Origin of the sequence: Pseudonocardia yunnanensis (assembly GCF_039534065.1) — a bacterium.
Lineage (GTDB): Bacteria > Actinomycetota > Actinomycetes > Mycobacteriales > Pseudonocardiaceae > Pseudonocardia > Pseudonocardia yunnanensis.
The window spans coordinates 13738-129080 of sequence record NZ_BAAAUS010000016.1 but is presented as its reverse complement, the minus strand read 5'-3'; the positions used below and the strand labels follow the sequence as shown (position 1 = coordinate 129080).

Annotated in this window: 99 protein-coding genes and 1 pseudogene (1 of these 100 running past the window's edge); 55 read left to right on the top strand and 45 right to left on the bottom strand. The window is 69.8% G+C overall.

The window, feature by feature from the left end:
- The 3 genes from ABD743_RS16595 to ABD743_RS16585 form a co-directional block, all read left to right on the top strand.
- A protein-coding gene (locus tag ABD743_RS16595; RefSeq protein WP_344722982.1) for a hypothetical protein crosses the window boundary here: on the top strand, positions 1-277 show its 3' end. The gene continues 473 nt to the left of window position 1, outside the view; 277 of the gene's 750 nt are visible here — the last part of the coding sequence; its start codon lies beyond the left edge, outside the window; its stop codon occupies positions 275-277.
- 338 nt (positions 278-615) lie between these two features.
- A complete protein-coding gene (locus tag ABD743_RS16590) occupies positions 616-855 on the top strand; it encodes a hypothetical protein (protein ID WP_344722981.1) in 240 nt (79 codons plus the stop codon).
- 4 nt (positions 856-859) lie between these two features.
- Complete coding sequence (locus tag ABD743_RS16585) at positions 860-1039, top strand: DUF7455 domain-containing protein (protein ID WP_344722980.1); 180 nt, start codon at positions 860-862, stop codon at positions 1037-1039.
- Positions 1040-1178: 139 nt separating this feature from the next.
- Here the strand turns inward: ABD743_RS16585 and ABD743_RS16580 are convergent, their stop codons facing one another.
- Together ABD743_RS16580 and ABD743_RS16575 are read right to left on the bottom strand one after the other, a co-directional pair.
- On the bottom strand, positions 1179-3923 hold the full coding sequence (locus ABD743_RS16580) for an AAA family ATPase (protein WP_344722979.1): 2745 nt from the start codon (positions 3921-3923) through the stop codon (positions 1179-1181).
- A gap of 510 nt (positions 3924-4433) precedes the next feature.
- Entirely contained in the window at positions 4434-4658 is a 225-nt protein-coding gene (locus ABD743_RS16575; protein WP_344722978.1) for a hypothetical protein, read from the bottom strand.
- Between the two features lie 539 nt (positions 4659-5197).
- On the opposite strand from ABD743_RS16575, the gene ABD743_RS16570 reads away from it, so the two are divergent.
- The 3 genes from ABD743_RS16570 (at position 5198) to ABD743_RS16560 (ending at position 8339) form a co-directional block, all read left to right on the top strand.
- A complete protein-coding gene (locus ABD743_RS16570; RefSeq protein WP_344722997.1) occupies positions 5198-5845 on the top strand; it encodes a response regulator in 648 nt (215 codons plus the stop codon).
- Between the two features lie 319 nt (positions 5846-6164).
- Positions 6165-7640 carry a catalase gene (locus ABD743_RS16565; protein ID WP_344722977.1) on the top strand — a complete coding sequence of 492 codons (1476 nt, stop codon included), beginning with the start codon at positions 6165-6167 and terminating at the stop codon, positions 7638-7640.
- 60 nt (positions 7641-7700) lie between these two features.
- Complete coding sequence (locus tag ABD743_RS16560; RefSeq protein ID WP_344722976.1) at positions 7701-8339, top strand: HD domain-containing protein; 639 nt, start codon at positions 7701-7703, stop codon at positions 8337-8339.
- 34 nt (positions 8340-8373) lie between these two features.
- On the opposite strand, the gene ABD743_RS16555 is transcribed toward ABD743_RS16560, so the two are convergent.
- Both ABD743_RS16555 and ABD743_RS16550 read right to left on the bottom strand, forming a co-directional pair.
- Positions 8374-9648 (bottom strand): hypothetical protein, encoded by a 1275-nt coding sequence (locus ABD743_RS16555; RefSeq protein ID WP_344722975.1) that lies wholly within the window; start codon positions 9646-9648, stop codon positions 8374-8376.
- Between the two features lie 41 nt (positions 9649-9689).
- Positions 9690-9896: a hypothetical protein gene (locus tag ABD743_RS16550; RefSeq protein WP_344722974.1), complete on the bottom strand. Its 207-nt coding sequence runs from the start codon at positions 9894-9896 to the stop codon at positions 9690-9692.
- Positions 9897-10093: 197 nt separating this feature from the next.
- Between ABD743_RS16550 and ABD743_RS16545 the strand changes: the two genes are divergently transcribed.
- From ABD743_RS16545 to ABD743_RS16510, 8 genes are all read left to right on the top strand, one after another.
- Positions 10094-11449, top strand: coding sequence for a sensor histidine kinase (locus ABD743_RS16545; RefSeq protein WP_344722973.1), 1356 nt, complete (start codon positions 10094-10096; stop codon positions 11447-11449).
- A complete protein-coding gene (locus ABD743_RS16540; RefSeq protein WP_344722972.1) occupies positions 11437-13644 on the top strand; it encodes a sensor histidine kinase in 2208 nt (735 codons plus the stop codon). Before ABD743_RS16545 ends, ABD743_RS16540 begins: the two co-directional genes overlap by 13 nt.
- Before the next feature lie 133 nt (positions 13645-13777).
- The gene (locus ABD743_RS16535; RefSeq protein WP_344722971.1) at positions 13778-14593 is read left to right on the top strand and encodes a mycofactocin-coupled SDR family oxidoreductase; all 816 of its coding nucleotides are present in this window, start codon (positions 13778-13780) and stop codon (positions 14591-14593) included.
- Between the two features lies 1 nt (position 14594).
- Positions 14595-15773, top strand: coding sequence for a pre-mycofactocin synthase MftD (gene mftD / locus ABD743_RS16530; protein ID WP_344722970.1), 1179 nt, complete (start codon positions 14595-14597; stop codon positions 15771-15773).
- A gap of 83 nt (positions 15774-15856) precedes the next feature.
- On the top strand, positions 15857-16342 hold the full coding sequence (locus ABD743_RS16525; protein WP_344722969.1) for a MarR family winged helix-turn-helix transcriptional regulator: 486 nt from the start codon (positions 15857-15859) through the stop codon (positions 16340-16342).
- Positions 16343-16391: 49 nt separating this feature from the next.
- The gene (locus tag ABD743_RS16520) at positions 16392-18026 is read left to right on the top strand and encodes an MDR family MFS transporter (RefSeq protein ID WP_344722968.1); all 1635 of its coding nucleotides are present in this window, start codon (positions 16392-16394) and stop codon (positions 18024-18026) included.
- A 162-nt stretch (positions 18027-18188) separates the two neighbouring features.
- A complete protein-coding gene (locus tag ABD743_RS16515) occupies positions 18189-18806 on the top strand; it encodes an RNA polymerase sigma factor (protein ID WP_344722967.1) in 618 nt (205 codons plus the stop codon).
- A 34-nt stretch (positions 18807-18840) separates the two neighbouring features.
- Positions 18841-19749, top strand: coding sequence for a hypothetical protein (locus tag ABD743_RS16510; RefSeq protein ID WP_344722966.1), 909 nt, complete (start codon positions 18841-18843; stop codon positions 19747-19749).
- Positions 19750-19876: 127 nt separating this feature from the next.
- On the opposite strand, the gene ABD743_RS16505 is transcribed toward ABD743_RS16510, so the two are convergent.
- From ABD743_RS16505 to ABD743_RS16480, 6 genes are all read right to left on the bottom strand, one after another.
- A complete protein-coding gene (locus ABD743_RS16505; RefSeq protein ID WP_344722965.1) occupies positions 19877-20485 on the bottom strand; it encodes a CBS domain-containing protein in 609 nt (202 codons plus the stop codon).
- A gap of 191 nt (positions 20486-20676) precedes the next feature.
- Positions 20677-22038, bottom strand: coding sequence for an MFS transporter (locus ABD743_RS16500; protein WP_344722964.1), 1362 nt, complete (start codon positions 22036-22038; stop codon positions 20677-20679).
- Positions 22039-22092: 54 nt separating this feature from the next.
- The gene (locus ABD743_RS16495; protein ID WP_344722963.1) at positions 22093-23103 is read right to left on the bottom strand and encodes a 2Fe-2S iron-sulfur cluster-binding protein; all 1011 of its coding nucleotides are present in this window, start codon (positions 23101-23103) and stop codon (positions 22093-22095) included.
- The gene (locus ABD743_RS16490) at positions 23100-24086 is read right to left on the bottom strand and encodes a PdxA family dehydrogenase (protein ID WP_344722962.1); all 987 of its coding nucleotides are present in this window, start codon (positions 24084-24086) and stop codon (positions 23100-23102) included. The genes ABD743_RS16495 and ABD743_RS16490 overlap by 4 nt, the downstream gene beginning before the upstream one ends.
- A complete protein-coding gene (locus tag ABD743_RS16485) occupies positions 24083-24559 on the bottom strand; it encodes an aromatic-ring-hydroxylating dioxygenase subunit beta (RefSeq protein ID WP_344722961.1) in 477 nt (158 codons plus the stop codon). Before ABD743_RS16485 ends, ABD743_RS16490 begins: the two co-directional genes overlap by 4 nt.
- A complete protein-coding gene (locus tag ABD743_RS16480; protein WP_344722960.1) occupies positions 24556-25824 on the bottom strand; it encodes an aromatic ring-hydroxylating dioxygenase subunit alpha in 1269 nt (422 codons plus the stop codon). The genes ABD743_RS16485 and ABD743_RS16480 overlap by 4 nt, the downstream gene beginning before the upstream one ends.
- Positions 25825-25967: 143 nt before the next feature.
- Between ABD743_RS16480 and ABD743_RS16475 the strand changes: the two genes are divergently transcribed.
- On the top strand, positions 25968-26702 hold the full coding sequence (locus ABD743_RS16475; RefSeq protein WP_344722959.1) for an IclR family transcriptional regulator domain-containing protein: 735 nt from the start codon (positions 25968-25970) through the stop codon (positions 26700-26702).
- On the opposite strand, the gene ABD743_RS16470 is transcribed toward ABD743_RS16475, so the two are convergent.
- Both ABD743_RS16470 and ABD743_RS16465 read right to left on the bottom strand, forming a co-directional pair.
- On the bottom strand, positions 26685-28163 hold the full coding sequence (locus ABD743_RS16470; protein ID WP_344722958.1) for an FAD-dependent oxidoreductase: 1479 nt from the start codon (positions 28161-28163) through the stop codon (positions 26685-26687). The genes ABD743_RS16475 and ABD743_RS16470 overlap by 18 nt on opposite strands.
- A gap of 217 nt (positions 28164-28380) precedes the next feature.
- A complete protein-coding gene (locus ABD743_RS16465) occupies positions 28381-29601 on the bottom strand; it encodes a cytochrome P450 (protein ID WP_344722957.1) in 1221 nt (406 codons plus the stop codon).
- Positions 29602-29764: 163 nt separating this feature from the next.
- On the opposite strand from ABD743_RS16465, the gene ABD743_RS16460 reads away from it, so the two are divergent.
- Positions 29765-30262 carry a MarR family winged helix-turn-helix transcriptional regulator gene (locus ABD743_RS16460; protein WP_344722956.1) on the top strand — a complete coding sequence of 166 codons (498 nt, stop codon included), beginning with the start codon at positions 29765-29767 and terminating at the stop codon, positions 30260-30262.
- Between the two features lie 3 nt (positions 30263-30265).
- Here the strand turns inward: ABD743_RS16460 and ABD743_RS16455 are convergent, their stop codons facing one another.
- The 3 genes from ABD743_RS16455 to ABD743_RS16445 all read right to left on the bottom strand — a co-directional run bounded on the left by ABD743_RS16455 (position 30266) and on the right by ABD743_RS16445 (position 33843).
- On the bottom strand, positions 30266-30877 hold the full coding sequence (locus ABD743_RS16455) for a VC0807 family protein (protein WP_344722955.1): 612 nt from the start codon (positions 30875-30877) through the stop codon (positions 30266-30268).
- A gap of 364 nt (positions 30878-31241) precedes the next feature.
- Entirely contained in the window at positions 31242-32924 is a 1683-nt protein-coding gene (locus ABD743_RS16450) for an alpha-keto acid decarboxylase family protein (RefSeq protein ID WP_344722954.1), read from the bottom strand.
- Positions 32925-33150: 226 nt separating this feature from the next.
- Complete coding sequence (locus ABD743_RS16445) at positions 33151-33843, bottom strand: IclR family transcriptional regulator (RefSeq protein ID WP_344722953.1); 693 nt, start codon at positions 33841-33843, stop codon at positions 33151-33153.
- Between the two features lie 278 nt (positions 33844-34121).
- On the opposite strand from ABD743_RS16445, the pseudogene ABD743_RS44505 reads away from it, so the two are divergent.
- Positions 34122-35281 (top strand): annotated as a pseudogene (locus tag ABD743_RS44505) (macrolide family glycosyltransferase).
- 94 nt (positions 35282-35375) lie between these two features.
- Here the strand turns inward: ABD743_RS44505 and ABD743_RS16430 are convergent.
- From ABD743_RS16430 to ABD743_RS16420, 3 genes are all read right to left on the bottom strand, one after another.
- Positions 35376-36557 (bottom strand): acyl-CoA dehydrogenase family protein, encoded by a 1182-nt coding sequence (locus tag ABD743_RS16430; RefSeq protein WP_344722952.1) that lies wholly within the window; start codon positions 36555-36557, stop codon positions 35376-35378.
- Positions 36554-37750, bottom strand: a complete 1197-nt coding sequence (locus ABD743_RS16425; protein ID WP_344722951.1) for a heparan-alpha-glucosaminide N-acetyltransferase domain-containing protein — start codon at positions 37748-37750, stop codon at positions 36554-36556. Before ABD743_RS16425 ends, ABD743_RS16430 begins: the two co-directional genes overlap by 4 nt.
- Before the next feature lie 624 nt (positions 37751-38374).
- Positions 38375-38953 carry a dihydrofolate reductase family protein gene (locus tag ABD743_RS16420; RefSeq protein ID WP_344722950.1) on the bottom strand — a complete coding sequence of 193 codons (579 nt, stop codon included), beginning with the start codon at positions 38951-38953 and terminating at the stop codon, positions 38375-38377.
- Between the two features lie 108 nt (positions 38954-39061).
- On the opposite strand from ABD743_RS16420, the gene ABD743_RS16415 reads away from it, so the two are divergent.
- Positions 39062-42313, top strand: a complete 3252-nt coding sequence (locus ABD743_RS16415) for an AfsR/SARP family transcriptional regulator (protein ID WP_344722949.1) — start codon at positions 39062-39064, stop codon at positions 42311-42313.
- Positions 42314-42491: 178 nt separating this feature from the next.
- Complete coding sequence (locus tag ABD743_RS16410; RefSeq protein WP_344722948.1) at positions 42492-43415, top strand: DMT family transporter; 924 nt, start codon at positions 42492-42494, stop codon at positions 43413-43415.
- 25 nt (positions 43416-43440) lie between these two features.
- On the opposite strand, the gene ABD743_RS16405 is transcribed toward ABD743_RS16410, so the two are convergent.
- Positions 43441-44286 carry an SDR family NAD(P)-dependent oxidoreductase gene (locus ABD743_RS16405; protein WP_344722947.1) on the bottom strand — a complete coding sequence of 282 codons (846 nt, stop codon included), beginning with the start codon at positions 44284-44286 and terminating at the stop codon, positions 43441-43443.
- A 535-nt stretch (positions 44287-44821) separates the two neighbouring features.
- Here ABD743_RS16405 and ABD743_RS16400 point away from each other — a divergent pair.
- Positions 44822-46324 carry an amino acid permease gene (locus tag ABD743_RS16400; protein WP_344722946.1) on the top strand — a complete coding sequence of 501 codons (1503 nt, stop codon included), beginning with the start codon at positions 44822-44824 and terminating at the stop codon, positions 46322-46324.
- Positions 46325-46379: 55 nt separating this feature from the next.
- Here ABD743_RS16400 and thpR read toward each other — a convergent pair whose 3' ends face one another.
- On the bottom strand, positions 46380-46925 hold the full coding sequence (gene thpR / locus ABD743_RS16395) for an RNA 2',3'-cyclic phosphodiesterase (RefSeq protein WP_344722995.1): 546 nt from the start codon (positions 46923-46925) through the stop codon (positions 46380-46382).
- A gap of 89 nt (positions 46926-47014) precedes the next feature.
- On the opposite strand from thpR, the gene ABD743_RS16390 reads away from it, so the two are divergent.
- Together ABD743_RS16390 and ABD743_RS16385 are read left to right on the top strand one after the other, a co-directional pair.
- A complete protein-coding gene (locus ABD743_RS16390) occupies positions 47015-47734 on the top strand; it encodes a helix-turn-helix transcriptional regulator (protein ID WP_344722945.1) in 720 nt (239 codons plus the stop codon).
- A gap of 80 nt (positions 47735-47814) precedes the next feature.
- On the top strand, positions 47815-49038 hold the full coding sequence (locus tag ABD743_RS16385; RefSeq protein ID WP_344722944.1) for a globin domain-containing protein: 1224 nt from the start codon (positions 47815-47817) through the stop codon (positions 49036-49038).
- 33 nt (positions 49039-49071) lie between these two features.
- Here ABD743_RS16385 and ABD743_RS16380 read toward each other — a convergent pair whose 3' ends face one another.
- Positions 49072-49518, bottom strand: coding sequence for a winged helix-turn-helix transcriptional regulator (locus tag ABD743_RS16380; protein ID WP_344722943.1), 447 nt, complete (start codon positions 49516-49518; stop codon positions 49072-49074).
- A 129-nt stretch (positions 49519-49647) separates the two neighbouring features.
- On the opposite strand from ABD743_RS16380, the gene ABD743_RS16375 reads away from it, so the two are divergent.
- From ABD743_RS16375 to ABD743_RS16360, 4 genes are all read left to right on the top strand, one after another.
- Positions 49648-50904, top strand: a complete 1257-nt coding sequence (locus ABD743_RS16375; protein ID WP_344722942.1) for an MFS transporter — start codon at positions 49648-49650, stop codon at positions 50902-50904.
- A gap of 111 nt (positions 50905-51015) precedes the next feature.
- Positions 51016-51681, top strand: a complete 666-nt coding sequence (gene nthB, locus ABD743_RS16370; RefSeq protein WP_344722941.1) for a nitrile hydratase subunit beta — start codon at positions 51016-51018, stop codon at positions 51679-51681.
- On the top strand, positions 51678-52271 hold the full coding sequence (gene nthA, locus ABD743_RS16365) for a nitrile hydratase subunit alpha (RefSeq protein WP_344722940.1): 594 nt from the start codon (positions 51678-51680) through the stop codon (positions 52269-52271). Before nthB ends, nthA begins: the two co-directional genes overlap by 4 nt.
- Positions 52268-52612 carry a nitrile hydratase accessory protein gene (locus ABD743_RS16360; RefSeq protein WP_344722939.1) on the top strand — a complete coding sequence of 115 codons (345 nt, stop codon included), beginning with the start codon at positions 52268-52270 and terminating at the stop codon, positions 52610-52612. Before nthA ends, ABD743_RS16360 begins: the two co-directional genes overlap by 4 nt.
- 14 nt (positions 52613-52626) lie before the next feature.
- Here ABD743_RS16360 and ABD743_RS16355 read toward each other — a convergent pair whose 3' ends face one another.
- On the bottom strand, positions 52627-53352 hold the full coding sequence (locus tag ABD743_RS16355) for an oxygen-binding di-iron domain-containing protein (RefSeq protein WP_344722938.1): 726 nt from the start codon (positions 53350-53352) through the stop codon (positions 52627-52629).
- Positions 53353-53520: 168 nt separating this feature from the next.
- On the opposite strand from ABD743_RS16355, the gene ABD743_RS16350 reads away from it, so the two are divergent.
- The 3 genes from ABD743_RS16350 (at position 53521) to ABD743_RS16340 (ending at position 56476) form a co-directional block, all read left to right on the top strand.
- Positions 53521-54435: a fumarylacetoacetate hydrolase family protein gene (locus tag ABD743_RS16350; protein ID WP_344722937.1), complete on the top strand. Its 915-nt coding sequence runs from the start codon at positions 53521-53523 to the stop codon at positions 54433-54435.
- Positions 54432-55376, top strand: coding sequence for an MBL fold metallo-hydrolase (locus ABD743_RS16345; protein ID WP_344722936.1), 945 nt, complete (start codon positions 54432-54434; stop codon positions 55374-55376). The genes ABD743_RS16350 and ABD743_RS16345 overlap by 4 nt, the downstream gene beginning before the upstream one ends.
- A gap of 101 nt (positions 55377-55477) precedes the next feature.
- The gene (locus ABD743_RS16340) at positions 55478-56476 is read left to right on the top strand and encodes an LLM class flavin-dependent oxidoreductase (RefSeq protein WP_344722935.1); all 999 of its coding nucleotides are present in this window, start codon (positions 55478-55480) and stop codon (positions 56474-56476) included.
- 27 nt (positions 56477-56503) lie between these two features.
- On the opposite strand, the gene ABD743_RS16335 is transcribed toward ABD743_RS16340, so the two are convergent.
- The gene (locus ABD743_RS16335; RefSeq protein WP_344722934.1) at positions 56504-57109 is read right to left on the bottom strand and encodes a CGNR zinc finger domain-containing protein; all 606 of its coding nucleotides are present in this window, start codon (positions 57107-57109) and stop codon (positions 56504-56506) included.
- A 110-nt stretch (positions 57110-57219) separates the two neighbouring features.
- On the opposite strand from ABD743_RS16335, the gene ABD743_RS16330 reads away from it, so the two are divergent.
- Positions 57220-58086 carry an SDR family NAD(P)-dependent oxidoreductase gene (locus ABD743_RS16330; RefSeq protein ID WP_344722933.1) on the top strand — a complete coding sequence of 289 codons (867 nt, stop codon included), beginning with the start codon at positions 57220-57222 and terminating at the stop codon, positions 58084-58086.
- Between the two features lie 80 nt (positions 58087-58166).
- Here ABD743_RS16330 and proS read toward each other — a convergent pair whose 3' ends face one another.
- The 4 genes from proS to ABD743_RS16310 all read right to left on the bottom strand — a co-directional run bounded on the left by proS (position 58167) and on the right by ABD743_RS16310 (position 64408).
- The gene (gene proS / locus ABD743_RS16325) at positions 58167-59585 is read right to left on the bottom strand and encodes a proline--tRNA ligase (RefSeq protein ID WP_344722932.1); all 1419 of its coding nucleotides are present in this window, start codon (positions 59583-59585) and stop codon (positions 58167-58169) included.
- Positions 59586-59759: 174 nt separating this feature from the next.
- Positions 59760-61487 (bottom strand): ABC transporter ATP-binding protein, encoded by a 1728-nt coding sequence (locus ABD743_RS16320; RefSeq protein WP_344722931.1) that lies wholly within the window; start codon positions 61485-61487, stop codon positions 59760-59762.
- Complete coding sequence (locus ABD743_RS16315) at positions 61484-63322, bottom strand: ABC transporter ATP-binding protein (protein WP_344722930.1); 1839 nt, start codon at positions 63320-63322, stop codon at positions 61484-61486. Before ABD743_RS16315 ends, ABD743_RS16320 begins: the two co-directional genes overlap by 4 nt.
- Positions 63323-63511: 189 nt before the next feature.
- The gene (locus ABD743_RS16310; protein WP_344722929.1) at positions 63512-64408 is read right to left on the bottom strand and encodes an alpha/beta hydrolase; all 897 of its coding nucleotides are present in this window, start codon (positions 64406-64408) and stop codon (positions 63512-63514) included.
- A gap of 95 nt (positions 64409-64503) precedes the next feature.
- Between ABD743_RS16310 and ABD743_RS16305 the strand changes: the two genes are divergently transcribed.
- A complete protein-coding gene (locus ABD743_RS16305) occupies positions 64504-65538 on the top strand; it encodes a helix-turn-helix domain-containing protein (protein WP_344722928.1) in 1035 nt (344 codons plus the stop codon).
- Positions 65539-65569: 31 nt separating this feature from the next.
- Here the strand turns inward: ABD743_RS16305 and ABD743_RS16300 are convergent, their stop codons facing one another.
- Together ABD743_RS16300 and ABD743_RS16295 are read right to left on the bottom strand one after the other, a co-directional pair.
- Positions 65570-66517, bottom strand: a complete 948-nt coding sequence (locus ABD743_RS16300; RefSeq protein ID WP_344722927.1) for an endonuclease/exonuclease/phosphatase family protein — start codon at positions 66515-66517, stop codon at positions 65570-65572.
- A 127-nt stretch (positions 66518-66644) separates the two neighbouring features.
- Entirely contained in the window at positions 66645-67313 is a 669-nt protein-coding gene (locus ABD743_RS16295; RefSeq protein ID WP_344722926.1) for a metalloregulator ArsR/SmtB family transcription factor, read from the bottom strand.
- Positions 67314-67540: 227 nt separating this feature from the next.
- On the opposite strand from ABD743_RS16295, the gene ABD743_RS16290 reads away from it, so the two are divergent.
- From ABD743_RS16290 to ABD743_RS16265, 6 genes are all read left to right on the top strand, one after another.
- Positions 67541-68956: a rhodanese-like domain-containing protein gene (locus ABD743_RS16290; RefSeq protein WP_344722925.1), complete on the top strand. Its 1416-nt coding sequence runs from the start codon at positions 67541-67543 to the stop codon at positions 68954-68956.
- Positions 68953-70236, top strand: coding sequence for an MFS transporter (locus ABD743_RS16285; protein ID WP_344722924.1), 1284 nt, complete (start codon positions 68953-68955; stop codon positions 70234-70236). The genes ABD743_RS16290 and ABD743_RS16285 overlap by 4 nt, the downstream gene beginning before the upstream one ends.
- A 196-nt stretch (positions 70237-70432) precedes the next feature.
- The gene (locus ABD743_RS16280) at positions 70433-71965 is read left to right on the top strand and encodes a heparan-alpha-glucosaminide N-acetyltransferase domain-containing protein (protein ID WP_344722923.1); all 1533 of its coding nucleotides are present in this window, start codon (positions 70433-70435) and stop codon (positions 71963-71965) included.
- A 309-nt stretch (positions 71966-72274) separates the two neighbouring features.
- A complete protein-coding gene (locus tag ABD743_RS16275; RefSeq protein WP_344722922.1) occupies positions 72275-73258 on the top strand; it encodes a Dyp-type peroxidase in 984 nt (327 codons plus the stop codon).
- Entirely contained in the window at positions 73255-74058 is an 804-nt protein-coding gene (locus tag ABD743_RS16270; RefSeq protein WP_344722921.1) for a family 1 encapsulin nanocompartment shell protein, read from the top strand. The genes ABD743_RS16275 and ABD743_RS16270 overlap by 4 nt, the downstream gene beginning before the upstream one ends.
- Before the next feature lie 66 nt (positions 74059-74124).
- Complete coding sequence (locus ABD743_RS16265; RefSeq protein ID WP_344722920.1) at positions 74125-74559, top strand: PPOX class F420-dependent oxidoreductase; 435 nt, start codon at positions 74125-74127, stop codon at positions 74557-74559.
- A gap of 60 nt (positions 74560-74619) precedes the next feature.
- Here the strand turns inward: ABD743_RS16265 and ABD743_RS16260 are convergent, their stop codons facing one another.
- Positions 74620-75363 (bottom strand): dienelactone hydrolase family protein, encoded by a 744-nt coding sequence (locus ABD743_RS16260; RefSeq protein ID WP_344722919.1) that lies wholly within the window; start codon positions 75361-75363, stop codon positions 74620-74622.
- Positions 75364-75630: 267 nt separating this feature from the next.
- Here ABD743_RS16260 and ABD743_RS16255 point away from each other — a divergent pair, with 267 nt between their 5' ends.
- On the top strand, positions 75631-77127 hold the full coding sequence (locus ABD743_RS16255; RefSeq protein WP_344722918.1) for a flavin-containing monooxygenase: 1497 nt from the start codon (positions 75631-75633) through the stop codon (positions 77125-77127).
- Between the two features lie 35 nt (positions 77128-77162).
- The gene (locus ABD743_RS16250; RefSeq protein ID WP_344722917.1) at positions 77163-78098 is read left to right on the top strand and encodes an alpha/beta hydrolase; all 936 of its coding nucleotides are present in this window, start codon (positions 77163-77165) and stop codon (positions 78096-78098) included.
- Positions 78099-78123: 25 nt separating this feature from the next.
- On the opposite strand, the gene ABD743_RS16245 is transcribed toward ABD743_RS16250, so the two are convergent.
- Positions 78124-78447 (bottom strand): MmyB family transcriptional regulator, encoded by a 324-nt coding sequence (locus ABD743_RS16245; protein ID WP_344722916.1) that lies wholly within the window; start codon positions 78445-78447, stop codon positions 78124-78126.
- A gap of 395 nt (positions 78448-78842) precedes the next feature.
- On the opposite strand from ABD743_RS16245, the gene ABD743_RS16240 reads away from it, so the two are divergent.
- Positions 78843-79493, top strand: a complete 651-nt coding sequence (locus ABD743_RS16240) for a hypothetical protein (RefSeq protein WP_344722915.1) — start codon at positions 78843-78845, stop codon at positions 79491-79493.
- A 184-nt stretch (positions 79494-79677) separates the two neighbouring features.
- A complete protein-coding gene (locus ABD743_RS16235; RefSeq protein WP_344722914.1) occupies positions 79678-80094 on the top strand; it encodes a DUF1772 domain-containing protein in 417 nt (138 codons plus the stop codon).
- 18 nt (positions 80095-80112) lie between these two features.
- On the opposite strand, the gene ABD743_RS16230 is transcribed toward ABD743_RS16235, so the two are convergent.
- The 5 genes from ABD743_RS16230 to ABD743_RS16210 are packed head-to-tail and all read right to left on the bottom strand — an operon-like array spanning position 80113 to position 84339.
- Positions 80113-81090, bottom strand: coding sequence for a 5-oxoprolinase subunit C family protein (locus tag ABD743_RS16230; RefSeq protein WP_344722913.1), 978 nt, complete (start codon positions 81088-81090; stop codon positions 80113-80115).
- Complete coding sequence (locus ABD743_RS16225) at positions 81087-81977, bottom strand: 5-oxoprolinase subunit B family protein (RefSeq protein ID WP_344722912.1); 891 nt, start codon at positions 81975-81977, stop codon at positions 81087-81089. The genes ABD743_RS16230 and ABD743_RS16225 overlap by 4 nt, the downstream gene beginning before the upstream one ends.
- A gap of 13 nt (positions 81978-81990) precedes the next feature.
- Entirely contained in the window at positions 81991-83349 is a 1359-nt protein-coding gene (locus ABD743_RS16220) for an acetyl-CoA carboxylase biotin carboxylase subunit (RefSeq protein ID WP_344722911.1), read from the bottom strand.
- Positions 83346-83606, bottom strand: coding sequence for an acetyl-CoA carboxylase (locus tag ABD743_RS16215; RefSeq protein WP_344722910.1), 261 nt, complete (start codon positions 83604-83606; stop codon positions 83346-83348). The genes ABD743_RS16220 and ABD743_RS16215 overlap by 4 nt, the downstream gene beginning before the upstream one ends.
- 10 nt (positions 83607-83616) lie before the next feature.
- Positions 83617-84339, bottom strand: coding sequence for a LamB/YcsF family protein (locus ABD743_RS16210; protein WP_344722909.1), 723 nt, complete (start codon positions 84337-84339; stop codon positions 83617-83619).
- Between the two features lie 492 nt (positions 84340-84831).
- On the opposite strand from ABD743_RS16210, the gene ABD743_RS16205 reads away from it, so the two are divergent.
- Both ABD743_RS16205 and ABD743_RS16200 read left to right on the top strand, forming a co-directional pair.
- Complete coding sequence (locus ABD743_RS16205; RefSeq protein ID WP_344722908.1) at positions 84832-87675, top strand: helix-turn-helix transcriptional regulator; 2844 nt, start codon at positions 84832-84834, stop codon at positions 87673-87675.
- Between the two features lie 136 nt (positions 87676-87811).
- Positions 87812-89095 (top strand): MFS transporter, encoded by a 1284-nt coding sequence (locus ABD743_RS16200; RefSeq protein WP_344722907.1) that lies wholly within the window; start codon positions 87812-87814, stop codon positions 89093-89095.
- Positions 89096-89099: 4 nt separating this feature from the next.
- Here ABD743_RS16200 and ABD743_RS16195 read toward each other — a convergent pair whose 3' ends face one another.
- On the bottom strand, positions 89100-89768 hold the full coding sequence (locus ABD743_RS16195) for a CYTH domain-containing protein (RefSeq protein WP_344722906.1): 669 nt from the start codon (positions 89766-89768) through the stop codon (positions 89100-89102).
- 349 nt (positions 89769-90117) lie between these two features.
- On the opposite strand from ABD743_RS16195, the gene ABD743_RS16190 reads away from it, so the two are divergent.
- From ABD743_RS16190 to ABD743_RS16180, 3 genes are all read left to right on the top strand, one after another.
- Positions 90118-92637, top strand: a complete 2520-nt coding sequence (locus tag ABD743_RS16190; protein WP_344722905.1) for a DUF4118 domain-containing protein — start codon at positions 90118-90120, stop codon at positions 92635-92637.
- Between the two features lie 181 nt (positions 92638-92818).
- Positions 92819-92977 carry a hypothetical protein gene (locus ABD743_RS16185; protein WP_344722904.1) on the top strand — a complete coding sequence of 53 codons (159 nt, stop codon included), beginning with the start codon at positions 92819-92821 and terminating at the stop codon, positions 92975-92977.
- A 222-nt stretch (positions 92978-93199) separates the two neighbouring features.
- Positions 93200-93445 carry a hypothetical protein gene (locus ABD743_RS16180; RefSeq protein WP_344722903.1) on the top strand — a complete coding sequence of 82 codons (246 nt, stop codon included), beginning with the start codon at positions 93200-93202 and terminating at the stop codon, positions 93443-93445.
- Positions 93446-93538: 93 nt separating this feature from the next.
- Here ABD743_RS16180 and ABD743_RS16175 read toward each other — a convergent pair whose 3' ends face one another.
- Complete coding sequence (locus ABD743_RS16175; RefSeq protein WP_344722902.1) at positions 93539-94798, bottom strand: Zn-dependent hydrolase; 1260 nt, start codon at positions 94796-94798, stop codon at positions 93539-93541.
- Positions 94799-94934: 136 nt separating this feature from the next.
- On the bottom strand, positions 94935-96467 hold the full coding sequence (locus ABD743_RS16170; protein WP_344722901.1) for a GMC family oxidoreductase: 1533 nt from the start codon (positions 96465-96467) through the stop codon (positions 94935-94937).
- Positions 96468-96757: 290 nt separating this feature from the next.
- On the opposite strand from ABD743_RS16170, the gene ABD743_RS16165 reads away from it, so the two are divergent.
- From ABD743_RS16165 to ABD743_RS16140, 6 genes are all read left to right on the top strand, one after another.
- A complete protein-coding gene (locus ABD743_RS16165) occupies positions 96758-97774 on the top strand; it encodes an LLM class flavin-dependent oxidoreductase (RefSeq protein WP_344722900.1) in 1017 nt (338 codons plus the stop codon).
- 206 nt (positions 97775-97980) lie between these two features.
- Entirely contained in the window at positions 97981-99381 is a 1401-nt protein-coding gene (locus ABD743_RS16160) for a purine-cytosine permease family protein (RefSeq protein ID WP_344722899.1), read from the top strand.
- A 39-nt stretch (positions 99382-99420) separates the two neighbouring features.
- Positions 99421-100815, top strand: coding sequence for a dihydropyrimidinase (gene hydA / locus ABD743_RS16155; protein ID WP_344722898.1), 1395 nt, complete (start codon positions 99421-99423; stop codon positions 100813-100815).
- Positions 100816-100876: 61 nt separating this feature from the next.
- Positions 100877-101230 carry a VOC family protein gene (locus ABD743_RS16150; RefSeq protein WP_344722897.1) on the top strand — a complete coding sequence of 118 codons (354 nt, stop codon included), beginning with the start codon at positions 100877-100879 and terminating at the stop codon, positions 101228-101230.
- Positions 101231-101326: 96 nt separating this feature from the next.
- On the top strand, positions 101327-102100 hold the full coding sequence (locus ABD743_RS16145) for a DUF2470 domain-containing protein (RefSeq protein WP_344722896.1): 774 nt from the start codon (positions 101327-101329) through the stop codon (positions 102098-102100).
- A 591-nt stretch (positions 102101-102691) separates the two neighbouring features.
- Positions 102692-104155 (top strand): glycosyltransferase family 2 protein, encoded by a 1464-nt coding sequence (locus tag ABD743_RS16140; RefSeq protein WP_344722895.1) that lies wholly within the window; start codon positions 102692-102694, stop codon positions 104153-104155.
- Here the strand turns inward: ABD743_RS16140 and ABD743_RS16135 are convergent.
- Entirely contained in the window at positions 104128-104988 is an 861-nt protein-coding gene (locus ABD743_RS16135) for a polysaccharide deacetylase family protein (RefSeq protein WP_344722894.1), read from the bottom strand. The genes ABD743_RS16140 and ABD743_RS16135 overlap by 28 nt on opposite strands.
- A gap of 219 nt (positions 104989-105207) precedes the next feature.
- Between ABD743_RS16135 and ABD743_RS16130 the strand changes: the two genes are divergently transcribed.
- The 3 genes from ABD743_RS16130 (at position 105208) to ABD743_RS16120 (ending at position 109828) form a co-directional block, all read left to right on the top strand.
- Positions 105208-106776: an ArnT family glycosyltransferase gene (locus ABD743_RS16130; protein ID WP_344722893.1), complete on the top strand. Its 1569-nt coding sequence runs from the start codon at positions 105208-105210 to the stop codon at positions 106774-106776.
- A 257-nt stretch (positions 106777-107033) separates the two neighbouring features.
- Positions 107034-108413, top strand: coding sequence for a lipopolysaccharide biosynthesis protein (locus ABD743_RS16125; protein WP_344722892.1), 1380 nt, complete (start codon positions 107034-107036; stop codon positions 108411-108413).
- Positions 108410-109828 (top strand): glycosyltransferase, encoded by a 1419-nt coding sequence (locus ABD743_RS16120; RefSeq protein ID WP_344722891.1) that lies wholly within the window; start codon positions 108410-108412, stop codon positions 109826-109828. Before ABD743_RS16125 ends, ABD743_RS16120 begins: the two co-directional genes overlap by 4 nt.
- Here ABD743_RS16120 and ABD743_RS16115 read toward each other — a convergent pair.
- From ABD743_RS16115 to ABD743_RS16095, 5 genes are read right to left on the bottom strand one after another with little or no spacing between them, the layout of a single operon-like run.
- On the bottom strand, positions 109722-110294 hold the full coding sequence (locus ABD743_RS16115) for an acyltransferase (RefSeq protein ID WP_344722890.1): 573 nt from the start codon (positions 110292-110294) through the stop codon (positions 109722-109724). The genes ABD743_RS16120 and ABD743_RS16115 overlap by 107 nt on opposite strands.
- Positions 110291-111418 carry a DegT/DnrJ/EryC1/StrS family aminotransferase gene (locus ABD743_RS16110; RefSeq protein WP_344722889.1) on the bottom strand — a complete coding sequence of 376 codons (1128 nt, stop codon included), beginning with the start codon at positions 111416-111418 and terminating at the stop codon, positions 110291-110293. The genes ABD743_RS16115 and ABD743_RS16110 overlap by 4 nt, the downstream gene beginning before the upstream one ends.
- Before the next feature lie 31 nt (positions 111419-111449).
- The gene (locus tag ABD743_RS16105) at positions 111450-112586 is read right to left on the bottom strand and encodes a DegT/DnrJ/EryC1/StrS family aminotransferase (RefSeq protein WP_344722888.1); all 1137 of its coding nucleotides are present in this window, start codon (positions 112584-112586) and stop codon (positions 111450-111452) included.
- A gap of 33 nt (positions 112587-112619) precedes the next feature.
- Complete coding sequence (locus ABD743_RS16100; protein ID WP_344722887.1) at positions 112620-113618, bottom strand: SDR family NAD(P)-dependent oxidoreductase; 999 nt, start codon at positions 113616-113618, stop codon at positions 112620-112622.
- Complete coding sequence (locus ABD743_RS16095) at positions 113615-114691, bottom strand: Gfo/Idh/MocA family protein (protein ID WP_344722886.1); 1077 nt, start codon at positions 114689-114691, stop codon at positions 113615-113617. Before ABD743_RS16095 ends, ABD743_RS16100 begins: the two co-directional genes overlap by 4 nt.
- Positions 114692-115343 lie beyond the last annotated feature (652 nt).

Sequence of the window (115343 nt, the reverse complement as noted above, 5' to 3'; positions counted from 1 at the left end):
GCTGTACGGGAGCCGGCGTGAGTCGACGCCCCTGCGAAGCGTTCCCGCGACCCCTGCGCAGGCGGAGACGCCGCTACGCGCCAGCGTGGAGCTGCCCGAGCCCATCCGGCCCGCCGGATACGCCGAACGTGACCCCTACAAGGTGACCTGGGCCGGAGGCGTCCACCTCCTCGGTGCGCGGATCCTCGTGATCCCGTGCCGCACCGTGAACAGCCCGGAGGACGCCCGGGCGCACGCGGCGGCCGTCCTCGCTGCCGCCGCACGCATGCGGCGCTAGCTGCGTTCCTTACCGGTGCACGGCCGCTCGGCGGCTCGCGCCCAGCCCGGCCCCGCTGACCGGCCTCCTCGCCGAGGCCGGATTCGGCTAGGCACCGGGCGCATTTCCCCGGGCGACTCGCGGGTGCCCCGCGAGTCGCCCCTCCCATCCCGCGAGCCGCCACTTCCTCTCCCGCGAATCGCCCGTTCCGGCAGCAGTCGGTCGGGTGGGGGGCAACCCCCACTCTCGGTTGGCGGGTTCGCTCCAGTGGTTCGGGGGGCAGCGGGATGGCAGGAGAGAGGGCCCGCGACGGATCCTTCAAGGGTCACAGAAGCGACAGAGCCGGAAGGAGAACGACGATGATGAACACCACCGCCAACCCCCTCAGCTACCGCGATCGCGCCGTTCTCCGCGCCGTCGCCGCGGGCCGCTGCGAGATCGCCGACGACACGGGCGGGACGCTCGTCGTGGACGGCCGGTTCCTCAGCGACCAGTTCACCGGCCCTCGACTCACAGCCGCCGGTCTGATCCACGCCGGTTCACACCACGGACCTGCCCGGCTCACGGCTTCCGGTGAAGCCCTGCTCGAGGCGGCGTGACGACATGACGATCCACGACTTCCCCGTTCTCACCCGTTTCGACCGCTGCGACCGCTGCAGCGCCGCCGCACGGATGCGCGCACTGCTCCCGGCCGGCAACGAGCTCCTCTTCTGCAGGCACCACGCCCGTCAGCACGAGCCCCGGCTGCGCGAGATCGGCGCAGAGCTGAGTATCGATCCCTGAGGATCCCCCATTCGTCGAGCCCGGTCTCCTCCCGCGACCGGGCTCGCGTCATGTTCGGGGGTCGTCTCGGGGCGAACACCACGATCGGTATGCGACAAGTCGACCTCGATCGTCGGCCCGGCCGCGGGCACTTCCTCCGTCAGCGGCGGAGCTGCCTGCGTGAGGTGATGTCGAGCTTGGAGAAGATCCGGCTCAGGTGCCACTCGACGGTGCGCGGGCTGATGAACAGGCGGGCACCGATCTCGGGGTTGGAGAGTCCCTCACGGACCAGACCCGCGATCTGCGCTTCCTGGGGCGTGAGCGCCGTGCTGGTCTCGACCGTGCGTTTACGTGGGGAATCGCCGGTGGCCCGCAGCTCGGAGGCCGCCCGGTGGGCGAATGCTTCGGCGCCCATCGCGGTGAACGCCTCGTGGGCGGTGCGTAGCTGCTCGCGTGCGTTCAGCCGTCGGCCTTCCCGGCGTAGCCATTCGCCGTAGAGGAGATGGGCGCGGGCGAGCTCGCCACGGACGCGGGTGCGCCCGAGCCGGTCGATCGCCTCGCAGTAGGCGCGCTCGGCGTCGCGACCGCAGCTCAGCAGCGCACGGGAGCGGGCTTCGACGCCCAGCGCCCAGTCGGTGCCGCTGGCGCGCGTGACGTCGATGAGCTGACCGAAGGCCTCAGCAGCGCGTTCGGACATCCCGCAGCGCGAGGCCGCTTCGACGAGCTCGGCCAACGCCGCCCACGGGGCGACCCCCAGCACCGGCGGCTGGCTGCTGGCCTGCTCTGCGGAGGTCAGCGCGTCCTCGTAGCGGCTGAGGCTGTTGTACAGCATCGCGGCGGCCCACTGGGCCTTGATCAGACCGTCGCCCTCCCCGCGTTGCAGCACCTCCGTGATGGTCGCCTCGATCAGCGCGCAGGCCTCGGCTTCGCGACCGCGCCACGCCGCGATCATCAAGGCGGCGAGCGGTGGTGGGGGATGTCCGGTCGCGTCCGTGACCGAGTTCAGCTCTTCGTGCAGTGAAGCGGCCTCGGCCAGTTCGCCGAGGAAGACGTGGACACCGATGCGTTGGCCGAGGGCAAGGGGAAGCATCGTCAGGGCCCCGGCCTCCCGTGCGGTGCGCACGAAGCGAGTGGCGAGTAGTTCCCAGGTGTCGTAGTCCCACAGGTGGGCGGCGGTGATGCACGCGTGCCAGAGCCAGCGCAGCCCCTCCTGCGCGGACAGGCCATGGCCACGGAACGCGCTGAGTGCCCGCTTCAGCATCGGCGCCGCTGAGGCGTAGCCGTCGTTGAACCGCAGCGCCAAGCCCTCGAGGAGCAGATCGGGCGCGCGCGAGGTCCGCGTCGTCGGGGACGCGGCACGGGCGGCGTGGGCGGCTTCCTGCACGCTGACGCCGCCGGCGAGCGCGCCGGCGAACATGGCCGCCAGCAAGGCGTCCAGGTAGGTCTCACCCGCCAGTTCCACGTCGAGTTGCTCGAGTTGTTTCGCGGCCTGCAGCAGCAGGGGCGGGGCTTCTCTGCCGCGGTTGAGCGTGAAGGCGATCTGGGCGCGTTGCAGGTCCACCCGGGCGCGTTGGAGCTTGGTCAGCGGGCACGCCTCGGCCAGGGACAGCAGTTTGAGCGCCGCGTCGGGTGCCCCGGCCAGGTGCGTGGCCCGCGCCGCGGCCAGCGCCCGCTGCACCCGACGGTCCGGGTCGGCGGTCAGCTCGGCGGCTCGTTCCAGGTAGGCGGCGGCCGCGGCGAGCCCGCCGCGTGCCTGCGCGCGCCCCGCCGAGTGCTCCAGGTCGGCGGCGACGTTTTCGTCCGGTCCCGCTGTGGCCTGCGCGGCATGCCAGGCGCGACGATCGAAATCGGCCTCCGGATCGGTGGCCTCCGCCAGTGCACGGTGCGCGATCCGCCGTTCCTCCGGGGAAGCCACCCGGTAACTGGCCGAGCGAACGAGGGGGTGATGAAACCGCACCCGCCTGCCGATCCAGAGCAACCCGGCCGATGCCGCCGGAGCGGCAGCAGCGATGCTGATGTCGAGCAAGGAGACGGCGCGCCACAGCAGCACGGGATCGCCCAGCGGTTCGGCCGCGGCGACCAGCACGAGCCGCTGAGTCTCGGCCGGAAGTGCCGCGAGTCGTCGCCGGTAGTTCTCCTCGATCTGACCTGCGAGCGCGTCGGTACCGCTCACGACGACACCGCCTGCCAGCTGCGCCGGCGTCAACCCGTGCGGCAGCTCCAGCAAGGCCAGCGGATTCCCCCTGGTCTCGGCGACGATCCGGTCACGTACGCGCTCGTCGAGCGGCCCGCGCAGCGTCGAGCGCAACAGCTCCCGCGCTTCGGCATCGGGCAGCCCGTCTACCACCAGCTGCGCCAGGCCCGCCAGCTCTGCTGCCTCGCCCGTGCGCGCCGCGAAGACCAACCCCACGGACTCCGCCATCAAGCGGCGGGCGGCGAACGCCAGCGCCTGTGCCGAGGCATGGTCGAGCCACTGGGCGTCATCCACCACACAGATCAGCGGTTGTCCATCGGCGGCCTCGGCCAGCAGACCCAGCACGGCCAGCCCGACCAGGAAGCAGTCCGGCGGATTCCCGGCACTGAGGCCCAAGGCCGTACGTAGCGCATCGCTCTGGGGAGAGGGAAGGCGGTCCAGCCGGTCGAGCATCGGGGTGCACAGCTGATGAAGCCCGGCGAAGGCCAGCTCCATCTCGGACTGGATTCCTGCGGCACGCGCCACCCGGCCGGGCGCCCGCTCGACGACGTACTCCAGCAGCGTGCTCTTACCCACGCCCGGCTCGCCACGCACCACCAGCGCCCGGCTCTCCCCTGCCCGCACGGCCTCCAGCAATCGATCGAGCACGACGCACTCGCTGTGCCGGCCCCGCAGCGAGTGCTCGTGGCTGCAGCCGTTCGCGCCATCCATCCCGAGTCTCCGCCTTACCCCGACGAGTTCCTCACATACCGCCCGCACGTCTCGAACGTGCCCTCGTTCGAGCGAGCGGGTGGCGATGCCTGCCAGCAGATTCGATCAGCGTTCCAGCATGACGCCGAGAATGTGGCAGCCGCACTCGGGGAGCGGTGCAACAGCACGAGCGGGGCGGCCGGTCCGGGCCGCCGACCTCGTGCCGATGAGTGAAATCGACGGTATGCCGTTCATCGAGACCGATGCGCGCAATACGTGGAGGCACCTGGGCGGTCACTCTCCTATCACTCCGCCATCCTCAGCTGCAGACAGCACCGTGTCCATTGAGCTAGCTCAAATATTCCGTGAGGAAGGCCAACCCGCACCCCTAGGGCCAACCCCACGGCGATGGACAAACCGGCGCGCTACGCCGGGCGCCGCCTTGGGAGCGTAGCTCCCGTCTCGGCTACGCTCATGTCTGCAGTGGCATTTGCGCATTCAGTACGCTGCCCGAGCCTTGTGGCGAATTGATCACGACTTCGCCGCCGAGGGCCCCGTGACCAGCTCGCGCAGGCCATCGATCGCCGCCTGTCGAGCCGTCGCGTCGGACGAACCGGTCATCGGGAATGGGTCGGCTCGCCGGTTTTCCGTCCCACGACTGGGCGAGCCGCACAGTTCCTCAACCCGGTCGTAGCCGAGCGCTGCCAACACCGCCGGATCGGCGACGATGATCCCAACGTTGTGGTTGTCGCCCACACCGGCTGTGGGGTGTCGAGAAGAACCAGCGCCAGAAATTCCTCCGTAGGATTCACGTCGGTCCTCCGGCCTCGATATCCGCTTTTCGGGCGGACGCCCTCTCCTGAAAGCGGTCAACCCAGCCCTGCCCTCCGGCAGCCGACGGCTGAAGATCGCAACCGTGTGGTCACGCTCTGCACGCCGGGAACCCCCGATGGAGTTCGCGATCTTTCGCCGTGCGAGGCGATAACGGGGATCATCGATCCCGGCAGTTCGGCGTCGGTACGCGCGCTGACGTTTCGAGAACGGAAGCGGCAGGTAACAGGACGATATGCTCCACTACCGCGGCAGCAGTTCGTCGGAGGACACGAGCTCGCCGTTGTGCGAGCGATGAGGCCACTACCAGGTATTTCAGCGAGAGGAACCGCGATAACCGTGAGGTGGGCGTGCGTGAGCAGGGAGGGCACTCCGTGCACGTACAGCCCGTGCGCCTGCCATGCCTCGGCCGGGCCGAAGGGTCCGGCGGTTCACGCCGCCGAGCCTGGCCGATGACCGTACATCTGCGCGTCGTCGTCGGTGAGGACCAGACGCTGGTCCGAGAGGGCATCGTGCGCGTTCTCGAACGCGCCGGCGTCGACGTGGTGGGTGTGGCCGTCGACGCACCGGACCTGCTCGACTCGGCCCGTACGCACCATCCGGATGTCGTGATCGCCGACATCCGCATGCCTCCCGACCTCGAGGACGACGGGCTCCGCGCCGCGCTGGAGATCCGCGCAACGATGCCTGACATCGGCGTCGTCGTGCTCTCGCAGTTCCTCGAGGCCCAATACGCCCGCGAGCTCGTCGGCGAGCGGCCGGAGGGCGTGGGATACCTGCTCAAGGAGAAGGTCGCCTACCCCCAGATCCTGGTGGACGCGGTGTGCCGCGTCGCTGCCGGCGAATCGGCCCTGGACCCGGACGTCATCGAACGGCTGGTCCTTCGCAAGCGCGTCGGCAGCCCGTTCGACGACCTGACTCCGCGCGAGCGCGACGTGGTCACCCTGATGGCCGAAGGACGCTCCAACGCCGGCATCGCCGCCGCGCTCGTCGTCTCGGTGCCGGCGGTCGAACGACATGTGACCAGCATCTTCAGCAAGCTCGGCCTGCGTCAGTCGGACGCCGCGCAGCACCGGCGGGTGCTCGCGGTGCTCAGGTACCTCCAGAGCTGACCGCTCTGCGGGTCGAACCAGCCGAACCCGGGTGCCCCGCCACCCCTCCTCACAGCCTCGCACCACTCCCGGGGTGCGCCACCCCGGCATTTCCCGTGGTTGGCCGCGCGAACCCCGGGAGTCACCCGGGGGCGCCGGTCACCTACGGGCACAAGACTGGCCTCCCACGGCGAGGTATGTCTCGGGGCTCCGATGAAGGAGGTTGACGATCGCTGTACGGATCGATCTCGATCTCCTTCGACCCGCGTCGTACGACGCCACCGCTGCACCGCTGATTCCGACCTGACACGCCCAGCCACGAGAGCACCCGGAGAGGCCCATGACCGAAGACCATGTGACCGCCGGCAACGGCCGGCCGGCCGGCCGACTGACCACCGCCGCAGGCGCGCCCGTACCCGACAACCAGAATGTCGAGACAGCCGGCCCCCGTGGGCCGATGCTCCTGCAGGACATCTGGTTCCTGGAAAAGCTCGCGCATTTCGATCGTGAGGTCATCCCCGAGCGACGCATGCACGCCAAGGGCTCCGGGGCATTCGGCACCTTCACCGTCACGAACGACATCACCCGCTACAGCAAGGCGAAGCTCTTCTCACAGGTGGGCAAGACCACCGAGATGTTCGTCCGCTTCTCGGTCGTGGCCGGTGAACGCGGAGCCGCCGATGCCGACCGGGACATCCGCGGATTCGCGGCGAAGTTCTACACCGAGGAGGGGAACTGGGACCTCGTCGGCAACGACGTTCCGGTGTTCTTCTTCCGCGACCCGCTCAAGTTCCCGGACCTCAACCACGCGATCAAGCGCGACCCACGCACCAACATGCGCAGCCCGAAGAACCAATGGGACTTCTGGAGCTCGCTGCCCGAGTCGCTGCACGTCGTGACGATGATCATGAGCGATCGGGGAATCCCGGTTTCGTATCGCTTCATGCACGGCTTCGGATCTCACACGTTCAGCTTCATCAACGCCGACAACGAGCGTTTCTGGGTGAAGTTTCACCACCGTGTGCAGCAGGGGATCAAGAACCTCACCGACGCCGAGGCGGCGGCGGTCATCAGCGGAGACCGTGAGAGCTCGCAGCGCGATCTCTACGAGGCCATCGAGCGGGGTGAGTTCCCACGCTGGAAGCTGTGCGTTCAGATCATGCCCGAGGCCGACGCGGCGACCGTGCCCTACCATCCGTTCGACCTCACGAAGGTCTGGCCGAAGGGCGACTATCCGCTGATCGAGGTCGGCGAATGGGAGCTCAACCGCAACCCGGACAACTACTTCGCCGACGTCGAGCAGGCCGCGTTCAACCCTGCCGCCGTCGTTCCCGGAATCAGCTTCTCGCCGGACAAGATGCTGCAGGGACGGCTCTTCTCCTATGGCGACACCCAGCGCTACCGGCTCGGCGTCAACCACCATCAGATCCCCGTCAACTCTCCGCGAGTGCCCGTGTACAGCTACCACCGCGACGGCCCCATGCGGGTCGACGGGAACTACGGCAGCACGCTGACCTACGAACCCAACAGCTACGGGGTATGGCAGGAGCAGCCGGGCTATCGCAATCCACCGGAGTCGGTCGGCGCAGTGGCCGACCACTGGGACTTCCGGCAGGACGACGATGACTACTACAGCCAGCCCGGCAACCTCTTCCGAAAGATGACCCGTGAGCAGCAGCAAGCGCTGTTCGAGAACACGGCGCGCGCCGTGATCGGTGTCCCCACCGAGATCAAACAACGCTGGATCGACCACTGCACCAAGGCCGACCCCGACTATGGCACCGGCGTTGCCGAGGCGATCGCGGCTCTCCACTGATTCAGGGCCTCACTCAGCCTGAACCGGCGCACACCGTTGTAGACGACGAAAGGCGAACCGATGAACGAAACGATCGCGGACGTCACCATCCCGGATACGGCCCTGGCTCGTGCGGCCACCGACATGGTTCGCGAGGCCAGCTCACCGCTGCTGTTCAACCACTGCCGGCGGGTGTACCTGTTCGGCAGCCTGAAGGGCCGGCATCGCAAGCTCGATGTGGACCCCGAGCTGCTCTACGTCGGCGCGATGTTCCACGACCTCGGGCTGACCGAGCGCTACCGGAGCACCGACCAGCGCTTCGAGGTGGACGGTGCCGACCTGGCCCGGGATTTCCTGCTCGAACACGGCCACAGCCCGGCCGATGCCCGCGCCGTCTGGCTGGGTATCGCCCTCCACACCACCCCCGGCGTCCCGGACCATCTCGAACCGGAAACCGCGCTCGTCAGCGCAGGGGTGGAGACCGATGTCCTGGGGTGGGACCTCGACGAGATCAGCCCTGAAAACATCGCCGAGGTCGTCAAGGCGCATCCTCGCCCGAACTTCAAACGCGAAATCCTGCGTGCCTTCACCGACGGCATGAAGAACCGCCCCTCCAGCACGTTCGGCACCATGAATGACGATGTGCTCGCACACTTCGTGCCCGGCTTCGTCCGTGAGGACTTTGTCGACATCATCATGAGTTCCGATTGGCCCGAGTAGCGGACGAGCGGCACGTCCGCTCGCACCTATCGAGTCAACGGGCCGTTCGTCCAGCACGGCGGACGAGGTTGACGGCGATCAGGGTGAGGCCGGCGTAGGGCAGGACGAGCAGCACGAGCTGGGTCGCGCCGAGGGCGGCGGCGGTGACATCCGCGGCCCGGACCGCGGTGGCAGTCGCCTCGAGACGCCCGAGCAGTGCTGCCCACACGACGGGCAGGATCTGCGGGGCCAGCACGACGAACATGACGCTCCACCAGCCCAGGAACGCCATGGTCAGCGCTGCCCAGCAGGCGACGATGCGGCGGGTCACCGGCGTCAGCTCGGCGACCCGTGGATGATCGCCGCCTCCGGGCAGCAGGCTGCGGAGGATCGGGCCGAGGCGGGCGAACAGATCCGGCACGCCGACCAGGTCGGCGAGGATGTAGTAGCCGTCGAGTCGCACCGAGGGCAGGAACTGCCACATCGTCTCGATGTGCAGGGCCACCAGCACGACCAGCAGCCACGGTGAGCCGGTGGTCAGGTACGCCATGCCGATCACGGTCATGGCGACGGCGTTGGCATACACCCCGCCCAGGTCGACGCGCAGCCGCGCCGCCCGGCCGAGGCGGTAGGCGTCGGTGACCGTGCTGAAGAACACCGGCCAGACCAGGTACAGCCCGATGCCCATCGCTCCGGGTCGGGCACCGCCGTAGCGGCACGCGGCGGCGTGGCCGCACTCGTGGAACGCGGCCACGGCGAGGATCACTGCCAGTACCGGGACGGTCAGCGCAGGCTGGTCGCTGAACGCACGGACGGCCGGCAGGATCTGCCCGGAGCCACCACCGGCGAGGATGAGGACGTCGACGGCGGCGAACCCGGCGAGCATCAGGGCCACCACCGGGGAGGCGAAGAGGGGCCCGAGCAACCCGGCGATCGCCCATACGACGCGTTCGGGCACGAGCCGCGCCCGATACGTGAGCATCAGCGGATCCGGACGGGCCGGGAGCGACGGCCCGGCGTCGGAGGCGATGAGACCGGCCGGGCGGAGCCTGTTGTCGAGCAGGAACGCCACTTGCGCGGCGGTGACCGTCCGGTCGATCTCGGCGCCGAGCGCCGCGGCCAGCTCGTCGAGATCGCGGCGTCCGTCAACCAGCCTCGCCAGCAGGAACACCCGCTCCGAGAGCTGCACGACCTGCCCGTCGCCGCGGCAGGCCAGGTAACGGGGTTCGGTGAAGCCCGAGCCGGAGTAGGGCCCGATCAACTCGGTGCCATCGGCCGGTCGAGGGGCGGTCGACGTGCGAGGGGCGTGTGCGCTGTCGGTGGGGCTCATCGGGGGTCTCCTCGGACGTCCGGGCGTCGTCCGAGCCGTCATCACTTACAGCCCGGCGGCTTCGGAGACCACCACGGAACGTCGTTGCACGGCGTCTGGGTAGCGCCGTCGACTCCGCCGCTGAGGGCGGTGACGACGCCGGTGCCGGTCGCCGGGGCCGGGATGAGCAAGGTCGTGACCAGGGTGCGGGCAGGCAGCAGCTCGACATGCTCGGAGTCGAGCTCGGCGGAGCTCAGGTTCTTCGCCATGGCGTCTCCTGTTGTCATCCCGTGATGAGGGTGCCTGCCCTGCGTCGACGCCGCGATGGAGTACACCCCCGAACGACTCGGGAGAACCCCATGCCAGAGGGGGCAAACCCTACTTTCGGCAGCATCCTTGGCCACGGCCACCAGGGCGTTTAGCGTGTAGCAGCCGGACGGGATCCGGCTGAGACCGGTGGTGCGGGATGAACCGGACGATTGTGGCGCAGCTGGCACGGCCGCTGCTGGTGAGCATTTTTGTGGCCGTGGTCCTGACGGTCGTGGTGCGGGGTGGCGGCACGGTGCTCGGATCCGCGGCGTCGTTCGCCGTGCTGCTGCCGTTCGTGGCAGCCGCGTTGTGCGTGGTCGGTCTCGGGCTGGTGCGGCCGCGGGTCGACCGCCTGGTCGGCCGGTTGACCCACCACCGCGAGGTGACTCCGTACTCCGCGCTGGCGGCGGCTGCGGCACGTATCCGTGCGGGCTCCCTCGAGCAGGCCCTTCCCGGACTCACGGAGGTGGTGGCGAGCGGCACCGGGGCGAGCCGGACCGTCGTATGGCTCGCCGTCGACGACCGCCTCGTCAGCGCGGCCGCCCAGCCACCCCACGACACCGCACCGCCGACCGTCGAGAGCCTCGCGGTCCTGCTCAGCCGACCTGACACCGACTACGTCGTCCCGGTGCTCGACGGATCGGTGTTGCGCGCGGTGCTGGCCATCGGGAAACCGGACGCCGCGATCACCCCCGAGGACAAGCGGCTGATGCACGACGTGGCGAACGGGGCGGGTCTGCTGCTGCGCAGCGTCGCGCTCAACGCCGAGCTGGCGGAACGGATCCGCCGGGCCGACGATCTGGCCACCGAGCTCGAGTCGTCCCGGCAACGTCTCGCCCACGCCCGCGAGATCGAACGACGCCGGTTGGTCGTGGAGCTCGGGTACGCAACCGTCGATCGGCTCGCGACGCTGCGGGACGAGGTGGTCGTGGCGCGGTCCGTCCTCACCCCGGGGCGGGAACGGGCAGCAACGGCGATGGATGCGCTGAAGCGGGCCCGCGTCGGGCTCGAGGATCTGATCGACCGGTTCCGGGTGATCGCCCGTGGCGTCTACCCGGCGGTTCTGCGCGACCAGGGGCCGATGGCGGCTCTCGAGGAGCTGGCCGCCGACCTGCCACGGCCGGTGCGACTGACCGGCGACCTCGGCCGGCGGCTGAGCTGGGAGGTCGAGTCCGGGATCTACTACCTCACCGCCTCCGCGATCCAGCAGCTCGCGGGCCGGCCCGCCGAGCGCGAGCTGCTGGTACACCTCGAACATGCCGACGGCCGGTTGAGCGTGCGTGTCGAGGACACGGCGCCGGTCGTCGCCGCCCAGCAGGTGCGTGACGCGCTCGCAGGCGACGCCGAGCGACTCGCGACTCTGGGAGGGGAGCTCGCACTGATCGATCCCGCCGTCCGACCCGATGGGACCACGTCGCGGGGGACGGCGCGCGTGATCATCCTCGATGCCTGGTTGCCCGACCGGCTCGAGCCGCAGATCGGGCAGGCGCCAGAGGAGGCGTGGATGCGGTGAGAGAGTTCGGCCCGTCCCGGCTCGCCACCGCGGGATACGCGGTGGCGTTCGTGATGTGCGTCGTTCTCTCGATCAGCCTTCTGGTGGGCGGTGCTCTGGTTCTGCTCACGGACACCGCGCCGGGTGTGCTCGAGGCGAAGCCGTTCAACGAGCCTCTCGATCAGGCCGCCTTGGACTACGCGTTCAGCCTGCTCAACCTCGTCGTCGCCGCAGTTCTGCTGGCCTCGCGTCTGCACGGCCGGCCCATTCGGCTGCTGTCCGTCGCCATGATCGCGTCTGCCGGCGCGTTCAACCTGCAGGCGTACGCGGGGGCGGTCGCGCTGCAGGCGACGACGGGTCTGCCCGTCGAGGGCGTGTACCGGGTGCTCCTGCCTGCCGTCGCGTGCGCCGCCTACGTCCTGGCGTTGCTGCTCTTCCCCTCGGGGCAGCTCCCGCTGGCCGGTTCCGGAGTGCGCAGGAGCCTGATCGCCACGGGTCTGGGTGTGCTCCTGCTCGTCGGCGTCGGTACCGCCCTGCTGCCGCGCACGCTCGGGTGCGTGGTCTTCTTCGGATTCCTCGTCCCGCTGCTCGCGCTCGCGGTGACACCGCGACACCGTGTCGGCACCGGCCTGACGATGGAACAGCGCACCCAGGCCCGGCTGCTGTTCACCGTGGTGGCAGCCGTGCTCCCGGTGGCCGCCGTGCTGGGGTTGATCACTCAGCTGTGGTGGCAGCTCGGGTGGACCGGCCCCATCGTCCACGATCAGACGGCGCTGGCGGCAGGCGGGATCGAGCAGCCGACAGCGCTGCTGTTCTGGTTCGCACGGTTCGCATCGTCCGCGGTCGCCGCGGCGGTTCTGGTGGTCACCCGACGGACCGGGCTGTGGACCGCGGAGCGCGTGCTGAGCCTGTGGCTGGCCGCGACGCTGGTGGTGGCGCTGGTCGGCGGCGAATTCGCGGTCGTCGAGGCGATCGCCGGCGTGATCGCCGGGGTCATGGTCAGCGCAGGCATCCTCGGGGGCGTCGTCGTGGTCGCGGTGCTCGCAACGACACTGGAAGCGCTGTCGTTCCTCCCCGTGCACGTTCGCGCCGAGAGATTGGTCGACCGGCTGCTCTACGGAACCCGACCGACGCCGTACAACGTGCTCGCCGGGATCACGGAGCTGTCGCGCTCCACCCCGCGGAACGGACCGGATCTGGCCCGGGTCGCGGAGGCCGTCGCCCGGGGCCTGGGGGCGACCATGTGCCGGCTGACCGTGATCCGGCCAGGGATGCGCGACCGCACCTACTGGTGGGCCGAAGCCGGCACCGGCCCGGGTATCGACGACCTCATCGAAGAACCCGTACATCACGGCGAGGAGCGCATCGGATCGATCGCCGTGGACCGCGGCGCTGTCGTCGGCCTGTACGCGCAACGCCGGCGCCTGCTGACGGACATCGCCGACAGCCTCGGCGTGGTGATGCAGGCGAACCGGGCCGGAATCGAGCTCGACCGCCAGCTCCGAGCGGTGCTCGCGCGCGCCGAGGACATCGCGGTGTCGCGGCGCCGGACGATCGCGGAGATGGACAGTGAACGACGCCGGATCGAGCGTGACCTGCACGACGGCGCGCAGCATCGTCTGGTGTCCCTGCGCCTGACCCTCGGGCTGGCCGAACACCAGGTCGAGACGGCGCAGTTCGAGCAGGCCCGGGACCAGCTCGACCGGATCGCCGAGCAGATCGGGAGTACGGAGGCGGTGCTCGCCGCCACGGCAACCGGCGTGTCGTCCCCGGTGCTGGCGGAACGCGGTCTGGTGGCGGCGTTGGAGCTGGAGCTCCTGAACGTGCCGCCGGTCGTGCTGGACGTCGCCGGCCTCGACGCGGACCGTCGGTTCCCCGCCCCCGTCGAGGCCGCCGTGTACTTCTGCTGCCTGGAGTCGGTCAACAACGCCTGCAAACACGCGCCGGGCGCGGACGTCGTGGTGCGCCTGGCGACGGTCGACGATCGGCTGTGCTTCACCGTGCGCGACGAGGGCCCGGGATACGACCAGGGTGCGAGGTCCGGCTCGCCGGGCCGCGGGCTGGGCAACGTGCAGGCCCGGATGCGCGCTGTCGGCGGCCGGGTCGAGGTGCGTTCGCGGCCGGGCGCCGGTACGGCGGTCGAGGGCTGCGTGCCCCTGCCGCCCGACCGGTCGGGGCTGCCCGAACCGGAGATGCGACGGCCTTCCCGACACTGATCACATTTACGTGTCGGTAGGTGTACATCGGACAGTCATCCCTATAGTGGCACTCGATGCCACAAAGGTGCGGCGGCGCGTGCGATACCGCGCTCCCGCAGGCCTCGGTCGCCGATAAAGGGAGTGGAAGTCGATGTCAGGACGCGTCGAAGGCAAGGTCGCGCTGATCACGGGCGCCGCACGAGGGCAGGGCAGGGCGCACGCCGTGCGGCTGGCCCAGGAGGGCGCCGACATCATTGCGATCGACGTGTGCGCGCCGCTGCCCGGCGTCGCCTACGACTCGGCGACGCCCGCGGATCTCGAGGAGACCGTCCGCCAGGTCGAGAAGCACGACCGCCGGGTGATCACCGGCCAACTGGACGTCCGCGACCTTGGCGCCCTGCGCACGGCCGTGGACGACGCCGTCGCCGAGCTGGGAAGGCTCGACATCGTGGTGGCCAACGCCGGGATCTGCATTCCGGCGCCATGGAACGAGGTCACCCCGACGATCTTCGACGACACGATCAGCACCAACGTCACCGGCGTGTGGAACACCGTCATGGCGGGCGCCCCGCACCTCGTCACCGCAGGCGGGGGCTCCATCATCCTCATCAGCTCGGCCGCGGGCCTGAAGGTGCAGCCGTTCATGGTCCCGTACACCGCCAGCAAGTTCGCCGTGCGCGGCATGGCCAAGGCGTTCGCCGCCGAACTGGCCCAGCACCACATCCGGGTCAACAGCGTGCACCCGACCGGCGTGAACACCCCGATGGGCTCCGGAGACATGCAGGCCGTGCTCGGCAAGGCGATGGCGGGCGACCCCCGGTTGGGCGGGATGTTCACGAACCTCCTGCCCGTCGAGGGCACGGAACCCGAGGACATCGCCGACACCGTGCTGTTCCTCGCCTCCGACGAGTCGAAGTTCGTCACGGCGCACGAGATCGCCCCCGACGCCGGCGTGACGGAGTTCTGAGATGGCCAGCACGAGGGACTGGTTCGAGACGGTCGCGGAAGCGCAGCGGCGCGCGAAGCGGCGACTGCCCAAGGGCGTCTACCTGGCACTCGTGGCGGGCGCCGAAGCCGGCGTCACGATGGACGACAACGTCGCCGCCTTCGGCGAGCTGGGCTTCCGCCCGCACGTCGCCGACCTGCCCGCCGCGCGCGAGCTCGCCACCACCGTGATGGGCCAAGAAGTCAGCTTCCCCGTGCTGATCTCCCCCACCGGCGTGCAGGCGGTCGACCCCGACGGCGAGGTCGCCGTCGCCCGTGCGGCGGCCGCCGCGGGCACCGCGATGGGCCTGTCCTCTTTCGCGTCCAAGCCCGTGGAGGACGTCGCAGCCGCGAACGACAAGCTCTTCTTCCAGACCTACTGGGTCGGCGACCGCGACGCCATCCTCGCCCGCGCCGAACGCGGCCGCACCGCAGGTGCCAAGGGCTTGATCGTCACCCTCGACTGGGTCTTCGACTCACGCCGCGACTGGGGCAGCCCCTTCATCCCCGACAAGCTCGACCTCAAGGCGATGGCCCGCTACGCACCCCAGGTCGCGCTCAAACCCGCCTACCTGATGCAGTGGCTCAAGCACCGCAAGCTGCCCGACCTCGGCGTGCCCAACCTCGTCGCACCCGGCGAGCAGGTGCCCACATTCTTCGGCGCCTACGGGCAATGGATGTCCACTCCCCTGCCGACGTGGCAGGACCTCGCCTGGCTGCGCGAGCAGTGGGGCGGGCCGTTCATGCTCAAGGGCATCACCCACCCCGACGACGCCCGTCGCGCGCTCGACATCGGCGCCACGGCGATCTCGGTGTCCAACCACGGCGGCAACAACCTCGACTCCACCCCGGCCACGATCCGGCTGCTGCCCGCCGTCGCCGACGCCGTCGGCAACCAGATCGAGATCCTCCTCGACGGCGGCATCCGCCGCGGCAGCGACGTGGTCAAAGCCCTCGCCCTCGGCGCCCGCGCCGTCATGATCGGACGCGCCTACCTCTGGGGCATGGCCGCAGGCGGCGAGAAGGGCGTCAGCAACGTCCTCGCCATCCTCCGCAGCGGAATCGACGAAACCCTGCTCGGCCTGGGCAGAACCTCGATCCACGACCTCGGGCCCGACGACCTCGTGGTCCCCGAGGGCTTCACCCGGGCCCCGCAGAAGTAGGGCTCGGCATCACCACACTTTTGAAGGTTGCTACATACAACTAACTTGAGTTAGTTTGCATGTATCAACCATGGAGGGGGACAGTGATCGCGTCGACGACCGCCGCGGATCTCATCGAGGCGCTGCGGACGATCGTCCGTACAGGACGGGGCGCCAGGCAAGCTGCGCTGTTCGGTGATCTACCCGGCGCGTCCGTCACCACGCTCGTCGCTCTCGACCGGCACGGGGAGCAGCGCATGGGCGAGTTGGCCGAACGCCTCTGCGTCGACCCGTCGGTGGTGAGCCGGCAGGTCGCGACGCTGGCGCGCTCGGGCTTCGTGGCCCGCCGTCCCGACCCGGTCGACGGGCGGGCGCAGCTTCTGGGCATCACGGACGCAGGACGCGACGCCATCGCCCGATACAGGGGCGAGTGGATCGGATGGGTCGCGCAGGCGCTCGAGGACTGGGACGACGACGACGCCCACCATCTCGTGGTGTCGCTCCATCGGCTCGCCGACGACCTTCGGCAGACGGCGCCGGCCCCGTCCCGTCCGACACTCCCCCACCCGACGACGCCCGCCGCGCGCTGACGCGACCGGCGGCCGCTCGCCGAACACCCGAAGTACGAGGAGAACGACCTTGGCCACGTCTACCGACGGGGTGTCCGACACCCAGCCCACTGCCCTACCGCGCGACCCTGCGGAACCGTCATCCGCCGAGGACGACGGCCGGATGACGCACCGGCAGACCCTGGAAGCACTCTCCGGGATGCTGCTGGCGATGTTCACCGCGTTCCTGTCCTCGACGATCGTGTCGAACGCGCTCCCGACGATCATCACCGATCTGCACGGGACGCAGCACCAGTACACCTGGGTCATCACCGCGACCCTGCTGTCGTCCACCGCCAGCACCCCGATCTGGGGCAAGCTCGCCGACCTCTTCAGCAAGAAGCTGCTGGTCCAGCTCGCCATCCTGATCTTCACGGCCGGTTCGGTGCTCGCCGGTCTGTCGCAGTCGGTCGACACCCTGATCGCGTGGCGGACCGTGCAGGGCCTGGGGCTCGGCGGGCTGCAGGCACTGGTGGTCATCGCCATCGCGGCGATGATCAGCCCGAGAGAGCGCGGCCGATACACCGGGCCGATCGCAGGCGTGATGTCCGTCGCCACGGTGGCGGGACCGCTGATCGGCGGCGTCATCGTCGACACGAGCTGGCTCGGCTGGCGCTGGTGCTTCTTCGTCGGCGCCCCGCTCGCGCTGGTCTCGCTCATCGTGGTCCAGCGCACCCTCAACATCCCGGTGATCAAGCGCCCCGTCCACATCGACTACCTCGGCGCGGCCCTCATCGCCGGCGGTGTCTGCGACCTGCTGATCTGGGTGACGCTCGCGGGCACCGAGTTCGCGTGGGGGTCGAGAACGTCGCTGCTGCTCGCCGCGATCGGCGTCGCCCTACTGGCCACAGCCGTCTTCGTCGAGACGAAGGTGAAGGAGCCGATCATCCCGCTGCGGCTGTTCCGCGACCGCACCACCACGCTGGCGACCGTCGGCAGCATCGCCGTCGGGGTGGCGCTCTTCGGCAGCGCCGTCTTCCTCGGCCAGTACTTCCAGATCGCCCGCGGCTACTCACCCACGGCCGCCGGCCTGCTCACGCTCCCGATGATCATCGGCTCGACGGCATCGTCCACGCTGTCCGGCCGGCTCATCACCCGGCTCGGACGGTGGAAGGGCTTCCTCGTCGGCGGCTCGGTCCTCATGGTCGCGGGCTTCGGACTGCTCGCCACCACCGACCACGCGACGAACATGGTCGTGCTCGGCGTCTACCTCTTCCTGCTCGGCACCGGAATGGGCATGACGATGCAGAACCTCGTGCTCGCCGTGCAGAACACGGTGGCCGGCACCGATCTCGGTGCGGCCACCTCGACGGTGTCCTTCTTCCGTTCGCTGGGCGGGACGGTGGGTGTGTCGGTGCTCGGAGCCGTGCTCGCCGCGCGAGTGACCGACCTGACCGTGCTCGGCATCACCACGGCCGGCGTCCCGGTCCCCGCCGGTAGCGACGCCGGCAGCGTCGGGATCGGAAGCCTCAACGAGCTGCCCGACGCCCTCGCCGACATCGTCAGGGCCGCCTACGGCGACGCCACCTCGCAGATCTTCCTCATCGCAGCCGTCCTGTCGGTGGTCACGCTGATTGCGGTGCTCACCATCAAGGAGGTCCCGCTGCGCACGAAGACCGGCATCGAGCTGCAGCGCGAGGCCGTCCGCGAGGCGGGGGCCGCGTAGCCCGGGCACCTGCCTCCACCAGCACGGCCGCGAGCCTTGAGCGAAGTGGGCGGACCGGCCGCGTAACGGTCTCGGCGCCCGCGGCGCTGAGGGGACGGACGGTCAGCGGTTGCGCTCCCCCATTGCTCCGCACCTTCCGTCCCCGACCGACGTGGAGGACGCGTGCGCGCTGCCGCGGGCGAAATAGCCCCGCCCGGGCCCCAACCCGGCCCTGCCGATCCCGACCTGGACGAGGCGCTGCGTGCGGCCCGTCGCGGCGACGAGGCGGGGTTCGTGCTCCTGTACAGGGATCTCCAGCCTCGGCTGCTGCGCTACGCCACCGTGCTGGTGGGCGGCGAGGCCGAGGACGTGACGGCCGAGACATGGCTGCAGGTCACACGCGACCTGCGAGGCTTCGCCGGTGATCTCGACGGGTTCCGCGGTTGGGTGAGCACGATCTGCCGCAACCGGGCGATGGATGTGGCGCGCACGCGAACCAGGCGTTCCGCGACTCCGGCCGACATCGCCGTTCTCGCCGACGTGCCCGAACCGCGGCAGCCGTACGACGCGGGGATGGAGGCTCTGTCCACCCGGTGGGCGATGGAGCACATTCTGGCTCTGCCACGGGCCGAGGCCGAGGCCGTCCTGCTGCGCGCGGTCGTCGGGCTCGACGCGCCGGCGGCGGCCCGAGTGCTCGGCAAGCGCCCCGGCACTGTGCGGGTCGCTGCGCACCGCGGCCTACGGCGCCTCGCGCGCCGGCTGGAGGAGGACCGATGGACAGCGGGTGGCGGGCATGCGTAACGGTTCAGGAGGCCACGGCGCTGGACGGAACGAGATGCGCACCTCCGATCCGGTCCGGCTGACCCGCCCCGCCGCCGAACGACTGCTCGACGGCGGCGACGGGCCTGCCGACCTCCGTCACCTGCTCGACGTCGCCGCCGGCCCCGGAACGTCGAGTGAGCTTGCAGGCGAAGGCGCCGCCCTGGCGGCCTTCGTCGACGCACCACGAACCGCGGCGCTTCCCAGCCACCAGCCTCGGAGAACATCGACGCTCAGCACAGTCCTGTCCAAGATCCTGGCAGCGAAGGCCATCGCCGCGATCGCCCTGGTGGCCGGCGCGACCGGGGGTATAGCGCTCGCCGCGCAGTCCACGGGAGTTCGCGAGGACCAACCCGCCGGCGCGCACACCAGCACCGAGGGACGCCCGACCGCGTCCGCCGAGCCGGCCCGGCAGGACGGCCCCGACCGGCCGGCGGGCGCAGCCGGACAGGCGGGCGAACAGAGCAATCCCGCAACCGAGCCGTCCATGGCCGGCCTCTGCCACGCCTGGACCACCGCCGCAGCGGACGATCCCGGCAAGGCCGCGGAGAGCCAGGCGTTCACCGCGCTGGTGGCTGCCGCGGGAGACCCCGACGCAGTGGCGGCCTACTGCGCCGGTCTGCACGGCACGTCAGCCCCCGAGCAGTCCGGCAACGCTCCGGGCAGATCCGAATCGGCGCCAGGCCATGCCGACGCCGCATTCGACGGCTCCGGTGCGGCACCGGGCTACTCCGGTAGCGCTCCCGGGCAGGCACACAATCCCTTTCGGCCCGACCACTCCGCCGGGGCTCCCGGGAGGGCGGACGACAAGGGCGACAAGATCGACAAAGCGGAACGGCCGGCCGGTGCGCACGGGCCCGACGAGCAGAAGCCGGACCCGCCGGGGCGCGACGCCTCGAACGGGGCGAAGACATCCCAGCAGTGACATCCTGCTGGCCGACTCGGCCGTTCGGCGCGGAGCGAGATAAGTCGACCCACCACCGTGATGTGCGAGGAGTCGTAGAACGAACCGGCGCCCCGCCCCGACGAGGCGCAGTGTCACCGAGCCGGCGTCACCCACCGAGCGGCGACGTCTCCACCACTCGGCATCGGGTGACCCCGATCACCGACTCGGCCACGCGAACTGCCGCGTTCCGGTCGGAGGGGTCCCTGCGCTCGTCGAAGATCGTCACTTCGCCGTCCTGCACCGTCGCCCGCCAGCGGCCCACTCCTCCGCACAGGTTGAGCCTGCGCCGCACGTCGGCCTCGATCAGGCCGTCGTCACGGGCGAGCGCGCGCACGAGGTCCCGGTAGGTGATCACGCCGATCACCACGCCGTCCTCGACGACGGGGAGGGACCTGACGTTCGCCGAACGGAGCACGGTCAGCAGGTCCGCGACGCCCTCCTGCGGATGCGCGGTGAGCACGTCGCGCACCATCACATCCGCAACCACGGCGCCGGGATCCCGGTCCTCGCGCTCGTCCAGCGGAATCCGCCGGTCGGGCGGGAAACGATCCGCCAGGAGTTCCGCTTCGCCCACGACCCCGACCAGGCGACCATCCCCGGCCACCACGGGCAGGGTTGTGAAGCCGTGGGAAGCGAGCAGCGCCGCGGCGTCCTTCACCGGCAGTTCCGGTGGGACGACGACGGCGGGGCTGGACATGATCTCGCGAATGCGCACTCTGTCCTCCTGGGAATCGCCTGAATCCGGACGCTAAGCGCGACTCGCCCTGCCCGCACGGAGGCGTGGGGCTCCCGGTACACGGACCAAGGACCCTGCTCCGCCAGGTCGTTCGCCGACCGCACACACCGAGCGGCCTCCGCACACGCCTTCGGCCGCATGTGCGGAAGCCCCACAGTGTGTGCCGTCGATCAAGCTCTCGCGGCCAGTGCGGGCTCGGTTTCGTGGGTGCCGTAGCGGCGGTCCAGTACCAGCACCGCCAGGCCGGCCGCCAGCACCGGCACGGCCATCGCGTAGAAGACCGCACCCGCCGACCATTCGGCCGAGAGTGCCGCGCCGATGATGATCGGACCGAGGATTCCCCCGATGCGGCCGATCCCGAGCGCCCAGCCGACCCCGGTGGAGCGCATCGAGGCCGGATAGAACACCGCGGCGAGTGCGATCAGGCTCTTCTGCCCACCACTGATCGCGCAGCCTGCGAGGAAGTTCGCGATCATCAGCACCCACAGCGGGGCGCCGAACGCGATACCGGTCGCCGCGACGAACACGGCTCCCGCGAGGTAGAACACGCCCAGCGTGCGGTAGGCGCCGATCCTGTCCATCGCGGGCCCGGTGATGAACGCCGCGGCGATGCCGCCGACAGTGGTGAGCGTCGTGGTGGTGACCACCACGCTCATGTCGTAGTCGAGCCCCTGAAGGATCGTCGGCAACCAGCTCTGCAAGGCGTAGAACTCGGCGAGGTTGATCGCGAAGACGAACCAGAGCACGGCGGTGCCGAGCACACGGTCCCGGGTGAACAGGCTGCTCAGAGCGGCGCGCTTCCCGGAGTCCTCACCGGCGACGTCGAACCGCGGCGCCTCCGTCGGTACGAGCGTGGGATCGATGCGTCGGAAGATCGCGTAGACGCGCTGCGGGTCCTGGCCGCGGCGGAGCATGAAGACCGGCGACTCGGGCAGGAAGCGCAGCAGCAGCGGCAGGAGGACGAGCGGGGCGAGCGCCCCGACCCAGAACACCGAGCGCCAACCGTGGATGGGGATCAGCCAGCCCGCCACCAGACCCGCAACCACGAAGCCGAGTGAGAACCCGCAGTAGATGGCCAGGACGAAGGTGGCGCGCAGGCGCTTCGGGCTGAACTCGCCGGTCATCGCGACACAGCTCGGCGCGGCGGCACCGAGACCGAGCCCGGTGAGGAACCGCAGGACGATCAGCTCGGTGACGCCCGCGGACCAGACCGCCACGAGCGTGCACACCGCGAACCCGGCCACGGCCACGACGATGACGCGCTTGTGGCCGAACCGGTCGGACAGCGGCGACAGCAGGAGGTAGCCGATCATCAGCCCGACCAGGGCGGAGGAGAAGATCGGGCCGAGCACCGCGGTGGGTAGGCCCCACTCCTTGGCGATGTGCGGAGCCATGTAGCTGATGGCCTGGGTGTCGAACCCGTCGAGGAACATGACCAGCCCGCACAGGGTGATCACTGCGTACTGGAACCGGCTCACGCGGCGCTCGTCGACGAATCCGGGCAGCCGCAGGGTGGATGGGTCGAGGGACATCGTTGACCTCGCTCCGGGGTCATGGCCGACCCCTGGATGTGGTGGGGAACGGGATCAGCCGGCGATGGGCTGGGCGTCGCCAGAAGCGACGAACGCGTCGCAGAAGAAGCGATCGGGATCGAGCCCTGCCGCGGCGAAATCCGCACGTGCAGCGGCCGTCATGTCGGGGTTGCCGCACGCGTAGACGTCGTGGGATCCGAGGTCGGCGTGGTCGGCGAGCACCGCGCGGTGCACGTACCCGCAGCGCCCGGGCCACGCCGGATCGGGCCGGGAGAGAACCGGGGTGAAGGAGAACCAGTCGTACTTCTGCGCCCACCGGTCGGGCAGCTCGGCGAGGTAGAGATCCTCGCGGGATCGGGCGCCCCAGTAGAGGTGCAGGCTCCGGTCGCCACTCCGCTTGATCTGGTCCTCGACCATCGACTTCACCGGAGCGAATCCGGTGCCCGTCGCGACGAGCACCACCGGCCGGTCGGAGTCGTGGTCGAGGGCGAACTCGCCGAAGGGCAACTCGACGGTGAGGGTGTCGCCCTTCGTGAGCCCGTCGAGCAGGCCGCCCGAGAACCGGCCGCCAGGCACGCGCCGCACGTGCAGCAGTGCCCCGTCGTTCTGGTGGGGCGGGTTCGCCATCGAGTAGTTGCGCGTGTCGCCGCCGGGCAGGCGCACGGTCAGGTACTGCCCCGCCCGGAACCTGACACGGACTCCCGCCGGGAAACGCAGGGCGACCGTGGCGACGTCGGGCGCAGCCGTCGTGATCTTGTGGACCTTCGCCTCGATGGTTCGCCGGGCCGGGGGCTCGCTACTGACGATGCGCTGCGGGGCGATCTCGACGCTCGAGACCGGCCGGGTCTGGCACAGGAGCACGCCCGTCGCGGGGCCTTCGACCGTGCCACGGCCCCTCACCTCGCATGTACCTGCGGTGAGACCGCCCTCGCATGTCGAGCACACACCCTTGCGGCAGGAGTAGGGCATCGCGTAGCCCGCGCGCTCGGCCGCGTCGAGCACGGTCTCACCGGGCTCACACCCGAAGACGATCTCGCTTCCGGCGACCCGGACGTCGTGGCTCACGCCGGGACCTCCGTCTGGCGGCCTCCGACCAGCCGCACGGCGCGCAGCACCGCATCGGGGTCGGCGACGCCCCTGCCCGCGATGTCGAACGCGGCGCCGTGCCCGACGCTCGAGAAGGTGATGCCGGCGCCGACGGTCAGCGCCGACGCGGTGCGGCCCGCCAGGAGCTTGACGGGGACGTGGCCCTGGTCGTGGTACATCGCGACGAAGGCGTCGAACTCGCAGCGCCGGTCGGGGCCGAGCATCAGGTCGGCCCCGATCGGCCCCACCGCATCGGTCCCCCGCTCGCGCAGCGCGGCCACCGCCGGGACGGTGACGCGGTCGTCGTCGCGGCCGAACAGGCCACCCTCTCCGGCGTGTGGGTTGATCCCGAAGACGCCGATCCGCGGGCCGACGACGCCGGCCCCCTCCAGGTAGCCGACAGCGGCTTTCGCGGCCGCCGCGACCAGCGGAGGTGTGAGTCGGTCGAGCGCGTCGCCCAGCCGCTCGTGCAGGGTCGCGTGCACGATCCGCAGACCACCCCCGACCAGCATCAGGAAGACGTGGTCCCTCGGCACGCACGCCAGGTCGGCGAGCAGACCCGGGTAGCCCCCGAAGGGGATGCCCGCCGCGTTGACGGCGGTCTCCGAATGCGGGCAGGCCACGATCGCCCGCCCGATCCCCGCCTGCACCGCGCCGACGGCCGCGCGGAGATACGCGACGGTAGCCGCGCCCGCCTCCGCGCTGACCGTGCCGGGGAGCAGCTCACCGTCGGGCAGCGCCTCGACCGGCAGGACGTCCACCGCGTCGGCGTCGGGGACGGCCGGAGCATCGATCTCACGCAGCCGCAGCCCGGAGTGCTGCACCCATGGTGCGACGACGTACGGGTCCGCGACGAGCACGGGGGCGAGGTACGGCTCACCCGCAAGGGCGACGGCGGCCTTCACCGCGATCTCGGGACCGATCCCGTTCGGGTCGCCGACGCTGAGCAGTACGCGGCTCACAGCGGGAGCGCCAGGAGAGTGTCGATGCGCGAGCTGTCGCAGACCACCACGCGCTCGGACAGCACAGGCCGATCACCCTCGAACGCGTACCGGTCGAGGTAGCGCCCGGAGGCAAAGAGGTCGCTGGCGCCGTCACGCATGATCCGTACGACGAGGAACGGTGTCTCGCTGCGTACCTCGCCACCGTCGTCGGGGCCGTCGTCGAGGAGGAAGGGCTGGCCGAGGATGTGGCGGTAGGAGTGCCGCTCGTAGATGTTCGCCTCGCGCAGCGCCGTGACGCGGTCGACGAGCATTCCGCGGCTGTCGGCCCAGATCAGCCCCGCCGGAAGCCCCTCGCGGTGATTGTCCGCGGTGGTGACGGTGTAGAAGCACTTCTCCGTGAAGAAGTCCGGCCATTCCTCGAGACGGTCGGAGTCGATGCATCGGGCGTAGGCGGCCTGCGCCTGCGCGATGGCCCGGAAGGCGTCGGTCATGCCGGCACCCCTGCGCGGCGGATCCCGGTGCTGATTCTCATCGCCGCCAGGTAGGCCTTCCAGAACCCCCGGATCGACGCCTCGGTCACCCGGCTCTCGCTCGACGCCGCCGACGCCCCGCCCATCTCGACGACGGCAGCCTGATCGCTCGCACCGGCCACCCCGCGCTGCACGAAGCCGCCCACGCAGCCGTCCTCCATCGACACGTAGCCTGCGGATCCGACGAGGTTCGACTGCTTGAGCCGGGCGGTGTGCTGCTCGGGCGTGTCCTCGGCGAAACCGAGCAGGGTCCAGTTCAGCTCGGTCCGGTCGACCGCGCGCGGCAGGATCTGGCGCACCGCCACCGAGTTCTGGATCTGCTGCAGAACGAACGCGGGGAACGTCGACAGGATCTGGAGAGTGGTGTCGTCGCCGACCTCGCTGAAGCCGTCGAGCAACGACGGATCGGCCAGCCGGAAGCCACTCTCGGAGCGGATGTTCTGCTCGGCGTAGGAAGCGTCGCGCTCGGCGTCGCGGTCGATCGCCGAATAGCTGACGTGGTGGCCGCCGTTCTCGCTGACGATGATCCCGCCGCGCTGCGAGAGCCGGTTGAGCTCGAACGTCGTGAAGAACAGATGCAGGATGCTCGCGTGGTAGGAGTCCTTGACGTTCTCCACATAGAGCTTCCAGTTGTTGGGCAGCATCTGGGTGTAGCGCCCGATCACCACGGGGGTGCGCCCGCCCAGCACCCGCTCGATCCGATCCATGATCTCGTCACCGAGGTAGTCCTCGATGTCGTCCACGTCGTCGGAGAGGCTGCCGAAGACGAGTCCGTGCACCACGGCCAGGCGCAGCTTGCGCGGTGCGTGGTCGGACTTGCAGAACGAGTCCGGCATCCCGCCCGTGCCCTTGATGCCCCCCTCGAACGCGACGCCGGTGAGATCGCCCTGCAGGTTGTAGCTCCAGGCGTGGTAGACGCAGGTGAAGTCCTTGGCGGTGCCCCGGTTGTCGAGGGCGAGCAGAGCCCCGCGGTGCGCACAGCGGTTCTCGAAGGCATAGAGCTCGCCGTCCTGGTCGCGAGCGACGATCACCGGCAGGTCGCCGAGATAGCTCGTGCGGTACTGCCCGGGTGAGGCAACCTCCGCCTCCAGGCAGAGGTAGTTCCAGCACGGCCCACGGAAGAGCTTCTCCTGCTCCGCCGCGTAGACGTCCTCGCGCTGGAAGACCCAGTACGGAACCCGAGTAAGGGTCTCGGGCCAGTCCGGCAGCGCTGCGGTGGTGGACACAGCGCACCTCCTCTTCGTGGCACGGCGCCTTGACCGGCACCGAATATGTTCGTATAACGAACAGCGTGGTGGTTTCTCGAACAGTAGAGGCAAGCGGCTCCGGCGATGTCAAGGACGCAGGACCCGGGCGAGGCCCCGAAGGAATGGCAGGTCTCGCCAAGGGGCTCGCTGTGATCGAAGCGTTCGGGAGGACGTCCTCGCAGCTCACGGTGGCCGACGCGGCGCGGCTCACCGACGTGACGCGCGCCGCGGCACGGCGCTGCCTGCTCACGCTGACCGAACTCGGTTATCTGGATCACGACGGCAAGTACTTCCGTCCGACGCCGCGAATGCTGCGGCTCGGCAGCGCCTACCTCGACACCGCGTCCCTTCCGGCGCTGGCCAACCCCCACCTCGTCGCCGCGCGTGACGCGTTGAACGAGTCGGTGTCCCTCGCGGTGTGGGAGGACGGCTGGTCCGTGTTCGTCGCACGTGCCGAGGTGGAGCGGATCGTCTCGACCGGCGTCCGCATCGGTGCCCGGCTGCCCGCCCACTGCTCGGCCACGGGCCGGGTGCTGCTCGCGGGCCTCGGCGACGAGGAGGTGGCGAGCTACCTCGCCCGCGGCGGCCGGGAGCGGCGCACGATCCGCACCGTCATCGACGCGGACGAGCTCACCCGCCTGGTGCAGTCAGCCCGGGTCGACGGCTACGGCACCAGCGACGAAGAACTCGAACTGGGGATGCGTGCGGTCGCCGTCCCGGTGCACGACGCACGCGGGCGGACTGTCGCGGCGATGAGCGTCAGCGCGTCCAGCGCCCGGGTGACCGCCGAGGAGATGCACCGCGACTTCGTGCCGGAACTAGCTGCGCACTCGGCACGGCTAGGCCGAATGCTGTGACTCCCCCGCCCCCACCCCTTCCCCGTCTCGGCGCACATCTTGTGGCCGCCGCACACACGGTCTGCGCTGTGTGCGGTGGCCACGAGGTGTGTGCCGTCGCATTGCGAGTCGGTTGGCCAGCAGCGCTCGGGCTAGCAGCCCGGGGGTGGACAGGGCCGCCGGGTGTTCGAGCATGACCGTGACCGCACGGAAGCGACGCGCGATCACCACGTCGGTCGCCGACGCGGCCTGCACCTGCGCCCGGATCCAGCGTCCGAGCCGCTCCCGCCATGACGCCTCGAGGTGGTGGCGGGCTTTGTCCGCGGCGGTCGAGATCTCCCACGCCGCATCGACGACCACCCTCTGCATCGCGAAGAACGACCGCGCCGGCGCGGTCAGGCGCGGACCGGACTGGAGATATGCCGCCAGACAGGCCGCGTGCAGCGCCGCCGACGACAGCCCCTGCCCGTAGACCGGGTTGAACGAGGCCACCGCGTCTCCGACGCCGATCAGCCGGGCAGGCAAGGAGTCGGGACAGAAGTCGCGGCGACGGCTGTCCGCCTGGTGATAAGTCTCGATCGGCCCGACCGGATCGCCGTCCACGGCCTCGCCGAAGAACGACGGCAGTTCCGACCTGCAGAGCGCCACGAACTCGTCATCGTCGCGGCCAGGCCGGTCCTCGCCGTAGCAGGCGAGCGTGATCTGCCACCGGTCGTCCTCGATCGCCTTGAGCGAGGCGACACCGACCCGCGACACGGGGCTGCCGGGGCGGTGGCGGGCGATCACGTTGGCGACGTCCGGGAGGCCGGGCTCCCTGCGGAAGAATCCGGTGGCGTAGTTGACGTCGGCCGGCACCCGCCGCAGCGGTGGCCGTTTCCATCCGGCGTGCTCCAGCCAGTCGCTGAGCCTGCTGGCCCGGCCCATCGCGTCCACCACCAGGCCTGCCGGCTGGACGTGCTCGACCCCGTCCACGCGGTACCGCACACCCGTCACGGCGGTGGCGTCGATGTCCAGCCCGCAGGCCTGGCCGGTGACAAGTCGGACGTTGGGCAGCGCCAGTGTGCGATTGCGGAGTTGCTCCTCCAGGAACGGCCGGCTGCAGCTCAGGACCACGTCCTCCTGGGCGTTGACCCGACGCAGACCGTCCGAGTAGGCGGCGGAGTGCGCCGGATCGACGAGCACCGCGCCCAGCGCGGCCGCCTGCTCACCGAAACCCGGGAACCACCGCTCGATCTGGACCCGGCCACCCGCGAGGAGGAGGTGTATCTGCAATCCGTGCGGCACACCCCGGCGGCCGCCACCGGTCGGTGCGTCACGCTCGATGATCAGCACCGACCCGGCGTGATCGGCCAGCACACGCGCAGCCAGCAGCCCGGCCACGCTCCCCCCGAGGACCACCGCGGTGTCGACCAACTGCACGGGATGCGCAGGTGGACGCGTGGAGCTGAGCTGGGCGAACACCTGCCGCGGTCCTGTGCGCATTCCGACCTCCGGACGAGGACGACGAACAATTCGCCCGGGATCACTGCGCAGTCAGAACAATTTCCCACCGCAGCCGCGATACGCGCGCCCGAGATATCTCAGGGTAGGTGAGGATCAGGGCGTGCAACGCGACGGTGGCCGGGCACCGCTGTGACTGTTCACACGCAAGGCCCTCCATTTCGTCCGGCTCTATCCGGAATGGAACCTGCCGGGCCGATCACCAGGTCACCGGCAGTTCGTAGACGCCGTAGACGAAGCCATCCGTCTTGAACCGGAGCTGCTCGCGTTCCACGGCCAGGCGCAAGGTCGGAATGCGCCGGTAGAGAGTGCTGTAGACGACCTGCAGCTCCATCCGGGCGAGCGGCTGGCCGAGGCACTGGTGCACCCCGAACCCGAACGCCACGTGATGGCGCGCCTCGCGGCGGATGTCCAGCCGGTCAGGGTCGGCGAATGCCTCAGGGTCCCGGTTGCCGACGTCGTTCGGCATGATCAGGCCCGTGCCGGCCGGGATGTGCTGCCCGGCCACCTCGATGTCCTCCAGAGCGACGCGACGGCGGCCGCCGTGGGTGATGTTGAGGTAGCGCAGCAGCTCCTCGACCGCGCCCGCCACGACCTTCGGGTCATCCGTCTCGCGGAGGATGTCGAGCTGGTCGGGGTGTTCCAGCAGGGCGATCGTGCTGAGGGCGATCATGTTCGCGGTGGTCTCGTGGCCGGCGATCAGCAGGAGCACCGCCATCGCGGTCGCGTCCTGCCTGGTCAGCTCCCCCGCTTCGATCCGCGCCGCGAGCCCGGACAGCAGGTCGTCTCCACGGTTGGCGAGCTTCGCGCCCACCAGCGCGTCCAGGTAGCCGGCGAGCTGCCCGTGCGCGGCCCCCCGCTGCTCGGGCGTGGAGCCCCGGTTCACCAGGGTGCGGGTGATGCTCTGGAAGAAGTCATGGTCGTCGTAGGGCACGTCGAGGAGATCGCAGATCACCAGCGAGGGCACGGGGAGGGCGAACGCCTCGACCAGGTCGACGGGTGTCGGGCCGGCGAGCATCGTGTCGATCGCCTCGTCCACGATCTTCTGCACCGCAGGCCGCATCGCCGCCACCCGCTTGACGGAGAACGCCGCACTCACCATCCGTCGCAGCCGTGCGTGCTCGGGGTCGTCCATCCCGATGAAGCTGAGGGTGCCGTTGCCGGGAGCCTGGCGCGGGTAGCCCGGCCGATCCATCTCGGCACTGACCTTCCGGTTGGCCAGCACCGCCCGCTGGTCGGCGTACCTGGTGACCAGCCAGGGCGTGCTGCCGTCCCAGAGCCGCACCCTCGCCATCGGACACTCCTGCTGCAGCGCCTTCAGCGTGGGCGGTGGGTCGAACGGGCACTCGGCGGCCCTGGTCATGGGGTAGTCGGGAATCTCGGCAGGGTTGTCCTCGACCGCGTTGACTGCGCCGCTCATCGCTGCTCCTCCAGGCCTCTCCATGCACCATCAGCTCGACACCGATCGATATGTGCACCGTACACACGTTATGCATCGTGCATAAAGAGTGCGTGATGCATATGGTTTTGCTATGCATCACGGACCCGTCGCGACGGGAGAGCTGACGGCGGGAGGACCGGACGTGACACCTGAGATCGACAGACCGGCGCACCTGGTCGAGTACGAGACCATGCTGCTCGGGAGGCACCTGCACCTGGCGGCCCCGCCCACCAGACAGGGCGGCAGGACCATGGAGCGCAGCGCGTACATCCTGCTCAGCCGCATCCGGGTGGAAGGCCCGATGTCCATCGGGCAGCTCAGCGACGCGTTCGGGCTGGATCCCTCGACACTCAACCGCCAGACCTCCGCCGTGCTGCGTGCCGGGCTGGTGGAACGCATCCCCGACCCGGACGGCGGGATGGCTCGCAAGTTCCGCATCACCGCCGAGGGCGAGCGCCGGCTCGAGCAGGAGCGCAGCGCGATCGTGCAAAGGATGGAAGAGGTGATGACCGACTGGGACCCCGACGACATCGCCACCTTCGCCGCTTGCCTGAAGCGGTTCAACACCGGCATCGAGCGCGTGAACGGGCGACCGTGGCCACGCCCCGCACTGAGCGAACCAGGCCCCGGCACGCGGTGAACGTCAGACGACTGCGGCCGGCCCGATGCGCAGGTGGATGCCATTCCCGGCCAGGGCCCGGCGGAACCACCAGACCGACAACGCGATGCCCATCGCCACCACGGAGTACGAACCGGCGGTCGACACGAGCAGGAAGTTCCCGACGGTCTGTGTGGCCAGAACGACGATCGTGGTCACGCCGTTGATCAAGAACACCAGCGCCCACAGCAACGAGACGCGCTTGAAGAACCGCTTGATCCCCGGATGCCCGCTGATGCCCTTCGGCAGGGCACAGAAGTCGTCGGCCAGCTTCGCCAGCAACGGCCGGTCGAGCCCGATCGTCACCAGCAGCATCAGCGAGAAGACGAAGTTCTGCACCGTGGGCTGCAGGAAGTAGAGGAACGCGCTACCCGTCTCCAGCCCGACCACCGTACGCACCACCAGCAGCGCCGTGGTGATCAACAGGATCGTCGGCAGCTTCTGCCCGGCGACCAGCCGCCTGCCGATCGCCAGCCCCGCCCAGCCCAAGCCCGCGATCAACCCAGCGTTGAACCCGACCTCGCTGAGCAGCACCCAGAACAGAGCCAGCGGCACCAGCGTGAACTCCACCAGCGGCCGCCCAGCCTGCCTGAGCATCTCCCTGATCGGAGGAAGGTGAATCGTCGTGCGGTGCTCCACCATCCGGCTGCACTCCTCCTGATCGCAACGGGCCCCTCGTAGTACACGGACGCCGGCGAGTTTCGGTTGCACATCGGACGGCACATTTTCGCCGCTGTACCTGCCACCAGTGGCGACCCCGGAGACACGGCTCGCTTCGCACCCCGAACCGGGTGTCGCGTTCGGCGCGATCGATGATGAACGGGACAAATCTCCGGGACGGAAACGGGGACGAAATGGGCCACCCTCACCCCAGGCAAGTCAACGCCGGCCGGAGGGACTCGTCGCATGAACACGTCCCACGGTGATGCCGGCTACGGGAAAGCCGGGGAAGCAGCGCCTGTCACGCCCCGTTCTGCCTCGCCAGCGCTTCGGTGGCCCGGCACAGGAGAGCGGGTACATCGAAACGATCGAGTACGACCTCGACGAAGGTGAGATCGCCTGCGGCGCCGTCGCAGGCGGCCAAGGCCTTGTCGAGCTCCGACGTGGTCTCGACCCGATGCACAGATGTCCCGTCCGGGGCGCCGAACGCCGCGGGCAGGGCCGTCCAGTTCCAGTGGGCCACGTCGTTGTACACGGCGTTCGGTCCGCGGATCTTCCGCTCGACCGTGTAGCCGTCGTTGTTGAGCACGATCACGACCGGATCCAGGCCTCGCCGGAAGAACGTGCCGAGTTCCTGGATGGTCATCTGCGCCGCACCGTCACCGGTCACGAGCAGGACGCGCCGTTTCCCGCCGGCAGCGAGCTGAGCGCCCAACGCGGCGGGCAGGGCATACCCGATCGAGGCCCACAGCGACTGCGCGATCACGTCGACACCGGACGGGAGGCGCAACGGCGCCAGCCCGTAGGACGAGGTTCCCTGGTCGACCACGACGATGTCGCCCGGACGCAGGAACCGCTGGATTCGTTCCCAGAACACCGACTGCGTGAGAGCACCGCACAACGGCGGCTCCTCCACGAACGGCGCCGGGAGCACCTCCCGGACGGGCAGCGGAGCACGGTCGGCCAGGATCTCCCCGAGCGTGGCGAGCGCGTTCGCCATCGGGAGCCCGTCGACGATCTCACCGGCGACGTCGACCCGGGCAGGCTGCACGTCGATCAGCCGTGCCGGATCCAGCTTCACGGTGAACCCGCCCGAGCTCAGATCGGCCCACCACAGCCCCGCGCCGATGACGACGTCGGCGTCCTCCACGGCGGAGCGCACGGCCTCGTCACTGAGCCCTCCGACGTAGACCCCGAGGAAGCCCGGCACGCTCTCGTCGATCAGGCCCTTGGCCGCCACGGTGACCGCCGAGGCCACGTTCTCGACGCCCACCAGCGCATCGAGTTCGGCGGTGACACCGTGGCGGGCGAGGTGGTCCACCAGCACGACCACGCTCCTCGCCGATTCGAGCATCGCGGTGGCGGACTCCGCGAGAGCGGACACGGGCGCCGCCAGGTGCGCATCCGCGGACGGAGCGCTCGCGGTGACCTGGATCGGGGTGTCGACGAGATCGGCAGGCACGCTGATGCTGCCCGGGCGCTTCCTCTCGAGCACCACAGAGAGCACCCGGTCGATCTCCCTCGCGGCGGTCTCCTCGGTCAGCACTGCCGAAGCACACGTCACCTCGTCGAGGGCCCGGACGAAGTGGTCCATGTCCCCGTCGAGGAGGCTGTGGTGCACCGGGGCGCCGGCCTGCCGCACCGCCGTGGCCGGTGATCCGACGATGTGCAGGACCGGCACCGCTTCGGCGAAGCTCCCGGCCAGGCCGTTGAGAGCGGACAACTCGCCGACCCCGTAGGTCGTGAGCACGACGCCGAGACCGCCGACGCGGGCATACCCGTCGGCCGCATAGGCCCCGTTGAGCTCGTTGGCGGTGCCCACCCAGTCCAGATCCGGGTGATCCACAACGGCGTCGAGCAGACGGAGATTGAAGTCGCCGGGGACGCCGAAGACGTGTCTGGCACCCGCAGCCACGAGCCGGGACAGCAGGTACTCGGCCACGGTCGGCGCATTCGTCGCCCGGGCAGAAGGTTCCGTGGTCACACTCGCTCCTCGAGGCCCCCTCGTGGGCGGCCGATCAGCAGGCGCCTGCGGGCATCGTTCTCATTATTTGATGAAATTACTCCAAATCCTGATGGTAGGCGCGCATGCGACGGCCAGCAAGAGACCACCGACAATGGCGGTTCGGAATCAGATGGAAACGGCGAAACGCGGCGGATTCCCGATTGCTGCGCCTCTGCGCATTACGCGGGCACGGCCGCAATCCTGGTCACCTGCCGTGGCGCAGGGCGTCCTCGAGGTGTGCCGCTGCTGCCACTACGGCATCCCCGAACCGGACGCCGGGCCCCTCGACGGCTCGGGCTATCGGCGCAGACACACAGACGGCGGCGAGCACCTCGCCGTTCTGCCGAACCGGGGCGCTCACCGAACACACGCCCGCTATCCGTCCGGCCACCGACTCGAACCACCCGGGGTGCTCCGGCTCAGGAGCAGGCGCTTCGAGGGCGAAGGCCGCCGATCCCCCCACGGAAATGGGCAGGAGGGCTGAAACAGGCAACGATGCCCGCAGTTCCTTGTCGGCCTCGATCGACACCACGCACAGCCGTCGAACCCCGCGTCGCACCCACAGCTGGCACGACTCACCCGTCTGTCGAGCCAGCGCGACCAGAACGGGTTCGGCCGTGCGCACCAGCGGTGACGACGGGAACCGCTGGCCCAGCCAATGCCGCCCCTCGTCGTCGCGCCGCAGGAGTCCGTGCACGACCATGGCGCGCACCAGCCGATGCGCCGTCGGGACCGACAGCCCCACATGCCGCGCCAGCTCACTCGACCTCATGGGCGTGGTCTCGACCGCGTCCAGGATCGCCACCACACGATCCAGCACCCCGACACCGGTTCCCCGCGCTTCGGCCGGCGAGCCAGGCGATGCGCTCATCCCGTCGAGCAGAGAATCGTTGGTCATATTGTGATAATAGTGCGGCTGCTCCCCTACCCCTGCGCACGCGCGGCATTGCGCCATCCGCCACCTGCTGCATCGCACCTCGGTTGATCTCGTTCGCCCGGATGCTCCGGTAATTCGGTTCGACGTCCTCGCCGGCTCCGCTACAGTCCCGGCCGTGATCCAGAAGCAGCTGTACGGCTGAGCGGGCTTTCCGCCGCACCCGCCCGCACGCCGGGCGGGTCCGCGTCCTGCCCTCGTCCGAATAGCAGACCTGGAGAATCCTCGTGTCCCACATCCTGATGGTGAGCGTCGGCGCACACGGCCACGTGAACCCGAACCTGCCGGTGATCGCCGAGCTCGTCGACCGCGGCCACCGCGTCACCTACGCGATCCCCGAGTCCTTTGCCGCCACCGTCCGTTCGACGGGCGCCACCCCACTCGTCTACACCTCGGGCCTGCCCGACGAGACGCGCGGCGAGCAGTGGCCCAGCGACCCCATCGAGGGAATGTCGATCTTCTTCGAGGACGCGGTTCGCGTGTTGCCGCAGCTGGAGGCGGCGCTCGCCGACGACCGGCCCGACGCCGTCCTCTACGACATCGCGGGCTACCCGGGCCGGGCCCTGGCTCACCGCTGGAGCCTCCCGCTCGTGCAGCTCTCCCCCGCGCTCGTGGCCTGGCGGGGCTACGAGGAGGACATGGCCGACGTGCTGACGTTCTGGGCGAGCCGGAGTACGAGCGCTATCAGGAGCGGTTCGCGCACTGGCTCGCCGACCTGGGGATCGACCTCGACGTCGACACGTTCAGCGGGCGCCCGCCGCGCTGCATCGTATTGATCCCGCGGGCGATGCAGCCCAACGCCGACCGCGTCGACGACGACATCTACACCTTCGTCGGGCCGTCGCTGGACCGGCGCCCGCACCAGGAGGAGTGGCCGGAGTCGGACAAGCCCGTCCTGCTGGTCTCGCTCGGCTCCGCCTACACGGATCGAGCGGCGTTCTACCGCGACTGCGTCGCGGCGTTCGGTCCGCTGCCCTGGCAGGTCGTGATCGCGATCGGCTCCCATGTCGACCCGGCCACGATCGGCACGCTGCCTCCGAACGTCGAGTTGCATCGCTGGGTCCCGCAACTCGCCGTACTCGCCCGCGCGCAGGCCTTCGTGACGCACGCGGGGATGGGCGGGTGTTCCGAAGGGCTGTACCACGGAGTTCCGATGATCGCCGTACCGCAGGCCGTCGACCAGTTCGGGAACGCGGCGATGCTGGAACAGCTCGGGATCGGCGTGTCCATCCCGGCGGAGTCCGCCACTCCCGAGGCGATGCGGGAGGCGTTGCTCTCACTCGTGGGTTCGATCGACGTCCGGGATCGCCTCGCGGTGCTCCGCGACGAGTTGCGTGCGGCGGGCGGTGCCGGCGCCGCGGCCGACATCGTGGAGGCCGAGTTGGCGAAGGCCCGGATCTGATCTCACGCCGCGGCCTCCAGCGGGGCGCGACAACGCTCGTGCCCTGACCATGCTCGATGGTCAGGGCACGTGCCGTTGAGGGTGCACACGGCCGTCAGCTCGCCTTCGGCACCAGGTCCATGAACAGCCAGTCATGCGCAGGGGCGAGGCCGCCCAGATAGCGCCCGCACGCCTCGATCACGCCCGGGGCCGAGGTGACGTGCTGCGTGCCCGCGTGCATGTCCCGGAAGTAGCGCTGCATCACCCCCGACCGCAGCGCGGTGGTGCCCCCCGCCCGATAGACGACGACGCTGATCGCCTCCGCCGCCCACGTCGCGTTGTACAGAGCAAGCCGCAGCAGCGTCTTCTGCTCGACGCTGAGGGTGGCGCCGGAGTTGATCGTCTCGCTCGCACCGCGCCACGTCTCGTAGACGAAGGAGCGAGCCGCGTGCCAGCGGGCCTCGGCCTCACCGTAGATCGCCTGGAAGCCCTGATGTGCCGCCATCGTGCCCGGCCGACCGGACTTCGATCGGACGAGCGCGCACAGCTCGTCGAGCATCCGTCGCGACACCCCCAGCGCCCACGCCGAATGGCCGATCAACGCGATATGCGCGATCCCGAGGGTGAACAGCGGGCCACCCCGGACCGGTGTCTCGGTGGGGCCGGAGTGGGTGAAGGCAGCCGGAACGTAGACGTCCTCGATCGTGTAGTCGATGCTGCCGGTGGCCTTGAGACCCAGCACGTCCCAGTTGTCGATCAACTCGGCCTTCTCGACCGGGAGCACGAAGATCAGCGGCTCGCCGCTCTCTTCCACGATCCCGAGCGTGTGGATCCACTGCGCGTGCTTGATGCCCGACGCGAAGCTCCACGCCCCCGAGAGCCGGTAGCCCTCACCGTCCCGCACCGCCTTTCCCGGCCGGGTGCCCTGACCTGCCACCACGGGGAAGCGCGGCCCCCGGAACATCTCGGCCACCGCCACGTCGCCCAGGTAGGCACCGCCGGTACCCGTGGCCAACGACGCTGTCGTGACCACCCAGCCGGTGGACGGGTCGGCCTCGCTGAGGGCCTGCACGACCTCCAGCGAGGAGACGGGATCGAGCTCGACGCCGCCGAGCGAGGCAGGGACCCACATGCCGAAGAGGTCCTTGTCGTGCAGGGCGTCGACCACCGCATCGGTGAGCTGCCCCGCGGCTTCGTTGGCGGCGCTGTTCTGACGCAGCAGTGGCTGGAGCTCATGAGCGGCGACCACCAGATCGGCGTCGTCGGCGCAGCCGTGCACCCAGGGGGCTGTCGTCATCGATCGTTCCTCTCCATGTGCGGGGACCGGGGGCGAGGGCGAGCTGATCCGGCGACGACCGTGCTCGCCGGCCGGCAGCCCTGCCGTCGCGTCGGCTGCCGCGACTCACCGTGAGCGGCGTGTGAGCCCGGCCCCTCCGCGCCTCGCGGTCCGAGGACGGCACGCCGCACCCTGCGCGAGGCCACGCCGACCAGCCATTCCAGCGGGCCCTGCTGCTGCCTCGCCAACGCTCGCCACACCACCTCGAACAGGAGCCCTCCGGCGACCAGCGACAGGAACAGCACGACGGGTTCGTGCTCCAGCACACCCGGGACCAGCACCAGCACGTGTGCGGAGTAGAGCGTCAGCGGCATGGCCCCCGCTGTCCTGATCGGCCACAGCAGGCGTGCCATCACCGGGACGTGCACCACGAGCAGCGACGCCCCGACGACCGCGATCGCCGCACCGAGGGCGTGTACGTCATGGATGAGAACCATCCAGCTCTGCTGATGCGGTAGCGGCAGCATCAACCACAACATCCCCATGGCCACTGTTGCGAGCCCTCCGAGGAGCAGCCGGTACGCGACCTGGACGGAGGTCAGATCCAAGCGGCCGATGGCGAGCCCGGCACAGATGTAGGCGAGGTAGGCGAGCACCGGGTAGAAGCCGGTCAGGAACACCCCGATGACCAGCCCGGACGGATCCGTGACCAGGGTGGCGAACGTGGGGTTCTCGACCGGCCTCGGAACGGCGGCGTCGGCGAGCGTCGCTGTGATCATCGGCGGAGCGACGAGCAACAACACGGCCGCGATGCGCGTCAGCATCCATGGCCGCAACCCGAGTAGCGGAATCGCGAGCAGGAAGAGCACCGCGAAGCAGGGAAGCACGATGTCCGCACGACCGGTGGACCCGAGCGCCAGACCGATCACGGCGACCAGCACGGCGTGGACCGCGATGCCGGCACGAACCGCTGCGCGCTCTCGGCGCGCACGCTTGCCACCGAGCATGAGAGCGAGGCTCACCCCCGCCACCAGCGCGAACGTCGTGACCGACCAATCGGCGGCCGCGGTGGTGACGCTCGACGGCTCGTCGGCGTCGAACACGTGCGCGGCCATCATGCCGAGCAACGCGAGCCCTCTGGCCAGGTCCACGCCGGCGATCCGGGTGCATTGTGCGAGTCCGTGGACCGTCGTTCCGGACGACCGGTCGGTCACCCGCGCGCCCTCGCACTCGCGACGGTGGCCGCGTCGCCCCGCCACCGCGCGTGCAGAGGTAATTCCTCGCCCTTCATGAGGAAGGAGTGCGGGTCGAGCACCACTCCGTCGCGGCTCGGTACGCCGCAGCGGGGTCCGATCGTGAAATGGTCGGAATTGACGGGTACTTCCTCCCGTGACGCCGCCGCCCAGGGTTCTGATCGTCGGATCCTGATAGACGCACGTGATCGACAACCATTTTTGGGCACGCGTGATGCTGACACACTCCCAATAATTCGCTTCAGGTCATCCGGGCGTGAAGACACTCCCTGCACTATCAGCGAAACCAAGCAGCGGAACTATTGTCCACATTGCGGCGCTGACAGATCCACGATAGCCCAACATACAGCTTCGATGATCGATTCAGGGAACAGCGACGCCGAAGGCGTACCACGGGCGGAGGATTCCCCCGGACGCCGCGACCACCGTGAGGGGAGGCCGACCGGAAGAACCGAAGACGCCGGTGCAGTCCCGACATCCTCGGCAGCCGACCCTCCCGCCCCTCCAGGCAGCGGAGCCCGTCCGGCTCGTCACCGCGTCCCGATAGAGCGCCAGGGACCGTCAGCGTCGCCTGCGGATCCGCCCTCAGCCCGCGGTCGTCGTCTCGACGTTCGCGTTCACAGGCCGGTAGGCGAGCACGACGCTGCCGGTACGGAACTGGGTCGTCCCTGCCAGCTCGAGGGTGGCGGCGACGCCGTCGCGGAACAAGCGCTCCCCCTCGCCACGAATGACCGGGGAGACCCAGAGCCGGTACTCGTCGAGCAGGCCATGCTCCATGAGCGCATCGGTGAGCCGCCCGCAGCCCCAGATCAGGATGTCCTTGCCGGGCTGCTCCTTCAGCTTCGTCACCTCGGCGACGAGGTTGTCGCCCGGGATGAGGGTCGAGTTGTCCCACGCGGTCAGGGCCGAGGGGTCCAGGGTCGAGGAGACCGCGTACTTGGCCATGCTGTTGACGTGGTCGGCGTAGGGGTTGCCGCCCATCGCCGGCCAGGCCTGCGCCATGCCCTCGTACGTGACGCGCCCGAGCAGCAGGGCGTCGGCGCCGAGGGTGAGCTCCAGCGCGTAGGCCTGGGCCTCGTCGTTCATGTACTGCATCGACCACAGGTGCGGGTTGTCGATGTAGCCGTCGAGGGTGGTGTGCGTCGAAGCGATGATCTTCCGCATGGTCGTGCTCCTCCTGGTTGGGGTGTGCGCCCACTCTGCCGACGATCTCTTACGGAAACCTTCTCGCCGGTTTACGGGCTGCGTGAGCATGTCGTTACGGTGGCGGCCGTGCGATTCGGGGTACTCGGGTCCGTGGCGGCGTGGACGGCCGATGACCTTCCCGTCGCGATCCCGGGACTGAAAGTTCGCGCCCTACTGGCCGACCTGCTCGTCCACGAGGGGCGCCCCGTGCCCGCCGACCGGTTGATCGACGATCTGTGGGGCGAGCGACCGCCCTCCAACCCCACGGCTGCCCTGTCGGTGAAGGTCTCCCAGCTGAGAAGGGCGCTGGAGGATGCCGAGCCCGGCTGCCGGGACCTGGTCGTCCACACTCCGGCCGGATACCTGATCCGGGGCACGACCGACGCCGTCAGGTTCCGGTCGTTGCTCGCGGAAGCCGCAGGCACATCCGACCAGCGGACGAGGGCAACTGTGCTGGCGGACGCGCTGGCGATCTGGCGCGGGCCCGCGTTCGCCGATTTCGCCGACGAGCCGTTCGTCGCGGCGACGGCCGCAGGCCTGGCTGAGCAGCGACTCACGGCACAGGAGGAGTGGGCGCAGGCCCGGCTCGATCTGGGCGAGCACGCAGCGATGGTCGCTGAGCTCAGTGAGCTGCTGGCCGAGCACCCCATGCGGGAGCGGCTGCGCTCGGCACACATGCGCGCCCTCTACCGCGCGGGACGGCCGGGCGAAGCCCTCGCGAGCTACGACGAGCTACGTGTGCTGCTCGCCGACGAGCTGGGGCTCGACCCGGGCACCGAGCTGACCGCCCTGCAGCGCGCGATCCTGACCCAGGACCCGGCGCTCGCTGCGCCCGCCACCCAGGCGCCACCATCCCCGCACCCGGGAGCGAGCCTGCCCGAACCGCTCACCGATCTGATCGGGCGGGAGGCCGCCGTCGCCGATGTGTGCAGTCGGCTCGAGTCCGACCGGCTGGTGACCCTCACCGGCCCGGGCGGAGTCGGCAAGACCCGGCTCGCGATCCAGGCTGCGCGACGGCTGAACGACGCGTTCCCGGACGGAGCGTGGCTCGTCGAACTGGCCGCGCTCGACCCGGTCGCCGACCAGGACGCGGTGCCGCTGCTCGCCGAGACGATCATGACCGTGCTGGACGTCCGGGCCGGAACCGAGTCGGCCGCGCCGGTGTCCGCCGTCGAGCGGCTCACGGAGGCACTGCGTCCCCGCCGGCTGCTGATGGTGCTGGACAACTGCGAGCACCTCATCGAACCGGTCGCCGCGCTGGCCGAGCAGCTGCTGCGCACCGTTCCGGGGCTACGGCTGCTGGCGACGAGCCAGGAGCCGCTCGCGCTCGCCGGGGAAGTCGTGTGGAACGTTCCCCCGCTCGACGTGCCCGACCGCGCTGCGAAGCTCCCGGAACTGGGGCGAACCGGCGCGGTCCAGCTGTTCGTCGCCCGTGCATCCGCCGCGGCCAGGGGGTTCACGCTCGACGCGGAGACCGCTCCCGCCGTTGGAGTGCTCTGCCGCAGACTCGACGGCATCCCCCTCGCCCTCGAGCTGGCGGCGACGCGCGTGCGGGCGCTCGGCGTCCAGGGGCTCGTGGACCGCCTCGACGACCGGTTCCGGCTGCTGGCCACGGGCCACCGCGGCGCACCGCCGCGCCAGCAGACCCTGCTGGCGATGATCGACTGGAGTTGGGACCTCCTGACCGCTCCCGAGCAGACCGTGCTGCGTCGCCTGGCGGTGCATGCCGACGGCTGCACGCTGGAGGCCGCCGAGTACGTCTGCGCAGACGTCGACCTGAGCGTGCTCGACCAGCTCGTCCGCCTCGTCGACCGGTCGCTGGTGGTCGTCGCCGCGGGCCCGGACGGGCCGCGGTACAGGCTGCTGGAGTCGGTGGCTGCCTACTGCCTCGACCGGCTGCGGGATTCGGAGGAGACCCAGCATGTCCGGCTGCGGCACCGGCACTTCTACGTCGATCTCGTCGAGCGGGCAGAGCCCGAGCTGTACGGCTCCGACCAGCGGCGGTGGCTCCGGCGCCTGGATGCCGAGACGGCCAACCTGCGGTCCGCTCTCACCACAGCCGTCCGGGACGGCGACGCCGAGGGCGCTCTGCGGCTCGTCAACGCGTTGACCTGGTACTGGTTCCTCCGTGGCAGGGTCCCGGAGGCCCGGCGGTGGCTGGCCGCGGCGCTGGGCGTCCCCGGTGCGGATTCCACGGCGCCCGCACTGCGAGCCCGGGCCCTGGCCTGGCACACCGGTATCGGATTTCTCCACGGCGACCTCGCCGACCGGGACGAGCGCCGCCGCGCCGCGCTGGACCTGTACGAGGACGCCGGGGATCCGGCCGGCCGGGCCCGCGCCCAGTGGTTCCTGGCCTACGCCGGGATCGACCTCGGCGACCTGGCCGTGGCCGAGGAGCTGGTGAACCGGGCACTGCCCGTCTTCGAGGAGCTCGGCGACCGGTGGGGAACGGCGGCGGTGCTCGCCTGCAGGGCGAAGCTCGCACACGTCCGCGCCGACGTGGTGGCCCTCGAACGTGAGGCCGAGCGGAGTGCCGAGCTGTTCGGGGAGGTCGGCGACCGCTGGGGGAGGCTCGAGGCCACCAGCTGGCTCGGTGCGCTGGCCGACATGACCGGCAACCATGATCGGGCAGAGCGGGAGCACCGCGAGGGACTGCGACTGGCCGAGGAGCTGGGTCTGCAGGCGGAGGTCGCCGGCCGGTTGGGCTGGCTCGGCTGGATCGCGCTGCAACGGGGTGACCACGCGACGGCAGTGGTGCACTGCGAGCAGGCGCTGCGGCTGGCCGTCGCACAGGGGCACAGGACCGGACGGATCTTCGCCATGCTCGGACTCGCCTTCGCCGCTCGCCGGGACGGCCGCCTCGATCTCGCGGAAACCCACCTGCACGGCCTGCTGAGCCTGACCCCGCGAGAGGACGCCGAGCAGACCCCACCCCCGCACCTGCCCATGGTCATGGCCGAACTCGGCTTCGTGGCCGAGCAGCGTGGCGATGCGGCAGGCGCGGTCGCATCGCACCTCGAGGTCCTCGACCTGGCGGCGCGATTCACGACGGGACGCGACTTCACGATCGCGGTGGACGGGCTGGCGGGCGCGATGGCCGTCGCCGGGCACCACGACCGGGCCGCTCGGCTCCTGGGCACGGCCGACGCGATGCGTGGCGCGAAAGGACAGTCCGCAGCGCCCGCCGAACGCGCCGACATCGATCGGATCACCACACTCGTGCGGGCGGCGCTGGGTGAGCAGCGTTTCACCGCCGAACACGCCCGCGGAGCCCGGCTCACACGTGACGACGTGCGGGCCCTGGTCACCGTGTCACCACTGCCCACTGGGAAGGCGTGAGGCGCGACGCGCGGCGGGAGCCGTTACTCCGAATCGATGCGCGGACGGTGGACCGCCGCCATGTCGGCGCCGCGGTTCCGAGGATCGCGACATCGTGCGAATACGGCCGCAGACTCGACGAACCACCCTCGACACGCCCACCGTGGACGGCTGATTTTGTCGATATCTTGCCTTCGGAATGGCCGCACCGAAGCGCCGGGTCAGTAACGTCGTCTTCGTGCAGATCCTCCTCGCGGTCGCCCTCGCCCTGGCCTCCGCCGTCTGCTATTCCGCATCCGCGGTGCTCCAGCACCGGGAGGTCGCCGACCATCAGTCGGGAGGTCTCCACCTGGTGGCCCGGCTGGTGCGGCGGCGCGGGTGGTGGACCGCGATCGCGGCAAGCTGCGTCGGGGCCCTTCTGCACCTCGCCGCGCTGGGTTCCGGCGCTCTACTCCTGGTGCAGCCACTCGGGGTCACGGCACTGGTGTTCGCCCTGGTGATCCACGCTCGAATGACCAGAACGACCCCCGACCGCCCGACGTTGCTCGGCGCCGCATGCATCGTGTTCGGCCTGCCTGCGGCGCTGTCGGCGATCCCCCGCCACTCGGCATCGGTCTCGCCGGTGCTGGGGTACTGGGTCGTCGCGGCGGCCGTGGCAGCGCTGGCCGTCGTATTGGCGACGGGTGCCATCACGATCAGGCACAGGCTGCCTCGTGCGGCACCGGTCCTCTACGCGGTGGCCGCCGCGCTGTGCTTCGGATTCACCTCGGGCACGGCGAAGGCCGTGTGGCTCGGCCATACCGCGCCGACCGTCATCGGCGCGGGCCTGTTGGCGGCCGCCGCCGGAGTTGTCCTCACCCAGCACGCATACCGCGACGGCGGTCTCGGCGCTCCGCTCGCCACGCTGACGCTCGTCGATCCGCTGGCCGCAGGCATGGTGGCCGTTCTGGCCCTCGGCGAGCCGATCTCCACCACGCCGCTCCATCTCGTGATCGGCCTCGCGGGAGTCCTCGCCACGGCCGTCGGCGTCGTCCTGCTGTCCCCGCGGAGCGTGATCGCGCCGCACGCGACCGCAGCACGCGCGGCCCTCGCGGGCCCGGAAGCCGCCCGTTCGGCGGCATGACCGCCACGCCGAACAGGTGCACGGGTCACCGAGGCACGGACGGCGAGATCACGGTCGGCGACTCCGGCTCCTTCGGCGCGCGCACTCGGATCGCCTGCTGCTCACGACTGTGGCCGGCGAGCCGGGCCACCGTCCGCAGGGACCGGCGCGGTAGCTCGAGCAGGTTCACAGCGGTGCGATACGTCGTGCCCGGGACACTGAGCGACCGTTGCTTTCGCAAGTCGCTCAGGCAGCGGTCGACGACGTCAGCCGGCTCCAACCACAGCGGCGACTTCGCGGATCCGACCGGCCGTCCCGCCCGGATGTGCCGGCCGGTGCGCATCCGACCTGCGCAGATCGCAATCGCCTGCACGCCGGTACCGACCAGCGATGCGGCAACGGAATCCGTGAAGCTCATGACCCACGCCTTGCTGGCGCTGTAGGCCGAACCGGGGTTGCCCAGGTAGCCCGCGAAACTGCCGACGTTGATGACAATGCCCTGGCCACGGCCGAGCATGCCGGGTAGCGCGGCGCGGGTCAGCTGCAGTACCGCGGTGATGTTGACGTCGATCTCGGATTGGAGCCCAGCGGGAGAGGCGCGGTCGAACAATTCGTGGGTGCTCACACCGGCATTGTTGACCAGAATATCCACCGGGCCACCCACTGATCCGTTCAACCTCCTCTCCACGATCGCGCGCTCGGCCGGCACCGCCAGATCCATCGACAGCACTTCGACCTCGACCCGGTGTTCGGCGCGGATTCGGCCCGCCACGCCGTCCAGCCGCTCTCGGTTCCGCGCGACCAGGACGAGATTGTGGCCCTGGGCCGCCAGGCGCTGAGCGAACGCTGCGCCGAGCCCGGTATTGCCACCTGTGATGAGTGCAGTGGACATGGCCGGGGACGGTATTGAAGAACTCCTGAATGGAAGCTGAGAACTGAAAGGACCCTGAGAATCGACAGATCTTCGATGTATTCACCCGTTGGCGCCGACATCCACCGCCACCCGGCACCGATGGCACCGACCGAGACCGAATTCCGCGTTCGGTCGACCCGCCCCGCACTCGAATGGCGCGGACCGGCTCACCGCGGTGACGTTGTGTATCCCGCAGGCCATTTCTTCCCGGCGGAGCGACGCATCCGGCTCATGCACCGACGGGGCCGAAGCGACCCCCGGTCGGCCCGCGAGCGTCATCAACAGCGTGCCCCACGTCTGTCACTGTCAACGCCCTTGAAGATTGTTGACCTTCATTGAACCCGTCCTTAAGGTCCGTGGGGTGGCCGGGCCGCATACCCGGTGGCGAGGAGAAGCCGGATGACCGCGACCGCGCACCACGGATCACCGGACGACGAGGCCGGCACACACCGACCGCCTCCCGGTCGACCGCGGCTTCGCGTCCACGACGGCCCGGCCGTGGAAACAGGACGCAATGGCTGAGCCCGACGGCGTCACGACGGGCGCTACCGAGCACCAGTTGCATCGTCGGCTGACCGGGCGGCAACTGACGATGATCGGGCTCGGAGGAGCGATCGGCACGGGCCTCTTCCTCGGGTCCGCACTGGCGATCTCGCAGGCGGGACCAGCGACGATCATTGCCTTCATCGTCGTGGCGCTGGTTGCGCTGGTGATCGCCTGGGCGTTGGCCGAGATGGTCACGGTGCACCCCACGGCCGGGGCTTTCGGCACCATCGCGCATTCCTACCTGGGGCGATGGGCCGGCTTCGTCACCCGCTGGACGTACTGGACGATTCAGGTGATCGCCGTGGGCGGTGAGGTGATCGCCGCCGGGATCTACGTGCAGTACTGGTGGCCGACGGTGCCCCTGTGGCTCGCCGTCGTCGTGTTCTCCGTAGCGCTGATCGTCGTCAACGCCGCCACCGTGCGCTTCTTCGGTGAGTTCGAGTACTGGCTGTCGATGATCAAGGTCTCGGCGATCGTCGTGTTCATCCTGCTCGGCATCCTGCTCATCACCGTCGGGCTGCCGGGTGCGCCCGCGACCGGGGTGGACAACCTCACGTCCGACGGCGGGTTCTTCCCGATGGGCCTCAGCGGGGTCTTCCTCGCGATGGTGTTCGTCGTCTTCAGCTTCATCGGCACCGAGGTCGTGTCCGTCACCGCGGCCGAGGCGGAGAACCCGACCCGGGACGTCCCGCGAGCCGCCCGTCAGATGGTGGTCCGGCTCGCCATCTTCTACGTACTCGCCATCGCCGTCGTGCTGACCATCGCGCCGTGGTCACAGACAGCGCAGGGCGGCAGTCTCGACGCCAGCCCGTTCGTCCGGGTACTCGACGCCGCCCAGGTGCCCGGCGGCGCCTCGCTGATGAACTTCGTGATCCTGACCGCCGCATTGTCGAGCGCCAACACCAACCTCTATCTCACGACACGCATGCTGCACAGCCTGGCCGGGCACGGCTACGCACCCGCCGCGCTCGGAAAGGTCAGCCGATCGGGAGCGCCTCGAAACGCCCTGGTGCTGTCCACGGCCGGCCTCGCGATCGCCGCCGCGATCTCGGTCAACGAGGGAGACGACGCCTACATCGCCCTCTTCGGCATATCGGTGTTCGGTGCGTTGGTCGTATGGATGATGATCCTGGCGTCCCACGCGCGGTTCCGGCTGCTGCGCCGACAGCACGGACTACCTGACTCCCCCGCTCGCATGTGGGGAGCGCCCGTCACCACCGGCCTCGCGTTCCTGTTCCTCGGCGCGGTACTCGTCTCCACCGCGTTCATCGACGGCCTGCAGATCGCCTGGAAGGTCGGGATTCCGTTCTTCGTACTGCTCGTCATCGCCTACTTCGTCACGGCCTCCCGCCGCGGTGCCTCCGCGACCAATGATCCGCTGCGGGACGAACTGGCGTTGTCGGCGCGCAGCGCATCCCGCGGCGGCGCTGGAGAGGCCGAGGCAGCGGCCGGACGCCCGGACGACGCATGACGATGCGCAGGTCGATGACCGACCTGGCGTCCCGCTGAGGGCTTCGAGCGTCGCGTCAGCGCCCCTGCAGAGGCCAGGATGCGTGGGTCTCGTGCCGCGCCGTGCCGCCCGGTCCGGCGCCCAGGTGGCTGCACACCAGATGCAACTCCTCGACGGTCCACGCCCGGCCCTCGAACCCACCCAGCGCCGCAACGGCGGGCTGCAGGTCAGCCCCGTCCCGCGCCCGGGCCAGCGTAAGGTGTGGCCGATACGGCCGGTCCTCGACGGACAATCGAGCACGCCGGGCCGACGCCCGCACGGATGCGGCCAGACAGCGCAGCCGATCGGTGTCACCCCGCACCCTGATCCACAGGACCCGATTCCCGAAACGTCCAGCACCGCTCAGTGACAACACGAGCGGAGGGTGTCGAGCGGCGACACGCCCCAACCGCTCCGCCAGGTCCGTCGTCGCCACTTCTCCGACCTCACCGAGGAATGCCAGGGTGAGGTGCCACTGGTCCGGGAGGGCCCATCGCAGCCCCGGCTGCTCAGCGCGCAGGGCCTCGCTCGCGGTCCACAACTCGGTGACCGCGTCGGCCGACGGCGTCAGTGCGACGAACATGCGCACGGTCACATCCTCGCAGCCGCTCGGCAGACGCTGTTGCCGTCCTCACAGGGTTTAGACGACCACCATCGTCTATATTCAAGATCGTGAACGAGCAGACGCCCCCAGCCCCGCCGACGGCCCATGACGCGCTCGCGGTGGCCAGCCGGCGCCAGTTGCTGGCGGTGCTGCGGGAGTCCGAGACCCCGCTGGACGCACGGGAGCTGGCCCGACGCAGCGGTCTGCACGTCAACACGGTCCGGTTCCACCTCAACGTGTTGATCGAGGCCGGATTCGTCCAGCAGCGCACCGGGACCCGCCCGGGCCCGGGACGCCCGCAGGCGCTGTACGCGAGCGTCACCCCGGGCGTGCAGGCCGGTGGCTACCAGTTGCTCGCCGAGATCCTGGCCGGACGACTAGAGCAGGAGGGCGGGCACAACACCCTCCCGGAGCAGGCCGGACGCGCGTGGGCCACAACAGCGGCCGGCCCCGCTGCTCCCGAGGTGCCCGACCCTCCGACCCCTGCTGCAGCCTCTCCGGCGGTGTCGTCGTCGGCGTTGTCGGTGGCGACGGATCGGGCGGTGGCACTGTTCACCGAACTGGGCTTCGAACCCGTCGCCGTCCCTGCCACCACCGGCAGCCGGATCGAACTACACGCCTGCCCGTTCCTCGACGTCGCCCGCCGCCACCCCGGCGTGGTCTGCGGCGTGCACCGCGGCTTGCTCGACGCCACCGTCGAGGGCGCCACCGACGGCGGCCTCACCACCACGCTCACGCCCTTCGCCCGACCCGGGATCTGCATCGCCGACCTGATCCCCCACGACTAACCCCTCTTCTCGTTCCAGAACGGTCCGCCGGACACCCGAGGCGAACCGGTGATCACCCCTGCGCTCTCATGGAGGAAGTCATGTTGTCCCCTGCCAACGAAGAGATCGTCCGGGCCACCCTGCCCGTGGTCCAGCAGCACTTGGAGACCATCACCGGTGTCTTCTACGACACCATGCTCACCGAACGACCCGAACTGCTCGAGGTGTTCTCCCGCAGTGCCCAAGCCACCGGCGCCCAACGCCAAGCCCTCGCCGGCGCCGTCGCCGCATTCGCCGCCACCCAGGTCGGCGCCGGCGCAGGCCTGCCCATCGACGTCATGGTCGAACGGATCGCCCACCGCCACGCCTCCCTGGGCATCCGCCCCGAGCAATACACCATCGTCGGCAAATACCTCCTGAATGCCGTCGCCACCGTCCTCGGCGACGCCGTCACCCCCGACATCGCCGCGGCCTGGGACGAGCTGTACTGGCTGTTCGCCGTCCGCCTCATCGGACGCGAAGCACGCCTCTACGCCGAAGCCGGTGTCACCTCCGACGAGCCCTGGCGCGAGTTCACCGTCGCTCACCGCCGCAACGAAGCCGACGACACCGTCTCCTTCGTCCTCACCCCCGCCGACGACCACCCCGCACCGGCCTTCACTCCCGGCCAGTACGTGACCGTGGCGGTCGAGCTGCCCGGTATCGGGCGCCAGCTGCGCCAGTACTCACTGTCCCAAGCCCCCTCGGGCGGGGCCCTGCGCATCACCGTCCGCCGCGCCCGCGCCACCGCCCCCGACACGCCCGAGGGCCTGGTCTCCACCCACCTGCACGACCACGTTCGCGAAGGCGACCAGCTGCTCCTCAGCGCCCCCTACGGCGACCTCACCCTGCGCCCGGGCACCAACCCCCTCGTCCTCATCAGCGCCGGCGTCGGCATCACCCCCATCGCCGCCATCCTCGACCACATCGCCCGCACCCAGCCCACCCGCGACGTCATCGCCGTCCACGCCGAGAATGACGCCACCCGCCACCCTCTGCGCAACGACATCATCAGCAGCGGCGCCCGCCTGCGGTCCTTCCGCCACCTCGTCTGGTACGCGCACCCCACCAGCAACGACGCCACCCCAGAAGGCATCGAGCTCCACACCGGCCACGTCGAGGCCGATGCCATCCCTCTGCACCCCGACACCGAGGCCTACCTCTGCGGGCCCGTTCCCTTCATGCAGGCCATCCGCACCAACCTGCGCCAACGCGGCCTGCCCACCGAACAGATCCGCTACGAGGTCTTCGGCGCCGACCAATGGACACCCACACAGGCGGCCTGAACGGAGCCCGGCGCAGTCGCCCGGTTCCGAGTCTCATTCGCCGGCTTTGCGCACCCGCGTGTCGCCCGCACGCACCCGGGAGCCGTCGGGTGCGGTGTAGACGAGCCTCGGCACCGGCTCGTCGGTCGATCTGTCGACCAGCCGGGCGTGCTGCTCCCCGGGCTCGTAGGCGTGGTCCTGACCCCACTGACGCAGGCTGATCACGAGATCGAACAGATCCTGCCCCTTCTCGGTCAGCACGTACTCCCGGTAGCTGCTGCCATCGGACGCCGGCTGCACGCTCAGCACACCGGCCTCCACCAGGTTCTGCAGACGCCCGCTGAGGATGTTCCTCGCCACTCCCAGGTTGCGCTGGAACTGGCTGAAGCGCCGGATCCCGTCGAAGGCGTCACGGATGATCAACAGCGACCACTTGTCGCCCACGATGTCGACCGCCCGCGCCACCGGACACCCCGGGCTCGTCCACGTCTTCGCGCTCACCGGGTGGCCCTCCTGCACAGTCTGGTTGCGAATCAAAACCACCTTGGCCTAGCCTGGTTTCAGTTTACTACCACTTGGACGGTCGTGACGATCTGCTCATCCCGGCCAGGTCAGGCACGAGGGAGATCCATGAGTCCACCCAGCGCCCCGGCAACCACGAGCCAGTCACCACCCGGGGTCAGCACCGGGCTCGCGGTCCTGCTTGCCGTGGCATGTGGGGTGGCCGTGGCCAACGTCTACTACGCCCAGCCACTGCTGGATCAGATCGGGCGCGACCTCGAAGTGGGGCCGGCGGGACTGGGGCTGGTCACGACGGTGACCCAGGTCGGCTACCTGCTGGGTCTGATCCTGATCGTGCCGCTCGGTGACCTGATGAACCGGCGCGTGCTCATCGTCGCGCAGTGCGCGTTCGCGGCGGCGGCCCTGGTCGCCGTGGCGGTGTCACCCGGCTCACCCATGCTCTTCGTCGCCAGCGGCATCGTCGGGGTGGCGTCCGTCGTGGTGCAGGTCGTCGTCGCCTACGCAGCCGTGCTGACCAGCCCTGAGACCCGGGGCCGCATCGTCGGGATCGTGACCAGCGGTGTCGTCATCGGCATCCTGCTCGCCCGTACCGTGTCCGGGCTGCTCGCCGATCCCTTCGGCTGGCGCTCGGTCTACGTGGTCTCGGCGCTCCTCATGCTCGCCGTCGCGCTCGTCGTGGCCCGCAAGTTGCCACCGGAGATCACCACCAAGAGCCCGATCTCCTACCACCGGTTGATCACGTCGGTGTTCACGCTGACGGCGCGCGAGCGCGTGTTCCGCGTCCGCAGCCTGATCACGCTGTTCATGTTCGGCGGCTTCGGCGCCCTCTGGGGCTCGATGGCGCTACCGCTGACGGCGGCCCCGTTGAACCTGTCCACCACCGAGGTGGGCCTGTTCGGTCTCGTCGGCGCCGCGGGAGCAGTCGGGGCTGCACGCGCGGGCACCTTGGCCGACCGTGGACTGGCGCAGTGGGTCACCGGTGTCTCCCTCGTCCTGTTCCTCGCTTCCTGGGCACTGATCGCCTGGCTTCCGACCTCCCTGATCCTGCTGATCGTCGGAATCGTCGTCATCGACCTGGCAGGACAGGCCATCCACGTCACCAACCAACACGTGATCGTGGAGATCGACCCCAACTCCAGCAGCCGCCTCATCGGCAGTTACATGGTCTATTACTCCATCGGTACGGGCGGCGGCGCGATCGCGGCAACCATCGCCTACAGCGCATGGGGCTGGACCGCTGTCTGCATTCTGGGCGCAGGCCTCAGCGCAGCGGCGCTGCTGATCTGGGGGGCCGACAGGTTCTCCGCGACCGACAGCAGCATCGTGAACGAACCCACCCTCACGGCCGGAGCCTGCCGACCATGACGAGGCGCCCTGCGTTCACCCCCTGCCTGCGCGACAATGACCGACGCGCTCGATATCACGGAATCTGCTCGTGAATTCCATCGGCTCACAAAAATGTCGAGAGGTGGCGTTATGGACGGAATTGCCGACATGGGGGGCACCCCGGGCTGGGGGCCGACTCATCCGCCCGGCCGTGACGAGCCGGTCTTCGCCGAGCCCTGGCAGGGCAGGGCGTTCGCATTGGCGCTGCTGTCACAGGGGGTGTCCGGATTCAACGTCGACGCGTTCCGGCACGCGGTCGAGCGTCTGAACCGCTCCGCCTACCTTGACCAGGGCTACTTCGGTCGCTGGCTCAACGCCGCAGAGTTGATGCTCACCGACAGTGCGATCCTTGCGCCGGGCGCGATCGACGCCCGCGCTCGCAACCTTCGCGGCGAACACGTCGAGGAACCGCCGATCCCCCGGCCCGCCAAACCCGACTACACACCCACGGCCCCGGGCTCGCTGCGCCCCGTGGACACTCCACCGGCCTTCGCGGTGGGTGAGCGGGTGCGCGCCAAGAACATCTCACCCGCCGGCCACACCCGCCTGGCCGGCTACGTCCGCGGGCACACCGGAACCGTCCAGCTCATCCAGCCCAGCGCACTACTGCCCGACACACACGCGCACTTCAGAGGCGAGAACCCCCAGTACGTCTACACGGTGCGGTTCGACTCCCACGAGTTGTGGGGCGACGACGCCGAACCCTTCGACGTCACCATCGAGCTCTTCGAAAGCTATCTGGAGAAGACCACATGACCACCGGAACCACCGCGCCCGTTCCCGCGGCGCTGCGCACCGAGGCCCTCGAGCAACTGCTCACCGAACGCGGCCTGATCGACCCGGCCGTGATGGACGGTCTCATCACCGAGTACGAGGTCAACATCGGCCCGCTCAACGGGGCCAAGGTCGTCGCGAAGGCCTGGACCGACCCGGTCTACCGCCAGCGGCTGCTCGACGACAGCACCGCCGCCATCGACGAACTCGGCTTCATCGGACGCCAGGGCGAGCACATCGTCGTCGTCGAGAACACTCCGACCATCCACAACGTCGTGGTCTGCACGCTCTGCTCCTGCTACCCCTGGTCGGTGCTCGGCCTGCCCCCGAGCTGGTACAAGGACCCCGCCTACCGCGCACGCGTCGTCAAGGAACCGCGCACCGTGCTCTCGGAGATGGGCCTCGACCTCGCCGACGACGTCCAGATCACCGTCCACGACTCCAGCAGCGAGGTGCGCTGGCTGGTATTGCCCGAACGACCTGCCGGCACCGAGAACCTCTCCGAGGAACAGCTCGCCCGGCTCGTCACGCGGGACGCCATGGTCGGCGTCGCCAAGGTGGAAGCGCCGTGAGCGCCCCGCTGGACGTCGACGGCCCCGCCGCGCCACCGCGCGCCAACGGCGAACTGGTCTTCAGCGAACCGTGGGAGAGTCGCGCCTTCGGCATGGCCGTCAGCCTCCACCAGGCAGGCCTGTTCACCTGGCCGCGGTTCCGGTCGGCGCTGATCGCCCACATCGCCGCCTGGGAGGCCGTGCCTGCCGAGGACAAGCAGTGGAGCTACTACCAGCACTGGCTCGCCGCACTCGAGGACGTACTCGCCGACTCCGGCACCGTGCACGCCGACGCCGTCACCACACGCGCGCACACGCTGGCCCAGCGCCCCAGCGGTCACGACCACCCACACGCGCACTGACCCCGCCAGGCTGATCAGCCGGCTCTGTCGATCGCAGCGTGCAGCTCCTCGTCGTAGAACTGCGCCAGCCCCATCAACGCCCCGGGGGCATCACCGGAGAAGGCCGGGCCGTGCATGAGCGCCAGCGTCGACGGCGCCATGTCGGCGAGTCGTCGGACGGTCGGCGCGGTATTCGGGGTGAGGGCCGTGTAGTGGTACTTCGCCTCGGCAGCCATCGCAGGTTCGACGATGTCCGAATCGGACAACGCCGAATGCCTGCCGGAAGCCGTGAAGAGATCGCCGCACAAGAGGGTTTCGCTGCGTTCCTCGAACAGGATGCCCGCCTCCCAGCCATGGGGCACGTGCGATGTGTCGATCCATCTGACGCTCTTGCCGCCCAGGTCGACCGACTCGCCGTCGGCCACGACACGCGGTGGCCTGTCGGCGAGATCGTTGAGCGACAACATGACGCCGAGAGGCCCGTACATGACCTCGGCGTGGGGCGCCACCGCCAGCCACTCGTTCATCGAACCGCATTCGTCGGACTCGACATGACCGAAGCTGATCCACCGCAGACTCTCGGCCGGGATCACGCGATCGACCGCCGAGCGGACCAGCGGAAAGAGCTGCCGGGCTCCGCAATGGAACAGCAGCGGCTCCTCGGCGACCAGCAGGTACTGGTTGAATACGAGGTTTGCCTGATCGACGTAGGTGGAAAGTCGGTAGATATCGGGGCCGATTTCGTCGACGAGCGTCTCCATCACGACACCGCCGATACAGTGCACGGTCTATTCACTTCCTCAGTATGACCGAAGGACGAGATTTTGCCAGAGGCACTTCGAGTAGTCAGAGACCCTCTGGACACTTTGCTGACGCTTGTGGCAATTTGCATGACGCCACACCATGATCCCGACTTCGAGGAGCACCCGATGCGCTGGAGCAGCTACGCCGGGGCCGACGGCGTCGTCCGAACCGCCGTCTGGCACGCGGACCGCCTACATCCCGTGCCGACGGGCACGAGCCTCGTCGAGCTGCTCGGCGACGACGGCACTCGGCTCCGTGAGGCCGCAGAGGCAGCGCTACGGGAGCCGGGCGTCGATCCCGCGACAGTCACGCTGCTGCCGCCCGTCCCGCGTCCGCCGTCGATCCGCGACTTCATGGCGTTCGAGGAACACGTCGTCACGGCCAGCGCCGCGATCGGCCTGCAGGTCGACCCGCTCTGGTACTCCCAGCCCGTCTTCTACTTCACCAACCCGGCCGCTCTGCGCGGCGCCCACGACCCCGTCGCGATCTCACCCGGCAGCTGTGCTTTCGACTACGAGCTGGAGGTGGCCGCCGTCATCGGCCGGGAGGGTTCGGACCTCACGCCGGACGCCGCCGCCCAGCACATCGCGGGGTACGTGCTCTTCTGCGACTGGAGCGCCCGCGACCTGCAGGGCGAGGAGATGAAGCTGAACCTCGGGCCGGCGAAGGGCAAGGACTCGGCGTCGAGCTGCGGGCCCTGGATGCTCACCCCGGACGAACTTCCCGCAGCCGCCGAGATGACCGCATCGGTCAACGGGAAGCCCTACAGCGCCGGCAGTCTCGACGCCCTGTACTGGACCTTCGGCGAGATGATCGCCTATGCCTCGCGTGGCACGCGCGTGGTGCCCGGCGACCTGATCGGCAGCGGTACGGTCGGCACCGGTTGCATTCTCGAGCTCTCCCGCGTGCACGGCGCCGACGCCTACCCCTACCTCGTGCCGGGCGATCGCGTCCGACTCGAGGTCGGCGGGCTCGGCGCGATCGACGCCGCGGTGGTCGAGGGAGCACCCGTCCACCCGCTCCGGAAGGAGAGCACGTGAGCTCCCAGACGCACGACATCACCGTCCCCGCCCCGCCGCAGTTGCAGGAGGTGTCGGACGGGATCTACGCCTACGTCCAGCCCGACGGCACCTGGTGGATCAACAACACGGGGTTCGCAGTGGGCCCGCAGGGCGTGGTCGCGGTCGACTCCTGCTCCACCGAACGCCGCACGCGCGCGCTCGTCGACACCATCTCCTCGGTGACCTCGGCGCCCGTCCGCACGCTGGTCAACACCCACCACCATGGCGACCACACCTGGGGCAACGCACTGTTCGGCTCCGCCACGATCGTCGCGCACGAGCGCGCCCGCGAGGAGATGATCGCGTTCGGCCCGCCCCGTGAGCTGCCGTTCTGGGAGAACCCCGACTGGGGCTCGTTGCCGCTCGATCCACCGTTCCTCACCTTCACCGAGGGCGTCACGCTGCACGTCGGCGACCTGCGCGCGGAAGTCCGGCATGTCGGCACGCCCGCGCACACCACCAACGACTCGCTGGTCTGGTTCCCCGAGCGCTCCACGCTGTTCTGCGGCGACCTGATCTTCAACGGCGGCACGCCGTTCCTGCTCATGGGCTCGGTGGCCGGCGCGATCGACGTCCTGGAGACCGTCGTCGACCCGCTCGGTGCCACCACGACGATCCCCGGTCACGGTCCCGTCTTCCACGACCGGGCACCGCTCGACGCCACGCTCGACTACCTGCGGTTCGTGCTCGACGTCGCCGAGCGCGGCCGGGCCGCAGGCGCCACCCCCCTCCGAGCGGCACAGGACACCGACCTCGGCCGGTTCGCCGACTGGCCGGACGCGGAGCGGATCGTCGGCAACCTGCATCGCGCCTACGCCGAACTCGCGGGGGTGGAGCGCGGCGCGCCGATCGACGTCGTCGCCGCTCTTGGCGACATGGTCACCTACAACGGTGGGAAGCCCCTGACCTGCAGAGCCTGAGCGGAGCACGGACGGGAACGAACCCCGCTTCTCACGGGTTACTCATTGATAAGCGACTCATCCGAGTTCTCCCCGCTCCCGACGAATCGAAGGCCCGACTGATGCCCGTGACGCTCTCCATCCTCGACCTTGCACCCGTTGCGCCCGGGCATACGGCGCGGGAGAGCTTCGAGGGGAGCGTGAGGCTGGCCCAGGCCGCTGAGCGGCTGGGCTACCGCCGGGTCTGGTACGCCGAGCACCACAACATGCCCACGATCGCGTCGTCGGCCACGAGCGTCCTGATCGGGTACGTGGCCGCGCACACGTCCACGATCCGGCTCGGCGCGGGCGGCGTCATGCTGCCGAACCACGCTCCGCTGACGATCGCCGAACAGTTCGGCACCCTGGCCACGATCTATCCCGACCGCATCGACCTCGGCCTCGGCCGTGCTCCGGGTAGCGATCAGGTGACCATGCGCGCGATGCGGCGCGACGTGACGTCGTCCGACCGATTCCCCCAGGACGTCGTGGAGCTGCAGGGCTACCTGCAGGGCCAGTCACGCGTGCCCGGGGTGCAGGCGGTGCCCGGGGCCGGGACGAACGTCCCGTTGTACATCCTGGGGTCGTCGCTCTTCGGAGCCCAGCTCGCTGCCGCACTGGGCCTGCCGTACGCCTTCGCCTCGCATTTCGCGCCCGACGCCCTCTTCGACGCCATCGCCACCTATCGGCGGGAGTTCCAGCCGTCGGAGCAGCTCGCCGAGCCCTACGTCATGGTCGGTGCGAACGTGATCGCCGCTGACGACGAGGACGACGCCAGGAAGCAGTTCGAGACGGTGCGCCGGGCACGCGTGCGGGGGATGCTCTCGCGCGCACCGGGCACGCCGGACTACAGCGATGCCCAGATCGACGCCTTTCTGACGACGCCCAACGGGCAGCAGATCGCGAACATGATGAGGTACACCGCTGCCGGCACCGCGCCGCAGGTCGGCCGCTTCCTCGAGGAGTTCGCCGAGTCGACACAGGCCGACGAGCTGATCATCGCGCACCATTCGCAGGACATCGACAACCGGCTCCGCTCGGCCGAGCTGACGGCGGGCGTGATGCAGGGCGCGGGCGCCTGAGCCACAGCCGTGTTGCGGGTCGGGCGGTTACCGGGCCGCGGCGTTCTTCTTGCGCTGCCGGTAGGCGCGCATCGAAGCCTGTGAGGCACACCCCGGGCTGCAGAAGCCTGCCGAGGAGTTGCGGGTGCGGTCGAAGAACCCGAAGTGACACGGCGGGTTGCGGCATGCCTTGACGCGAGACCAGGCCCCGGATTGGGCGAGCTCGGTGATCCCGGCCAGCACCGAGGCGAGCACCCCGGGCACGCCGGTCTGTTCGGCCTGCAACGTGACTCCCTCGGCGCCTATCACGCTCGTCAGCGGGTACCGACTCGCCACCCGCTGGAGGTAGCTCTCGGCCTCGGCGAGCGGCTCGCCGAGGCTGCCTTCTTCCCCGGAGTGCGCGAGCAGCAGCGTCACCAGTGCGTCCCGCAGCTCGCGGGCACTCGCCGCGTCCGCACCGGTCACCTCCAGGTCACAGCGGTCGGCCCGCAGCTCGTCGGGGAGCTCGACCCGGTCGAGCCATCCGCGTAGCCCGGCCGCGTCGTCGAACTGTTCGATCCGGCCGCCGGCGTCGGCGTGGGTGTTGACGAACTCCAACACCAGGGCCACCGAGGGCGGCGGCGCCGTCGGGCTGCGATCGTTGTTGGTCTTCACGGTTATCTCCTCACCAGACCGCGATGCTACCGCCTAGCCGTTACAACTGAACAAGTGACGCTCCTAACTATGCCTGGTTCGTTACGAGCAACCCGCTTACGGTCCTAACCATGACTTCGACAGCAGCCGCCACCGGCACTCGATCCACCGTCCGCACCTGGTTCATCACCGGCGCCACCTCCGGCATCGGTCGAGCCCTGACCACCGCCGCGCTCGGGCGCGGGGACAACGTCACGGTGCTGGCCCGCCGCACCGAGCAGTTCAGCGACCTCGCCACCGAGCACGCCGAACGGGTACTGCTCATCGACACCGACGTCCGCGACGCGGAGTCCGTGGGCGCGGCGGTGCAACGCACCCTCGATCGGTTCGGCCGGATCGACGTGGTCGCCAACAACGCCGGCTTCGGCGTGTTCGGGGCCGTCGAGGAAGCCAGCGACGCCCAGGCCCGCGCGATCTTCGACACGAACGTCTTCGGCGTGCTCAACGTGCTGCGCGCAACCCTGCCCGTCCTGCGCAAGCAGCGCTCGGGTCACCTGCTGCAGGGCTCCTCGTACTACGGGCAGACCGCCCACCCCGGCGTGGGGATGCTCGCCGCCACCAAGTACGCCGTCGAGGGCCTCACCGACGCACTCGTCGGCGAGGTCGCCCCGCTGGGGATCAAGGTCACCCTCGTCGAGCCCGGCCCCACCGCGACCGCGTTCCTGTCCAACCTCGACGTCGCCGCCACCGACAGCGACTACGACCAGACCGTCCGGGAGGTACAGCGGGCGATCGGCGCGCTGCCGGCCGAGGCGTTCAACGCGCCCGAGCGGGTCGCCACCGCCATTCTGGCCGCCGTCGACGCCGAGCAGCCTCCGTTGCGCCTGGCCACCGGCAGCGCCGCGGCCCGTGACATGCGCGCCGCGCTGCAGGCCCGACTCGACGAGCTCGACACGTGGGCCGAGGTGACCAACGCGGTGGACACCCCCGCCGCGTGACCGCCACCGCACACATCTGGTGGCCACCGCGCTCACGTTCTGCCATGGGCGCGGTGGCCATGAGGTGGGTGCGGTCGACGTCAGTAGGCGCGGCCGATGAGCACCGTGTGCTTTGCGGGCATGCCCGTCATCAGGCAGGTGGGTGCGGGCGGGTCGGCGTCGACGATGCAGCGGATCGTGGCGCTGGTGGCCTCACCGAGTGCCTGCTCCGACTCCTCTGTGCCGGACCAGGCGGCGAGGAACAGCCCTCCGTCGCCGACGCGCTGCGTGAACTCGTCGAAGTCGGTGACCGGGTAGGTGTGCTCTTCGCGGAACGCACGCGAACCCGCGAACAGCGCCTGCTGGATCTCGTCGAGGAGGCTCGCGGCGGCGCGCGCGGCGCCGTCCAGCGGAACGGAGCTCTTGCTGCGGGTGTCGCGGCGGACCAGTGTGGCCTGGCCGGAGGCAAGCTCCCGCGCACCCAGCTCGATCCGGACGGGGACACCCTTCAGCTCCCAGTCGACGGAGCGACGTCCGAACGAGGTGTGGGTGCGGGCGTCGAGATGCGCGCGGACACCGGCGGCCCGCAACTCTGCCTCGACACGCGTGGCCGCCTCGGCGACCTCGCTCCCCTCATCCAGCTGCATGACCACCACCTGGTGCGGCGCGATCGCCGGGGGCAGGCACAAGCCGTGATCGTCGCCGTGGACCATGATCATTCCACCGATCATCCGGGTGGACGTTCCCCACGAGGTGGTGGCGGCGTAGCGACGCTCGCCGCCCGCGTCCAGGTACTGGATGTCGAAGGCGCGCGCGAAGTTGTGGCCGAGGTTGTGGCTGGTCCCCATCTGCAGGGCCTTGCCGTCGCGCATCAACGCCTCGCAGGTGAAGGTGTGCTCGGCACCGGCGAAGCGCTCACCGGGCGATTTCTCTCCCACCACGAGCGAGATCGCCAAGGACTCCTCCATGAACCGCCGGTAGACCTCAAGCATGCGCTCGGTTTCCTCGACCGCGTCCTCATAGGTGGCATGAGCGGTGTGCCCCTCCTGCCACAGGAACTCGGTGGTGCGCAGGAACAGGCGTGGCCGCAGCTCCCACCGGACCACGTTGTTCCAGAGGTTGAGCATCAGCGGAAGGTCCCGGTGGGACTGGATCCACTTGGCGAAGTAGTGGTTGATGACCGTCTCGGAGGTGGGACGCACCACCAGCGGCTCGGCGAGCTGATCCCCGCCACCATGGGTGACCACGGCGAGCTCCGGGGAGAAGCCCTCGACGTGCTGCTTCTCCTTCTCCAGGAAGCTCATAGGGATGAACAGCGGAAACGAGGCGTTCTGGGCGCCGGTCGCCTTGATCCGCCGGTCCATGTCGGCCTGCATGAGCTCCCAGATCGCGTAGCCCCACGGTCGAATCACCATGGTCCCCCGCGCCGGACCGTTCTCGGCCAACTCGGCGCGAGCAACGACGTCCTGATACCAGGCGGGGAAGTTCTCCGCCTGCGGGGTGAGTACGGCCTTGGCCACGGTGCTGCCTCTTCTTGCGTGCCGGTGGCACGTCGTCGAAAACGGGCTGACTGACAGCAGCGACGCTAGCCGAGCGAGGCAAACCCTTATCCGGCGAAGACTCGCCGAGACCGGGGACGTTCGCCCGACCGGCGGCGCAGCGCAGCCGGTCGAGCTCCGCCGAGTAGAGGGCTGTCACTGAACCTTTTCGACCTGGGCCGCTGGTGTCATGGAAATTCGCCAATAATCGGCGTAACGGCCGCCACGGCCCAACAGTTCGTCGTGAGTGCCTTCCTCCACGATCCGACCGCCATCCAGAAAGACGACGCGATCAGCGCGCCGGACGGTCCGCATCCGATGCGCCACCATCACCACCGTCCGGCCCGCCATCAGCCGCTCGATACCGTCGTGGACGGCCGACTCGTTCACCGGATCCAGCGCGGAGGTCACCTCGTCCAACAGCACGACGGGCGCATTCTTCAACAGCGCTCGCGCGATCGAGACACGCTGGCGCTCACCCCCCGACAACAGCGCGCCGCCCTCGCCGACATTCGTCGCCCATCCGCCGGGCAGTCGCTCGATCACCTCGTCCAACCGCGCCGCGGCCGCCGCCGCCCGCACCTCGACTTCCTCGGCATCGGGACGGCCGAGACGCACGTTCTCCTCGATCGTGCCCTCGAAGAGATAGACGTCCTGGAAGACGATCGCGACCTGCGCCATCAACACCTCGGTGTCGATCGCGCGCACGTCCACACCGCCCACACGCACCACACCCGCGTCCACGTCGTAGAACCGGGCGAGCAACTGAAGCAATGTGCTCTTACCCGCACCCGACGGCCCGACAACGGCAAGCCGCTGTCCCTCCGGCACGGACAACGACACGTCGTCCATCACCGTGCGGTCGCCGTGCCGGAAGGCGACGGACTCGAACTCCAGGTCATGGCTTACCGGCTGGATCGGTTCGCGAGCCTCCGGCAGCGGCTCGGTGCGCAACACCATGTCGAGCCTCGCCAACTCCGAACGTGCGCCGCGGAGTCGGCCGCCGATATCCGACAGCGACAGCAGTGGATCCGCGCAGCGAGCGGCCAGCACCAGGATCGCCAGAACCTCTGCCGCACCGACATTCCCGCCGAGTGCGAGGTAGGCGCCCAGGACCAACAACACGGTGAACACCGCCTGCACCGTGAGCGCCAAGCCCAGTACGCCGGGCAGAGCCGACAGCGTGGAACGGCGGGACGCGCGCTGGACCTCTCGCAACGAGTCGTCGAGGAACCGGAAGCGTTCGACGGTCCGGCCGCCGGCTCGCAGCACCGGCTGGGCCCGGAGATACTCGATGACTCGTCCGGCGGCCTCATGGTCGCGCTCGGCGCGATCGGCATCGGCGGCGTCCATCGAGCGTCCCGTCCAGATCTGGATCGCCGCCACGACCGGTACGGCGACCAGAGCGGCCAGCCCCATCTGCCAGTTGAAGGCGAGCATCACGACAACGATCGTCAGGGGCGTCACGGCGGCGGAGATCAACGGTGCCAGCAGATGGGCGATCACGCTCATCGCCTGCAGGACACCGGTACTGGCCAGGACGGACACCTTCCCGACGCGGCCTGCGCTGTACCAGCCGATGGGCAGTCGGGCCAGATGATCGCCGAGGCGCTGATACATGCCACGCAACAGAGTGGTCCCGACACGGAAACCGGAAAGGTCGCTGACATAGCGCAGCACCGCGTACACCGCGACCGCGGCCGCGAACGCGATCAGCCAGGGCTGCGCATCCGCGGGATTGCTCCCGAACAGGGCCCGCAGCACCGGAACCAGCAATGCATAGGACAGACCCTCGAATATCGCGGTCGTCGTCATCAGGGCCACGGTGCGACGCACCGGCTGGGCGTACTCGTGTCCCAGCACACGCAGCAGCATTCGAATCATCGGAGCTCGTCTCCTTGCAGTGCGCCGATGCCGGTTTCGATCTCGTCGGCGACCGCCGATCGGTGGGATCGCCAGAACCCGGCGAACTTTCCGTTCTGCGCCAGCAGTTCGACGGGCTTGCCGCGCTCGACGATCGACCCGTTCTCCAGCATCACGACGGTGTCGGCGTCGGCGACCGTCTCCAGACGATGGGCGATGACCAGAACCGTCCGGTCTCCCTCCAGCGTCGCCAAGGCCCGGCGTACCGCCTGTTCGGTCTCGGGGTCGGCGAAGGCGGTCGCCTCGTCGAGCACGAGAACGGGTGTGTCGGCGAGCAGTGCGCGTGCGATCGAGATCCGCTGCGCCTCGCCGCCGGACAGCCCGACCTCCTCACCGATCACCGTTTCGTATCCGCGCGGCAGCTCGAGAATTCGGTCATGAATGTTCGCCTGCCGGGCGGCGCGAACCACGTCGTCGAGGTCGGCATGCGGTACCGCCAGCGCGATGTTGTCCGCGACCGACGCGCGCAGCAGGCGAACGTCCTGGAAGACGAAGGACACCATCCGGTAGAGGTCCCGGCTGCCGAGCTCGCGCAGATCGACACCGCCAAGGGCGATCGAACCGTGGGTCGGGTCGAAGAACCGCGGCAACAGCTGAACCAGCGTGGACTTTCCGCTTCCCGACGGCCCGACGATCGCGGTGACCGTGCCCGGCTCGAGCACCAGGTCGATCCCGCGCAGCACCTCGTGATCGGCGACGTAGCCGAATCGAACGTCACGCAGTTCCACCCGGTGACCCTGTGGCGCGATCGGGTGCGCGGGCTCCGGCAGCGAGGGCACCGCGAGCACGTCCCGGATCCGGCCGACCGCGCGCCGGGCGGCCTGCAGATCGTCGAAGCCGTGGCCGAGGACCGCCACCGGAGCGGTCAGTCCCAGTCCGAGCAGCAGGAAGGGCAGCAGGTCGGCCGGGGCCATGCCACCGGTCGTGATCAGAGCCGCACCGCCGATCAGCACGACGAGCAGAACGAACGGCGGGGACAGCGCCGTCTGCATTCCCGCGGCGATCGCGGAAAGACCGCGCACCATTCGGTAGAAGGAGCCGACGAAGTCGTCCACGGCCGTGCGGAATTTGCGGTGGGCGCGCTCACCTCCGCCGAACGCCTTGACCACCGAGATGCCCTGAACGAACTCGACGACCGAACTCGCGATCCGTGCCATGGCTCCGTCGAAATCGGTGTGCTCGCGCAGCCGGGTCGGAGTCATCATCAAGGGGACCAGCGCCACTGCCAGCACCACCGGAATCAGCGTGATCAGCGTGAGCCGCCAGTCGATGGTGAACAGGTAGATCAGCGATACCAGCGGCACCACGAAGGCGGAGACGAGCTCGCCGGGCGTGTGGGCGATGAACGGGTGCACAGCACTCACGTCCTCGCCCACGACCTTCGCCAGCTCGCCCGTGCGGCGCCGGGAGAACCAGCCGATCGGCACGCGCCCCAGCCGGGCGGCGAGTTGCCGGCGGAAGGACAGTTGCGCCTGACCGTCGAGAAGATGGCCGATCCCGGACGATGCGGCTGTGAACAGCAGCCGGACGAACAGGCCGATCACACCGGCGATCACGACGAACCAGACATGACCGTGATCGATCGGGCCGGGCGACAACAGGGTACGACCCAATTCGACCACCGCGAGCAATGGCGCCAGCCCCGCGACAGCACCGATGACCTGCAGGATGACAACGGCGGCGAGATTCGGAAGATAGGGGCGCAGCAGCGCTCCCAAGCTCTGCGCGGCCAGGGAATGGGAATCCGATGGGGGTGTGGACTGCTCCCTCGCCTCGGCAAGGTCGGTGGCGTTCATCGCTCTCTCGTCTTCGTCGATCTCGGCACGACCAGGCACCCGACCGCGCCGATGGTGGATGAGGACAGGGCGTTGCCGTCGTCCAGGGGCGTTGTCATGAGCCCACTGTCGTGGCCGGTGCGCGCCGCTCGATTGGACAAATGTTCCGGTCAGCCGCAGTGCGTAGCCCGGTGACCGTGACCAGCGACCTCACCCGGCCAGTGCACGGCGCAGGGCTGCGGCGAGTTCGGCGTTCTGTCGCTGGGACACCTCGGCGGACAGGATCGCCTGCGACCCGTGGAAGGTGCCGGGCCACTGGTGCAACTCGACCGACACGCCCGCCTGGAGCAGGCGCACTGCGTAGGTGATGTCTTCGTCGCGGTTCGGGCAGAACTCCGCGGTGGCGATGTGGGCGGGCGGCAGGCCGGACAGGTCGTCGGCCCGGGCCGCCGCGGCGTACGGCGATGCGGGCGCGGAGCCCAGGTAGTGCCGCCACCCATCGGCGACCTTGTCGCGAGTCAGCCAGGGCGTCTCGGTGAAGGTGCGCGCCGACCACGTCTCCTGCCGGTCGTCGAGCCCCGGCTGGTTGAGCAGTTGGAAGCAGATCGGCGGTCCTTGCTGGTCGCGCGCCCGCAACGCCACCGCGGCCGCGAGCCCCGCACCGGAACTGTGGCCACCGACCGCGATCCGATCCGGGTCGATGCCGAGTTCGGCAGCGTGCTCGGCCGTCCAGACCAGCACGGCGAAGGCGTCGTCCAGGGCGGCAGGGAACGGATGCTCGGGAGCCAGTCGGTAGCCCACCGAGATCACCATGACGCCGGACAGGCCGGCGATGCGGGCGGCCCACGGGTGCTCGGTGTCCACATCACCCATGACAAATCCGCCGCCGTGCAGCCAGACGATGGCGGCCTGGGCGCCGTGCGGGCGGTAGATCCGAACCGGGACACCCGGATCGGCCGGCACCGTGCGGTCCTCGATCTCCATGCCCGCGGTGTCCGGAGCAGGCACCGCGGCGGCCAGACCGGCGAAGCTCGTACGCGCCGTGACCGGGTCGGTCAGGTCGGCACGGGGGAACAACGGGATGAATGCTTCCAGTTCGGGATCCATGCCGACAATCCTCGTGATCGATCGCCATAAGATCACCCGCCATCCGTCGGGCATATCGCCTGGATCACGCACCGGGCGGCGCATAGCCTCCTGCCATGGAGGCACTGGCCGAACGGCTGTCGCAGCTGGATTCGCAGGTCGAAGGCGCGATCCGGGTCGTGATGTTCTACGACACGCTGATGCGCCGACGGGTGGATCTCCCTGCGCTTGCCCGCGCCTCGGCTGGCCTTGCCGAGTGCGTGGCCGGGATTCGGCTCCGCGGCACGGGGCGGGCGATCCGCGTCTCGCCCGACGGCACGGAAACGTCAGCCCCGGCGGCACCGGCGTCCACCACCGCACCGATCACACTCGACGAGGAGGAGATCGGCACGGTGTGGCTGGAACGCCCCGGTCCGCCCAGCCCGCTCGACGAGGTCGTGCTGGACCGGCTCGCCATCGCCGCCGCTGCGGTCATCGAGAAATACGGCCCGGCCCGCACCACGATGGCCGACCCGGCTCTCGTCGAGTTGGTGATCAGTTCCGAGAGCGACGAGGCGGCCAGGGCTCGGGCGCTGCGGCTACTGGGTTTCGCCGCCGACCTTCCCGTCCACGTCGTCGCCGTACGGTCGCAGCTTCCACTCGAGCAGGTCGGTCGCCTGGTCTGCCCGACCCGCCCGGTGAAAGCGGCACCGCTTGCCGACGTGGGCGTCCTCCTGGCCACCACCACGGACTCGACCGGGTTTCCGGCGGGTGTGCGCGCGGGCATCGGCGCCGCCGAGAGCCCCGACCGCTCGTGGCGGGAAGCCCGCATCGCGCTGCGCTTCACCACCCCGAGACAGCCCGTCGTCCACTTCGACGGCCTGGGGGCGTTGGCGCTGCTCGCACACGTGCCTCAGGACGCCGCGCGGAACAACGCGGACGTGGCGGCGATCGCCCGAATGGCCGTCAACTCGGAAGATCTGGACACGTTGGACGCCTATTGCGCCAGCGGCTCGCAACGCCAGGCCGCCGACCTTCTCCACCTGCACCACAGCAGCGTCGCCCGCCGGCTCGAACAGATCGGAAAGACCATGGGCATCGAACTCGCCGAGCCCACCGGACTGACACGGGCCCGGCTCGCCCTCACCGCATGGCGGCTGCTCGACGACTGACGAGGTACCGATTCGTCAGGCTTCCGGGCGATCAGAGATCGATCGTGGCGATGAGCGGGCGGTGGTCGGAGGCCGGCGTGTCGCGGCGGCTGTTGGGGTCGTCGTCGATGGAGTCCGGAGCGGGGCCCGCGGTCAGGTCACCGTCGTCGACGTGATGAGCGACGAGGTGACTGGCCAGGACGTGGTCGATCAGCTCCTTGGTACCGCGGTAGATACGCGAGTAGCGGTTGTCTGCAGGCTGGATGCGCGCGGAGAGGTTCCACAGCCGCGCACCGTCGCCCAGGTCCGGGGTGTCGTAGCCACGAGTGCCGATCTCGGAGCCGGGCGGGCCGTAGAGGATCTGGGTGGTGGCGGCACCGGGCTCGTCGTTGAGGTCACCCAGCGCCATCACCGCCCGCTCCTTGCCTTGCCCGTCGAGAAGCTGGGTGGCCGCATCGCGAACGGTGGCGGCTTCCGCGGCGCGGCGACCCAGGGCGTAAGCGCCGTAACGGGCGCGCAGCCCTTCGTCCCGGGTGGAGAAGGCGCCGCCGGGGAACGTGAGCAGCTTCGACTTCAGGTGGCAGGTGATGAGGGTGATGGATGTGCCCGCGGCGGTGGTGACCGTGCTGACGAGGGCGGGACGGCCCATCGCGTCCACCGCGTCTGCAGTGTCGTCGACCTGGATGGGGCGCAGCGGCGCAGGGAACGTGGTCACCTGGTGGGTGTCGCGGAGCTCGAGCTTCGAGAGGAACCCGACGCGGATCCCGCGCTCGTCCGGGTCGGCGGTGGCCAGGTGGGCATACCCGGCGAGCTTGTTGGCCAGATCCTGCAGGGCGGCCGGCTCACCGACCTCCTGGACGGCGAGCACATCGGGTGCCAGCTCGGTGATGGTCTGTGCCAGCGCCGAGAGTTTGGCGTCGTAGGCATCCTGTGTCGTCGGGCCGGCAGGGCCGCCGGGACGGAAGAAGTTCTCGAGGTTCCAGGTCCCGATCCGCACCATGAGCGCGCGCCCCCATCACTCCGCCAGCTCTGATCGCTACTGACGAGAGTGCCGCGCGCCGCCCCGACACCGGCTGAACGCGGCATGAACACCCTGCGGCGGGCCGTACTTCTCCCCTCGGCGCCGCTCAGGAGCGGCCGACGGCGACGGGGAGCCCAGCGCGTCTCCATTCGGGAAACCCGTCTTCCAGTCGTGCAGCGCGAAATCCGCGCTTGCGCAACTCGCGCACCGCCTCGTCCGCGTAGACGCAGTACGGGCCCCGGCAGTAGGCGACGATCTCCACGTCAGCGGGCAGGCTGCGCAGCAGGCGATCCAGCTCGTCGACGGGCGCGGAACAGGCACCCGCGATGTGGCCCGCGGCGTATTCGGCGATCGGGCGGACGTCCAGCACGAGCACGTCGCCGCGGCTCATCCGCTCGATCAGCGTGGCCCGGTCCACGGCCTCGAGCTCGCTGCGGTCACCCAGATACGCCTGCGCGAGCCGGTCCAGCCCGGCCGTCCGTTCTTCGGCGACCGCGCGGACGGCCGCCCACATGTGCTGTACGTGCTCGCCGCCCAGCGCGTAGTAGATGCGCGTGCCGTCCCTGCGGGTGTCGACGAGCCCGGCGCGGGCCAAGGTGCGCAGGTGGTGGGAGGTGTTGGCGACGCTCTGGCCGATCTCGCCGGCGATCTCCTCCACCGAGCGCTCGCCCTGGGCCAGGAGGTCCACGATCTCCGCCCGCCTGCCGGAGCCCAGCGCTGCGGCCACCTCGGCGAACGCGGCGAACAGTGCGTCCTTCGCCAAGCGGTCGCCCATGCCGTGATCGTCGATCCCGGCACGCCTTCCTGTCAAGTTCGAACGAATACTTGACAATGCCGATGACAGCCGCGCATTCTCAAGTCATCGTTTGAGGATCTTGGGGGTGGGCGCATCGATGGGGGATACACCGGTCGATCCCGGCGTGCTGCGCATGCAGGTTCGTGAGGAACAGACGTTCGACGTCTACGCATTCCCGTTCCTCGCCCGCGCCCCGAGGTGATCGCATGCGCGATTCGAACGAGGTGGCTGCGACGGGGTCCTCGGATGCGGTGCTCCCGCTCGTCGATACCGGGTTGGGCAACTCGACCTACGTGGTGGACCTCGGCGACGGCGGCGCGCTGGTGGTGGATCCGCCGCGTGATCTGCGTGCGGTCCGGGCGGCGACCGGCAAGGCCGGATTGCGCATCCGGTTCGCCGCCGACACGCACCTGCACGCCGATTTCCTCTCCGGCGCCCGGCAACTGGCCCACGACGACGGCGCGCAGGTGTTGGCCTCTGCAGCCGGCGGCCGTCAGTTCGGCCACCGCGGCCTGACGGACGGCGACGAGGTCGATCTCGGCGGGCTGGTGCTGACGGCCATGGGCACACCCGGGCACACCGACGAGCACCTCTCGTACCTCGTCAGCGACGGCGGCTCCCCGGTCGGGGTGTTCACCGGCGGGTCGCTGATCGTGGGCTCGGCAGCCCGCACCGACCTGCTCGGGCCCGAACGGACCGACGAGCTGGCCCGCGCCCAGTTCCGGTCGCTGCAGCGGCTGGCGCGGCTGCCGGACCCGACGGCGGTGTGGCCGACGCACGGCGCCGGTTCGTTCTGCTCCGCGCCGCCGGGCGCCGAGCGGACCTCCACGATCGGGCGCGAGCTGGCGAGCAACCCGCTGCTGCGGATCGAGGACGAGGACCGGTTCGTCGAGCAGTTGCTCGGCTCGTTGGGCAGCCACCCCCCGTACTTCCTGCGGCTGGCCGAGGTCAATCGGCGCGGGCCCACACTGCTGGACCCCACCGAGGCAGGCCGGCTCCCCCAGCTCCCGGTCCCGGACGTGCGACAGCGGCGCGCCGCCGGTGCGGTGCTGGTGGACGTCCGGCCCGTCGCCGACTACGCACGCGCCCACATCCAGGGGGCGGTGGCGATCCCGTTGCGCGCCCAGTTCGCGACCTGGCTGGGCTGGATGGTCGCCGCGGACGTCCCCATCGTCGTGGTGCGCAACCCCGACCAGGACCTCGGCGAACTGATCTGGCAGGCCCTCAACATCGGCGTCGAGCGGCTCGTCGGAGAACTGGCAGGCGGAACCGACGCCTGGGCCGCGGCCGGACTCCCCACCACCGGTATCCGCCTGCTCGGACCCGCCGAGGTCGACCAGCAGCACCGGGTGCTCGACGTCCGCCAGGAGGCGGAGTTCACCGCCGGGCACCTGCCCGGCGCCATGCACGCCGAACTCGGCTCACTCGCCCACATCACGGCAGACCAGATCACGGCAGAACTGACCGACGTGCCGACCGTGGTGATGTGTGGACACGGCGAACGCGCGGCCGGCGCGGCGAGCCTGCTCGAACGCGCCGGACACCACGACGTGGCCGTGCTCAGGGGCGGGCCTGACGACTGGTCCGACGCCACCGGCGGCGATCTCGTCCGGGGTCCATGAACGAGCGCGCCACCGCCGGGCCGGTCCGGCTCGGGCTTCGCGAGAACCTGCCCCAGTTCGCGCTGCTCGCGCTGGTCAACCTGCTGGTCGGCGGCATGGTCGGGCTCGAACGCACCGTCACCCCGCTCGTCGGATCCCAGGCGTTCGGACTCGGCGACCTCGCCGTCGCGCTCTTCGTGGTGGCCTTCGGTGTCACCAAGGCGATCACGAACCTCGTCGGCGGCGCGATCGTCGGCCGCTACACCCGCAAGACCGTGCTCATCGCCGGTTGGGTCGTCGGGCTGCCCGTCCCCCTCATGCTCGCCTACGGCCCGTCCTGGGGATGGGTGATCGGCGCGAACATCCTGCTCGGCATCAACCAGGGCCTGACCTGGTCGATGACCGTCAACATGAAGATCGATCTCATCGGGCCGCAGCGGCGCGGCCTCGCCCTGGGCATCAACGAGACGGCCGGTTATCTCGGCGTCGCGATCACCGCCCTGGCCACCGGCTACCTCGCCACCGCCTACGGCCTGCGACCCGCTCCCGAACTTCTCGGCGTCGCCTATGCCGTTGCCGGGCTCGCCCTGTCGATCACGCTGGTCCGTGACACCGCAGCACATGCCCGTCTCGAGGCAGGCCGGCATCACCCGTCCGACGAGACGGCTCCGGCTCCGGGCATGCGGCAGATGTTCGCCGAGGTCACCTGGCGCAACCGCAGCCTCGCCTCGATCAGCCAGGCCGGGCTGGTCAACAATCTCAACGACGGGCTCGTCTGGGTGCTGCTCCCCGTCCTGCTCATCGAGTCCGGTGTCTCGCTCAGCGGAGTCGGCGTCATCAAGGCCGTCTACCCGTTCATGTGGGCCGCCGGCATGATCGCCACCGGACTGCTCGCCGATCGCATCGGACGCAAACCGCCGATCGTCGCAGGCATGCTGATCCAGGCGATCGGCCTCGTCGTCATCGTCGTCGGGCTCTCCGAGGCGTTCCTCGCCGGCATCGCCGGTTCGTTCCTTCTCGGCGTCGGCACCGCCCTGGTCTATCCCGCACTGCTCGCCGCGATCAGCGACAGCGTCGACCCCCGGGCCCGTTCTGCAGCGCTGGGCGGCTACCGCTTCTGGCGAGACCTCGGCTACGCCGTCGGCGCGCTGGTCGGCGGCATCACGGCCACCTTCACCTCGCTCGGCACAGCTGTCCTCGTCGCCGCAGGCCTCACCGCCGCGTCGGGCCTGTGGTGCCAGATCGCCACACGCGAGACCCACCCACGACGGGCGTCGAAGCCCGTGGGCCTTCGGCACTGACCGCCACTGGGGCGTTCCCTACCTGAACCAGGGGTTCACACCCGGCGGTCGGGGGGGAGCGCTCGATGGTTCCCAGTGCTGCCCAGGACGGACGCTTACCCACCGAGAAGCCCGCCGGAACCGGCGATCCGACAGTCGCGACCGGGCCACCTGACGCTCCGATCTCCGCTGCGCCACGATGACCGAGGAGTCCGCGATGACCCCATTGACGCAGGTCGCACGCCCGAGCCTGCCGACCGCCGACTCGGTGCCGCGCTCGTCGCGCGTGATCGGGGTGGACGTCGCCCGCGGCGTCGCCTTGTTCGGGATGCTGGCGACACACGTCGTCGCCGTCGTCAACGAGAAGGGCGATCCCACCACCGCCACGGTCATCGCTGCCGGGCGCTCCGCGGCCACCTTCGTCCTCATCGCCGGTGTCGGCGTGGCGTTCATCTCCGGTGGCAGACACGTTCTGCGGGGACCTGAGCGGACAGCCGCAGCGGGCGGGCTCGTGGTGCGGGCCCTGCTCATCGGCGCGATCGGTCTGGCGCTGGGAACGCTCGCACCGTTCACCAACGTCGAAGGGATCCTCCCCTTCTACGCCGTGCTGTTCCTGCTCGCGATTCCGCTGATCGGCCTTCCCCCGCGGGTACTGGCCGGGGTGGCCGCCGGTCTGATCGTCCTGGGGCCGGTCGTGCTGGTGGCGACGGCACCCCTGGGGCTGCCCTATGCCCGCACCGAACTCGACCCCGGCTTCGGCGTTCTCGTGCAGGATCCGCTCGGGATGCTCGTCCAACTGCTGATCACCGGCGAGTATCCGCTCCTGGTCTACCTGGCCTACCTCTGCGCAGGGCTCGCGATCGGACGCCTCGACCTCACCTCCCGCCGCGTCGGGTGGTGGTTGCTCGGAGGCGGGGTCGCCCTTGCCGTCGCGGCCCGTTCGGCGTCCGCGCTGCTGTTGCACCCCCTCGGCGGGCTCGACGCCTTGCTCTCCGTCGGAGCACCCGATGTCGGCACGCTGCTGTGGGAGGCGCAGGTTCTCCTTGCCGAAGCCGAGTCGCCGGTGTCGTGGTGGTACATGGCTCTCCCGGCCCCGCACTCACACACACCGGTCGACCTGCTGCACACCCTCGGGTCTGCCGGTGCGGTTCTCGGCGCGGCGCTGCTGCTGACCCGCGTGCCCGTCGTGGCCCGAGCACTGTCGCCGGTGGCTGCCGCCGGCAGCATGGCCCTCACGCTGTACACCGCTCACCTGGTGCTGCTGGCCACCGGGCTGCTGCGGGACCAGCCTGCCGCCCTCTACCTCCTCATGGTGCTGGGCGCGATGGCGTTCGCGGTGGTGTGGCGACGATGGGTCGGGCAGGGGCCACTCGAGCGGATCGTGGCGGCAGCGGCCGGCGCCACCCGTCAGCACCTCGCCGCTCGGCTGGGTCGCCGAGGTGCCATCCGCCCCGCGGACGGACGAGGCACATCGGCACGGCACCGAACTGCCAGAGGCGCGGCCCAGTTCCTCGTCCCGCTCGCGTGCGCCGGGTTGCTGCTCCTCGCTTTCGTGGGCGGTAGCCGGGTCGGAGCACATCAGGACGAGGCCGGGGCGCCCGTCGCAGGTGTCGAACCGACCGCAGCCGCCGCTGTTGCGCCGGTGCCAACCGCTCCGCCCGGACCCGCCGCCGCTGCGGAGGCTGCCGCACCGCAGCCTGACGAGGAGACGGCCCTGGATGAGGACGAGGCGATCGGCGAGGAGGACTGACGATCCCGACGGGTGCTCGCGGCAACCGGTCACATCACATCGGAGGCGCTTGACAGTCCTGCCCGACCCGCTTGTGCTGGAGCTTCGCGGCCTTCGCTGCGGATGGCCGGACTGCCGCCCGTGGTTGGTGATCGCACGTTCGTGCGATGTCGGGCGGACGCTTCTGCGGCCACTGTGGAACGTCCCACCGCTGTGGACCGAGAGAGGACATCGGATGAGCGAGCACATCGCGGACCTGGAGGGGTGTGTCAGCGTGGGCACGCACCCCGCCCCGCCCGGCGGCCCCGAGGGCTCGGCGCGGGCAACTCGATGACAGAACCGCAGGCCGTGCTCGCGCCGCTGTCCCGTTCGGCGGTGTTCCTCGTCGTGACGGTGAATCCCGATCAGGCGAGCCGCACCCGCGTCCGTGAGTTCTGCGCCGACCTGCCCGGCCTGGTCCGCACGGTCGGCTTCCGCGACCTCGACGCGGGCCTCTCCTGCGTGGTCGGGTTCGGCGCCCGCGTGTGGCCCGACCTGTTCGGAATCACCGCTGCGACCGCGCTCCACCCGTTCCAGGCCATCCGCGGGCACCGCCACGACGCCGTCGCCACCCCCGGCGACGTGCTCTTCCACGTCCGGGCCCGACGGCAGGACCTCTGCTTCGAGCTCAGCACACAGATCCTCGCGGCGCTGCGCGGCGCCGTCACCGCAGTCGACGAGGTGCAGGCGTTCCGCTACTTCGACAACCGCGACCTCCTCGGCTTCGTCGACGGCACCGAGAACCCGACCGGCGAGGCCGCGACGAGCGCCGCGATCGTGGGCGAGGACGACCCGGTGTTCGCGGGATCGAGCTACGTCATGGTGCAGAAGTACCTGCACGACCTCGACGCATGGGACGCGCTGGACGTCGGCGCGCAGGAACGGGTCATCGGCAGGACGAAGCTCTCCAACGTCGAACTCGACGACGACGTGGCCCCCGCCAGCGCGCACAAGGTGCTCACCACGATCACCGACGCGGACGGCCGGGAGCGCAAGATCGTTCGCGACAACATGCCGTTCGGCAGCCCGGCCGCCGGGGAGTTCGGCACGTACTTCATCGGCTACGCCTCCGACCCCGACGTGCTCGAGCAGATGCTCCGGAACATGTTCCTCGGCGACCCTCCCGGCACCTACGACCGCATCCTCGACTTCTCCCGTGCCGTCACGGGGGCGCTCTTCCTCGCACCGTCGGTGCCGCTGCTCGATCAGCTCGCGGACTCGCCGCCGCCGACGTCGCTCACCATCGGATCCCTCAAAGGACGGACACTGCCGTGAACAACCTGCATCGCGACCTGGCCCCGATCTCCGATGGCGCGTGGCAGGAGATCGACGAAGCCGTTGCACAGGCGTTCACCAGCACCGTCGCCTGCCGCCGGGTGGTCGACGTCGTGGACGCCGACGCGACGACCGCGGCGATCAGCACCGGGCACCTGCGGGCGGTCGAGTCGCCCGGCGGGGCCGTCCGCGCACGGCAACGGCTGGCGGTGCCCGTGGTGGAACTGCGCGTCGAGTTCGAGCTCGAACGTTCCGACCTCGACGACGTGGAGCGCGGAGCACAGGACGGGGACTGGACCGCGGCCAGTGACGCCGCAGTCGCTCTCGCGCTCGCCGAGGACCGCGCCATCGTCGAGGGCTACCCGGCCGCGGGAATCACCGGCGTGCGCGAGACGAGCCGGGAACGCACCGTCCCGTCGCCGACCGAGGTCACCGCCTACCCGGACGCCGTGGCCCGCGCGCTCGCCCTTCTCCGCGACGCCGGTGTGGCCGGCAAGTACGCCCTGCTCCTGGGCGAGGAGGAGTGGGTGCGGGTCACGGCCAGCACCGAGCACGGCCTCCCGGTCACGGAACACCTTCGCCGGCTCCTCGACGGCGACGTCCTTCCGGCCCGCGCGCTCGAGTCGCCCCTCGTGCTGAGCGCCCGCGGGGGTGACTTCGCGCTGCACCTCGTCGAGGATGTCTCGGTCGGCTTCCTCAGCCACACCGAAACCACCGTCCGGCTGTACGTCGAGGAGGCCTTCACCTTCCTCGACTACACCGCAGAGGCCGCCGTGCCGTTCGTCCCCCGCGCGACCTGATCAGCCGCCGACCGCACCGGATTTCGCCGGAGGAATAGCCGACATCCGATCTCAGGTTTGCCGAGCATGACCGCCACGCAATTCGACCCGCACACGCTGCTCGCCGAAAGCCGGCTCGGTGTCCTCGCCACCATCAAGTCGGACGGTCGTCCACAGCTCTCCCCCGTCACGCCGTTCTACGACAGGGACACCGGCGTGATCTACGTGTCGATGACCGAAGGACGTGCCAAGACCGCGAACCTGCGCCGGGATCCACGGGCCGCGCTCGAGGTGACCAGCTCGGACGGCTGGGCGTGGGCCACCGCCGACGGCACGGCCACACTCGTCGGCCCGGGAACCGACCCCCACGGCCCGGAGGTCGAGGCGCTGGTGGACTACTACTACCGCAAGGCCGCAGGCGAGCATCCGAACTGGGACGAGTACAGGTCAGTGATGGTGGGTGACCGCAGGGTGCTGATGAAGCTGAAGGTAGAAAAGGTCTACGGAGCCCAGATCCGCTGAATTGTGGACCCGTAGTGCTGTCGTGGGCACCCGCCCGACAGCACTACGGCTCCGCAACGCTCAGCCCCGGAGGTTCTTTGCGAACAGGTCCGTCAGCGCGGTCCAGTGTCGTTCCTCGGCGCTCGGGTCGTGGGTGGGGTTGTCCGGCACCGCGAAGCCGTGGGCGGCCGGGTACTCCTCCATCGTGTAGCGGACCCCTACCGACTCGAAGGCTCCCTTCAACCGCTCGAACTGGTCGGCCGGGAAAGAGTCGTCGTTCTGCGCGGCCGCCACGTACACCGCAGCGCGGAGGCGGTCGGCCAGCAGGTACGGGCTGTCCGGATCGTCGGTGGCGGCGAGCCGGCCGCCGTGGAACGAGGCCGCCGCGGCCACGCGCTCCGGATGCCGTCCGGCCACGATCAGCGAGGAACGGCCGCCCATGCAGTACCCGGTGGTCCCCACGGTCGTCCCGGAGACCTCGGGGCGGCCGCCCAGAAAGTCCAGGAACGCACCGGCGTCACGGGCGATCGCGTCCGCGTCCAGGCTCTGCACCATCTTCATCAGGCGCGCCCTCTCGGTCGGGTCCGAGAACACGGTGGCCAGGTCGAACGGCTCCCAGTCGCCGGACCGGTAGTAGAAGTCCGGCAGCAGGGTGACGTAGCCGGACGCGGCGAGGCGGTCGGCCATGGCTCGCATGGTCTCGCGCACCCCACCGGCATCCGCGTAGAAGATCACCGCGGGCGCGGGGCCGCCCCCGTCCGGCACGTGCAAGGTGGCGGGACAGTCGCCGTCGGGGGTGGGGATGGTGATCTCCAAGCGGGGCATGCGGGTCTCCCAGGTCTCACGTCTGCGATCCGGTCGAAGGTCATGCTCTACGGCGACCGCACCACGCTCAAGTGAACAGCGATCACCTCTCAGCCGGTGGCCCACATGGCGCGATCAGCCACAGTGGACGCAACGAATCATGCTGATCTAGAACGTGATTCGATTCACATCGCGCTGGCGTGCAAACTGGAGCAGCGTTCTGTCGTCGCGGCAGCACCGTGGGTACCGTGAGTGATGTAGGCCACACAGTGGAGTGGAGGCTCTGGCATGACGATGACCGAACCCGAAGCCACCGCAACGGCGACCGAGCACGTCGACGTCCTCATCGTCGGCGCCGGGATCTCCGGCATCGGGGCCGCCTACCACGTGAAGGACCGCTTCCCCGACCGGTCGTTCGTGCTCCTCGACGCGTTGGAGAGCCACGGCGGCACCTGGTGGACCCACCGCTACCCCGGCGCCCGGTCCGACAGCGACCTGTTCACCTTCGGCTACGGGTTCAAGCCCTGGCGCGGCCCGTCGATCGCGACGGCCGACGAGATCCGGTCCTATCTCGGTGAGGTCATCGACGAGAACGACCTGGCGGGCAGCATCCGCTACCGGCACCGCGTCACGTCCGCGCACTGGTCGTCCGCCGACCGCCGCTGGACCGTCGAGGTCACGCGGGACGACACGGGCGAGCAGTTGCGGTTGACCACCGACTTCCTATGGATGTGTCAGGGCTACTACCGTCACCAGAAGGGCTACACCCCCGACTGGCCGGGCATGGACCGCTACCAGGGCATGGTCGTACACCCGCAGGACTGGCCGGACGACCTGGACTACGCCGGCAAGCGTGTGGTGGTCATCGGCTCCGGGGCCACCGCGGCCACGCTCATCCCGGCGATCGCGGAGACCGCCGGGCACGTCACGATGCTGCAGCGCTCCCCGACGTTCTTCATCTCCCGCCCGAAGACGCACGAGCTGGCCGTCACGCTGCGGGCACTGGACGTTCCGGAGGAGTGGACGCACGAGATCCTGCGACGCGCCCACGTGGCGCAGCTCGAGGAGATCACCCGGCTGTCCTTCGAGGCACCCGACGAGCTACGCAAGTTCCTCATCGAGGAGATGCGCCCGCTCCTGCCCGAGGACTTCGACATCGAGAAGCACTTCACCCCCAGGTACCGGCCGTGGCAGCAGCGCCTTGCCGTGGTGCCGGAAGGCGACCTGTTCGCCGCTCTGCGCGAGGGGAAGGCGTCGGTGGCCACCGACACCATCGAGACGTTCACCGAGACGGGCATCCGGCTGGCCTCCGGCGAGGAGATCGAGGCCGACATCGTCATCACGGCCACCGGCTTCGACCTGGCCGTCTTCGGCAACATCGCGTTCACCGTCGACGACGAGCCGGTCGACTTCACGCAACGCGTCACCTACCGCGGGATCATGATCTCCGGTGTGCCCAACATGGCCTACGTGTTCGGCTACTTCCGGGCCAGCTGGACGCTGCGAGCCGATCTGGTGAGCGAGTTCGTCTGCCGGCTGCTCGCCCACATGGCGGAGAAGAACGCCACGGTGGCGGTGCCGGCCCTGCGGCCCGAGGACGCGGACATGCCGCTGTTGCCATGGATGGACCCCGAGAACTTCAACGCCGGATACGTCATGCGCTCGGCGCACCTGATGTTCAAGCAGGGCGACCGCGAGCCCTGGACCCACATGCACGAATACACGCAAGAACGCCAGATGCTCCCCGCCGCCGACCTCGACGACGGCACTCTCGCCTACAGCTGACCCTCCAAGCTCCCACCTGCAAGACAGGAGATCCCGTGCCGGTCGACCCGCCCATCGCCGCATTGCTCGCCACGCTCGCCGAGGCAGGCCTTCCTCCCATGTACGAGGGGACGCCCCAGGCCGGGCGGGCCCAGTACCTGGAGATGACCCATGGGGCGCGCAAGCCCGAGCATCTGGTCCCCGTGGGCAGCACCGAGGACATCACGGTGCCCGGGGCAGCAGGCGAGCTGAAGGCCCGCATCTACCGCCCCGACGGTGAGGGCCCGTTCCCGACCGTCGCGTTCTTCCACGGTGGCGGCTGGGTCATCGGCGATCTCGACACCCACGACAACATGGCCCGCAACGTCTGCCGGGGCAGCCGGGCCGTCGTCGTCGCGGTCGACTACCGCCTGGCGCCCGAGCACCCCTTTCCTGCTGCGGCGGACGACGCGGTGGCCGCGGCCCGCTGGGTCGCCGAGCATCTCGGCGAGCTCGGCGGCAACGAGCGCCTGGGCGTCGCGGGCGACAGTGCGGGGGGCAATCTCGCCGCCGCCGTGGCCCAGCAGCTGCACGCCGACGGCACGCCGATGGTGGGGCAGTTCCTGATCTACCCGGCCGTCGACGCCGGCGGCGAGTACCCGTCGCGGGTGCAGAACGCCAGGGGCTACATGCTCGAGCAGCCGAGCATGGATTGGTTCTACGGCCACTACGCAGGCGCCTGGGACGACGCGAAGGACCCGCGACTCTCGCCGCTGCACGCAGCCGACCTCGCCGGGTTGCCGCCTGCGGTGATCGTCACCGCGGAGTTCGACCCGCTGCGCGACGAGGGCGAGGCCTACGGCAAGGCGCTGCGCGCTGCGGGAGTGGAGGCCGAGCTGCGGCTGTACGACGGGATGATCCACGGCTTCTTCGACATGGGAACCATCTCGCCTGCCGCACAGACAGCCATCGACGAGAGCTGCGCTCGGTTCGGGGAGCTCCTCCGCGACTGAGCCACCGGTTTCGCGGTAAGCACAGTCACCCGCCTCCATCACCCGCGGCGGCCATCTCACGCAGTAGTGCGCAGGTGGCCGTGGCCCGCACCGGCGTGAAGATCACCATGTGCAGGTCTGCCGGATTGGCGAACCTCAATCGGTGGCGTTCCAGGTGCAGGTCGCCGACCGGGTGGTGGATCAGGCGTACGGGATGGGTGAACCCGGCGAGATCGTGCTCCTCCCAGGCGGCACGGAAGTTCGGGCTGGCGCGGATGAGCCGATCGACCAGGTCGGAAGTGGGCGGCTCGAACAGACTGGCACCGGCTTCGGCCCGGAACTCGGCCAGGAGACACCGGCTGACGAACACTCGTCTCCATCAACAGCTCGACGGGCGCTTATATCGTCGAGCCGCATCGGTCGTATCACATGTGTATTCGCCATTTTGGTCATTATTCACTTTCGCTCGTGGCCCTCATGATCCTGAGGCCGACAAGAGACACGGACATTCGCAGAGCGCGGTGAGGTCGCGCGGACAGGAAAGGGTCGGCGTCATGGCATGCAACGTCCGCTGCCGTCGTGCGCCCAGTAGATCGATGCAATGAGCAGCACGGGCACACGTTCCAGCTTCTCAGTCAGGTGGACAGCGGATCGGACCACCCGTGCACGACGTTCGTCGGCTCTCCCGGCTGCGCGGCGACGACCCGCTGGGGTAAATGCGTCTGTGATCATATCTACTCCTACGCATCTGTCCTCGGCTCGGCGTTGACCATCCAGCCCCTGCAGCAATGGGTGGACGACCGGCTGAACATCGCGGAGAACGGCGACACCTACCCCGCGATCAGCAAGAAATCGACACCCGAATCAGGCCCCCTCATACCTGCCAGCATCACCTCGAGGACTCCCGTCAGCACCCGACGACGACGTCCGCTGGCGGTGATGCGCGGGATACGCGTGCTCGCGATGCTTGTCCCGCGGAACAAACCGGTCACGCTCCTCGCGGAGTCGGTCGGAAGTGGTGGGGAGGTCGGCGGCATGGACCAGCGGGAACCCCGGGGTCAGGTGCGCAGCTCGACCGAGCATGCCTTGGCACACTGGCTGGCCGCGGAGGACGAGGGCGAGGACGCCGGCCGGCTCCACCCCGACGACCGGCTCACATGCCACGTGCACGGTCGGTGGATCCACCAGTGCGTCTCGTCACCGGTACACGTCAACCCGGTCACGCGACACCGCTGGTGTCGCGACTGTGCAGTGGAGCTGCCCGTTGCCGTGGACGAACTCGCGCGAACGGTGACCATGCACTGCCCACGCTGCAACCAGGGCAGCAGCGCGGCTACCGCGCGAGTGCTGGCGGCCTGCCGTGCCAGCCTCATCCTCGTCAGCCGCAAGAAGGCCCGGCCCCGACTCGTGGCGTGACTCGCTCGGGTCACGCGCCGGTGGCCGCCACCAGGGATCGCGTCGTGGATCGAGCCGATCCTTTGGCGCGTCCAGGCTTCTCTGCAAGGCTGACGACGTGGGGAGTTCTGCGCGTAGATCGTCCGCCCGCGTTCGATCGCTGCCGCTGACCATTGCTCGTGTCGCGCACCAACAGTGGTTCTTCGTGAACCTCTATGAGGCGGTCGTGCGGATGCCCGACCGGCTCGCGGACGAGCACGACAGCTCTGCGCGCGGCCGGGCCGGCCTCCTCGCCTCAGGCAGTCCAGCCCGCTACCACCTTCCAGCAGCTCCGATCCTGCTCGGTTCCACGATCGCTGCGCTCGTCGACGGGCAACGCAACGACGGTGACCGCGTCGCCCTTCTCGTGGCTGCGGTCTGCTCGCTGTCCGGAGCGGCCGTGACCGGGTATCTCGTTCGGCGCGTGAACCTCAGGCTCCTCGACGGCGGCCCGCCGATCGGACCCGAGGAACGACACGCGCTGATGAGCCGCTGGTACGGCGCGAATCGGATTCGCCTCGCCCTGCTGGCCGTGGGTTCGGTTGCTCTCGAGCGCGCCGCACGTCACCGGTCGAGTGGGTAGGAGCGCCCTACCGCAGCCTCATCCCGCGTTCGGCGAAAGGGCTTCCGCCAACCGGCCGGTGCGGGCTCGGTAGTCGGCCCGCGCAGCCAGGGCGCCGTCCAGGTCGACCGCGACGAACCGCGTGCGCGTGTTGGGCGCCGACTGCGCGACCATGTCGAGGTCACCGGACAAGACGGTGGCGACCATCATGTAGCCACCGCCCGAGACCGCGTCGCGATGCAGGATGATCGGCTCGACGCTGCCGGGCACCTGGATCGAGCCGATCGGATACGGCGCGTCCACGATGTTGGACGGGTCCTGACCCGCACCGAACGGCGCTTCACGCTCGACGGTCTCCAGCTCGGCGCCCTTGTAGCGGAAGCCGATGCGGTCGGCCACCGGTGTGAGCGTCCAGGTGGTGCCGAGGAAGCTCTCCCGGCCCGCGGCGGTGAGGCGGTGGTCGTAGAGGCCCATCACCACGCGGACCTCGACGTCTTTCGAGTAGGACGGCCGCAGGTCGAGCGGCACGCTGCGGCCGGGCTTCGGGCCGGACGACGAGCCGACGGGGAGCTTGTCGCCGGTCTGCAGGGGGCGCCCCGCGAAGCCACCGAGGGCGCCGAGGCCGTAGGTGGAACGGCTGCCGAGTACCTGGGGAACGTCGATTCCGCCCGAAACGGCGAGGTAGGCGCGCGCGCCCGCCGTCAGGTAGCCGAAGTCGAGCACGTCGCCCGCGGCCACGGGGAACGACTCCCACAGCGGCCGGTCTTCGCCGTTCACCCGTGGTGTCATGCTCGCGCCCGCCACCGCGACGACGGCAGGCTCCTCGAACGCCAGCTCCGGCCCCATGTAGACGATCTCCAGCGCCGCGGCACCGGCCGGGTTGCCGACCAGCAGGTTCGCCGCACGGAGCGCGTACTGGTCGAGGGCGCCCGACGGCGGGATGCCGACGTCGTAGTACCCGGTACGGCCGGCGTCCTGGACGGTCGTGGACAGGCCGGGCTTGCGTACCTCGATCACCGCAGCACCTCCAGCAGCCGGGCGTTGTAGCCGTCGGGGTCGTCGAGGAACTCCTGCAGCGCGAACTCCGCCGGGGCCGTCCGGATCCGGAAGGTTCCCGCCTCGACCTCGGCGACGTGCGCGTCGTACTGCTCGCGGTCGATCGGGGTGTACTTCACGATGTCGCCGGGTCGGAAGAAGACCATGAAGTCGGTGAAGTCGGGCAGCTGCTGGGTGGGGTCGTAGATCGGTGCCGGGGTGATGCCGAACATCTGGTAGCCACCCGCGCCGCGCACCGAGTAGATGCAGGCGAAGCACCCGCCGTAACCGACGGTCTGTTTCGGGGTGTCGGTACGCGGGCGCAGGTACTTGGGCACGATGATCGCCCGCTCCCGGGGCACCATCTGGAACTTGAACGGCAGCCCCGCCACGAACCCGACCATGGAGACGAACCACGGCGAGCCGGCGTGGGCATCGATGAACTCCTCCACCGACGAGTAGCCGTTGATCCGTGCGGCGTACTCGATGTCGGTGGCGTCGGGATCCTGGTGGCGGTCGCGGAAGCGCATGAGCGTCTCCGTGGTCCACGGGTCGCGATAGAAGACCGGGATCTCGACGACCCGGGTGGGAAGCGCGAGGTCGTGCGCGTCACCGACCTGCTTCTCCAGCTCCTGCAGCAGCCCCAGCAGCTTGTGTGGCTCGAGCACGTCCGGGTCGTAGCGAACCTGGTAGGACGCATTGGCCGGACAGATCTCCAGCACGCCCTCGGGGTGGTTCTCGCGCAATGCCTTCGTGATGGCCATGACCCGGAAGTTGGCCTGGAGGCTCATCTCCTCGGCCAGCTCCACGAACACGAACTCGTCGCCGCCCCAGCTGTAGCGGGCGGCCTGCACGTCCGTCAGCGTCACGTCGCCGCCTCTTTCACGTCGCTGCCTCTTTCCGTTCGGCCAGCCAGTGCTCCAGTGCGCCGGTGTGGAAATCCGCCGCTGCGAACCAATCCTGGGCGAGGATCTCCGCACCCAGCGCAGCGGTGGTCGGCACGCCGTCCACGGCGAACTCCCCCAACGCGCGCCGCCCGCGCCGGATCGCGGTCTCCCGGTCCTCTCCCCAGACGACGACTTTCGCGAGCAGGGAGTCGTAGAAGGGCGGAACCGTGCCACCAGGCTCCAGCCAGGTGTCGACGCGCACCCAGGGCCCTGCCGGCAACGCGAGGCGTTCGATCTTGCCCGGGGAAGGCATGAAGTCCTTCTCGGGGTCCTCGGCGCACACGCGGAACTCGATCGCCGAGCCGCGCGCGACGATCGCGTCCTGCGCGAACCGCAGCGGCTCCCCCGCCGCGATCCGGAGCTGCTCGGCCACGATGTCGATGCCGGTGATCAGCTCGGTGGTCGGGTGTTCCACCTGGATGCGGGTGTTCATCTCGATGAAGAAGAACTCGCCGGTCTCGTCGTCGACGAGGAACTCGGCGGTGCCCGCGCTGGCGTACCCGACCTCCCGCGCGAGCCGGACGGCGGCAGCCGTCATGGCCTGCCGCACGCCGTCGTCGATACCGGGGGCGACGGCCTCCTCCACGACCTTCTGCCTGCGGCGCTGGAGCGAGCACTCGCGCTCGAACAGGTGCACGACGTCTCGTCCGTCACCGAGCACCTGCACCTCGACGTGCCGGGCGCGACGCAGGAACCGCTCGAGGTACATCGCACCGTCGCCGAATGCGCTGGCCGCCTCCTTCGACGCGGCGGGGAACGCCGAGCGCAGCCCCGCCTCGTCCGTGACGACACGGATGCCACGTCCACCGCCGCCCGCCGCGGCCTTGAGCATGATCGGATAGCCGATCTCGGCGGCCGCTGTGACCGCGGCGTCGACGTCCGCGACGCCGCCCGGCGTGCCGGGAACCGTCGGGACACCCGCCGCGGCGGCCACCTGCCGGGCCCGCACCTTGTCGCCCATCTGCTCGATCACCGCGGCGGCCGGGCCGACGAAGGCGAGGCCGGCGTCGGCGACCGCCGCTGCGAACGAGGCCCGCTCGGAGAGGAACCCGTAGCCGGGGTGCACGGCGTCGGCATCGGTCTCTCGGGCGGCGTCGAGGATGGCGTCGGCGAGCAGGTAGCTCTTCCCGGCAGGCGGCGGTCCGATCTCGACGGCGGCATCGGCCAGCCGGACGTGTGGGGCCTGCGCGTCGGCCGTGCTGTGCACCGCCACGGTGGAGATACCCAGGTCACGGGCTGCACGAACGATGCGGACCGCGATCTCGCCGCGGTTGGCGACGAGGAGGCGCTTCACCCCTGTCCGTCCGGGGATGCCTCGATGACCGCGACCGGCTGGCCGGCGTCGACCACGTCCTCGTTCTCCACCAGGAACTCCACGACCGTGCCCGCCGCACCGGCGGGTACCTGGTGGAAGGACTTCATGACCTCGACGAGGCAGACGGTGTCGTCCGCGCCGACGGTCTGGCCCTCGGCGGCGAACGGGTCGCTGTCGGGGTCGGGCCTCCGGTAGAACACGCCGGGGATCGGCGAGACGACCTCGTGCCGGGCCATGGGGCTCCTCTCAAGCTGACATGTGCGGGCGCAGAGCTTCGTGGACGGCCTTGGCGACGTCCACGGCGTTCGGGGTGTCGGAGTGCACGCAGACGCAGTCGGCGCGCACCGGGATCTCGGAGCCGTCCACGGCCGTGGCGACTCCGTCGGTCACCGCGCGCACCGCTCCCCGCGCCGACGCGGCCGGGTCGAACGGCTGGTGCACGCGCGTGATGATGAGCGAGCCGTCGGGGCGGTAGTCGAGGTCGGCGTAGTACTCGGAGATGAACCCCGCACTCCGCGCACCCCAGACCTGCTCGTGCACCGTGCCCGCCATGCCCATGAGCGGCACCCCGAAGATGTCGGCGGCGTCGGCGAGGGCCTCGGCGACCTCCGGGTCGCGCGCCGCCATCCCGTACAAGGCACCGTGTGCCTTGATGTGGTTGAGCTCCATGCCCTGACCACGAAGGAAGCCCGACAAGGCGCCGACCTGGTAGACGACGGCCGCGGTGAGCTCGTCGCGGTCCAGCTTCATCTCGCGACGGCCGAAGCCCTCGCGGTCGGGCAACGACGGATGGGCTCCGACCCGGACGCCGTGCTCCTTGGCCAGCGCCACCGTCTGCTGCATCACGCGCGGATCCGAGGCGTGGAAGCCGCAGGCCACGTTGGCGACGGTGATCCACGGCATCAAGCCCTCGTCGTCGCCGCAGCGATAGATGCTGAATGCCTCACCCATGTCGCAGTTGATGTCCACCTGCCGACCTCCTCCGTTCAGGCGGTTCCGCCATCCTTGCCCACTGCGCGGAGCCCCGCCACACCCCCCGCGGGCCCCACACGTCACAGTCGTGCAGACATCGCGACCAACCCGCACGAAAGATCAGGTCGCGGACGATGCACCGCGCAGCATCCGTGCGCACCCCACCCGGAAAATCGGCCCCGCTTCCGCGACCGCCGGAGCGTCGGCGAGTCGGCGGCATCTGCAGCGTGAACCGGTGCTGGTACGGCCCCACCCCTCGCGAGGTCGTACCTACACCGGAAGACCGCGGCCCTGCCCGCCCGTCAACCGCCCACGTCGCGGTTCTGGGAGCCCGGAGACCACGACCACCGAGGCTGCCAGCCGTCGGGAGCCGCGCGCATCGCACGCCTCCGCCACCATCGAGCCGGCTGCCCTGCCGGTGTGTGACGCACGACCAGGGCGGATGAACCGGCGCCGACCGCTTGTCGTAAGTGCCGAGGGGAGGTGGCGATGGCCGGGACCGACGCATACGAAGCTCCATCGCGGTCCCCCGTGGTCGTCCTCCACGGCAGGGAGACGGAGCTCGCTGCCCTCCGCCGGGCGTTCGACCAGCTCGTGCGGGGGCGCGGCGGCGTGATCCTCCTCGACGGCCAGGCCGGCATCGGCAAGACCAGCCTGCTGGCCGCCGCGGCCGCGGACGCCCGGGAGAGGGAAATCGAGATCCTCTCCGGCGGAGGCAGCCCGGCGTCGCGAACCGTCCCCCTGAGCGTGCTGCTCAGCGCCCTGGCTCCCCGCGCGGGGGCCGTGTTCGGCTCCTTGCGCGATTGTCTGGCCGAGCACGAGTCCGCTCAGCGGCTCTGGCTGCTGTGGGAGATCACCCAGCTTCTCGAGGCCGAGGCGATCCTCCGTCCGCTGATCATCGCGCTCGACGACCTCCACTGGGCCGACGAGTCCACGCTGACAATGGTGGCCTGGCTGTCGAAGATGCTGAGCTCACACAGAATCCTGTGGCTGCTGGCCTTCCGCCGGGACGAAGGCGGGAGATCGCTCGCGGAGTGGGTCACCCACGTCACCAGCCCCGACACCTCCCGGATGGCCCTCGGCCCGCTCTCGACCACAGCGGTTGCCGCCATCGCCGCCGACACGCTGAACGGGCGGCCGGACAATGCCCTCCTCCATCTCCTGGATCGGGTCCACGGGAACCCCTTCATGCTCGCCGAGCTGCTGCGAGGGCTAGCCGACGAGTCGTTGGTGGAGAAGCGCGACGGCGTCGTCGCTCTCGCCGGAGCGACCCTGCCCCGCCGCTTCGTCGGATCGATCGAGGACCATCTCAACCGGCTGCCGCACGAGGCCCATACAGCCCTGCAGATGGCCTCCGTCCTGGGCCGCCGGTTCTCGCTCGACGAGCTCGCGGACATGCTCGACCGGCCTGCAGCCGATCTGTTGCCGGTTCTGCGCAACGCGATCACAGCCGGCCTGATCGTCGACGAGTCAGGTCGCCTGGGCTTCCGCCACGACCTCGTGCGCGAGGCGGTGCAGACGATGTTGCCCAGCTCCATCACCACCGCGCTGCAACGTCGGGCCGTCGAGGTGATGGTCCGCCACGGTGCTGCACCGGCCGAGGTGGCGCCGCTGGTCATGGAGCTTGCGGCTCCCGGTGACTCGGCCGCCGTCGAGCTCCTCGCTGAGGCGAGCCGGTCGATCGGGCGCTCGTCGCCGTCGGTCGCGGTGCCGCTGAGCAAGCGCGCGCTGGAGCTGATGCCGCAATCCGATCCGTCCCGCCCGAAGCTCGTCGGCGAGACGATCGACCTTCTCCTTCGTGCAACGCACCTCACAGAGGCGCAGAGGCTGCTGGTCACGCATGCGCGCGAGCTGCCGGACGCCGCCACAGAGGTGAGGACACGACTCGGTCTCGGAGCGGCCGCGCTTGCCTTCGCTCCCGTCGTCAGCATGGAACAGGCCCACTCCTGCCTGCGCCGCCAGGGGCTGCCGCCGACCCTCGAGACCGAGGCGCTCGCGCTCCTCTCCTTCTCCCTCGAACTCACCGGCGATCGGATCGAGGCGAAGGACGCGGCCCAGCGCGCAGTCGCGCTCGCCACTGCGAACGACGTCGATGCGGACACGAGGGATCTCGCCCGGCATGCGATGGCGGTCCAGCTCATGGCTCGGGGGGCGCTCCATGAAGCGACGACGATCGTCGACGACACGGTGCGGCCGGACAGTCGGACCGATCTCCCGAGCATCTCGCTCAACAAGGCGCCTGCCTGGAGGGCCCTCGTCCTGACGTGCTCGCTGCGCCTGGACGATGCCCTCGCGGTGATCGACCACGGCATCACGGTCGCAACCGACGAAGCGATCCCGACGCACTCCCGTGTGTGGTCCATGCTCCGCAGCCACGCGCTGTTCGCCGCCGGACGCCTCGGAGACGCGCAGGCGGAGGCCGAAGCGTTGCTGGAGTTGGCGGGGATCGACGGCGACGACACCGTTCCGGGCGGCCCTCTCGAGGGCGTGATCGCCCACGTGCTGGGCGGGGTTGCCCTGCACACCGGCCTCGCGGCAGACCTCGCCCTGGCTCGCCGTCTCGCGCTCCGTCTCGTCGAGTCGCCCGTCGAGACGAGCCGCCGCCTGGGTCGCGTGCTCCGCGCCAGACTCGACGACGCGGCCGACAGGCCCGGCGCCTGCACGGTCGACGTGGCCGATATCGACCCGCTGGCCTCCGGCATGCTGCCGGTCAGTGATCCGCGGTCAGCATCCGATGCCCCGGCTCTGGTTGCGCTACTGCTGCGAGCCGAACGGCGCAGCGACGCCGAGTCGGTCGTGCACAACGTGGAGGCAGTCGCCCGATCCTGGCCCGCGTTCCCGTTCCTGCGCGCCTCGGCCCTCCACGCACGCGCTCTCCTCGACCAGCGGACCGACCTCGCGGTGGAAACTGCGCTCCTGCACGAGCACGACCCGCGACCGCTCGTGCGCGCCTCGGCGCTGGAGGACGCCGGCCGTCTCTCCGGTGCCACCGACGCTCAGGTGGCCGTTTCCCACCTGGATCGGGCACTCACGCTCTACCTCCGTGCGGACGCCCACCGTGACGCCGCCCGGGTACGCAAACAGCTCCGGGCCCACGGGGTGCGGCGCTCGGCAGGGCGTGAGGAGCGTTCGGCCTGGCCCGAGCTGACCGCATCCGAGTCGGCCGTGCTGCGGCTGGTCGCCGAAGGCGCGACCAACCGCGAGGCGGCCACAGCGCTGTTCATCTCCCCCCACACGGTCAACGCCCACCTTCGGCACATCTTCGGCAAGCTCGGGATCAACTCCAGGATGGAACTGATCCGAATGGCCGCGGAGCGGAAACGGACGAACTGACATATCTGCGCGCTCGCGCCTCGGCATCGACAGCGACTATTCCGCCTGATGGAGTGGGACCGTTCGACGGACCGAGGGGGATGGCGGCATGGGAGTTTCGAGGTATCGGGCGAGTCCGGCACTCGGACGATTCGGAATGTTGGCGACGGTCGGTGCGGGCATTGCCATCGAGGTGTACGACCTCGGCATCTACGCCACATTCTCCGTATTCTTCGCCTCACAGTTCTTCGCCAGCGGTGACGCGGGAAGCGACCTGCTGAGCACACTGGCCGTCTTCGCCGTGGGGTTCGTCGCCCGTCCCTTCGGCGGCCTCTTCTTCGGGTGGATGGCCGACCAGGTCGGACGGCAACCCGCCATGACGCTCTCCGTCGTCACGGCCGCCGCGGGCAGCCTGATCATCGGGGTCAGTCCGACGGCGACCACGATCGGCATCGGTGCACCGATCGTCCTGCTCCTGGCCAGGCTCATCCAGGGATTCGCCCAGGGTGGTGAGCTGCCGGCGGCACAGACCTACCTCGCCGAGGTCTCGCCGGCGTCCCGGCGGGGCCGCTGGTCCAGCCTGAACTACGTCTCCGGCGCGCTGGGTGGCCTCTTCGCCACCGCTCTGGGCGCCGTTCTCGCCACACTGCTCAGTCGCTCCGACATGATGACCTTCGGCTGGCGAATCCCGTTCCTGCTGGGCGGCGTCCTCGGGTTGTTCGGCACCGTCATGCGCAGACGACTGGACGAAACGCCGATCTTCACAAGTGCTGCCAGCCCCGGACGCCGCACCTCACCGTGGCGGCAGATGGGCGCCCGGCCGGTGCTCCTGCTCCAGGTGATCGGCCTCACCGCAGGCGTCACCGTGGCCTTCTACACATGGAGCGCGGCCGTCCTGCCGTTCGCCATCGAGCAACGGCACACGAACCCGGCCGCCGCCCTGTGGGCAACCGCAGCCGCCACCGTGCTGTTCACCATGAGCCTGCCGTTGTGGGGAGCAGCCGCCGACCGCGTCGGGCGCCGTCCGATACTGCTGGTCAGCATGATCTCGTCCGCCGTGTTGCTCTTTCCCCTGCAAGGGCTGATCCAGGGCCAGGCCTGGCAGCTCTTCGTGGCAGCGGCCGTCGCAACGGTGCTGATCGGGGGCACGCTCTCCATCCTCCCGGCGCTGTTCGCCGAGCTCTTCCCCACCGGCATCCGTGCGCTGGGCCTGGCCATCCCCTACTCACTGACAGTCGCAGCATTCGGCGGCACCGCGCCCTACCTCCAGGCCTACCTGGGCCGGCACGACGCCACCGCGGCCTTCTACTGGTGGGTGATAGCGCTGATCGCGATCACGGTGGTCACCGTGGTGTTCTCGCCGGAGACCCGCAGCCGCGAGCTGAACGCCGTCGGCTCCACTCCGGCACGCAGAGCGGCTCACGCCCCCGACCGCCCCTAGCCTGCTACCGCGACGCGAGATGCTGCATCAATACCTGCGTCTTGGTCGTCTGCTGCCGTGACATCACGATCCGCCGGTCGGCGATGAGCTCGCGCAGGCCTGCGGCTACTCGGTGAGAGCGGGTCGGGCGACATTTCACCGACAGCTCGACGACGTGCGAGCCGTCCGGATAGATCCACGACTCCACATCGATGCGATGCTCGAACTCCCCCGAGGTCAGCCGCACCACGTTCACCGGACCGAGGACCACCAGATCATCGATGTCGAATCCATCGCCGGCAGCGGCGCGAAGGAGCGCGCGTTGCCTCCTCGAGAGCAGGCGCCGAGCCGGGTGCCGCTGCCCGATCGACGTCAGCACCGTCCCGGGGCGCAGGCGCCGCTTGATCGACGCCGACCAGATCGCCACATCGGGCAGGACGTCCAACTCCAGTGCAAGGCCTCGAACACGGCTCTTGACCTGTGGCTCCGTGTGGCGCAGCTTCACGACGACATCCTCATCGACGCCGTCGGTCACGCGGGTCCGCACGATGATGCCGCGCTGATGCAGCGTGAGGTCCGGCGTGTCCAGGTAATGGACGAGCCGGAGCTGCGGCCGTTCAACCCTCACGTCGAGCACGGACAGGGCCTGTTCGAGCTCGACGTCGAGGATGGTCTTCAGCTCGACCCGGTCCACGCGTCGACCCGCTCCCAGGGCAGCCGTCAACGAGCCCCACGGCAAGGTCGGACCGGATGGTCGAATACTCACAACCGCAGCCTCCCCGCACACTCCCCGGCTAAACCGGAGTGCGTGCGCGCTTCGGACCCGGCGCGCCCGAATCTTGACGTACTTCGTTCACCCCGGCTGTTCAACCGGCCAGGCGGGGTAGCCGCCACTGCGCCGATCGCCCCTAAACCGCAGCGTCGTTAGGAAATCGTCAAGGTTCCTTTCCAGGTGACTGCGGCGGTCGCATGCTGTCGAACCCTCGACTTCGCTGCCATCGGGCGCGAGGTGATCGCGAGCAGAGAGCAGTCGAGGTGAAGTCATGGGTACGCGCGGCGAGCTGAGGATCTACCTCGGGGCGGCGCCCGGCGTCGGTAAGACCTACGCGATGCTCGGTGAGGCCCACCGCCGCGCGGGACGCGGCACCGTCGTCGTCGTGGGTCTGGTCGAGCCCCACGGCCGCTCGAAGACCGCCGCCCTGATCGAGGGGCTGGAGGTACTCCCCCGCCGCCGGCTCACGCACCGCGGCGTCGTCCTCACCGAGCTCGACGTCGATGCTGTGCTCGCCCGCGCGCCGCAGGTCGTGCTCGTGGACGAGCTGGCACACACCAACGCGCCCGGTTCGCGGAACGCGAAACGCTGGCAGGACGTGGAGGAGATTCTCGACGCCGGCATCACCGTGCTCACGACGCTCAACATCCAGCACCTGGAGTCGCTCAACGACGTGATCGAGCGGATCACCGGCGTGCACCAGCGGGAGACCGTGCCCGACGAGGTCGTCCGCCGCGCCGAGCAGGTCGAGCTCGTGGACATCACCCCGGAGGCGCTGCGGCGCCGGTTGGCGCACGGCAACGTCTACCCGGCCGAGAAGGTCGACGCGGCGATGGCCAACTACTTCCAGCCCCGCAACCTCACGGCACTGCGCGAGATGGCCCTGCTGTGGGTGGCCGACGAGGTCGAGGTCGCGCTGCAGCGCTACCGGACCGACCAGCATGTGAGCGACGTCTGGGAGACCCGGGAGCGGGTCGTGGTGGCGCTGACCGGCGGGCCGGAGAGCGAGACCGTGCTGCGTCGGGCCGCCCGTATCGCCAAGCGTTCCAGCTCGGCCGAACTGTTCGCGGTGCACGTCCTGCGCGGCGACGGGCTGGTCACCGCACCGGTCAGCGCTCTCGCGAACCTGCGCCGCCTCGCCGAGGACGTCGGGGCCTCGTTCCACACCGTGGTCGGCGACGACGTGCCTGCCGCGCTGCTCGACTTCGCCCGCGGCGTCGACGCCACCCAGCTCGTGCTGGGCACCTCCCGCCGGTCCCGCGTGGCCCGCCTGCTGGTCGAGGGCATCGGCGCGCGGGTGGTGCAGCGATCGGGGCCGATCGACGTCCACATGGTCAACCACCCCGAGGCCGGCCGAGGCATCCAGCTGCCCCACCGGTTCAGCGCCGTCTCCTTCACCCGCCGCGCCACGGGGTGGGCACTCGGCGTGGTCCTGCCCGTGGGCGCAACCGCGGTCGGCATGCTCGGCCAGGGTGTGTTCGGTCTGTCCACCGACGTCGTGCTGTTCTTCCTCGCCACGGTGGTCGTCGCGCTCGTCGGCGGGCTCGGCCCGGCCCTGTTCGCGGCCGGTGCGGGTGCCCTGCTGCTCAACTTCTTCCTCACCCCGCCGCTGTACACGCTCACGATCGCCGAACGGGAGAACGTCATCACCCTGGTGGCGATGGTTCTGGTCGCGGTACTGGTGGCGCTCGTGGTCGACCGGGCCGCGCGGCGCGCCCAGCAGGCCGCCGCCGCAGGGTCCGAGGCGGCGCTGCTCGCGTCGCTCTCACGTACGGTGCTCACCCGCCCCGAGCCGCTCCCGCGGCTGCTGGACAAGCTGCGCGAGGCGTTCGGGCTGACGACGGTGGCGATCCTCGAACGGCAGGACGGGCACTGGACGACGTCCGCATGTTCCGGACCGCCGGACTGCGCGCGCCCTGAGCAGGCCGACGTCGACGTGGCGGTCGAACCCGACGTGCACCTCGTCGGCCGCGGCGCCCCGCTGCCGGCCGCTGACCAGCGATTGCTCGAAGCGGTCGGCGGTCAGGCGCTGCTCGCCCTGCGCAACCAACAGGTCACGCGCGAAGTGGCCGAGGCGCGCCGACGGGCCGACGCGACCGAGTTGCGCAGCGCACTGCTGTCCGCCCTCGGTCACGACCTGCGCACTCCGCTGGCATCGATCAAGGCGTCGGCCAACAGCTTGCGTGACCGCGATCTCCGGCTGTCCGAGGACGACAGCTCGGAGCTCGCGGCAACGATCGAGGAATCGGCCGACCGGCTCACCGCGGTGGTGAACAACCTGCTCGACTCCTCGCGCATCGCGACCGGCGCCGTGGCCCCGGAGCTGCGTCCGGTCGGGCTCGACGAGGTGGCGCTGCTGGCGATGCGCGGGCTCGACCCGACGTACCGGCCGACGGAGCGCGTCGGGCTCGAGATCGACGAACGGCTCCCCGCGGTGCTCGCCGACCCTGGCCTGCTCGAACGGGTCGTCGTCAACGTCGTGGACAACGCGCTCCGCCACGGCGGCGGCGCCCCCGTCACGCTACGGGCCAGCACGTATGCCGACATGGTCGAGCTACGCGTCGTCGACTCCGGTCCCGGGGTGCCCGCCGACCGGCTCAACCGGATGTTCGCCCCGTTCCAGCGCCTCGGCGACCGGGGGAACAGCGGGCTCGGGCTCGGGCTGAGCGTGGCGCGCGGCTTCACGGAGGCAATGGGCGGCACCATCACCGCGGAGGACACACCGGGCGGTGGGCTCACCATCGTGATCAGCCTGCCCGCCGCCCCGCATCCGGCGGCCTTGCCCTCGTGATCCGCTCCTGTCGGACCGATCGGACGTCAAGAACGCGCAGTGATCCTCGCATCGGGCGTCAACAAGCTGCCGATGCGCCTTCCGGGCGCCCCACCCCGCCACGCACCCTCACCTCGTGGATGTCGGCCTGCCCCGGGCCGATTCACGCCGAACTCTGGCCGCAGTACCACGGGAGCTACCCATGACCAGCTCGCACGTTCTCCTCGCCGTGCTGCTCAGCGGCTACTCGACCATCGCGGTCCTCAGCGCTCGTGCTGTCCTCCGCGAACGGCGCGGGAGAAGACGCAAGGCGCTGCGCGTGATCGCCGGCACCCACCGGGATCCGACCAGGCCGTGGTAGCACCACGTCGTCACGTTTCGGGCCGGATGCGTTTGGACGACGTCAGGGCAGGTACTCAGACGCTGCCGACGGCGAGACGCTGTCGGGAGCGCGAGAACGCGCGTGACGGTCCGAGAGGTGACTTCCATGTGTGCCGACTCTGCTCCATCCAGGGAGCGGACAGCTGAATTCGTCCTGTACCGGCCTCTGGGACTGACGGCGGGCGCGGGACGGCGGCTGCACGTGTACGTCGATGACGAACGGGCCGCGGATCTTCATCTCGGTGCGACGACCCGCGTGCCGGTGGAGGCAGGCCCCCATCTGCTGAGGGTTCGCTGCTTCCCCCTGATCAGCGCAGATCTGCCTGTCATCCTCGCCCCCCATGAGACCCTGCGGGTAGCGATCTGCATCGACGCGCTCGGCGAGCTGAAGATCGACATCGCACCTGTGGCCGAGCAGGCGCGACCGCAGGGGACGACCGGACGCTGACACGCCGGGGCAGGGCGCTGCCTCGCCGTACACATCTCCGCCGAGCCCGGGCCGCCTCACGGTGGCGGCCGGGGCTCGGTCGCGGGCGGGAAGCTACTCGGTGGCGAGCGCGTGGACCGTCGCCAGGAGCACGTTCGCCCCGGCCTCGACGTCCTCCCAGGTGGTCAACTCGGCCGGTGAGTGGCTTCGCCCGTCGACGCTGGGCACGAAGATCATGCCTGTGGGGGCGAGCTTCGCCACGTTCTGTGCATCGTGCCCGGCACCGGACGGCAGGCTCAGCGTCTTCATGCCCTGGTCGGCCGCCACCGTCGCCACGAGATCCTGCATCCGCGGGTTCAGGGGCACCGGGTCCGTGATGCTCTCGCGGGTGTAGCTCACCTCCAGGCCATGGCGGTCGGCGACGTCACGCGCCGCGGCCACGATGGCCTCCTCCAACTCGAGGATCCGCGTGCGATCGGAGTCGCGGAAGTCCAGTTGGACGCGGGCGAGGCCCGGCACGACATTCGCCCCGCCGGGCTCGACGTGGAGGATGCCGCACGTGGCGACGGCGGTCTCGCTCACCGACCGGGCCGCCTCCGGCAGGCGTACCAGCAGATCACCGGCGCCGCGCAGCGCGTCGCGCCGCAGCGGCATCGGTGTGGTGCCGGCGTGGTCCTGGCGGCCACGGAACTCGAGGTGGCCGCCTCCCATCCCCACGATCGCCGTGACCACCCCGATCCCGGCTCCGGCTGATTCGAGCACCGAGCCCTGCTCGATGTGCAGTTCGACGTAGGCGTGGACGTCCCCGGGGCGCACCGCCGTCCGGGTCGCCGCGCCGGGGTCCCAGCCCATGCCCTCCAGCGCGTCGACGAGCAGATCGCCGTCGCGCCCGCGCAGGCGGGCGAGCTCGTCCGCTGCGAAGCCGTGCGCCACCGCCGTCGAGCCGAGCAGGTGGTGGTAGCTGCCTTCCTCGTCGGCGAAGATCACGGCCTCGACCGGTCGTCGCAGGGGCACGTCCTCCTCGGCCAGGCGGCGCACCACCTCCAGCGCGGCCAGCGATCCGAGCGCACCGTCGAAGCGGCCCCCTTCGGGCACGCTGTCCAGATGCGAGCCCGCCCAGACCGGGGGCGTGCCGGCGGCCGCGTCCCGAGCCTCCAGCCGTATGAAGACATTGCCGATGCCGTCGGTGCGCAGCGCCAGCCCGGCCTGCTCGCACTCGTTGACGAGCCAGGCCCGCACCTGCCGATCAGCCTCGGAGAAGCTCGTTCGGCTGACGCCGCCGCTCGCCGTGGCGCCGTACCCGGCGACATGCTCGAGGTCGCGACGCAACCGCGCCGCCGAGACGGTGGGCGCGGGAGTCCCGGAACTGGTCATGCACGCTCCTGAGTGGTCTGGTCGTCGACGCCCGACTCCGCGCGTCGACGGGTGCAACCCGTATATACGCTGATCATGGCGGCATGCGCAGGAACGGGGGTTCCCCCACCCTGACCGGACCACACCGGCTTCGCGGTCACTCCGCACCGGTGATCAGGTCGACCGCTCGTTCGGCGATGGCGCAGACCGTGGCGTTGGTGTTGGCGGAGACGATCGACGGCATCACCGACGCGTCGGCGACCCGGAGCCCGTCGATCCCGCGCACGCGAAGCTGCGGATCGACGACGGCCATCTCGTCGACGCCCATCCGGCAGGTCCCGACGTAGTGGAAGTAGGGCATCAGGCTCGCCGCCAGATAGGAGTGCACAGCAGCGAGGTCGCCGGCATCCGGACCGGCAGGCACCTCTTCACCACGCCAAGGCGCGAGACACGCAGCGCTTCCGATCTCGCGGGCGAGCCGCAGGCCGTCGATCATCGTCGCGACGTCGTGATCGTCGGCGAGGTAGTTCGGATCCACCAGTGGCGCCACCGTGGCATCCGCGCTCGTCAGCCGGAGCGACCCACGGCTGTGCGGGGTGATCGCGGAGAAGGCGATCGTGTAGCCGACGGCAGGCCCGGCGAGGACAGGGGGACGGATGGGCACGCTGACGAACAGGATCTGCAGATCGGGGGCATCGAGAGCGAGAGCGCTGCGCACCAGTCCGAGCGCCTCACTCGGTGGGTTGCCGGGAATCTCCGGCACCGGGCGCTTCGCGCTGTAGGTCACCATCGCCAACGGGTGGTCGTGCAGGTTCGCGCCGACCCCGGGCAGGTCGTGCACGACGTCGACGCCGACCTCCCGGAGATGGTCCGCCTGCCCGATACCCGAGAGCAGCAACAGCTGCGCCGAACCGATCGTCCCCGCGGTGAGCACCACCTCCCGGGAGCACTCCACGGAGATCATCGTGTTGCCGACCGAGTAGTCGACCCCGGTGCACCGACCGCCTTCCAGCCGGAGCCGATGCACCAGGGCGTCGGTGACGACGTCCAGATTCGGCCGATCAAGCACCGGCCGCAGGTAGGCGTCGGCAACGCTCTGCCGGGCCCCGTCCACAATGGTGTTGTCGCACCAGCCGAACCCCTCCTCCAGCCCGCTGCTCACGTCGTCGGCCGGCGGGTGCCCCACCTGGGCAGCGGCTGCGACGCATGCGGCGAGAACCGGATTGCGCTCGGCCGACACGGACACGGTCATCGGCCCGTCCGTGCCCCGGGTCTGAGGATCACGCTTCTCGGCGCGCTCGGTGCGCCGGAAGTAGGGAAGGAGGTCGGCGAACTGCCACCCTGTGGCCCCAGAGGCCTCCCATGCGTCGTAGCTCGAGCGATGCCCGCGCAGGAAGTTCATTCCGTTGATGCTCGATGATCCGCCGAGGCAGCGGCCCCGCGACAACAGGTGCGGCCCACCGGTGAAATCTTGAACGACGGACGTGGTGGCCCAGTCGGCCGAGCTCCCGAGCAGGCTGAACCAGGACGCCGGAGCCGCCATCCCCTCCGACGGTTCCCGCCCACCCGCCTCGAGTAGGAGAACCCGAGTGTCCTCGTTCTCCGACAATCGGGAAGCGAGCACGCAACCGGCCGTTCCGGCTCCCACGACAAGGTAGTCATAGGCGGGCACTTCCCATTGACGGTTCATGATCTCACCGTCGCAGAATCGACGGGAGCACGACAAGGCATCAGCAGTCAACATCGTCTTAAGCTGAGCGTTCGGGAACCGGCTTGTCAGGCAGCACCACCCATAACACCGGAACCCCCCGAAATTGTTGGCGACCTGAGTTGTCGGACCCGCGTGCCGACCGGTCGGCGACGACCGACTCCGCGCGACCATGCACCGCCGAACACATCGTCGTGACGCCGGTCACATTGCAGCACCAAAAACATATGGATATCTTCCGTGGACACGAATCTGCCGCCCAGGGGGCTTCGATGAAGCTCGGAACATCTCTCCGGTTCGTCTTTCCCACGTCGCCGGAGACGTTCGAGCATTTTCGGGCCGCACTTGCGGCATTACCGCCCGGCGGCTTCATCGAACGGCCGATGGGGGCGATGTCCACCCGCGAACAGGCCACGAACCTGCTCGCTGTCGCAGCCGCGGCCCACGATGCCGGTCTCGACATGTTGGTCGTCGGCGACAGTCATGCCGTTCCGCCGGCTTACGCCAATGCTTTCTCCCCGGTGCCGACGCTCGCACGCCTGATGCCCGCAACCGGAAACATGACGCTCGGAGCGGTGCTGCTGGCCCCGTTCTACGATCCGATCCTGATCGCGGAGCAGATCGGCACGATCGCCGCATTCTCCGAAGCGCCACTCGTGGTCACGCTGGCGCTCGGACAAGGCAAGAGCCGGTTCGCCGCCTTCGGCATGACCGAGCACACCCGCGTGGGCCGCACCGAGGAGTTCGTCACCGCACTGCGGGCCCTGCTGACCGGCGAGCCGGTGACCATGGAGGGCCGCTACCACCGGCTGAACCACGTGCAGACCGGGCCGCTACCGCGTGTACCCGTCTCGCTCTGGCTGGCAGGCACGGTGCGTGCCGCCGCGGAGCGGGCCGGACGGCTCGGGGACGGATGGCTGGCCGGCCAGAACGCAACCCGCGCGGAGCTCGTGGAGCAGCTCGACGCATATCGGGAGTCGGCCGTCCGCCATGGACGCACGCCGCTGCCCGTGCTTCGCCGTGACATCTACGTCGGTGAATCCGACCACGAGGCGGAAAGCGTGGTGAATCGGATCCTCGCCGAGGGCTACCGCGGCGGAGGAATGGATCGGCTGCTCGTCGGATCTGCCGAGTCGGTGGTGCAGCAGCTCGAGGAGTACCGCGCCATCGGCTTCGACCACGCCCTCGTACGGCACATCGTGGGTGACCACGCACTGATGCTGCGATCGTTCGAGCGCATCGGAAAGGACGTGCTGCCACGGCTGCACGCCCTCGAGCCGCTGTCGTAGTTCAACGGACAATTCAGGCATTTCACCCGAGATCCTTGACCAGCTCGATGTAGTTGACCAAGGGTAACGAAGACAATCGGCTCCCCGGGAGCCCTTCTGAGAACGAGTCCGACCGGCGCAACAGCCGACTCGCCCGGAGGTCTTCGATGGTGAACGCCGATCGTTTCGAGGAGTCGTTGCGGCCGCGATTCCGCCAGCCCCGAGGCGTGGAACAACGCGGAATCGAACCGGTTCCGGAAGAAGCGCGCACCACCCACTGGGGCGATATATTCTCGATCGTATTCAACTTCCTGGTGAACCCCGGGATGATTCTGATCGGCGGTCTCGCCGTGGCCGGCGGACTGTCGTTCTGGGGCGCGGTCATCGCTGTCACACTGGGCATCGCCGTGGCGTTCGTGCCCTACGTCATCGTGGCGACGATCGGCGTCGACTACGGCGTCCCGGGCCAGGTGAGCACCCGGATGACGTATGGAGTGATCGGGTCTCGCTGGATAGCGTCCCTGCTGCGGGTGGCCGTCACGACATTCCAGTTCGCCTTCCAGACGATCGCCGGCGCATTGGCGATCGTCGCGGTCCTTCATGCATGGCTGGAAATTTCGCTCCCCCTCGTGCCGACGAGCCTCGTTTTCGCCGCCTTCCAAGTGCTCATCGCCACCATGGGCTACGGCCCGCTGAAACACCTTTCGCGCATTGCATTACCACTGAAGATCGTCGTCCTCGGATTCTCGCTGTACCTGCTCGTATCGCATGACGCTCCAGGCTTTCACCCCAGCGAGGTCTTCTCGTTCAACGGCTCGTCGACGCTGGGCTGGGTAGGGATCGCCGTGTGGGCGAATTCCGTGGCTGCGGCATGGCTGACGATGGTGACCGACGCGGCCGACTTCTGCCGCTACTCCCGCACGCGTGCCGACATGTGGATCGGCACGATGGCGGCTGCGATCCTCGGGGCGCTGCTGTCGGCGGTGCTCGGGGCGTACGGAGCGGCGGCCACGCTCGGCACGGTCTCCAACCCCTTCGACGTGATCTCGGGGATCACCACGTCGGGCGTGGTGTTCGTCGCGCTCCTGATCGTGGTGGTACTCGACAACTGGACGATCAACGTCCTGAACCTCTATACGGGCGGCCTCGCGATCGTGAACATGATCCCGAGGCTGGGACGGTTCTGGTCCACCTTGGTCGCGAGCGCCATCGGCGTCGCCATCTCCGCGTTCCCCGCCATCATCGACGGGTTCAACACCATCTCCGGTGTGGCCATCGGTTGTCTGTTCGCCCCGATCGCGGGAGTGCTGGTCGCTGACTACGTCGTGGTCAAGCGGTGGCGCATCGACGTACCCCAGCTCTTCGTACGCGGGGGCCGGTACTGGTATCTGCGCGGCACCAACCCGGTGGCGGTCCTGTCGACCGCAATCGGAGCAGGCCTGTACTTCCTCCTCCCGGAGACGGTGCTGCGGTGTCTCGTCACCCCGATCCTGACCGGGCTGGTGTTCGTGTTGATCACACGACTGCTCGCCACGCGGTTCGAGTGGGCGCGCGCGGCCGCCGAGCCCATCTCGGTACCGGCGCGCGCCGCGGCGGCCGAGGAGGCAGGCGCGGCGGTCCGGCCCTGACCCGGGCGATGGCAGCACCGAAGGAGAAAGGTAACGGCGATGAGCACGGCAACGAGCGCTGACACCACGATCCGAGGCGGCGAGGTCGTCATCGACGGCTCGGTGGTTCGCGCGGACATCGCGATCACCGGCGGGATCGTCACCGCCATCTCGTCCTCCTCGATCGATGCTCCCCACGTGATCGACGCGCAGGGGTGCCTGGTGCTCCCCGGCGGGATCGACGCGCACGTCCACCTCTCGCCCGCCGAGCTGGCCGACGGCTCGTACCCGTGGGTCGACGATTTCGAGAGCGGCACCAGGGCAGCCGCCGCGGGCGGGGTCACCACGGTCGGAAACATCACCTTCCCTCGCCCCGGCGAGGCACTGGCCGATGCGTGCCGGCGGGTGGCCGAGGACGTGCGCGCTCAGGCCGTCGTCGATGTCCTCCTGCACCCCGTGGTGACCGAAGAACAACACCTCGATCCCGGCGAGCTGACGGCGCTCCAGGAGCTGGGCCAGACCAGCATCAAGGTCTTCGCCACGCTCGGCGCCTTCCAGACCCGGCGCCGCCAGTACTACCGCTTCATGGCAGAGGCCGGCAGCCGCGGGTTCCTCACCCTGGTCCACTGCGAGGACGACGAGCTGATCGGGCACTGCACGGCGTCGCTGTTCGAACGCGGGCTGGCGGACTTCCGCCACTTCGGTGAGTCGCGCCCCGACGCGGCGGAGGAGGCCGCGGTCGCCCAGCTCATCGCCTTCGCCGAGGTCTCGAACACGCCCATCTACGTCGTGCACCTCTCCAGCAGGCGGGCCCTCACCGCCTGCTCCGCCGCCCGCGCCCGCGGCGTGCCCGTCTACGTCGAGACGCGGCCGCTCTACCTCTACCTCACCGAGGAGCTGCTGCAGCGGGAGGACGGCGCGAAGTACATCGGCCAGCCACCGCTGCGGCGCCACGACGACGTCGACGCCCTCTGGGCCGGCCTGCGGTTCGGCACCGTCGACACCGTGGCGACCGACCACGCTCCCTGGACGCTCGAACAGAAGCTCGAGGCAGGCACCTCGTTGGAGCGGCTCCGGCCCGGTGTCGCCGACCTCGAGACCGTGCGACCCATGCTCTTCTCGGAAGGCGTGCTCACCGGCCGCATCTCGTTGGCGCGCTTCGTCGAGCTCACCGCAACCAACCCGGCCCGCCTCTTCGGCCTGTATCCCCGCAAGGGAACGATCGCTCCGGGGTCCGACGCCGACCTCGTGATCTGGGACCCCGACGAGACGCGGGTCGTCGACGGGAGTCGCGGGGAGAGCCGTGCCGGCTACTCCCCCTACGACGGCACCTCCGTGCGCGGCTGGCCACGAGACGTCCTGAGCCGCGGGGAGATCGTCGTCTCGGGAGGGAAGGTCACGGGGCGCAGCGGACGGGGCCGGCTACCCGCGCGTGGCAGCTCGTCGCCGCGCTGACCGTCGTCACGCCCATCGGGATGCTTTCGCCATCCGCGTTTCTCCCGACAGTATGTCCGGTATGGACGTTTCCGGTGCGGCCGTGGGTCTTCCCGTCAGCGACCTGCAGAGGTCGGTGGAGTGGTACCAACGGGTTCTGGAACTCGCCGAACCCGATCTCGAGCCCGTCGAGGGAGTCGTGGAGTTTCGCGTCGGTCCGATCTGGCTACAGCTCGGCAAGGACTCCACCGTTCGCTCCGGCGCCGAGGTCGTGACGCGGTTCGGTGTCGCGGACGCGAGCCGGGAGCGGGAGCGCCTGGAGGCCCTGGGGGTGGCCGTCGGCCCGCTCGAGCACGTGCCGGGCGCGGTGGACTACTTCGACTTCTCAGATCCCGACGGAAATACGCTCAGCATGTACTCGGAGGTGGAGCAGTAGGCCAACCGACGCGGGCACGACCCGCGCGGAGCGCGACGCTTGCGATCTCACGGCGGGAAGCTAAGGTTAGGCGATCCTAATTCACGGAGGAGTTGCGTGATCTCGCCAGCCGTCCAGCCGGGCCCCGACCCCGCCGAGCGCGCCCGCACCGTGCTGTCGCACGCCGTGACTTCCGTGATCGAGGTAGGAGCCGATCTGCGTGTCGTACTCGACGCCCTCGCGGTCGACGTCGATGGCTCCCTCGTGTTGCAGGTGAATGAGAACGGACCGCTCGCGGAGCGCGTGGCCGATCAGATCACGCCCGGCACGGTGCGCAGCGCCCTGGTGAGCGGGGTGCCCGGCCCCGACCGACTGCTCGACTCGGTGACGTTGCACGGCACCATCGAGGTCGCCGACGACGTCCGCGCCGCGCTCGAGGTGCTTCTCGCGGCCTACTGGGACCGGCCGGCCGAGACGGTACTGCGGCCCGACGCGTCCCTGCTGCTTCGGGTCACGGTTGCCCAGCTGCGGCTCGACGGCGAACCGGTCGATCCCGACGCCTACGCCCGTGCCGAACCCGACCCCCTGGCCTCCGAGAGCGACGGGGTCGTCGAACACCTGCTGACCGCCCATCCCGAGCAGGTGGTGCAGCTCGCCCACCTGCTCGACCCCGCTGTGCTTCACGGCGCACACGCGGTGGCGCCCATCCGCGTCGACAGGTTCGGGGTCACGTTCCGCGTCGACTGTCCCGCCGACTCCCGGCGCGCCCGACTGAACTTCCCGGCGCCCCTGCGCGGCCCGGCGGAGCTCCCCACGGCCATGAGGGGCCTCCAACGCCGGGCCGCGCAGGTGACGGAGTGCCCCTTCAGCGGAGACCAGCACACCGGCTGAGCACCCGACGGGATGGCCCCGACACCGGATAGCGCGACTGTCCACGCTGGAAGGTTGAACCGCAGCATCTCGACGTCGCTCTCCATCGTTGTCCCGCTGATTTCGGGCGATGCAACGGCTGTGGCACGACCCCGCCGGGGGATCGTCTGCCGGACCGCGGCAGGACTCGATCCGCGGTAACGCCGAGCAGTCGGTCAGCGAAAGTCCGGATAGCCGGGTTTCACTCCCAGTGATCGGGAGTCACCCCGGTGGCACAAGGGCAAGGTCGGAACCGGTCGGTATGCCAACACAAGCACATACGGCACGATGGTCAAGTATCACTCGGAAGAAGGAGCTGTGGGTGTAGTGGACACTCCCTGTGTACGCAGGCGCGGCGCGGCGACGCCCGTCCCAGCTCCGGACCGTCCCGCGCGGTCCCCGTCCGGCTAGATCGTCGTCCCCGTTCGCTCTCCGGCCAGATCGTCCGGTTCGCTCCCCGCCCGGCGAGATGGTCCGTCCCCAGTCCACCGCTCCCCGTCCGGCCCGCTCGACGCCGGCCCCCGCTCCCCGTCCGGCTCGCTCACCGTCCGGCCCGCCATCGAGGAATCCGCCATGAGCACCCTGCCCGAATCCGCTGCCGCACCATCGAAGCCCGCCCAGCTGATGTCGGTAACGTCCGTCCGTGACGGTCGCCGGACACAACCCGGCACGCCACCGGCGGCCGACGGGGCCTTCCAGCCGATCCAGGTCGTCACCGTCGACCTCGCCGAACCGCTGACCGGGGTCAAGCGCCTCCCGTCGAAGAGCGGCATTCCCTACTGCGGGGTGCGGGTCCTGGTGCTGCTGCACGACGTCCCGATCGGCGTGGTCTGGCTCGACTTCGAATCCGACCGGATCGCACCGGCAACACTCGCCGAGGTGATCTGCGCCGAGCTCGAGGACCACCTCAGGGCCCACCTGATCCGCGACGGCATCGAGCTGGGATCAGCCGGCGCGAAGGTCGATCCCGAGGCATTGCTGCTCGGCTTCGCCGGCACCTGCGCCGTGGTCCCCTCCGCGATCCCGGAGGCCCGGGCGAGCGTCGTGCTCGCCACGCGCGGACGTCCGGCATCTCTCCCGCTCGCCCTCGACGCCTTGCTGGAGTCCGACCACCCCGACTTCGAGATCGTGGTGGTGGACAACTCGCCCAGCGACCCCCGGACGGCGGACCTCATCTCCGAGCGCTACGCCGACGAGCCGCGCATCCGGCTCGTGCCCGAGCATCGCCCCGGTCTGTCCTACGCGCGCAACCGGGGTCTGCATGCCGCCACGGGAGACATCGTCGCGTTCACCGACGACGACGTCATGGTCCAGCCGTCGTGGCTCGGCCGCATCAGCGCCGAGTTCGCCGATCCTGCGGTCACCTGCGTGACCGGGCTCGTCGAGCCCGCCGAGCTCGAGTCGTTGTGGCAGTGGTGGTTCGAGTGCGCAGCCGGGTTCGGCCGGGGCACCGAACGGCGCGTCTACCACCTCACCGCGTCACCCACCTCGTCCCCGCTGTTCCCGTACGAGCTGGGCAGCTACGGCACCGGCGCCAGCATGGCGCTGAGGAAGAGCGCGCTCCCGCCGGGCTGGGAGTTCGACGAGGCACTCGGCGCGGGAAGCCCCGCCGCCGGTGGTGAGGACCTCGACCTGTTCCTGGACGTGCTGACCCTCCGCGGCACACTCGTGTACCAGCCGGCGGCGTTCTCCTTCCACCGCCACCGGGCGGACGGGGCCGGGCTGCAGGCACAGATGCGCGGGTACGGGCGAGGGCTGACCGCACTGCTCGCCAAGCGGCTGCTCACGCGACCGCAGGAACGCGCCCTTCTTCTGAAGAAGGCAGCCGCCGGCGTCCGCCACGTGCTGGGCCCCGAGTTCCGTACGGGATCGAAGGACTCAGTCGCGGCGGCGCCGTACCCGCGAGGGCTGCGTCTCCAGGAGGCGCTCGGGATGATCCAGGGCCCGGCGACCTACCTGATCGGCCTGCGGCGGGCGAGGCGGCTCAAGAAGGTCTGGTGGCCTGACGCTCAGTACCACTCCTCCCAGCGGTCGTAGCTGCCGGCGAGCGCGGCGCGGAACAACCGAGGGATGTCGATGCGGGTGATGAACGTCCGCGGAACGGTGCCGGCCGGTCGGGTCTCGACGGCCTGCGCGTACACGACCTTGTACCCGGCACCCTCGGCAGCGATCCGCGCCGCGTCCGTCCAGTTGCGCGACTGACCGAACGGGATCGCGAACTCCTCGACGGTCAGGCCGAGCATCTGCTCCATCCGCTGCCGCGACACCTCGAGTTCCTCGCGCGCCTCTGCCGCTCCGAGCCGCCCGAAGTCGGGGTGAGTCGCGGAGTGGCTCGCGAGGCTGATGCCGTACTCCTGGAGCGCGCTGACGCCCTTCCAGTCCAGCACGTGCTGGTACTGGTCGGGGTGCTTCCCGTCGGCCCACCCGCTGACCACGAACATCGTCGCGGGGATGCCGTGGTGGCGCAGCACAGGAGCGGCGTTCTCCAGAACGCTCGTGACGCCGTCGTCGAACGTGATGGCCAACTGCTGCTTCTCGGGCTCGGCCATCACCTCGGCCGGTGTCGCGAAGGTCCAGCTGTCGTCGGCCGCCAACTGGAGATGCCGTTCGAAGTCGCGCGGGCGGACGTCGTTCACGCCCCACGCCGGTGTTCCGATCGAGTGGTAGGCGAGGATGCGGCCGCGCCGTGCCACCGGCGCCCACTCGAGCCGGCGTCGGCTGAGAGCCCACCGCTCGACGCCGAGACGTCCGGTCACCGCACAGCCGTACGCGACCTGGGCCGCCTTCGTGCCGGCCAGTGCCTGACGGATCGACGCCGCACCGATCCGGGCCTTGCTGGTCGACGCCCCATCGGCCGAATCCGTGTTCATGTCGCAGCCACCTCTCCTTCTTTCCGGGCCGTCGCTCCAGGACGTCCAGCGGGGCCGGTCGGGTTCGGCGCCGGCTCTGCGCGCCGCAGCCTATGGCCCGGCCGGACCGCGTCGGGTCGTGGCCGTCGCTCGGTGGGCCCAGGGCGAAGCTGAAGATGCACTGAGAGCCCAGAGCCTTCGCTCAGCGTCTCCACAGCGAAGGATGAAGATCCTTCCTACGTGCTAAGTGTCCAGCTACCCGATACCGCCGATCGTGCCCCGTCGCTGCCCGAACGGGAGCCGCTCGGCAAGTGGGCACTGGCAGCGGTCGCCGTCGTCACGGTGCTGTCGGTGGTGCGCGCGTTCGGTCCGATGGCCTACCCGGGCGACATCTGGCGTCAGTCCGACACCGCGACGATCGCACGGAACTTCGCGACGGGCGGGATGAACCTGTTCTTCCCGCAGATCAACTGGGGCGGCTCCGGGCCCGGGTACGTCGAGACCGAGTTCCCACTCATGCCGTGGCTCTCGGCGGCGCTGTATCAGGTCTTCGGGGAACACGAGTGGCTGGGCCGGCTGGTCTCCCTCGCGTTCATGCTGGTCGCCACGGCCGCCTTCTGGGGACTGGCGCGGCGACTGCTGCCGACCGGCGCTGCCCGCTGGGCGCTGGTCGCCTTCGCCGTCTCCCCGGCCTTCATGCGCTACGGCACCGCCTTCATGCCGGAGGCGACGGTGCTGGCCTTCTACCTCCTGGCGCTGCTCGCGTTCTGCCGCTGGGTGCAGGAGGACCGCGGGATCTGGCTGGTGGGCGCCGCCGCCGCCACCTCGGTCGCGGCGTTGGTCAAGCCGACGTCCCTCCACATCGGCCTGGTGATGGGGATCTGGCTGGTCCTCGCGGCACCGTCGCGGCTCAGGCGGCCGTCCGTGTACGTGGCCGGTGTTGCGGCCCTCGTGGCACCGGCGCTGTGGTTGTGGCACGCCTCGCAGTTGCACGCCGAGTACGGCAACACCTTCGGCGTGATCTCCGGCGGCGACAGCAAGTGGGGCAGCTTCGAGCTGTGGCTCTCCCCCGCCTTCTACCTCGGCAACCTCAAGACCGAGGCGATCTTCATCTACGGCGTGGTCGGTGTCCCGCTGGCCGTCCTCGGAGCGGCATGGCTGTGGCGCCGACGTACGGCGGCATTCCCGCCCGTGGTGGCGGGCCTCGCCGCACTTGTCCTCTACTACTTCGCCGTCGGCCGCTACAGCAGCTCCGACCTGGGAATCCAGTACCACATCTATTCGCTGCCCTACGCCGCGATCTGCGTCGGTCTCGGCCTCGCCGCAGCGGCGGAGTGGTTGCGCCCGCGGCTGTCGTCGGTCGTGTTCGCGATCGTCTCCGGGCTTGCGGTCGTCGCGCTCGCCGCGCAGTCGGTCAACGTCCTCATCGGATCGATGACGTCCACGACGGGCACCTTCGGCACGTGCGCCGACGGCCTGACGGCGGTCTCCGCGCCCGACCAGCTCGTCGTGGTCGGCACGACCAGCCTGAGCACGGAGAACGGCGTCACCAACAACTTCCAGGAGCCGGTGATCTTCTACCTCGCCGATCGGAAGGGATGGAGCCTCGCGGCCGACCAGCAGGACCCCTCCCGCCTCGCGGAGTTCCGGCAGGAGGGCGCGAGGTTCTACGTGGCCCCTGACGACGATCTCGTCCCCGCCGGCGGTGCGCTGTCGCACTGGCTCGCCGCGAACGCGACGCAGGTCCGGTCCAGCGAGTCCGACGGGTGCAACGTGTGGGCGCTCGACGGGCCGGGCGCCGCCTCCTGACGAGCCTCCGGAGCAGGATGATCCGGTCATTCGGGGGGGTTGTACGATCGCGCGGTGCTCCTCGACGACAGCCAACTCGTCGATGTAGCCACAGCGCAGTCAGGCTCGTACGCCCCTGCCGCAGCGGTGTCGGCGAGGTCGGGAACCAGTAGCGGCCAGAGGTCGCGGCCACGGTTCCGGAGAGTCCAGCTGGCATGAGTCAAAGCAGTGGCATCGGTCCTCCCGGCCGGCCGGACCTCGAGGCCACGGTTCGGATCATGGCGGTCCGGCCCAGGTCCGCCGAGCCTCTGCCCGGCGGTCAGCACCGTCGGCGTGGCCGGCGCATCCCGCTCCCCGGCGGGCTCGAGCTGAACGCTGTCGCGCTGATGGCCACGTCGGGGATGACCGCGCTGTTCGGCCTCGTCTTCTGGGGTGTCGCCGCGCGCTACCCCGCTGAGGAGGTCGGCCGCACGTCCGCGCTGATCTCCACGGCGATGATGATGAGCGTGGTGGCCAGCCTCGGTGCGGGCCTGCTCTTCACCAGGTTCCTGGGATCTGCGGGCAAGCGGTCGCGTGTGATGGTGCTGGCGGGCTACGGGGTCACGTCCACCATCGCCGCGGTGGTCGGTGGCGCCTTCGTGCTCTTCTTCGCCGACGACACGCTCTTCGGCTCCGGGGCCGAGCGCGCCGTGTTCCCGCTGCTCGTCGTCGTTCTGGCCCTCTTCGCGCTACAGGACTGGGTCCTGATCGGCATGCAGGCCGCCCGGTGGGTCCCGATCGAACAGCTCCTGTTCTCGGGTCTGAAGCTGGGGCTCGTCGCGCTGTTCGCCGTCACCGCGATGCGCAACGGGATCGTGCTCGCGTGGGCAGCGCCCGCGGCGCTGGCCGTACTGGTCATCACCCCGGTGTTGCTGCTGCGGGTGTTGCCCCGGCGCAGCTCCAAGGAGGGCGCCGTCGCGCTGCCGAGCAGGCGTGCCCTCGGCGCTCTCTTCCTCGGCGAGTACGCCACGGGCGCCACATCCGTGATCGTGCCGTTGTGCATGCCGCTGATCGTGGTGTCGCTGCTCGGAACCGAGGCCAACGCCTACTACGCGCTCCCGTGGCTGATCAGCGAAGCCGTCACGGTCCTGCTGTGGAACATCGCGTCGTCCTACATCACGGAGGCGTCGAACGACGTCCGGCAGGGGCCCGCGCTGATGCGCCGCGCGTGGCGGCTCTCATGGCTCATCGGGTTCACCGGCACGCCCTTCCTGCTGATCGCCGCTCCGTGGCTGCTCTCCCTGCTGGGCGACACCTACGCCGAGGAGGGCACGTCCCTGCTGCGGCTCATGGCCGCCGCACTGCCCTTCACGATCGTGCACGGCATGTACATCGCGGTGTCCCGGGTGAAGCAGCAGATGGGCCGGGTCGTGGTCATGCAGACGCTGAGCGCCGTGATCGTCGTCGTCCTCGCCCTCGTCCTCGTCACGCCGCTGGGGATCGACGGGGTGGGTGTTGCGTACCTCTGCGCAGAGGTGGTGGGGTGCGCCATCGCCGCGGTGCCCCTGATCCGCGCGTTCCGTGCCGACGCCGATCAGGATGCGCAGCAACTCCGAGAACTTGAGTCCGAACCGGTGACCGAGCCACTGGGCAGGGTCAGAGCGGAAGGAATTACGTGAACCCGACCACGTCGGTGAACAGCGAGCAGGTGGCTCGCCCGCTACGCATCCTCGTCGCCGTCCACCAGCTCGACCTCGGTGGCAGCCAGATGAACGCCGTCGACCTCGCGTGCGCGGCCGCCGACCGGGGCCACGACGTCCTCGTCGCCGGACCCGACGGCCCTCTGGTCGACGTCCTGCGCGAACGCGGCGTGCGCCACATGCACGTCCAGCTCGACAGCATGGAGCGGGCCGCGGCGTCCTACCGCAGGCTCTCCGAGCTCACCCGCATGTTCCGGCCGGACATCCTGCACGCCTACGAGCTCACGCCGTCGCTGCTCGCCTTCTTCGGGCCGCACCGCAGCGAGGGCATTCCGATGACGATGACGATCAACAGCATGTCGGTGCCGGACTTCATGCCCGGGACGGTGCCCCTGCAGGTCTGCAATCCGGTGATCGCCGCGGCCGTCCGGCAGCGGAGCGGAGCGGTCGGCGTGCTGGAGATCCCCACCGACTGCGTCGGGCAGACCCCGGACTTTCCCGGCGACGATTTCCGCGCCGAGATCGGCGTCGAGGACGACGAGCTGCTCGTGGTCGTCGTGAGCCGCTTCGCCCGCGTCCTCAAGCAGGAGGGGCTGGAGACCGCGATCCGGGCGGCCGGCCGCGTCGCGCCGCGCCACCGGATGCGTCTGGTCCTCGTGGGCGACGGCCCGGCGATGCCCGACCTGCGGGCCCTCGCCGACCAGACCAACACCAGGTTCGGCCGTGAGGTCGTCGTGCTGACCGGTCAGCGTCCGGACCCGCGGTCGGCCTACGCCGCTTCCGACGTGATGCTGGGCATGGGCGGCTCGCTCCTGCGCGCCATGGCCTTCGGCAAGCCGTGCGTGGTGCAGGGTGAGCACGGCTTCTTCCGCATCCTCGACGAGGAGTCCTCCCGCGAGTTCCGGTGGCGCGGCTTCTACGGCATCGGCGACGGCGGAACCGGCGAGGACACACTGGTCCAGCAGCTCGATCAGCTACTCGGCGACGAAGGGCTCCGCAAGGAGAACGGCGACTTCGCTCTGGCGCTCGTGCGGCAGTTCTACAGCCTCGAACACGCTACCCAGGTGCAGCTGGACTGGTACGACAAGGTCCTCGCCGAGTACCAGCCGCCGTCGCTCGCCGAGGTCGCCCGCACGGCCAGCGCAGTGGGCACGTGGGTCGCCGAACGCGCCGTGAACCGACGCCGCGGCACCGCGCAGGAGGACTACTTCAACAGCGCTGAACGGATCCGGCCCGGGTTCGTCTCCGGTGTGCCCGAGTGGTTCGACCCCGAGCCGGTCCGGTCCGTCAGCGGCGACGCAGGCCCGATCCCGCACGTTCGTGCGACGTCCCGCATGCGGGGCAGGCCAAGTCGTCTCCCAGTCGCTCCCCGCACGCACAGACCCAACCCTTGATACGGGCCGGGTTTCCGGCAACGAAGGCGTGCGCGGGAACGTCCCGCGTGACCACGGCTCCCGCGGCAGCGAACGCGCTCTCCCCGATCTCGATCCCGCAGACGACCACGACACCGGCGCCGAGCGAGGCGCCGCGACGCACCGTGGTGGAAAGCAGTTCGTCGGCGCCGCGCCGGATCGCCGCGCGGGGCCGCAGATCGTTGGTGAACAGCACATTCGGACCGAGGAACACCTCGTCCTCACACGTCACACCGGAGAAGACGAGGGTGCCGTTCTTGACCGTCACCCGGTCGCCGAGAACGGCTCCGTCCTCGACGAACGCGCCGTCGCAGATGTTGCAGTCGCGCCCGACGCGGGCACCGGCGAGGACGTGCGCGAAGGCCCAGACACGGGTGCCCGCGCCGACGTCGGTGCTCTCGCAGAGCCCGTGCGGGTGGACGCGGACACCCTCCTCGGCGAGGGTCACCGCCGGACCGCCGCCGTGAGCACGGACACGACGCGCTCCTGCTGCGCCGCGGTGATCGCGGGGAACATCGGCAGGGAGATGATCTCGTCGGCGAGCTGCTCGGTGACCGGGAAGGTGCCGAGGCCGTGGCCCAGGTGCGCGAAGGCCTCGGTGCGGTGCACCGGCACGGGGTAGTGGATGCCGGCACCGATCTTGGCCTCGTAGAGCTCTGCGAGCACCCGCGTGCGATCGGGCACGCGCACCACGTACAGGTGCCAGACCGGCTCGTTGCCCTCGGCCACCACCGGAGTGACGACTCCGTCCACATCGGCCAGCAGCTCGTCGTAGCGGGCGGCGGCGGCGCGACGCGCGACGTTCCAGGCGTCGAGCCTGCGCAGCTTGGCCGACAGGACGACGGCCTGCAGGGCGTCGAGCCTGCTGTTGAACCCGAGCACGCTGTGCTCGTACTTGCGGGGCGAACCGTGGTCACGCAGGAGCTGGACAGCCTCGGCGAGGTCGTCGCGGTCGGTCAGCACCGCGCCCGCGTCGCCGTAGGCGCCGAGGTTCTTCCCCGGGTAGAAGCTCGTGGCCGCGATGTCTCCGAGCTTGCCTGCGGCCACGCCGTTGCGCCGCGCGCCCTGCGACTGCGCGGCGTCCTCGAGAATCGCGACACCGTCAGGAAGCACCGCCCGCAGCTGCTCGACCGGAGCCGTCTGCCCGTAGAGGTGCACGGGCAGCACGACGCGCGTGCGCTCGGTGACCGCACCGGCCGTGGCGTCGACGTCGATGAGCGCGGTGTCCTTGTCACAGTCCACGAGGACCGGCGTGGCACCCGCCCGGACGACCGCTTCGGCCGTGGCGATGAAGGTGTTGGCCGGCAGAATGCACTCATCGCCCTGACGGACGCCGAGCGCTCGCAGCGCCAGCTCCAGCGCGTCGGTGCCGTTGCCGACACCCACGCAGTGCCGGATGCCGGACCACGTGGCGTAGTCCGACTCGAACGAGGCCACGCGTGGGCCCCCGACGAACGCGGTGTGCGCCAGGACGTCGGCCCAGCCGGCGGCGATCTCGTCGGCCACCTCGGCGTGGGCGGACGCCAGGTCCAGCAGCGGCACCGGGTCTGTGGTGGGGAGGGTACTGGTCACGAGTGTTCCTCGGGCGTAGTCGGATGTTTCATCAGTGGGACGAGACAGCGCTCTGCAGGCCGATCGCCGCGGCGAGGGCCGCTACGACGACGTCCTGGTCGGCGTCGGTCAGGTCGTGGTGGAGCGGAAGGATCAGCGTCCGAGCGGTGAGGTGCTCGGTGACGGGCAGCGGCCCGTGCGGATGCCCCGCGTACGCGGGCTCCAGGTGGGCGGCCATGATCCCGCGGCGGGCCGACACACCTGCCTGGGACAGCGCTGCGAGCACCTCGCTGACAGGCGGTGCCGCGTCGGGGAGCTCCACCCAGAAGGACTGGACGTTGGTCGTGCCTCCCTCGGGGTCACACACCGTGCGCAGCCCGAGCGGGGCCAGCAGAGCCCGGTAGCGGTCGGCGCGCTCCCGGCGGTGGGCGACGATGGCGGGCAGTCGCCGCAGCTGGACCAGGCCCATCGCTGCCTGCATGTCGGTGAGCCGGTAGTTGAACGCGGTCTCCCCGTACTCCTCCACCGTGTTGCGACCGGACGCGTGCCGGTCCGCCGCGGACACGCTCATCCCGTGTTCACGCAGCCGCCGCAGCCTCGCTGCCCGCTCGGCGTCGTCGGTGGTGATCATCCCGCCTTCGCCGGTGGTGATCAGCTTGCGGGGGTGGAACGACCAGGCCGCCATCAGGGCGCCGTGGCCGACCGGCCGTCCGCCCAATGTGGAGCCCGCAGCACAGGCGGCGTCCTCGACCAGGGGGATCTCCCCGCACGCCGCACGGATGGCAGGCACGTCGGCGGGCACGCCTGCCTGGTGCACCACCATCACGGCACGGGTACGCGGTGTGATCACCGCGGACACCGTGTCGGCGGTCATGTTCCCGGTCAGCGGATCGACGTCGGCGAAGACGGGCACCGCGCCGCAGTACCGCACCGCGTTGGTCGACGCGATGAACGACAGGGACGGGACGATCACCTCGTCACCCGGTCCGACGCCGAGCACGTACAGCGCCAGGTGCAGCGCCGTGGTGCACGACGACGTCGCGACACCGTGCGCCGCGCCGACGGACGCGGCGAACTCCTTCTCGAACTCCGCCACCCGCGGGCCTTGGGCGACCCAGCCGGACCGAACGACGTCGGCGACGGCCTGGGCCTCCTCCTCACCGAGGAGCGGACGCATCACGGGGATCATTGGTCACCTCTCTGCAAGCGGGGGCGCACCGGCTCAGCCTGCGACTGCCGGCACAGCGGCGTGGCGCCACCAGGTGACAAGATCATCCAGGCCGTCCGAGAGACCGATCTCCGGGGTCCAGCCCAGGTCCCTGGCAGCGGCGGAGATGTCCGCGAGCCGCCGCGTCACCCCGTTGACCGCCCGCTCGGGGCCGTGCACGGGAGACAGGTCCGAGCCCATGACGGCGAGCAGGGCCTCGGCCAGCCCCTTGAGGCTGGTCTCCGTGCTGGTGGCGATGTTGTAGACGGTGTCGGTGACATCTGCCCGCGCGGCGAGCAGGTTGGCCCGGGCGATGTCACGGACGTGCACGAAGTCCATCGTCGCCGCGCCGTCGCCGAAGATCAGCGGAGGCTCGCCGCGGGAGATCCGCTCCATCCACCGGATCAGCACCTCGGTGTAGAGCCCGTGGGTGTCCATCCGGGGGCCGTAGACGTTGAAGTAGCGCAGCGCCACGTAGTCCAGCCCGTTCATGGCGTGGAAGCTGCGGAACATGCCCTCGTTGAACGCCTTGGCGGCGCCGTAGAAGGTGTCGTTGTTGTAGGGGTGGTGCCGCTCGGTGGTCGGGAACGACTCGGCCAGCCCGTACACCGACGCGGACGAGGAGGTGATCACCTTCTTGACGTCGGCCGCCACGGCGGCCTCGATCACGGTGAACGTGCCGTCGACGAGGGACTCGAGCGCGAGCCGCGGCTGCTCGGCGCACTGGGTGATGCGCAGCGCAGCGAGGTGGAACACCACGTCGATACCCGAGATGACGTCGCGCACGAGTGCCGGGTCGTTGATGTCGCCGGTCACGACGGTGAGGCGGTCGCCGCCGACGGCCTCGGCGTCGGCGAGGTTCTCCATCCGCCCGCGCGCGAAGTTGTCGAGGACGACGACCTCTGCGGCGTCGGCCTCCAGAAGCAGGTCGACGACGTGGGAGCCGATCGTGCCGGCGCCGCCGGTGACGAGGATGCGCTGCGCGGCCAGCGGCTGGCCGGTGCTGGTGGTCACAGGGAGATCTCCTGGGGGGAGCGCGTGTGGTCGGTCAGGACGGGCATGAATACACCACCCTGCTGCAGGCTCGCCGTGGCGGCCTCCAGCAGGGCCAGCACCTGGAGGCCGGACCGGCCGTCGGTGAGCGGCGCACGCTGCTCCGTGATCGAGGCGGCGAACTCCTCCATCACCGAGCGCAGCGCTTCCTTGTCCTTCAGCGCCGGCGCGACCATATCGCCCGTGCGGTAGGAGACGATCGTGGCGGCGCGGGCATCGCGGCCCAGCTCGGCCGGATCGGCGCGGTCGACGCCCCGGTCGTACACCGACAGCCGCTGCAGCGGGTTGAGGTCGTCCCACACCACGGTGCGCGCCGAACCACCGATCACGATGGTGCGGATCTTCGTCGGGGACAGCCAGTTGACGTGGATGTGGGCCATCGCGCCCGTGTTCATCTGCACGTTGAGATGCGCCAGGCAAGCGCGACCCGCACCGACCGGGTCCGAACCCTGAGCCGAGACAGCGACCGGCGTGACGTCATCGGGGAGGATCGACAGGAAGATCGATAGGTCGTGGGGAGCGAGGTCCCACAGCACGTCGACATCGTGCTGCACGAGGCCGAGGTTGATACGCACGGAGTCGAGGTACTGGAGGGTTCCCAGGCCGCCGCCGCGGATCAGGTCGCGCAGGTACTGGGCCGAGGGCGTGTAGCAGTAGGTGTGATCGAGCATCAGGACGAGTCCGCGCTCCTCAGCGGCCTCGACGAGCTCCCGGCCCTCCACGAAGCTCGCGGCGAGCGGCTTCTCGACCAGGACGTGCTTACCCGCCTCGATCGCTGCCATCACCACCGCGTGGTGGGTGGCGGCCGGCGTCGCGACAGCCACCGCGTCCACCGCCGGGTCGGCGAGCACCTCGTCGAGCGAGGCGGAGGCGCGGACGGTGGAGTACCGCCCGAGCACCCGGTGCGCTCGCTCGATGTCGACATCGCACAGGTACTGCAGCTGGAACCCTGCAGTCGCCTGGGCATTACGTACGAGGTTGGGACCCCAGTACCCGGCTCCGATGACCGCGAGCCCGATAGGACGCTTCTCCACGCGTTCCTCCTCCGGCGCAACCTTTGCGCCAATCGCTACAGCAGCAACGAGCCACGTCATGATCCGTTGCCGTGACGCTGGTCGCCCGGCAGTCACCCACACCGGATGTGCGCGGGCCACGTCGGGCTCCGTCGGCACAGACCGTCACGGGGGGCGATGCCCGAACCTGCGTCCCGGCCAGGGGCAGCGGGTGGCTCGACGTCAACAGGGAAGGACCCTGCCTCGTCCCTCCGACTGCCGGACCCAGGTCCGCCGGGCCGGAGCGGGGTGCAGGCGCCGGACGGCGCCGATCTCCGGGCACCGCGGTGCGGGTGCAGGAATCAGAGCGTGGTTCATGACAGGACATGTGCGACGGCGCACGACCGGATCGGCACCCTGGTTCGGTTGGATCGCCGCTTGTTCATGGCCGTAGCGCGCACATTCAGCCTATCGCCGTGATCGCGGATCCGTTACTTTCGGCATAGTCCTCACGATTGCACCGGATCAGCTGCGCCGAGTAGCGGGCGGCTCGTGGCAACGCCCGCCGCGATTGATCGAAAGATCAGGAAGATCCCGGCGCGTGGACCTGCCGGCTGGACCCGACATCAGCACCCGGACGTCTCGGCTGGGCGTGTGTCGACGATGGCGCGCAGCTCACCGTCGCCGTCGGCTG

Bases quoted from the DNA above. Each gene is read 5' to 3' on its own strand.
- ABD743_RS16590 (WP_344722981.1), top strand. From the start codon at position 616: ATGATGAACACCACCGCCAACCCCCTCAGCTACCGCGATCGCGCCGTT.
- ABD743_RS16585 (WP_344722980.1), top strand. From the start codon at position 860: ATGACGATCCACGACTTCCCCGTTCTCACCCGTTTCGACCGCTGCGAC.
- ABD743_RS16580 (WP_344722979.1), bottom strand. From the start codon at position 3,923: ATGGATGGCGCGAACGGCTGCAGCCACGAGCACTCGCTGCGGGGCCGG.
- ABD743_RS16565 (WP_344722977.1), top strand. From the start codon at position 6,165: ATGACCGAAGACCATGTGACCGCCGGCAACGGCCGGCCGGCCGGCCGA.
- ABD743_RS16560 (WP_344722976.1), top strand. From the start codon at position 7,701: ATGAACGAAACGATCGCGGACGTCACCATCCCGGATACGGCCCTGGCT.
- ABD743_RS16555 (WP_344722975.1), bottom strand. From the start codon at position 9,648: ATGAGCCCCACCGACAGCGCACACGCCCCTCGCACGTCGACCGCCCCT.
- ABD743_RS16550 (WP_344722974.1), bottom strand. From the start codon at position 9,896: ATGGCGAAGAACCTGAGCTCCGCCGAGCTCGACTCCGAGCATGTCGAG.
- ABD743_RS16545 (WP_344722973.1), top strand. From the start codon at position 10,094: ATGAACCGGACGATTGTGGCGCAGCTGGCACGGCCGCTGCTGGTGAGC.
- ABD743_RS16535 (WP_344722971.1), top strand. From the start codon at position 13,778: ATGTCAGGACGCGTCGAAGGCAAGGTCGCGCTGATCACGGGCGCCGCA.
- mftD (WP_344722970.1), top strand. From the start codon at position 14,595: ATGGCCAGCACGAGGGACTGGTTCGAGACGGTCGCGGAAGCGCAGCGG.
- ABD743_RS16510 (WP_344722966.1), top strand. From the start codon at position 18,841: ATGCGCACCTCCGATCCGGTCCGGCTGACCCGCCCCGCCGCCGAACGA.
- ABD743_RS16500 (WP_344722964.1), bottom strand. From the start codon at position 22,038: ATGTCCCTCGACCCATCCACCCTGCGGCTGCCCGGATTCGTCGACGAG.
- ABD743_RS16485 (WP_344722961.1), bottom strand. From the start codon at position 24,559: ATGACCGACGCCTTCCGGGCCATCGCGCAGGCGCAGGCCGCCTACGCC.
- ABD743_RS16475 (WP_344722959.1), top strand. From the start codon at position 25,968: ATGGCAGGTCTCGCCAAGGGGCTCGCTGTGATCGAAGCGTTCGGGAGG.
- ABD743_RS16470 (WP_344722958.1), bottom strand. From the start codon at position 28,163: ATGCGCACAGGACCGCGGCAGGTGTTCGCCCAGCTCAGCTCCACGCGT.
- ABD743_RS16465 (WP_344722957.1), bottom strand. From the start codon at position 29,601: ATGAGCGGCGCAGTCAACGCGGTCGAGGACAACCCTGCCGAGATTCCC.
- ABD743_RS16455 (WP_344722955.1), bottom strand. From the start codon at position 30,877: ATGCTCAGGCAGGCTGGGCGGCCGCTGGTGGAGTTCACGCTGGTGCCG.
- ABD743_RS16445 (WP_344722953.1), bottom strand. From the start codon at position 33,843: ATGACCAACGATTCTCTGCTCGACGGGATGAGCGCATCGCCTGGCTCG.
- ABD743_RS16430 (WP_344722952.1), bottom strand. From the start codon at position 36,557: ATGACGACAGCCCCCTGGGTGCACGGCTGCGCCGACGACGCCGATCTG.
- ABD743_RS16420 (WP_344722950.1), bottom strand. From the start codon at position 38,953: ATGCGGAAGATCATCGCTTCGACGCACACCACCCTCGACGGCTACATC.
- ABD743_RS16410 (WP_344722948.1), top strand. From the start codon at position 42,492: ATGGCCGCACCGAAGCGCCGGGTCAGTAACGTCGTCTTCGTGCAGATC.
- ABD743_RS16405 (WP_344722947.1), bottom strand. From the start codon at position 44,286: ATGTCCACTGCACTCATCACAGGTGGCAATACCGGGCTCGGCGCAGCG.
- ABD743_RS16400 (WP_344722946.1), top strand. From the start codon at position 44,822: ATGGCTGAGCCCGACGGCGTCACGACGGGCGCTACCGAGCACCAGTTG.
- thpR (WP_344722995.1), bottom strand. From the start codon at position 46,925: ATGTTCGTCGCACTGACGCCGTCGGCCGACGCGGTCACCGAGTTGTGG.
- ABD743_RS16385 (WP_344722944.1), top strand. From the start codon at position 47,815: ATGTTGTCCCCTGCCAACGAAGAGATCGTCCGGGCCACCCTGCCCGTG.
- ABD743_RS16375 (WP_344722942.1), top strand. From the start codon at position 49,648: ATGAGTCCACCCAGCGCCCCGGCAACCACGAGCCAGTCACCACCCGGG.
- nthB (WP_344722941.1), top strand. From the start codon at position 51,016: ATGGACGGAATTGCCGACATGGGGGGCACCCCGGGCTGGGGGCCGACT.
- nthA (WP_344722940.1), top strand. From the start codon at position 51,678: ATGACCACCGGAACCACCGCGCCCGTTCCCGCGGCGCTGCGCACCGAG.
- ABD743_RS16355 (WP_344722938.1), bottom strand. From the start codon at position 53,352: ATGGAGACGCTCGTCGACGAAATCGGCCCCGATATCTACCGACTTTCC.
- ABD743_RS16350 (WP_344722937.1), top strand. From the start codon at position 53,521: ATGCGCTGGAGCAGCTACGCCGGGGCCGACGGCGTCGTCCGAACCGCC.
- ABD743_RS16340 (WP_344722935.1), top strand. From the start codon at position 55,478: ATGCCCGTGACGCTCTCCATCCTCGACCTTGCACCCGTTGCGCCCGGG.
- ABD743_RS16330 (WP_344722933.1), top strand. From the start codon at position 57,220: ATGACTTCGACAGCAGCCGCCACCGGCACTCGATCCACCGTCCGCACC.
- ABD743_RS16320 (WP_344722931.1), bottom strand. From the start codon at position 61,487: ATGATTCGAATGCTGCTGCGTGTGCTGGGACACGAGTACGCCCAGCCG.
- ABD743_RS16315 (WP_344722930.1), bottom strand. From the start codon at position 63,322: ATGAACGCCACCGACCTTGCCGAGGCGAGGGAGCAGTCCACACCCCCA.
- ABD743_RS16310 (WP_344722929.1), bottom strand. From the start codon at position 64,408: ATGGATCCCGAACTGGAAGCATTCATCCCGTTGTTCCCCCGTGCCGAC.
- ABD743_RS16305 (WP_344722928.1), top strand. From the start codon at position 64,504: ATGGAGGCACTGGCCGAACGGCTGTCGCAGCTGGATTCGCAGGTCGAA.
- ABD743_RS16300 (WP_344722927.1), bottom strand. From the start codon at position 66,517: ATGGTGCGGATCGGGACCTGGAACCTCGAGAACTTCTTCCGTCCCGGC.
- ABD743_RS16295 (WP_344722926.1), bottom strand. From the start codon at position 67,313: ATGGGCGACCGCTTGGCGAAGGACGCACTGTTCGCCGCGTTCGCCGAG.
- ABD743_RS16290 (WP_344722925.1), top strand. From the start codon at position 67,541: ATGCGCGATTCGAACGAGGTGGCTGCGACGGGGTCCTCGGATGCGGTG.
- ABD743_RS16285 (WP_344722924.1), top strand. From the start codon at position 68,953: ATGAACGAGCGCGCCACCGCCGGGCCGGTCCGGCTCGGGCTTCGCGAG.
- ABD743_RS16280 (WP_344722923.1), top strand. From the start codon at position 70,433: ATGACCCCATTGACGCAGGTCGCACGCCCGAGCCTGCCGACCGCCGAC.
- ABD743_RS16275 (WP_344722922.1), top strand. From the start codon at position 72,275: ATGACAGAACCGCAGGCCGTGCTCGCGCCGCTGTCCCGTTCGGCGGTG.
- ABD743_RS16265 (WP_344722920.1), top strand. From the start codon at position 74,125: ATGACCGCCACGCAATTCGACCCGCACACGCTGCTCGCCGAAAGCCGG.
- ABD743_RS16260 (WP_344722919.1), bottom strand. From the start codon at position 75,363: ATGCCCCGCTTGGAGATCACCATCCCCACCCCCGACGGCGACTGTCCC.
- ABD743_RS16255 (WP_344722918.1), top strand. From the start codon at position 75,631: ATGACGATGACCGAACCCGAAGCCACCGCAACGGCGACCGAGCACGTC.
- ABD743_RS16215 (WP_344722910.1), bottom strand. From the start codon at position 83,606: ATGGCCCGGCACGAGGTCGTCTCGCCGATCCCCGGCGTGTTCTACCGG.
- ABD743_RS16205 (WP_344722908.1), top strand. From the start codon at position 84,832: ATGGCCGGGACCGACGCATACGAAGCTCCATCGCGGTCCCCCGTGGTC.
- ABD743_RS16200 (WP_344722907.1), top strand. From the start codon at position 87,812: ATGTTGGCGACGGTCGGTGCGGGCATTGCCATCGAGGTGTACGACCTC.
- ABD743_RS16190 (WP_344722905.1), top strand. From the start codon at position 90,118: ATGGGTACGCGCGGCGAGCTGAGGATCTACCTCGGGGCGGCGCCCGGC.
- ABD743_RS16185 (WP_344722904.1), top strand. From the start codon at position 92,819: ATGACCAGCTCGCACGTTCTCCTCGCCGTGCTGCTCAGCGGCTACTCG.
- ABD743_RS16175 (WP_344722902.1), bottom strand. From the start codon at position 94,798: ATGACCAGTTCCGGGACTCCCGCGCCCACCGTCTCGGCGGCGCGGTTG.
- ABD743_RS16170 (WP_344722901.1), bottom strand. From the start codon at position 96,467: ATGAACCGTCAATGGGAAGTGCCCGCCTATGACTACCTTGTCGTGGGA.
- ABD743_RS16165 (WP_344722900.1), top strand. From the start codon at position 96,758: ATGAAGCTCGGAACATCTCTCCGGTTCGTCTTTCCCACGTCGCCGGAG.
- hydA (WP_344722898.1), top strand. From the start codon at position 99,421: ATGAGCACGGCAACGAGCGCTGACACCACGATCCGAGGCGGCGAGGTC.
- ABD743_RS16150 (WP_344722897.1), top strand. From the start codon at position 100,877: ATGGACGTTTCCGGTGCGGCCGTGGGTCTTCCCGTCAGCGACCTGCAG.
- ABD743_RS16140 (WP_344722895.1), top strand. From the start codon at position 102,692: ATGAGCACCCTGCCCGAATCCGCTGCCGCACCATCGAAGCCCGCCCAG.
- ABD743_RS16135 (WP_344722894.1), bottom strand. From the start codon at position 104,988: ATGAACACGGATTCGGCCGATGGGGCGTCGACCAGCAAGGCCCGGATC.
- ABD743_RS16125 (WP_344722892.1), top strand. From the start codon at position 107,034: ATGGCGGTCCGGCCCAGGTCCGCCGAGCCTCTGCCCGGCGGTCAGCAC.
- ABD743_RS16105 (WP_344722888.1), bottom strand. From the start codon at position 112,586: ATGATCCCCGTGATGCGTCCGCTCCTCGGTGAGGAGGAGGCCCAGGCC.